This is a genomic window from Phenylobacterium zucineum HLK1 (assembly GCF_000017265.1).
GTDB classification, from domain to species: Bacteria; Pseudomonadota; Alphaproteobacteria; order Caulobacterales; family Caulobacteraceae; genus Phenylobacterium; species Phenylobacterium zucineum.
Genome location: NC_011144.1, coordinates 3,766,173 through 3,874,410 on the forward strand (window position 1 = coordinate 3,766,173; position 108,238 = coordinate 3,874,410).

A 108,238-nucleotide genomic window follows, 5' to 3' on the forward strand; every position below is an offset into this window, starting at 1 on the left:
CGTCGACCAGATCGATGCTCTCGTAGTAGCGCCCGCCCGGCCCGCCGCCGAGGTTGTCGGCGCAGTGGAAGACCACGTAGCGGGCATTGGGCTTCAGCCCGGCGCGGTCCAGCAGCGGCCCCAGGCGCGCGCCCGTCCACTTGCCGATCGACGACCAGCCCTCCACGCAGTCGTGGCGGGTGATCTGGGTGCGCGCGGGCTGGTCCCGCAGCTCGGCCAGCGACAGCGACAGCGGCCGCTCCACGAGGCCGCCCACCGCCAGGCGGTAACCGGCGAAGCCGCCCGCCTTCTGGGCCAGGTACTCGGGATCGTCGGGGTCGATCGAGCCGTTGGCGCGGAAGTCGGCGGAGATGTCCGCGGGGGCGAATTCGCGGGCCAGGGCCTTGCGGTCCATGACCAGGCGCTGGGCGCGCAGGGTCAGCCCCTCGGCGCTCTCCAGCACGCGCGTGACGCCTGGGTTCTCGTTCAGCCGGTCGCAGGCGCTGGCCCACAGACCGGCCATGGCGGCGCCCGCGCCCTTCAGCCAGCCGCGGCGATGGGTGCTCATGGGCGGGCCTCCGGAAGCTCGACGGCGTAGCGGCCGGTGATCATCGACCGGATGTTGTTCCAGGCCCCCGAGGCCACGACCATCGCCAGGTGGACGACGACGAACAGGACGATCAGGCCGGCGCAGATGAAATGCACGCTGCGGGCGCCCTGGCGACCGCCGAACAGGTCGATCAGCCACGGGACGGCGGCGTTGAACCCCGGCGACATGCAGAGGCCGGTCACCACCATCAGCGGGAGCAGCACCAGGGCCACGACGAGATACGAGCCCTTCTGCAGCACGTTGTAGGTCCGCGCCGCCTCGCCCTTCGGAAACCGCAGCCGCGCATGGTCGGCGATCTCGCGCAGGACGTGGCGCGGCGAAAGCTGCGCCCGGGTCGGCAGCAGGTCGCGGCGGATATGGCCGCCGAGAAGCCCAAAGGCCAGATAGACCAGGCCGTTGATGGCGAAGAGCCAGGCGAAGAAGAAGTGCCAGCGCCGGCCGCTCGCCAGATCCCGGTAGCTGGGAATGGTCGCCCAGCCGGGGAAGGCCTGGTTGCGCCGGTCGCCCTCAACGCCGGTCCAGCCGAGGACGCCGGTGGTGTCGAACCGCGCCTGCCCCAGCGTGGTGATCCCCCGCGGGCCGTCGGCGGTCTCGTACAGGCGGATCGAGAGCCACGGGTCGGCGAAGGTCGAGGCGTGGCCCCAGTAGAGGGCCGGATGGGCGTTGAAGATCTGCAGCCCGCTCATCAGCAGCAGGCCGAGGGCCAGGACGTTGATCCAGTGCGTTGTCCGGGTCGCCAGGCTGTGGCGCCGGATCAGCATCCGCCCCTGGCGCGGCTTGTCGGCCATCGCGCTTGCTCCTCCCGCGGGGCTGAGTCTGCCACACCGATCCTACGGCGGCGAGGCCGGCGCGGACGCACGGCGGGCGGAACGCGAGCCCCCTGCCGGGCTTTCCTCTCCGACGTTCCAGACACGAGAGGAGACCGCCATGGCCGGCGACGACAAGATCCAGAGCGAAGGCCGCAAGGACAACGCCGCCCAGCCGCTGAACGCCGCCGACGACAAGGGCGGGCCCGAGCGCTATCCCGCCGTTCGGCAGGACGACGCCATCGAGGGCGAGGCGCGCAGCTTCGAGTCCACCGGCAATCCCGAACCGCGCCAGGGGGCGGGCGACTCCACCGTGCCCCCCTCGGCCAACGAGGGCCGCCTCGGCCCCGGCGCGGACCCGGCCGAAGGCAAGCGGCGCTAGCCCGCGGTCACGGCGCTCCGTAATCTCCCCAGCGAACGGGGAGGAACGGGCGTTGGGCGGACAGGGCGTGGAAGTGTGGCGGGGCGGCGTGGCCGCGTGGGAATGCGACCACATGGGCCACCTGAACGTCGGCTTCTATGTGAGCAAGTCCATGGAGGCCCTGGCGGGTCTGGCCGCCGAGCTGGGGATGCCGCACGCCTTCGCCCCGCGCACGCCGTCCACCCTGATCGTGCGCGAGCAGCACATCCGCTTCCTGAAGGAGGCGCATCCCGGCGCGGCGCTGCACATGAACGGCGGGGTGGTGGAGATCGGAGACGACACGGCGCGGCTGCTGCTCCTGATGCACCATCAGGACGGGGCGCTGGCGGCCAGCTTCCAGACGCTGGTGGCGCACGCCACCGCCGCCGACGGCCGGCCTTTCCCGTGGCCTGAGCGGGTGCGCGCCCGGGCGGAGGCGCTGCGGATGGACGTGCCTGCGGCCGCGGCGCCCAAGTCGATCTCCCTGGATCCGGTGGTGACGTCGGCCAGCCTGGCCCGGGCCGAGGCGCTGGGCCTGAAGCGCACGGCCCTGGGCGCGGTCGGCGCGGGTGACTGCGACGTCTTCGGCCGGATGCGGACCGAGCTGATGATGGCGCGCATCTCGGACGGCATTCCGCACTTCTTCGAGGGCCGACGACCGGGTGCAGGGGACGAGCGGCGCATCGGCGGGGCGGCGCTGGAGTACCGGCTGGTGCACCACGACTGGCCGCGGGCGGGGGACCGCGTGGAGCTTCGATCCGGATCGGCGGGCGGCGACGCCCGCTTCCGGCGGCTGGTGCACTGGCTGCTGGACCCGGAGACGGGCCGGCCCTGGGGCAGCGCCGAGGCGATCGCCGTCTCATTCGACCTCGACACCCGCAAGATCGTCGCCCTCTCCGACGAGGAGCTGGCCCGGGTCGAGGCGGCGGCCGTGAGGGGCCTTACGCTGTAGCCGCCAGCAGCTCGCGCGCCCGCTCGGGGCGCTCCATCGGCAGGAAGTGGGTCGTGCCGGGCTCGACCTCGATGGTGACCCGGCCGCTCGCCAGGAGCTCGGCCTCGTGACCCTCCAGCCGGGCGGTCGAGCCCTCGGCCGCCTTCAGGATGCGGATCGGGCAGCGGCTGGCGCGGAAGGCCGCCCAGGGGTCGTAGTTGTGCATCTTGAAGTTCGAGGCCTCCCACTCGGGCGTGCACGCCAGCACGACCTCGCCGTCCGCCTCGCGGAAGCCCGCCTCCACGTAGTCGGCCAGCTGTTCCGGCCGCCAGGTGCGGAAGGCGCCGCGGCCAAGATAGGCGTCCATGGCCGCGGCCTTGCTCGGGAAGCGCGCGCGCCGGCGCAGGGCGCCCTGCACCAGAGGCGATTCGGCGATGTCGGGATTGTCCTGCGAGCGGCCGGCCAGCATGTCCGGCGAGAAGATCACCGGGTCGAACAGCACCAGCGCCTTCGCCCGCTGCGGCTCGGCGGCTGCGGCCAGCAGGCTGGACGTGCCGCCCATGGAGTGGCCGGCCAGAGTCACCGGCCCCTCGGCCACGGCGGCGAGGAAGGCCAGCAGGTCGTCGCGGAACTCGTTCCAGCCCTCGCGATGGACGGGATCGGCCGGCAGCGTCGAGGCGCCGTGCCCGCGCAGGTCGATCGCCAGGATCCGGAGCCGGTCCGCCAGGGGCGCCAGGATCGTCCGGTAGGTCCGGGCGTTGAAGCCGTTGGCGTGGGAGAAGACGATGTCCACCGGCCGGTCCTTGGGCCCGAAGTCCAGGAACGCCATCTCCCCGCCGCGGTCCGGCAGCGGCATGCGCCCCGCGCGGGGCTCGTCGATCACCTGCATCGGACCCATATAACCGCTGTTCAGGTCCGGAGAAGCCATGAAGCTCGCCACCATCGGCTATGAGGCCGCGCCCCAGGCCGCCGTGATCCGGAAGCTGCAGGACGCCGGGATCGAGGTGGTGATCGACGTGCGCGCCGTCGCCGCCTCGCGCCGGGCCGGCTTCTCCAAGGGCCTGCTGTCGGCCAGCCTCGAGGACGCAGGCGTCGACTACGTCCACCTGCGGGCGCTGGGCACGCCCAAGCCCGGCCGCGAGGCCGCCCGGAAGGGCCGCACCGCCGAGATGCGGGCGATCTTCGAGGAGCACCTGAAGGAGCCCCAGGCCCAGCTGCAGCTCGCCCAGGCCGTGGAGATCGCCAGGGACCGCAAGGCCGCCCTGCTCTGCTTCTGCGCCGAGGCCCGCGGCTGCCACCGCCGGATCGTGGCTGAACGGATGTGCGAAGCCCTCCCCTTCGAGGTGGAGGACCTCTAGCCGCTTGGCTTCCCGCGGGTCACGGGCCGATGATGGCGCCGCGCAAGGAGGACGCCATGAACGCCCCAGTCTCGGCCATCGACGTGACCACCACCGAGTGGACCTGCTTCGACGTCACGATCGAGGACAAGGTCGCCCATATCCGGCTGAAGCGGCCCGAGGCGCTGAACACCATGGTGCGGGCGTTCTGGAACGAGCTGCCGCAGATCGTGCGCGACATCAGCGACAACGCGCGGGCCCGCTGCATCGTGATCTCGTCCACCGGCAAGCACTTCTGCGCCGGCATGGACCTGGCGGTGTTCCAGGGCGGCGGCTCGACCTCGGCTCCGGCGTCGCAGGACAAGCACGTCAACGCCGAGGCCATGCGCTACCACGTCCGCCTGCTGCAGGACTCCTTCTCCTGCCTCGACCAGGCCCGCATCCCGGTGATCGCGGCGATCCAGGGCGGGTGCATCGGCGGGGCGGTCGACATGACCAGCGCCTGCGACATCCGCTACTGCACCGCCGACGCCTTCTTCGTGATCCAGGAGATCAACATCGGCATGACCGCCGACGTCGGGACCTTCCCGCGGCTGTGCAAGCTGATCCCCGAGGGCTGGGTGCGCGAGCTGGCCTACACCGGCCGCAGGCTGCCGGCCCAGAAGGCGCGCGAGATCGGCCTCGTCAACGAGGTGTTCGACACCCACGAGCAACTGCTGGAGCACGCGCTCGGCACGGCCCGGGAGATCGCGTCCAAGGCGCCGCTGGCGGTGACCGGCTCGAAGGTGATGATCAACTACGCCCGCGACCACTCCATCGCCGACGCCCTCGACTACATCGCGGTCTGGCAGACGGGGATGTTCTCGGGGCCGCACATGGCCGAGGCGTTCAAGGCCAAGGCCGAGAAGCGCGAGGCCGACTTCCCGGACCTCGCCCCGCTCCGCAAGGAGATGTGACGCCGCCCGCGGCGGCTAGACTTCCATTTCGGCCGCGCTGAGGTCGCAGCCGGCCATCAGCGCGCCCTGCATGTCCGCTTCCAGCAGGCGGGCCTTGTGGGCGTGCGCACCGCGCATGTCGGCCTGCTTCAGGCCCGCGCGGGTCAGATCGGTGCGGACGAACCGGCCGGGGGCGATCATCAGCGGGCCCATCTTGGCGCCGCGCAGGTCGGCGCGGGTGAGCTGGGCGTCCATCAGCCGGGCCCCCCGCAGATCGGCCTCGCGCAGGATCGCCCCGCGGAAGTCGCAGCCGGTCAGGTCGGCGCCCTGCAGCTGGGCGCCCTCCAGGTCCATGCCGAAGAAGATCGAGCGCGGCGCCGACAGCGCCGTCAGCTTGCGGCGGCGCAGGCTCTTGAGCGGCCGGAAGTCCACCTGCTCCAGCTTCATGACCGCGCCGCGGGCGCCGTCGCTGTCGCAGTAGGCCTCGTGGTCCGCCAGCACCTCTTCCAGCGACCGGTCGTCGACGTAGACGATCGGCGGCGGCGCGCGGAGCACCTCCGAGAGGTCGACGTCCTCGAGCCGGGCCTGGTCGAGATTGGCGCCCGCCAGCACGGCCCGCTTCAGCGAAACGCCGGTGAGGTCGGCGCCGCCGAGGTCGGCGCCCGACAGGTCCGCCCCGTCCAGCACCGCCCGCGTCAGGCGCGCGCCGGCCAGGACGGCGCCGGTGAGATTGGCGTCGGTGAAGTCGCTGGCCATGGCCACGGTGCCGGCCATCTGGGCGCCTGCGAGGTTCGCCCCCGACAGCACGGCGTAGTTCAGCTCGCCCGGGCGGTGCTCGTGGCGCAGGATCCGGAAGCCGTCCAGCTTGTCCTGCAGGGCGATGCGGCCCTCGCGCAGGTCGCAGCCGGCGAGCTCGGCGCCCGACAGGTTCGCGCCCTTCAGGCAGGCGCCGCGCAGGTCGGCCCGCTTCATGTTCGCGCCGCGCAGGTCCGCCTCGCGCAGGTCGGCTCCGAACAGGATGGCGCGAGAGAGATTGGCCCGCGCCAGCATGGCGCCTTCCAGCTTCACGCCCGCCAGATCCGCATCGCGCAGGTCGACGCCCTCGAGCGAGCAGTTCGACAGGTCGGCGTAGGTCATCGAGAACCGCCGGCCGCCCGAGCGACCGGCGAGGTAGCGCTGATGGGCTTCCAGCGCCTCGCGCAACGTCTGGGCGTCGATGGCCAGATGGTGCTGTTGGGCTTGGCTCTGCATGGGGTCCTTCGAGGCGGCGACCATGCTCGTCCCGCGCTTAAGGAACGGTTTCGCGACAACCCTAAGAGCCGTTTACGCAAGCGCCCGCTCCACGCCCGGGCGCGCAGGGCCCCATGCGCGAGCGCGCCGGCAGGCGTTCGCCGCGAACGCCCGGGCCGAACGCTCAGCCAGGAAGAAGACTTAGTTGCCGGGGGTCTCGCCGCGGGCGGCCGCCGCGATCAGGGCGGCGATGCGGTCGGTGGAGTCGGCGGCCTGGGTCAGCACCCCGATCGGGCCGGCGCCGGGACGCACCGCCGCGCCCATCTGGCTGGCGGCCGACTGGGCGACCGCGATCATGCCGTTCTGGACCTTCGACAGGCCCGAGGCGGCCAGCACGCGAGCCGTGGCGTCGGGATAGATGAACCCATGCGTCGGATAGGTGGAGCCGCCGAGGTCGCCGCTGGGGTCGTACCAGACCTTCACCTGGCTCCAGTCGCCGTCGGGGGAGACGTCGATCACCGTGACGTCCTTCTCCACCTTGCCGCGCGAGCCTTCAATCGGCGACCAGTTGGCATGCGTGATCTGGACGACGCGGTCGGTCAGCACCTGGCTGACCACGGCCACGTGGCCCAGCCGCATGCGAGACGTGGGCTTGAAGCACAGGACAGCGCCCGCCCGCGGCTGGAAACCGGTTTCGTACTTGCCGGCGGCCTGCTGCCACCAAGTGCGCGCATCGCCGAAGATCTGGATGCCCGAGATCAGGCGCGCGAACGGCACGCACTGCCAGTAGGTGTCAGCGATGGCTCCGGCCGGCGCGAAGGCCATAACGGCCGCAGCGGCCAAGGAACCCGCAAGGGTCCTCATCCGTTTGCGCATGTTCTGGCGACTCCCCGAAACTGGGCGAAGGGATAACCTTATCTGCGCTTGAGTGAAAAGAGGGTTTACGGGCCCCGCCCGGTCGGCCAGAGGAACTTATCCACAGCCCCGCCGGCGGCGCCCGCCGATCCGGATCGAACACCTCAAGTCATGCCAGAAGAACAGACCGTTCATCTTCATGAACTTAAGCACGTTCGCCAGCGCGACATCGCGGATGAACTGTATTTGAGCTCGACGGGCCCCGGTCTTCAGCGGATCTGGACTTCGCGCTGCCGCGATGTCGCCCATGTGCGCGCGCTGAAACAAATCGAAACACGCGCGCCGCCCGCCCCGGCGGCCGTCACTACGGCGGGTCGCCAAGACAAAAGACATTGCGATCACGAACTTGAGAGCAGCGGCGGAACGCCGCATTTCCGGGCGCCCGCACGCCGCCGTTCGGCAGGACTAGGCGCGACCGCCCGATACGCTATCTAGCGAAGCTGGATTTTCGGAGACCCCCTGAATGGACATCGCCGCGCTGCTCAGCGACCCGGCCGCCTGGGCCGCCCTCATCACCCTGATCGTGATGGAGGTGGTGCTTGGGATCGACAACCTGATCTTCATCTCGATCCTCTCGAACAAGCTGCCCGAGCATCAGCGCCAAAGGGCGCGGCGCATCGGCATCTCGCTGGCGCTGATCATGCGCCTGGCCCTGCTCTCCACCCTGGCCTTCATCGTCGGCCTCACCCAGCCGGTCTTCGAGCTGCCCTGGCAGGGCCCGCCCGGCGAGCACGGCGAGCCGATGTTCGAGCTGTCGTTCTCCTGGCGCGACCTGATCCTGATCGCCGGCGGCCTCTTCCTGGTGTGGAAAGCCACCAACGAGATCCACGAGAAGGTCGACCCGGCCGCCACTCACGGGGTGATGGACGCCGACTCCAAGGTGATCTCCAACATGGGCTCGGCGATCTTCCAGATCCTGCTGCTGGACCTGGTGTTCTCGGTGGACTCGATCCTGACCGCCGTCGGCATGACCGACCACCTGCCGATCATGGTCACCGCGGTCGTGGTCGCCGTGGGCGTGATGCTGCTGGCCGCCGACCCGCTGGCGAACTTCATCAACAAGAACCCGACCGTGGTCATGCTGGCCCTGGGCTTCCTGCTGATGATTGGCGCCGTGCTGATCGCCGACGGCTTCGGCTTCCACGTGCCCAAGGGCTACATCTACGCGGCCATGGCCTTCTCGGCGGGCGTGGAGGCGCTGAATATGCTGGCCCGCAAGGCGGTGGCGCGGAAAGGCGCCGACGCCGAAGCCAGGCACTAGCCGCTACAGGAAGCTGTACGGGTCGATGTCGATGGCCACCCGGATCTGTCCGGGGGGCCGGACCCGGGCCCGCCAGGCCGCCATGTAGGCCGACAGGTCCACGCCGCGGTCGGCGCGCACCAGGAACCGCTTGCGCCGTCGCCCCCGCACCAGCCCGAGCGGGGCGTCCGCGGGGCCGTAGACCTCGACCCCCGGCGTGTTGGGCGCCGCCTGGGCCATGGCCTGGGTGAAGGCGTCGAGCTGGGCGGCGTCGGGACCCGATGCGATCACCGCGGCCAGCCGGCCGAACGGCGGCAGGCCGGCCGCCTCGCGCTCGGCCATCTCGGCCTCCACGAAGGCGTCCCGATCCTGGGCCTTCAGCGCCTGCATCACCGGATGCTCGGGCGCGTAGGTCTGCAGCAGGGCGCGGCCCGGACGGTCCTTGCGGCCCGCGCGCCCCGTGGCCTGGGCCAGCAGCTGGTAGGTCCGCTCGGCGGCCCGCAGGTCGCCGCCGCGCAGGCCCAGGTCCGCGTCCACCACGCCGACGAGGGTCAGCTTCGGGAAGTTGTGCCCCTTGGCCGCCGCCTGGGTGGCCACGAGGATGTCGATGTCGCCGGCCGCCATCGCCTCGACCAGGCGCCGCGCCTCGCGGGCGTCGAACACCGTGTCCGACGAGAAGACGGCGATCCTCGCCTGCGGGAAGAGCTGCCGCGCCTCCTCCTCGACCCGCTCCACGCCGGGACCGATGGAGACCAGGCTGTCCTTCGCCCCGCAGTGGGGGCAGGCCGACGGCTTCGGCATCGAGAAGCCGGTCAGGTGGCAGACCAGCCGGCCCGAGTAGCGGTGCTCCACCAGCCAGCTGTCGGTGTCGGGCGCCGTCATGCGCTCGCCGCAGGCGCGGCACAGCACCAGGGGCGCATAACCCCGGCGGTTCAGGAACAGCAGCGTCTGCTCGCCGCGTCCGTAGGTCTCGGCCATGGCGGCGACCAGCGGCGGCGAGAGCCAGCGGCCGTGCTCGGGCGGCGTGGCCTTCAGGTCGATCAGCTCGATGTCCGGCAGCCGGGCGGTCCCGTGCCGGGCTGAGAGCCGCAGCCAGCGGTAGCGGCCCGCCTCGGCGTTGCGCAGGGTCTCCAGCGACGGCGTCGCCGAAGCCAGCACCACCGCCGCCCCCTCGATCTTGCCGCGGGCCACGGCGAGGTCCCGGCCCTGGTAGATGAAGCCGTCCTCCTGCTTGAACGAGCTGTCGTGCTCCTCGTCGACGACGATCAGCCGCAGCTTGCGGAACGGCAGGAACAGGGCCGAGCGGGCGCCCACGACGATGCGGCAGGTTCCGGAGGCGACCGCCTCCCAGACCCGCCGGCGGGCCGGTGGCGCGACGTCCGAGTGCCACTCGCCGGGACGGGCGCCGAAGCGGTGCGTCACCCGGGCGATCACCGCCTGGGTCAGGGCGATCTCGGGCAGCAGGATCAGGACCTGGGCCTCGGGGTCCGCCGCCAGGGCCGCGGCGGCGGCCTCGAGGTAGACCTCGGTCTTGCCCGAGCCGGTCACCCCGTCCAGCAGGGCGACGGAGAACCCGCCCGCCCGGACCATGTCCGCTAGGGCTCCGGCCGAGGCGGCCTGGCTCGCGTTGAGCTCCGAGCCCTTGCGCGCCAGGTCCGGCGGATCGAAGGCGGCGTCCTCTGTCACCAGCCGCTCGGCGAGGCACCCCTCGTCCAGCAGACCCTTCACGACCCCCGCCGAGACGCCGGCGGCCCGCGCCAGGTCGGCCGCGGTCATGGGACCCGTCGCCGCCTCCAGCACCTTCGTCCGGGCCGGGGTCGTGCGGCCCGGCGCGCGGCCGGTGGCCTCCAGCATCCGCACGGGCTTCGGCTTGGGCGCGCGGGCGCCCCGCAGCGCGATCGCCAGCGGCTGGCCGGGCGCGTCGACGGAATAGCGCGCGGCCCACTGGACGAACTCCAGGGCCCCGGGCGGCAGGGGCGGCTCGTCCAGGCGCTCGGCCACCTGCTTCAGCGGCCGGTTGCCCCCATGGCCGTCGCGGATCGCGGCCACCACGCCGCGCATCAGCCGCGGGCCCAGCGGCACGGCCACCTGATCGCCGGGCGCGAGCGCCATCCCCTCCGGCGCCTCGTAGTCGAAGGCCTCGGGCAGGGGCATGGGTATGAGGACGGAGGCGATGCGGCTCATCGGGGGTTCGCTCCGCCCCTCTTGGCGGCTACAAGCGGGCCGAACAAGCTCAAGGCGCCAAGTATGCAGCTCTTCCTCGACACCACCGACGTCGCCGTCCTGAAGGACCTCGCCGCCACCGGCCTGGTGGACGGCGTCACCACCAATCCGTCGCTGATCGCCAAGTCCGGCCGGAACATGCTGGAGGTGATCGCCGAGATTTGCGGCATCGTCGAGGGGCCCGTCAGCGCCGAGGTCGCCGGGACCGACGTCCACACCATGCTGGCCGAGGGCCGCAAGCTGGCCGGCGTCGCCCCCAACGTCGTGGTGAAGGTGCCGCTGACCCGGGAGGGCCTGATCGCCACGTCCGAGTTCTGCGCCGAGGGCATCCAGACCAACGTGACGCTCTGCTTCTCGGCGGCCCAGGCGCTGCTCGCCGCCAAGGCGGGCGCCACCTACATCAGCCCGTTCATCGGCCGCCTCGACGACCACGGCGCCGAGGGCATGGACCTGATCAGCGAGATCCGGGCGATCTACGACAACTACGACTTCGACACCGAGATCCTCGCCGCCTCGATCCGCACGTCCGCCCACGTGAAGGAAGCGGCCCTCGCCGGCGCCGACTGCGCCACCATCCCGCCCGACGTGTTCCAGGCCCTCTTCAAGCACCCGTTAACCGAAAAGGGGCTTCAACAATTCCTCGCCGACTGGGCCAAGACGGGCCAGTCGATCCTGTAGGAAAGGCGTAGCGGAATGGACGGATCCCAGGGTGAGCTGACGGCCCAAGCGCTCTCGCCCGACGAGGTCCGCCGGTTCCTGTCCGACAATCCCGAGTTCCTGCGCGAGGACGACGGCCTGCTGGCCGAGCTCGGCCTGAAGGTCGCCGCCGGCAACGTCGTCGACTTCGGCCCCGCCGCGCTCGCCCGCGTCCACGCCGCGCACCAGCGCGAGGCCGAGATGCGCCAGCTGCTGGAGGAGACCGCGCGGGCCAATTTCTCGGCCCAGGCCCAGACCCACGGCGCCGTCGTGGACCTGCTGGACTCGCGCAACCATTCCGACCTCGCCCGGCGCGTGGACGAGCTGGCGCGCACCCGCTTCGGCCTCGCCGCCGGCTTGATCGCCCTGGAGGTCGAGGGCGCCCCGCCCGCCGGCTGGCGGCATCTGGTGGATGGTCAGGTGGACATGATCCTGGGCGGGCCGCAGCGCCTGGCGCGCATGGGCTTCGCCCCTACGGCCCTGGGCCTGTTCGGCGACGTCGGCCCCGAGATCGGTTCGATGGCTATGGTCCGGATGGCGATCTGGGAGCCTTCGCGCACGGGGCTGCTCGCCTTCGGCTCGGCCGATCCCGAAGGCTTCACCCCCGACATGGGCTCCGAACTCGTGGCCTTCCTCGCCCGCGTGGTCGAGCGCACGGCCGAGCGATGGCCGCTCCTCTGACCGCCTTCGACGCCCGGGCCGCCTGGCTTGGGCGCCTGGAGCACGAACGGCGCGCCTCGCCCCGGACGCTGGAGGCCTACGGCTTCGTCGTCGCCCGCTACCTCGCCTTCCTCGAGCGGCATCGCGGGGAGGCGCTGTCGGCGAAGGACCTGGGATCGGTCACCGCCGGGGAGGTCCGCGCCTGGCTCGCCCACCTTCGCTCGGGCGAGACGCCCCTGTCGCCGCGCTCGCTCAGCCAGGCGCTGTCGGCCATCCGCACCTTCCACAGGTTCCTGGACCGGCGGCTGGAGATTCCGAACGCCGCCGTCGGCCTCGTGCGCGGCCCGCGCGTCAAGCCCGGCGCGCCGCGGCCGGTGAGCGAGGACCAGGCGATCGGCCTGATCGCCGAGCCGGCGTTCGACCCCGACCGCGAGGGCTGGGAGGCCGCCCGCGACCAGGCGGTGCTGACCCTGCTCTACGGCTGCGGCCTGCGGATCTCGGAGGCGCTCTCGCTACGGCGGTCCGACGCGCCCCTCCCCGAGCAGCTGCGCATCACCGGCAAGGGGGCCAAGACCCGGATCGTGCCGGTCCTGCCAGCGGTTCGCGAAGCGGTGGACGCCTATCTGACCCAGGTCCCCTTCGGGCTCGCTCCCGACGAGCCGCTGTTCCGGGCCAAGCGCGGCGGCCCCCTGAGCCCGCGCCACGTGCAGGCGACCGTCCAGCAGCTGCGCGGCCGCCTGGGACTTCCCGCCAGCGCCACGCCGCATGCCCTGCGCCATTCGTTCGCCACCCACCTGCTGGGGGCCGGGGCGGACCTGCGGTCGATCCAGGAGCTGCTGGGCCACGCCTCGCTGTCGACGACGCAGCGCTACACCGAGGTCGACGCCGCCGCCCTGCTCAGCGCCTATTCGGCGGCCCATCCGAGGGCCTGAGGCTCAATCCCGCGGTTTGGCGAAGCGCCCGTCGCCGCTGACGTTCTCGCGCACGACCACCGGCTTGGAGCACCCCTTCTCGTCGAGGCGCAGCACGGTCAGCTCGTGGTTGGCGGGCGGCAGCTCGTCCAACCGCTGCGCATCGCCGGACGGCGCGTCCCGACGGACCGGCTGGGCGTCCCAGACCCCGCACGCGACGGCGCGCATGTGCATCGGCAGCTCCGCACCCGCCGGCGGGGCTCCGCGATAGACCTTTACCTGCGGCGCCGGCTGGGCGGCGGCCACTACGGTCGCGGCGAGAAGTGCGAGCATCTCGGGCCTCCTGTCTGAGCCTCATGCTGCCCCCTCAACCGCAGGTGGCCAAGTGAAGTTTCAGCCACGCACGAAGCGCAGCCAGGCGACCTCGTTGTCGCAGCCGGTCTCGGTGCAGCGGAAGCCCTCGCGGACGTAGAAGGCCTGGGCCCGGACATTCGCCGCCTGGCACTTCAGCGACAGGGGCCCGTCGGCGACGGCGGCCAGGTGATCCAGCAGCGCCCGGCCTATCCCCCGTCCGCGCTCGTCCACGTACAGCGAGTGGATGAAGTTCTGCGGCCGGTAGAAGGCGGCTAGCCCGAGGATCCGCGCGCCCTCCACCGCCACATAGATTTCCTCGACCCGCGCGGCGCGCAGGAAATCCGCCGCGCGGTGCCGTTCGGGCGGCAGCCAGGTGAAGGTCTCGCGCAGGACGCGCACATACAGGTCCGCGCAGGCGGGCAGGTCCCCCGGCCTCGCGGGGCGGACCGTCAGCCCCTTGAGGGGGCCGGGCTTCAGGCCTGCATCGTCCATCCTTCGACGCCCATGGCGGCCTGGCGCAGGGCCTCGGACCGGGTCGGATGCGGGTGGCAGGTGCGGGCCACGTCCTCGGACGCGGCGCGGAACGCCATGGCCACGCAGTATTCGCCGACCATCTCCGAGACGTGCGGGCCGATCATGTGCACGCCCAGGATCTCGTCGGTGGCGGCGTCGGCCAGCACCTTCACGAAGCCCTCGGTCTCGTGGTTGATCTTGGCCCGGCTGTTGGCGGTGAAGGGGAACTTGCCGGCCTTGTAGGCGCGGCCCTCTTCCTTGAGCTGCTCCTCGGTCTTGCCGACCCAGGCGACCTCGGGGGCCGTGTAGACCACGCTCGGGACCAGGTTGTAGTCCACGTGGCCGTAGCCCTTGGCGATCATCTCGATGCAGGCGACCCCGTCCTCCTCGGCCTTGTGCGCCAGCATCGGGCCCAGGATCACGTCGCCGATGGCCCAGACGCCCTCGGCCGAGGTTCGGAAGTGGTCGGTCGGGATGAAGCCGCGCTTGTCGGGCGTGATCCCCACGCTCTCCAGACCGAGGCCGTCGGTGTAGGGACGCCGGCCGATGGCCAGCAGGACGTAGTCGCCCTCGAGGGTCTCGGCCGCGCCGCCCGCGACCGGCTCGTAGGTGAGGGTGACGCCCTTCTTCGAGGCCTTCGCGCCGGTGACCTTGGCGCCCAGCTTGAACTCGAAGCCCTGCTTGGTCAGCGAGCGCTGGAAGGTCTTGGCCACCTCGGCGTCCATGCCGGGGGTGATGCGGTCCAGGTACTCGACCACGGTCACCTTGGCGCCGAGCCGGCGCCACACCGAGCCCAGCTCCAGGCCGATGATGCCGGCGCCGATGACGATCAGGTGCTTGGGAACCTCGGGCAGCGAGAGCGCGCCGGTGGAGTCGACGATCCGCTGCTGGTCCACGGTCACGCCCGGCAGGGTCGAAGGCTCGGAGCCGGTGGCGATGACGATGTTCTTCGCCTGCAGGGTCGTGACGGCGCCGTCCTCGGCGGTCACCTCGACCTTGCCGGCGCCGGCGATGCGGCCCTTGCCCCTCACCCAGTCGACCTTGTTCTTCTTGAACAGGAACTCGATGCCCTTGGTGAGCTGGCCGACGCTGTCGGCCTTCTGCTGCATCATCTGGCCGAGGTTGAGCTTGGGCTGGACCTCGATGCCGAGCTTGGCGAACTCGTTCCCCGCCGCCGCATAGAGCTCGGAGGCGTGCAGCAGCGCCTTCGAGGGCATGCAGCCCACGTTGAGGCAGGTGCCGCCCAGGGTCCCGCGACTTTCGACGCACGCCGCCTTCAGGCCCAGCTGGCCCGCCCGGATCGCGGCGTTGTAGCCGCCGGGCCCGCCCCCGATGATCACGACGTCGTAGGTGGTGGTCTCAGCCATCGGTCCGCTCAAGTCTCCGAAATGGGGGCGCAAACTAGGCCCGAAGCGCCCAAGGTCAACCGCCGAGGCCCCCCGAGCGCATTCGGGACGGCTTCGCGACCGCCGCAAGCAGCGATATGGGTGGGCCATGAGCGGGATGCACGCCCTTTCACCGCAGGAGACGGCGGCCCTGACCCGGCGGGTGACCGCGCTGTCCGTGGCGACGGCGGCGGTGCTGGTGACGATCAAGGCGATCGCCTGGGCGGCGTCGGGCTCCACCGCGCTGCTGGCCTCGATGGCGGACTCGGGCCTCGACCTGGTGGCCTCGCTCGTCACGTTCTTCGCCGTCCGCTACGCCGCCACTCCGCCCGACGCCGAGCACCGGTTCGGGCACGGCAAGGCCGAGGCCTTCGCCAGCCTGATGCAGGCGGGCCTGGTGTTCGCGTCGGCGGCCCTGATCGCCCGCGAAGCCATCGGCGACCTCCTGGACCCGCACCCGCTGCAGCGGGAGGGCTGGGCCGTGGCGGTGATGGTGGTCTCGATCGCGCTGACCCTGGCGCTGGTGACCGCCCAGACCCGGGTCCTGCGCCGCACGTCCTCCGTCGCCGTCTCAGGGGACCGGGCGCACTACTTCTCGGACCTGGCGTCCAACCTGATCGTGCTCGTCGGCATCGCGGGCGCGGCGCTGATGGGCGTCAACGGGCTGGACGCGATCGCCGCCATCGCCGTGGCGGCGCTGCTGCTCTGGGGCGCGGTCGGCGTGTTCCGCGAAGCCTCGGCGCAGCTCATGGACCGGGAGCTGCCCGACGAGACCCGCGCCGAGATCGTGCGGCTGATCACCGCCGATCCGCGGCTCACCGGCGTGCACCAGCTGCGCACGCGGACATCGGGCCCCTTCGTCCACATTCAGATGCACGTGGACCTCGACCCGGACCTCAGCCTGGAGGCCGCCCACGGGGTGATCGTGGCGGCCGAGAAGCGGCTGCTCGAGCGCTTCCCGTCGGCGGACATCCTCATCCACGCCGACCCGCGCGGCCGGGCCGAGCCGCATGGCGGCGCCTTCGCCGAGGCGAAAACCTGACAGCGTAAACGAGCCCTTAAGGCGACCAGCCGCAGTTGAGGCTGGAATCGATTCGCGCGAGAGAGACGCCGCCCCCGCCATGAGCGTCGAACGCACCCTGCACCATTTCCCGCTCGACCCGGCCTCGCGCCAGGTGCGGCTCGCCCTGGGCGAGAAGCGGCTGCCGTTCGCGGAGGTCCAGGTGCGCTACTGGGAGCGGCCGAAGGAGCTGACGCGGCTCAACCCCTCGGGGCTGATCCCGGTGCTGGTGGAGACCGCCGGCGGCGCCGGCCCGCTGGTGCTGTGCGAGAGCCGGGCGATCCTGGACCACATCGAAGAGACGACCCCGGAGCCCGCCCTCCTGAGCCGCGACCCGGCCGAGCGGGCCGAGGCGCGCCGGCTGCTCTCCTGGTTCGACCGCAAGTTCGAGTACGAGGCCGGCGGCTACATCCTGCACGAGAAGATGGAGAAGCGGCTCCTGGGGTTGGGCGCGCCCGAGCTCGCCAACCTGCGCCAGGGCCGCGAGGGGCTGCGCAGCCACCTGCACTACATCGAAGGCCTGCTCGAGACCCGCGAGTGGCTGGCCGGCAAGCGCCTGTCCCTGGCGGATTTCGCCGGGGCGGCCCATCTGTCGGTGATCGACTACTTCGGCGACGTGCCCTGGAAGGACTTCCCGGGCGTGAAGACGTGGTACATGAAGCTGAAATCCCGGCCGTGTTTCCGGCCGCTTCTGACGGACCGCTGGCCGGGCCTGACGCCCGCGCCGCATTATGACGATCTCGACTTCTGAGCCCCCCGAAGACCTGATCCGCGCCGAGGCCCTGGCGCTGGGCTTCGACCTCTGCCGCTTCACCGACCTCGACGACGCCTGGCCGGCGGCCGCGCGCCTGGCGCAGTACGTGGAGGCCGGCCGCCACGGCGAGATGGCCTGGATGGCCGAGACGCTGGAGCGACGGTCGCACCCGCGCGCCATGTGGGCCGGCGCGCGCTCGGCCGTGGTGCTGGGGATCAACTACGGCCCCCGCCACGATCCGCTGGAGGTCCTGGGCGGGCCGGACCGCGGGGCGATCAGCGTCTACGCCCAGAACGAGGACTACCACGACCTCGTCAAGAAGCGCCTCAAGGCGCTCGGCCGCTGGATGCAGGACAGGTTCGGCGGCGAGTTGAAGGTGTTCGTGGACACCGCGCCCCTGATGGAAAAGCCGCTGGCCGAGCGGGCGGGCGCCGGCTGGCAAGGCCGCCACACCAACCTGGTCAGCCGAGAGTACGGCTCGTGGCTGTTCCTGGGCTCCATCCTGACCACCCTGGACCTGGCCCCCGACGCCGCCGAGCCCATGCACTGCGGCAGCTGCACGGCGTGCCTGGAGGCCTGCCCGACGAACGCCTTCCCCGCGCCGTTCCAGCTCGACGCCCGGCGCTGCATCTCGTACCTGACCATCGAGCTGAAGGGGCCGATCCCGCGCGAGCTCCGGCCGATGCTGGGCAACCGCATCTACGGCTGCGACGACTGCCTGGCGGTCTGTCCCTGGAACAAGTTCGCGCAGGCCGCGCGCGAGCAGAAGCTGGCGGCGCGGCCCGAGCTCACCGCCCCCGCCCTCGCCGACCTCGCCCGCCTGGACGATGCGGCCTTCCGCGCCCTCTTCACCAAGAGCCCGGTCAAGCGGATCGGCCGCGACCGCTTCGTGCGCAACGTGCTCTACGCCATCGGCAACTCGGGCGATCCGGCCCTGGCGGAGCCCGCGGCGACCCTGCTCGAAGACCCCTCGCCGCTGGTCCGCGGCGCGGCCGTCTGGGCCCTCTCGCGCCTGCTGGCGAGCGCCGATTTCGTGAGCCTTCGCAATGCCCGCCTGCCCGCCGAGGCCGATCCGGGCGTCCGCGAGGAGTGGCTGGCGGCCTAGAACGCCACCTCGCCGAGGTCCTTCAGGCGCGGCAGGGTCTTGTCCTTCTCGGAGAGCACCGGCTCGCTCTCCAGCGGCCAGTCGATGGCCAGGTCCGGGTCGTCCCAGGCGACCCCGCCCTCGGTCTGCGGCGCATAGAGGCCGTCGACCTTGTAGAACAGCATCGCATCGTCGGTGAGGGTGCAGTAGCCGTGGGCGAAGCCGCGCGGCACCCACAGCTGCTCGCCCCCCTCGGCGGTCAGGGTGGCGCCGACCCACCGGCCGTAGGTGGCCGAGCCCGGGCGGATGTCCACCGCCACGTCGTAGATCGCGCCCTGCAGCACGCGCACCAGCTTGCCCTGCGGATGGGGCGCGGCCTGGAAGTGCAGCCCGCGCAGGGTGCCCTTCCTGGCGTTGAAGGCCTGGTTGTCCTGCACGAAGTCCGCCTCGACCCCGGCCTCCGACATGGCCCGCCGGCTCCAGGTCTCGGAGAACCAGCCGCGGGCGTCGCCGTGGCGCTTCGGCGTGATAAGGAGGACGTCGGACAGGGCTAGCGGCTTGATCGCGGTCATAAGGCTTTCAGGGAGTTGGACGGGTCCCGCATGGCCCAGCGGAACAGGGAAGACAAGCCGCAAAGGCCCGCCATCACGGTCGCGGTGGTCGCCTATCGCAGCGGCGCCACGCTGGCCCGCTGCCTGGAGCGGCTGGCCGCCCAGACCTTCCGGGACTTCGAGCTGGTGCTGGTCGACAACGCCTCGCCCGACGGGGAGGCGCAGGCGGCCGCCGCCATCGTCCCGGGGACCCGGCTGATCGAAAACGCCGAGAACCTGGGCTTCGCCGGCGCCTGCAACCAGGCCGCCGCCGCCGGCCGCGGGCGCTGGCTGGTGCTGCTCAATCCCGACGCCTATCCCGAACCCGACTGGCTGGCCGAGCTGGTGGACGCCGCCGGCCGCTGGCCGCAGGTCCGCAGCTTCACCTCCCGCCAGGTGATGGACGAGGACCCGGCCGTGCTCGACGGCCTGGGCGACGTGATGAGCATCCCCTGCATCCCCTACCGCGGCGGCTATCTCGCCCGCGATCCGGGCGACACGCCCGAGGGGCAGGTGTTCAGTCCCTGCGGCGCGGCGATGATGATCGACCGCGAGCTGTTCCTGGCGCTCGGCGGCTTCGACGAGAGCTTCTTCTGCTACTGCGAGGACGTGGACCTGGGGTACCGGCTGCAGCTGGCCGGCGAGCCCACCGTCGTCGTGCCCTCGGCGGTCGTGCGGCACGTGGGTTCGGCCTCCTCGGGCGGCTCGAAGTCGGAGTTCGCGCTCTTCCACGGCTACCGGAACCGCTTCTGGGTGCTGGTGAAGGACACCCCGGCCCTGCTGCTGCCCCTGGTGCTGCCGGGGCACCTGCTGACCGCCGCCTACATCGCCCTGCGCGGCCCCAACCGCCGCTACCTCGGGGTGACGCTCAGGGCCTATCGCGCGGCGCTCGCGGGCCTGCCGGCGGTGCTGCGGCGCCGGCGCGAGGTGCAGCGGACGCGGCGGCGGTCGGCCTTCGCTATCGCCCGGGCGATGACCTGGAATCCCCGCGACCTCGCGGGTCGCCGGGCGGTGATCAGGTCTCTGTCGCCCAGTCGATGAGCCGGCGCATGAACAGCGCGCCGCGCTGCATCTGCGAGACCTCGACATATTCGTCCGGCTGGTGCGCCTGGGCGATGGAGCCCGGCCCGCAGATGACCGTGGAGAACCCCGCCCCCTGGAACTGCCCCGCCTCGGCGGCGTAGGCGACCACCCGCGCCGGGCCATTGTCGCCCGCCAGCCGCCGGGCGAAGGCCTCAGCCGCCCCGTCGGGCTCCGGCGCGAAGGGCGGCACGTCGGTGCGCTTCTCGAGCACCACCCCGGCCTCGGGCGCCCGGGCCTTCAGCGCCCGGTCCATCGCCTCGACCTCGGCCCGGAAGCCCGCCAGCGCGCCCTCGGGCGTCAGCCCTGGCGGACAGCGCAGGTCGAAGACGAACTCGCAGCGCCGGGCGATGATGTTGTGCGCCGTGCCGCCCTCGACCAGGCCGATCGTCAGGGTCGCCCCCTTGGGCGTGAACGGCGAGGCCGGGTCGGCCTCGCGCTCCAGCCTCTCGGACAGGTCGGTCAGCGAATTCATCAGCCGGGCCGCCGCCATCACGGCCGAGACGCCCTGCTGGGTCTGGCTGGAGTGCGCCTCGCGGCCGGTGACCGTCACCTTGAAGGTCGCGATCCCCTTGTGGCCGTTGACCGCCACCATGTCGGACGGCTCGCCCACGATGACCAGCGCCGGCTTCGGCAGCTCGCGGCGGATCACGTCGATCATCAGGGGCGCGCCGAGGCAGCCGATCTCCTCGTCGAACGAGAGGGCCAGGTGCACCGGCCGGCGGCCCGTGGCGAGTTCGGGCGCGGCCGCCAGGGCCAGGGCGACGAACCCCTTCATGTCGCAGGTCCCCCGCCCGTAGAGCTTCCCGTCCCGCTCCACCACCGTCCAGGGATCGGTGCTCCACGGCTGGCCGTCCACCGGCACCACGTCGGTGTGGCCGGAAAGCACGACGCCGCCCGGTTCGGCAGGCCCGAGGGTGGCCAGGAGGTTCGCCTTGGAGCCGTCCGCGTTCGGCACGCGGCGGTGCGGGACGCCCAGGCCGTCGAGGTAGCCCTCGACCCATTCAATCAGCGCGAGGTTCGAGCCCCGCGAGGTCGTGTCGAAGCTGACGAGCTTGCCGAGCAGCTCGCGGGCGGCGGGATAGAGATCGGCCGACATGGCCAAGGCATAGACCCTGGCCGGGGGACAGAGCTACCCCTGCATCACCCGGCCGGGGCCGGGCAGCACGTCGATCAGCTCGATGCGGAAGATCAGGGCGGCGTTGGGCGGAATCTCGCCGCCGGCGCCTTCGGCCCCGTAGCCCTGCTCGGGCGGGACGTAGAGGATCCACTCGTCGCCCGGGCGCATCTGGACCAGCGCCTCCTGCCAGGCCGGGATCAGGCCGCTCAGCGGCATGGCCGCCGGCGCCCCGCGCTCGTACGAGGAATCGAACACCCGCCCGTTCACGAGCTTGCCCTCGTAGTGGACCTTCACCTCGTCCTTGAGGGTCGGCTTCATGCCGGTCTCGGGACCCGAGCGGACCACCTTGTAGGCGACGCCCGAGGGCAGGAGCTTCACGCCCTCCTCGGCCGCGACCTTCTTCATGAAGGCGGCGGACTCGGCGGACATGTCCGGTCCCTTGGCCTTGGGCTGGCAGGCGGCGAGCGCCAGGGCCGCCGCGAACACGATCAGGGCTTGTCGCATATCAGACCACTCTCGGGGGATAGCCGCGGTCGCGCAGCGCATCCATGACTTCCTGGGTGTGCTGGGCGTCGCGGGTCTCGATCATCACGTCGAACTCCGCGCCCTTGGCCGGCACGTCGAGGGCGAGGCGGTTGTGGGCCACCTCGATGATGTTGGCGCCCATGGTCCCGATGATCGCCGACACATTGGCCAGGAGGCCCGGCCGGTCGTCGCCGATGATCCGCAGGCTCACGATGCGGCTCTCGCGCACCAGTTCCCGCGTCAGCACCGAGGCCAGCAGGCGCGTGTCGATGTTGCCGCCGGTGATGACCAGGCCGCACTTCTTGCCGCGGAAACGCTCGGGATAGGCCAGCAGGCCCGCCAGCGAGGCGGCGCCCGCGCCTTCGGCGACGGTCTTCTCGACGTTGCAGTAGAGGGCGATGCCGCGCTCGAAGAACGGCTCCTCGACCAGCAGCACCTCGTCGATCAGCGGCCGGGCGATGGCGTAGCTCGACTCCCCCACCTCGCGCACGGCGATGCCCTCGGCGATGGTGGAGGCGCCGGCGTTGGCCGCCGTGCGCACGCCGCGCATCTTGGCGGTGAACGAGGGGAACATCGCCGGCTCCAGGCCGACGACGCGGATGTCCTTCTTCAGGTGCTTGGCCGCCGTCGCCATGCCGGCGATCAGCCCGCCGCCGCCGATCGGGATCGGCAGGATCTCCAGGTCGGGGGCGTCCTCCAGCATCTCCAGCGCCACCGTGCCCTGGCCGGCCATGACGTCCAGGTCGTCGAACGGGTGGACGAAGGTCAGTTCCCGCTCCTCGCACAGCTTGCGGGCGAAGGCCGAGGCCTCGTCGTAGCCGTCGCCGTCGATCACCACCTCGGCGCCGTGGGCGCGGGTCTGCTGCACCTTCACGAACGGCGTGCCCTTGGGCATGACGATGGTGACCGGGATGCCCAGCCGCGCGGCGTGGTAGGCTAGGCCCTGGCTGTGGTTGCCGGCCGAGGCGGCGATCACGCCGCGCTTCTTCACGTTCTCGCCCAGCTGCAGCAGCTTGTTGAGCGCCCCGCGCTCCTTGTAGGCGGCCGTGAACTGCAGGTTCTCGAACTTCACCCAGACCTCGGCCCCGGTGATCTCGGACAGCGTGCGCGAATAGCGGCAGGGGGTGCGTTCGATGTGACCCTGCAGCCGCTCCTTGGCGGCCATGATGTCGTCGAAGGTCAGGCTCATGGAGGCGGCGGGGGTCCCTGGAAGGTCGCGCAACCTAGCGGCGCCAAGGCTCTGCTGCAATGCAGCGTCCCTACGGAAAGGGTGAGGCGATTTGGCGTCGCCGCCGGCGGCCGTTCGGCTATAACCCCGGCCGTGCCTGCTTCGTCACCCGACCCGATCCAGAGACCGGCGCTGTTCCTCGACCGCGACGGGGTGCTCAACGAGGACAGGGGGTACGTCCACCGCTGGGACGACTTCGACTGGATTCCCGGCGCCCGGGAGACGATCGCCGCGTTCAACCGGGCGGGCTGGATCGTCGTCGTGGTGACGAACCAGTCCGGCATCGGCCGCGGCTACTACACCGAGGAGGACATGCACGCCCTCCACGCGCGGATGAACGAGGAGCTTGAAGGCGCCGGGGCGCGGGTGGACGCCATCTACTTCTGCCCCGAGCATCCCGAGGCGCCGGTCGAGCGCTACCGCCATCCCGACCCGCCGAACCGCAAGCCCAATCCCGGCATGATCCTGCAGGCGCTGGCCGAGTGGCCGATCGACCGCGAACGCTCGATCCTGATCGGCGACAAGCCCTCCGATCTGGAGGCGGCCCTGCGCGCCGGCGTCCGCGGGCTGCTGTTCGAGGGCGGGAACCTCCGCGACTTCCTGGCCAAGCAGGACCTGCTGCCCGAGGCCTAGCGCGCCTCCATCCGCTCCAGCAGCCGCTCCAGCGTGGCGAGCTCGTCGGCCTCGCCGGGCGGCTTGTCCCAGCGGATGCGGCTGATCCGCGGGAAGCGCATGGCCACGCCCGACTTGTGCCGGGACGAGCGCTGCAGACCTTCGAACGCCACCTCGAAGACGAGGCCGGCGTGCGGCTCGGCGCGCACGGCGCGGACGGGCCCGAACCGCTCGACGGTGTGGTCGCGGACGAACTTGTCGATCTGCTTCAGCTCCTCGTCCGTGAAGCCGAAATAGGCCTTGCCGACCGGCGTGAGCACCCGCTTGCCCAGGGGATCGTCGCACCAGACCCCGAAGGTGTAGTCGGAGTAGAAGCTCGAGCGTTTGCCATGGCCCCGCTGGGCGTACATCAGCACCGCGTCCACCAGGAACGGGTCGCGCTTCCACTTGAACCAGGGCCCCTTCGGCCGGCCGGCCTCGTAGATCGAGTCCCACCGCTTCAGCATCACACCCTCGGCGATCTGCGCATCGCCGGCGGGCGGGCTGGCCCGCAGCTGCGTCAGGTCGGCCCAGGTGTCGAACGGCTGCATGGGCGACAGATCGATCCGCGGACTCGCCTCGCGGGCCACGAAGGCCTCCAGCCGCTGGCGGCGCTCGGCGAACGGCAGCGGCCGCAGATCCTCCTCGCCCTCCTGCAGCAGGTCGTAGGCGCGGATGCCGGCGGGATAGGCCGCCAGCAGCTTCGCATCCACGGCCTTGCGGTTCAGCCGCTGCTGCAGGTCGGCGAAGCTGGCCACCCGTCCGTCGCGGACCACCAGCAGTTCGCCGTCCAGCACCCCTTCCCGCTCCAGGGCGCCCAGGATGTCGGGGAAGGTGCGCGAGATGTCGTCGCCGGTGCGCGTGTAGAGACGCCGCACGCCGCCCTCGTGCACCGCCTGCACCCGGATGCCGTCCCACTTCCACTCGGCGGCGTAGTCGGCGGGGTCGAGCCGGGCGAAGTCCACGGCCTCGTCGATCGCCTGGGCCAGCATCACGGGCCGGAAGCGGCCGGGGTTCTCGGACGAGGGCTTCTCGCTGCGCCCCTCCAGCCAGGCGAACAGGTCCTCGTAGGGCGGGTGCAGCGCGTGCCACAGCTCCTCGATCTCTGCGGGATCGACCCCGCCCATCTCGGCGGCGGCGCGCTTGGCCAGGCGGGCGGTCAGGCCCACCCGCAGCTCGCGCGTCATCAGCTTCAGCAGCGCCCAGCGCTCGCGCGGGTCGGGCAGGGCGTCGAGCCAGCCCTCGATCAGGCCCTGGACCTCGGCCCGGGAGGCGTCGCGCAGCCCCTCAACGACCTCGGCGAGATCGGGCTCACGGTTGGCCCCGGGGCGTCTCGGCCAGCACAGCGACACCGCCTCGGCCAAGTCGCCGACATAGTCGTAGGACCACCAGAAGAGCTGGGGGTCCATCCGCGCCTCGATGGCCTTGCGGATGAAGGTGGGCTTGGCCGCATCGAACGTCAGGTCGCCGGTCAGGGCGGCCAGGGCCCAGCCCCGGTGCGGATCCGGCGTCTCGCGCAGGTAGTCGCGCACGAGCGTCAGCTTCGCATTGCGCGAAGGCGTCAGCGACAGACGGTCCAGCAGCTCGGCGAACGCCCGCATGGTTCAATAGCTAGGCTCGCCGGGGGCCGCCGCCAAATCAGACGTCCCGGCCGTCGTCGCCCTCGCCGATCATGCCGCCGGGCGCGTCGGACCCGATGTCGCCTTCGCCGGCCATGCCGGGATCGCGGCTGTCCTCCGGGCCGATGTGGCGGACCTCGCCGCCGCCGGTCTTGGGCGGCACGCCTTCGCCGTGCGGGCGCCCGAGCGGGCCGCCCTCGCCGCCGGCGCTTCCGGGGTCTTGGGATTCGGACATGGTGGGCTCCTTCCGCCGGAGCCAACGGCGAGACCGACCGCTCGTTCCCGTTCCCGCCCTTTCCCGCTGGGGGAGGGTCAGTCGTCGTCGTCCTCGTAGCCGATCAGGGCCAGGGCGCGGGCGGGGACGCCGTGCAGCGTGGCCCAGCGGGCCAGGGCCTCCTCGCGGCCGTGGGTGATCCAGAGTTCGCCCGGGCGCAGCTCGTCCACCGTGGCGGTCAGCTCGTCCCAGTCGGCATGGTCCGAGATCACCAGCGGCAGCTCGACCCCGCGCTGGCGGGCCCGCGCGCGGATCTGCATCCAGCCCGAGGCGAAGGCGGCCACCGGCTCGGGAAACCGCCGGCTCCAGCGGTCCTGCAAAGCCGACGGCGGCGCGACGATGATCGCGCCGGCGAAGTCGGCCTTGCGCGCCATGGTGGCGGGCGCCAGCGGGCCCAGGTCTATGCCGTGCGTCTCGTAGAGGGCGTTCAGCCGCTCCAGGGCGCCGTGGACGTAGATGGTCTTCTCCCAGCCCGCCTCGCGCAGCAGCCGGATGATCCGCTGGGCCTTGCCGAGGGCGTAGGCGCCGATGATGTGGCTGCGCTCGGGGAACTGGGCGACCGAGCGCAGCAGTCGGGCGATCTCCTCCCGGTCGTCGGGATGGCGGAAGACCGGCAGGCCGAAGGTCGCCTCCGAGATGAAGACGTCGCAGGGGACCGGCTCGAACGGCGGGCAGGTCGGGTCGCGCCGGCGCTTGTAGTCGCCCGAGACCACCATCGTCAGGCCCTTCCAGCGCACCACCGCCTGGGCGGAACCCAGCACATGGCCCGCCGGGACCAGCGTCACCTCCACCTCGTCCCGCGCCACGACCTCGCCATACGCCGCGGCCTGCCGCGCCTCGGCGAATCCCTGCCCATAGCGCTCGGCCATGATGTCGAGGGTCTCGGCGGTGGCGAGCACGGCGCCGTGGCCGGCCCGGGCATGGTCGGAGTGGCCGTGGGTGATGACGGCCCGGGCCACCGGCCGCACGGGGTCGATGTAGAAGTCGCCGGGGGCGCAGTAGAGGCCCTCGGGCTTGGGACAGAGCAGGTCCTGGGGCCGGATCATCGCCTTTACAATGTAGGAGCAGCCGACAGGCTCCGCATTGACGGACCCTCAGGCAAGGACCTAGGCGAGGCGCATGAGCTTCAACATCCCCGGCGACATCGCCGAACACATGTCCCGCGTGGTGCCGCACGCCAAGGCCCTGGGGCTTGAGGTGGTGTCACAGGGCGAGGCCCGGGGCGTGATGCGCGCCCCGTTCCGCGATGAGCTGGTTGGCGACCCCGACACCGGCGTGATCGCCAGCGGCGTGGTGACCGCCCTGCTGGACCACGTCTGCGGCCTCGCGGTTCACGCCGCCAAGTCCGACGCCTTCCCGACGGCCACGCTGGACCTGCGGATCGACTACATGCGCCCCGCCGCCCCCGGCGCCGGCCTCACCGCCGAGGCGCACTGCTACAAGATCACCCGCTCGATCGCCTTCGTCCGCGCCGAGGCCTGGGACGTCGACCGCGCGGACCTCGTGGCCACCGCCCAGGCCGCGTTCATCCTGCAGGGAGGCGCGTGAGCCGATGAGCGAGACCTCGTCCGGCCAGCTGCTGCAGGACTTCCTGCTCCGGTCCCCCTACGTGCAGTTCCTCGGCATGCAGGCCGAGCTGGACGGCAGTGAGGTGAAGACCCTGCTGCCGTTCGCCGAGCACCTGATCGGCAACCCCTTCCTGCCGGCCCTGCACGGGGGCGTGATCGGCGCCTTCATGGAGATGACGGCCCTCGCCCAGCTCGCCGTGGCCGAGCCCTCGCGCAAGCGGCCCAAGACCATCGACGTGACCATCGAGTACCTGCGCCCCGGCCGGGCCCAGCCGCTGTACGGCCGCGCCGCCTTGCGCAAGGTCGGCCGCCGGATCGCCAACGTCCACGTCGAGGCCTGGCAGGAGACCCCGGAGAAGCCGGTCGCGGCTCTGCGCGGACACTTCCTGCTGCGCGACGCCTGAGCCGCCCTAGCCGGGCTCGACCGCCGCCCGCTCCCGCCGGATCTCGGCGAGCGCCGCCTCGGCCTTGGCCACGCCGGCCTGGTCGCCCCTGGCCTTCGCCTGCAGCAGCTCGCCCGTCGCCTCCATCTCGCGCACCGGCAGCAGGTGGGAGGCGTCGGCCCGCTTGAACGGCAGGGTCTGGATGCGGGCCAGGATCGCCCGCTGCCGGGCCGCCTCGGGCGTCGAGCCCACGCCGTAGCTGAACATGAACGCCTCGATCTTCCGGCGCAGGGCGGGATCGAGGTCCTTGCGGATGATCAGCGGGTCCTCGGGAATGCGCGGCGAGCGCCAGACGATCTCGACCGCGCCCAGCGTCCGCCGGGCGAGCGGGGTGTCCAGCATCTCCATCCGCTCCATCGAGGCCGTGTTGTTGGTGGCCGCGTCCAGGGTGCCCGAGCCCACGGCGAAGAGGTTCGCCTCGTGGTTCGCCGAGCGCACGGTCTTGAAGCAGGTCGCCGGATCGATCCCGCGCGGGGCGAACAGATAGGTCATCGGGGCGAGCGTGCCCGAGGTCGACTTGGTGTCGCCCATGCCGAAGTTGAGGCTGCGGTCGCAGGCCAGCAGCTTCTCCAGGGTCAGCCCCGAACCCCTGCGGACGATGACAACCGCCTCGTAGCCGTCGGGGCCGGTCGGATTCACCGACCGCGCGAAGACCTCGCCGTTCGCCCGGCGCACCGCCTCCAGACCCGACTGGTTGGTGAACCAGCCCACGTCGGTCTGCTTGAAGCGCATCGCCTCGATCAGGCCGGTGTAGTTGTTGCCGTAGTAGGCCTTCACCGGCATCCCGAGCGCCTTGGACATGTCGGCCAGGAACGGCTCCCAGTCGCGCTGGGCGCTCTGCTGGCTCTCGGCGGACAGGATCGAGAAGGCGAGTTCGGTCTTCGGCGCCCCGCCCTCGCCGGCCGGCTGCTGGGAGCAGGCGGCCAGGATCAGCGCGGCGGCGAGCACGGCAAGGCGTCGGAACATGCAAGGTCTCCCCCGGCGGGCGATTAGCCCGGCAATGTGTCGGTTCGGCGAAACCCCTTGAGCCCGCGGCGCTGGGGGGCTAGGCCGCCCGCCATGCTGCAAGGTCTCTCCCATCAGGCGCGCGACGCCAAGAGCTGGCCGTTCGAACAGGCCCGCATCCTGCTCGACCGGATCCTGCGCCTGCGCCTCACCGACGCCGAACGTGACCTGGCCTCGACGCTGTTCGCCCAGGGCAAATTCCTCGAGGCCGTGGCGACCCTGCCGGCGCTGGCCCGGCCCGTGGTCTTCCAGTGCGGCTTCGGCGCCAGCGGCCTGCCGCACATGGGCACCTTCGGCGAAGCGGCCCGGCCGACCATCGTGCGCAACGCCTTCCGGGCGCTGACCGAGGACGCCATCCCCACCAAGCTGATCGTCTTCTCCGACGACATGGACGGCCTGAGGAAGATCCCGGACAACGTGCCGAACCGGGCGATGCTGGAAGAGGACCGCGACAAGCCGGTCTCGAAGGTCCGCGACCCCTTCGGCGAGCACGAGAGCTTCGCCCACCACAACAACGCCCGCCTGCGCGCCTTCCTCGACGGCTTCGGCTTCGACTACGAGTTCATGTCCTCGACCGACTGCTACACGAGCGGACGGTTCGACGAGGTGCTGCTGCGGGTCCTGGAGCGGTTCGAGAAGATCCAGGCGATCATGCTGCCGACCCTGGGGGAGGAGCGCAGAGCCACCTACTCCCCGTTCCTGCCGATCAGCCCCAGGACCGGAAAGGTGCTGCAGGTCCCGACCCTGGAGCGGAACCTCGAGGCGGGGACCATCGTCTTCGCCGACGAGGACGGAACGCGGACCGAGGTCCCCGTCACGGGCGGCCATGTGAAGCTGCAGTGGCGCCCCGACTGGGCCGCCCGCTGGACCGCGCTGGAGGTCGATTTCGAGGCCTCGGGCAAGGACCTGGTGGACAGCGTCCGCGTCTCGAACCGGGTCTGCCAGGCGCTGGGCGGCACGCCGCCCGAGGCGTTCCACTTCGAGCTCTTCATGGACGAGAACAACCAGAAGATCTCCAAGTCCAAGGGCAACGGCCTGACCATGGAGGAGTGGCTGCGCTACGGCACGCCCGAGAGCCTGGCCTACTACATGTACCAGTCGCCGAAGTCGGCGAAGCGGCTCTACTTCGACGTGATCCCCAAGGCGACGGACGAGTACCTGTCGCACCTGGACGCCTTCAACCGCGACCGGGCCGCCGGCAAGGTCAACCTCGACAGCCCCGCCTGGCACGTGGCGCGGGGAAACCCGCCGCCGACCGGCTCGCCGGTCAGCTTCAGCCTGCTGCTGAACCTCGTCTCGGCGGCCGACGCCTCGACCAAGGAGATCCTCTGGGGCTTCCTCGAGCGCTACCAGCCGGGGGCGAACCCGCAGAGCGAGCCGCTGCTGGACCAGCTCGCGGGCTACGCGCTCAACTACTACGAGGACTTCGTGAAGCCCTCGAAGCGCTTCCGCGCCCCCGACGAGCGGGAGCGGACGGCCATGGAGGACCTGGTGGCGCGCCTGAAGGCCCTGCCTGAAGGGACCGACGCCGAGGCCATCCAGAACGAGGTGTTCGAAGTGGGCAAGGCGGCCGGCTTCGAGCCGCTCCGCCTCTGGTTCGCCGCCCTCTACGAGGTGCTGCTTGGCCAGAGCCAGGGTCCGCGCTTCGGCAGCTTCGTGGCCATCTTCGGCATCGACCGGACGGTGGACCTGATCGAGCGCGCGCTGCGCGGCGAACTCGCCGCCTAGTCGCGTCCGCGGGCTCGCCCCGATCACGTCTCCGAGAGCGGCCCGCGGGCCGCCTCACCCTGGGTCAGGCTCGTTGGGTGATCAACGTTTACGTACCCTTGACGTAAACGGAAAGGTACGCTTACGCTGTCAGCGCAAAACAACAGACCGGAGGAAACCCCATGCCGACGGACCTGCGCCGACCCGCCCGGACCTATACGATCCGGCAGCTGTGCCTCGAGTTCAAATGCACCCCCCGCGCCCTGCGTTTCTATGAGGACAAGGGCCTCCTGACCCCCGCGCGCGACGGGATGAACCGCGTCTATTCCTACCGCGACCGCGCCCGCCTGCAGCTGATCCTGCGCGGCAAGCGCGTGGGCCTCTCGCTGGCCGAGATCGGCGAGATCCTCGACCTCTACGAAGCCGACGAGTCCGGCGCCCAGCAGGCGGCCAAGAGCCTGCGCAAGTTCAACGAGCGCATCGTCGCCCTCGAGCAGCAGAAGAAGGACATCGACGCGGCCATCGCCCAGCTCCAGAAGGGCATCGCCGACGCCGAGAAGCGCCTGGCCGCGACCCGGCCCGACCTGCTGCCGCGCGCGGCCGACTATGACCAGACCATGCGCCGCCAGCTGGACGGCGCGGCGTAAGAGACACGCCTGCGAGGCGGGACGGCGTCCCGCCTCGTCTCCTTCCGGCTCCCCCGTTCCGGCCGCCACTTCGGCATTGCCCGCGGCCCCCCGCCTGAGCGACATAGGGCCAGCCCAGAGGCCCGGCGCACGCCGCGCCCCGCTCACCTGCCCGACGCTTCACATTCGGAGCCCCCATGACCTACCAGGCCCCCGTGCGGGACTACGTCTTCCTGCTGCGCGACGTGCTGCAGCTCGACCGCCACGCCAACCTGCCCGCCTTCGCCGACGCCTCGATGGACACCGTCGAGGCCATCCTGGAGGAGGCCGGCAAGTTCACCTCCGAGGTGCTCGCACCGCTGAACCCGGTGGGCGACAAGGAAGGCTGCACGTGGAGCCCGGACTTCACCGTCCGGACCCCCACCGGCTTCAAGGAGGCCTACGCCCAGCTGGTCGAGGCCGGGTGGCCGGCGCTGGGCGCCGACCCCGCCTTCGGCGGCCAGGGCCTGCCGCACGTGGTCAACGTGGCGTTCTCCGAGATGAGCTCCTCGGCGAACATGGCCTTCTCGATGTACCCGGGCCTGACCCACGGCGCCTATTCGGCGATCCACGTCGGCGGCTCGCCCGAGCAGAAGGCGCTGTACCTGCCGAAGCTCGCCTCGGGCCATTGGGCCGGGACCATGAACCTGACCGAGCCGCACTGCGGCACCGACCTTGGCCTGCTGCGCACCAAGGCCGTCCCGCAAGCGGACGGGACCTACAAGATCACGGGCCAGAAGATCTGGATTTCGGGCGGCGAGCAGGACCTGACGCCGAACATCGTCCACCTGGTGCTGGCGCGGATCGAGGGGGCGCCGGCCGGCGTGCGGGGCATCAGCCTGTTCATCGTGCCGAAGTTCATCCCTGACGCGAACGGCGAGCCGGGCGAGCGCAACTCGGTCAAGTGCCTGGGCCTGGAAGAGAAGATGGGCATCCACGGCAACGCCACCTGCGTGATCAGCCACGAGGAGGCCACAGGCTGGCTCGTCGGCGAGGAGAACCAGGGCCTGAAGCTGATGTTCGTGATGATGAACGAGGCGCGGCTGGGCGTCGGCCTGCAGGGGATCGCCCAGGCCGAGGCCGCCTACCAGGCCGCCGCCGAGTTCGCCAAGGAGCGCCTGCAGGGCCGCTCGCTCACGGGCCCCAAGAACCCCGACGGCCCGGCCGATCCGATCATCGTCCACCCCGACGTGCGGCGGATGCTGCTGGACAGCCGCGCCCTCATCGAGGGCGGCCGCGCCTTCATGGCCTGGACTGCCCTCCACGGCGACCTGGCCCACGCCAGCGAGGACGAAGCGGTGCGCCAGAAGGGCCGCGACTACATGGCCCTGATGACGCCGGTGGTGAAGGCGTTCCTCACCGACCGCGGCTTCAAGGTCTGCTCCGACGCCATGCAGGTGCATGGCGGCTCTGGCTTCACCGAGCACTTCCCGGCCAGCCAGTACCTGCGCGACGTGCGCATCGCCCTGATCTACGAGGGCACCAACGGCGTGCAGGCCCTGGACCTGGTGGGCCGCAAGCTCGCCGCCGACGGCGGCCGGGCGGTGATGAGCTTCTTCGCCGAGCTGGACGCCTTCGTCGCCGAGAACGAAGGCGATCCGGGCCTGAAGCCGTTCGTGGAGGGCCTGGCCCGCGCCAAGGGCGAGCTGCAGGAGGCCACCATGTGGCTGATGCAGAACGGCCTGGCCAATCCCGACAACGCCGGCGCGGCGTCCACCGACTACCTGCAGCTCTTCGGCCTGACCGCGCTGGCCTACATGTGGGCGATGATGGCCAAGGCCGCCCAGGCGAAGATCGCCGAGGGCGACAAGGACCCGCTCTACGAGCGCAAGCTCACGGTCGGCCGCTATTACGTCGAGCGGATCCTGCCGGAAACCGGCGGCCATCTTGCCAAGCTGAAGACGGGCGCCGATCTGATGATGAAGCTTCCGGCGGAAGCGTTCTGACATCAGGGGGAGCAGGGATGGCCGTCTACCGCGCGAGGATCGACTGGACGCTGGAGGAGGGCGCCGACTTCCCCAACGGGCGCTACAGCCGCGGCCACACGGTGGCCTTCGAGCAACACGCCGTCCCGGCCACCGCCTCGCGGCACGTGGTCGGGAAAAAGTGGGCGGTCGAGGGGGCGGTGGACCCGGAGGAGATGCTGGTCGCCTCGCTCTCCTCCTGCCACATGCTGACGTTCCTCCACATGGCCAGGCTCGAAGGGTTCGCCGTGACCCGCTACGTCGACGCCGCCGAGGGGGTGATGGAGAAGAACGCCGAAGGGCGCCTGGCCATCACCCGCGTCGTGCTGCGCCCGCTGATCACCTACGCCGGCCGGCGTCCCACGCCGGAGGAGGCCGACCACCTGCACCACCTGGCCCACGAGGAGTGCTTCATCGCCAACTCGGTGAAGACCGAGATCGTGGTCGAGGAGGTCCAGCCGGCGGACGCCTAGAGCAGCGCCCTCAGCCGCGCCTCCAGCGCCGGCGCGTCCTTCAGCTCGCACTCCCAGAGCGTCTCCACGCGCCAGCCGGCGGCGGCCAGCGCCTCGCGGTCGCGCGCGTCCCGGGCGACGTTGCGGGCGACCTTGGCGGTCCAGTAGTCGCGGTTCTGCTTGGGGACGCGCGCGCCCCGGGGGCAGTCGTGCCCGTGCCAGAAGCAGCCGTGGACGAACAGCGCCAGGCGCCGGCCCGGCATGACGATGTCCGGACTGCCGGGCAGGTCCTTGCGGTGCAGCCGGTAGCGGGCGCCGAGCCCGGTCAGCGCCCGGCGCACCGTCATCTCGGGCGTGGTGTCCTTGCCCTTCACCCGCCGCATCACGGCGGAGCGCTTCTCCGCGTCGAATACGTCGGAGCGGGACGTCACAGCCCCTCGAACAGCGCCGTCGAGATGTAGCGCTCGGCGAAGCTCGGGATGATCGCCACCACCAGCTTGCCGGCCATGTCGTCGCGCTTCGCCACCTCGAAGGCGGCGGTCAGCGCGGCGCCGGACGAGATGCCGACCGGGATTCCCTCCTCGCTCGCCACGCGGCGCGCCATGGCGAAGCTGTCGTCGTTCGAGACCTGCACCACCTCGTCGATCACGCCCCGGTCCAGGATCGAGGGCACGAAGCCCGCGCCGATGCCCTGGATCTTGTGCGGGCCAGGATTGCCGCCCGACAGCACCGGCGAGGCGTCGGGCTCGACGGCCACCATCTTCACCGAGGGCTTGCGGGCCTTCAGCACCTGGCCGACGCCGGTGATCGTGCCGCCGGTGCCGACGCCCGAGATCACCACGTCCACGCGGCCCTCGGTGTCGTTCCAGATCTCCTCGGCGGTCGAGACCCGGTGGATCAGCGGGTTGGCGACGTTGTCGAACTGCTGCGGCATCACCGCGCCGGGCGTGGCCTCCACCAGCTCCTTGGCCCGGGCGACCGCGCCGGCCATGCCCTTCTCGGCCGGAGTCAGCTCGAGCTTGGCGCCCAGGATCACCAGCATCTTGCGCCGCTCGATCGACATGCTCTCTGGCATGACGAGGGTGAGCTTGTAGCCCTTGGCGGCGGCCACGAAGGCCAGCGCGATGCCGGTGTTGCCGGACGTGGGCTCGATGATCACGCCGCCCGGCTTCAGGACGCCCTTGGCCTCCAGGTACTCGACCATGGCCACGCCGATGCGGTCCTTCACCGACGCGACGGGGTTGAAGAACTCGAGCTTGGCGACGACCTCGCCCTTGGGTTTCAGCGCGGCCGTCAGGTGCGGCAGGCGCACCAGCGGGGTGTCGCCCATGGTGTCGAGGATGGAGTCGTAGATCTTGCCGCGGCCGGACCGGCGGAAGCGGGCGGCGTCGTAGACCTTGTCGGGGGTGGCGTCCATCGGAAGGACCTCCAGGGTGGAATTCGGGAGCTTGCCCGCGACCCTAGAACTTCTCCGGCGTTTTGGAAGGCGCCGCGCCTGAGGCGGCGTTTAGATTTACTCGGCGGCCATGGCGGCGGCGGGCGCCAGCAGCGGCTCCAGCAGCTCCTGCGCCAGCCAGCGGACCACCGGCACGGCCACGCCGTCCCCGGCCACGTGCAGGGCGGCGGTGGCCGCGGGCGGCAGGCGATAGCTCTCGGGCAGGCCCATCAGCCGCGCCGCCTCGCGGGCGGCGAGCAGGCGGCTGCGGACGGCGCCGTCCTCCACCACCACGATCGCCTGGCGCGAGGACCCGCCCCGGGGCGTGCGCAGGCAGCCTGCGAGACCGTCGAAGCGCACCTCGGCCCGCTGCACCCTGCGCCCCTCCTCGATCCGCGTGCGCCGGAACACGGCGCCCACGGCCCGGCCGCGCTGGGCCGACAGCTTCGCCCGGTGCGCCGGCGCCATCAGCGACAGCAGGCGCTCGGTCTGATGCGGCGCGTGCCAGGCGACCGCCGCGTCCGGCTCCAGCAGGGCGGCGAGGTCGGTGTTGCGGGCGGGCGGCGCCGGGAGCCGCCACCAGACCCAGCTCGCCGCCAGCTCCGGCGGAAGCGCGGCCTGGGCGGTGCGCACCGCGCGGGTGTGGAACGGGCCGTCGCCGACGAGGCGGGCGGGCGGGGGAACCTTCGAGGCCACGACGAACACCCGCGGCCGCGACTGCGGAAGCAGGTGCGCCGCGTCGATCTCGAGCGCCCCGAACACATAGCCCTCGGCCGCGAGCGCCCGGCCCAGCGCCGCGAAGTCGGCGCCGCCGCGCGAGGTCAGCAGGCCCACGACGTTCTCGATGACGACCAGGCTCGGCGCCCGGCCCTCGCCGCCCAGCTCCCGGATCAGCTTCCAGAAGCCGAAGAAGGCCGACGAGCGGCCGCCCTCCAGGCCCGCCCGGGCGCCGGCGAGGCTGAAATCCTGGCAGGGGCTGGAGGCCCAGGCGAGATCCGCCCGGCCGGGCAGGTCGACGGGCCCCAGCTTCCAGACGTCGCCCTCGCGGAAGTGGCTTTCCGCGTCGGGGAAGTTGGCCCGGTAGGTCGCGGCCTTCACCGGGTCGAAGTCGTTGGCGAAGGCGCAAGCCCAGCGCGCGCCCAGGCCCAGGCGCGCCATGCCGCCGCCGGCGAAGAATTCGTAGAAGCTGAAGGGTGTCGCGCCCACGGAAGTGAGGCTAGCCTGATTTGTGGAAAACCCGGGAAGGCTCCATGCGACACGCGCTGCTTCCGCTGCTGCTCCTCCTCGCCGCCTGCCAACCGCAGGACCCCGACGGCGCGGCCGCCCCGCCCCCGGCCGACGCCCCGCCGGCGCTGGAGCCGGTCCCGACCGTCAGCGACTTCAGCCGGCCGATGACCGCGCGCGGGACCGAGCCGTTCTGGGCGGTGCGGATCGACGGCACGAAGGCGGTGCTGCTGCGGCCCGACCACCCCGAGAAGGCGTTCGAGGCGCCGGGCGCGCAGATCTCGCCCGGGCGGGCGGTCTACGAGATGACGGCGCAGGACGGGACGACGATGCGGGTGACCCTATTCGTCTCCACCTGTTCCGACGGGATGAGCGACCTGACGTATCCGATGACGGCCGAGGTGGAGCTGGCCGGCGAAGCGCTGCGCGGGTGCGCCGCGCCCACCGACGACCTGCCGCGCGAAGGCGGCTAGTCCAGTTCCAGCATCGGAATCTGGCCCTGCTGCGCCTGGGCCTCGCCCCCGTCCCGTCCGGGCAGGGTGAAACCGATCGCGATCGCGAGCGCAGCCAGGGCCATGAGGGCTTTGATCTGCATGGGTCCTCTCTCGTCAAGGTCATGCAACCCCCTCAGAATGCTGCGGTTCCTACGGCGCAGGCGCACGAATGTGGGATCCCGGCCGCGGCCGGGGCGGCGATCCGGCGCTTGACCTGACCCAGCGTCGGGGCGGCTAGATGGGGCGGCACACGCTCGCAGAAGCGTGGAACAGTCCGGGAGCGCGCCATGGAAAAGGCCTTCGACCTCGTCGTCCGCGGCGGGACCCTGGTGGACGGATCGGGGGGCGCCCCCTTCGAGGCGGACGTCGGCGTGAAGGACGGCCGGATCGCCGCGGTCGGCAGGCTGGCGGGCGCGGGCGCCGAGGAGATCGACGCGCGCGGGATGCTGGTCACCCCCGGCTTCGTCGACATCCACACCCACTACGACGGTCAGGCGACCTGGGACGAGCGCATGCAGCCCTCGTCCTGGCACGGCGTGACGAGCGTGGTGATGGGCAACTGCGGCGTGGGCTTCGCCCCCTGCCGGCCCGAGGACCACGACCGGCTGGTGCGGCTGATGGAAGGCGTCGAGGATATCCCCTTCCCCGTCCTGTCCCAGGGCCTGCCCTGGAACTGGGAGAGCTATCCCGACTATCTCGACGCCCTGGCGAGGCGCCGCTTCGACGTCGACGTCGGCAGTCAGCTGCCGCACGCGGCCCTGCGGGTCTTCGTCATGGGCGAGCGCGGCGCGAACCGCGAGCCGGCGACCGAGGCCGACATCCACGCCATGGCGGCGCTGGCCAGGCGCGCGGCCGAGGCCGGGGCGCTGGGCTTCTCCACCTCGCGCACGCTGAACCACCGCACCTCGGACGGCCAGCCGACGCCCACACTCACCGCGGGCGAGGACGAGCTTACCGGCATCGCCCTCGGCCTTTCCGCCGCCGGCAAGGGCGTGCTGCAGGTGGTCTCGGACTTCGCCGACCCCGAGGCGGAATGGGCGATGCTGCGCCGGATCGTCGAGCGCTCGGGCCGGCCCCTGTCGTTCAGCCTGGTGCAGAGCCCGCGCGCGCCCGAGAGCTACAAGGTGCTGCTGGCCGGCCTCTCCGAAGCCAACGCCGCGGGCCTGCCGATGCGGGCGCAGGTGGCCGGCCGGGCGGTGGGGGTGCTGTTCGGCTTCGAGCTGACCATGAACCCCTTCAGCCAGCATCCGGCCTACCAGGAGATCGCGCACCTGCCGCTGGCGGCCCGGGTCGAGCGCCTGCGCGACCCAGCCTTCCGCGCCCGGCTGCTGCACGAGGAGAGCGAGGCCCAGCGCTGCTTCGCCGGAACCCAGCCGAGAGCCTGGGACAACATGTGGCCGCTGGGCGAGACGCCGGACTACGAGCCGACCCGGGAGACGACCATCGCCGCCCTGGCCGCCGCGCGCGGCGCCGACCCGGCCGAGGTGGCTCTGGACCACATGCTGACGAACGGCGGGCGCGGCATGCTGTACCTGCCGTTCCTGAACTACGCCTTCGGCAACCTCGATCCGGCCCACGAGATGCTGACCCACCCCGACTGCGTGCCGGGGCTGTCGGACGGCGGGGCGCACGTGGGGATGATCTGCGACGGCAGCTTCCCGACGTTCAACATCACCCATTGGACGCGCGACCGCACGCGGGGGCCGAAGCTGCCCCTGGAGCGGATGATCAAGGCCCAGTGCCGCGACACGGCCGAGACGGTGGGCCTCTTCGACCGTGGTGTGGTCGCGCCGGGCTTCCGCGCCGACCTCAACGTCATCGACTACGGCCGGCTGAAGCTGCACGCGCCCCAGGTGGCCTACGACCTGCCGGCCGGCGGGCGGCGGCTGATCCAGCGGGCGGACGGCTATGTGGCGACCATCGTGGCGGGCGAGGTCACCTACCGCGACGGCGAGCCCACCGGCGCCCTGCCGGGCCGCCTGCTGCGCGGCGCGCAGGCCGCGCCCGTGCGGATGGCGGCGGAGTGAACCCCGCCCTCCCGCGGAGGGAGGGAAAGGTCGCATCGACCTCGCCGCGAATTGGGCCATAAGGGCGCCATGCCGCCAGCCGTCGCCGAAGCCCAGCTTCCGCCTCTCGACCGCGCGCGCGAGATCCTGCGCCGCACCTTCGGACACCAGGATTTCCGCGGCCTGCAGGCGCAGGTGATCGCCGAGGTGCTGGCCGGGCGCAGCGCCCTGGCGGTGCTGCCCACCGGCGGGGGCAAGAGCCTGTGCTACCAGATCCCCGCCCTGGTGCGGCCGGGCCTGGGCCTGGTGGTCTCGCCGCTGATCGCCCTGATGACCGACCAGGTGGCCGCCCTGCAGCAGTCGGGCGTGGCCGCCGCCCGGCTCGATTCCAACATCGACCTGCACGAGCGCACCGAGACCTGGCGGCGGATCGAGCGCGGCGAGCTGGACCTGCTCTACGTCTCGCCCGAGGGGCTGATGCAGCCGGCCATGCTGGACCGGCTGAAGAAGACGCCGCTGGCGCTCGTGGCCATCGACGAGGCCCACTGCGTCAGCCAGTGGGGCCACGACTTCCGTCCCGAGTACCGGATGCTGGGACGCCTGGCCGAGCTGTTCCCGGAGGTCCCGCGCCTGGCGGTGACCGCCACCGCCGACGCCCGGACGCGCGAGGACATCCGCGGCGAGCTGCGCCTGGAGGGCGCGCGCGAGTTCGTCGCCAGCTTCGCCCGCCCCGAGCTGATCCTGTCGGCCGAGCGCAAGAAGGGATCCAAGGAGAAGCGCGTCGTCGAGCTGGTCACCGCCCGGCCCGAGCGCTCGGGCGTGGTCTACGCCGGCTCGCGCGATGGGACGGAGAAGCTGGCCCAGGCCCTGCGCGACGCGGGCGCGCCCGCGCTGGCCTACCACGCGGGGCTGGACCGGCGGCTGCGCGAGCAGCGGCTGGAGGAATTCCTCGAGGCGGACGCGGCCGTGATGGTGGCGACCATCGCCTTCGGCATGGGCGTGGACAAGCCCGACGTGCGGTTCGTGATCCATGCCGACCCGCCCGCCTCGATCGAGGCCTACTGGCAGGAGGTGGGCCGGGCCGGGCGCGACGGCGAGCCCGCCGAGGGCATCACCCTCTACGGCTCGGCCGACTTGGCCTGGGCGCTGCGCCGGATCGGCGAGCGCGAGGTCGACGAGGCGGTCAAGCAGGTGCAGGTCCGCAAGGTGCGCCAGCTCTACGCCATGCTGGACGGTGTGGCCTGCCGGGCGGCCAGCGTTCGCCGCTACTTCGGCGAGGAGGGCGTCACGCCCTGCGGCCAGTGCGACCTGTGCGTCTCGCCCCCGGAAACCGTCGACATGACCGAGGCGGCCCAGAAGGCCCTGTCGGCCGCCCACCGGCTCGGCGGGCGCTTCGGGCGCGGCCGGCTCGTGGACCACCTGCTGGGCAAGACCAAGGACGTCACCGACCACGAGGCCTCGCTATCGACCTACGGGATCGGGCAGGAGCTGTCGCTGGCCCAATGGCGCGACCTGACCGAGCAGCTGCTGTTCGAGGGGCTGCTGCGCGAGGACCCCAACGACGGGCGTCCGCTGGTGGGCATCGGCGACGCCGAGGCCGTGCGGGCGGTGTTCCGGGGCGAGCGGCGTGTGGCGATGCGCCGGCCGGCCGAGGGCTACGATGCGTCGACCCGCTCAGGTCGGCCGCGCCGCAAGGCGAAGGCGCCGCCGCTGTCGCCGCACGACGCGCCGCTGTTCCAGGCGCTGAAGGCCTGGCGGGCCGGCGAGGCCAAGGCCCAGCACGTGCCGCCCTACGTCATCTTCCACGACGCCACCCTGGCCGCCATCGCCCAGGCGCGGCCGGGCAGCCGCGCGGCCCTGGCCCTGATCGGCGGCGTCGGCGAGGCCAAGCTCGCCCACTACGGCGAGGCGGTGCTCGAGGTGGTGGGCGCCTTCGAAAGCTAGGCGCGCCGGCGCGGGATCAGCCGCCCCAGGTCGTGGCGGATCCGCCGGAAGGCGAGCCAGACGCCGATCGCCACGCTGGCCCCCGCCAGGAGCAGCAGGACCGTCATGGCCGCCGCCCATCCCGCGCCGCGGTCGAAGCCCGGCACGACGTCCAGCCGGTGCAGGGCCAGGTGCCACCAGCGGAAACCGCGGCCGGCGGCGTCCACGGTGCGCAGGACCTCGCCGGACGCCGGGTCGAGGTAGTGGCGGGTCCCGTCGGTGCGGATCACCCGCCAGACCGGAAGCTGGACCGGCTCGTGGTGGCCGTACCAGTAGGCGTCCTCCGTGGCGATCAGGCCCTGGCGCGCGATCGGGCCCAAGGCCTGCGCGGCGCGGGCGAGATCGGACGGGGCGAGCGGCGCGGGGCGACCGGCGGCGTCCAGGCGCGCGCCGTCCGCCAGAAGCGCCAGGCGGCCTTCGAAGGGGACGATTCGGACCTGGCGCGCTTTCAGGTCCCGCGCCTTCAGCGCCTGCAGCGCCTGCGACAGCTCGCCCGCCGTCGTCTGGCTCTGGCGGTAACTGGCGACCGCCGGATCCGGCTGGCTGTCCAGCAGGCCCCAAGGCTGCATCGAGAGCAGGCCCGACAGCGTCCAGGTCAGGGTCAGCAGCCCCGCCGCCAGGCCCGTCAGGTGGTGCCACTTCATGAGCCCGCGGAACGGCGTCAGCCGCGCGTCCCGCCATGGCCTCCAGGCGATCACGCCGAGATAGATTCCGGTGACTGTCAGGAATAGGCCGGCGAGCGAGCCCCAGATCACCACTTGGGTCCACAGCCGTACATCCTGGCGCAGCACCTGCGGGTAGAGCCAGTGCGGGATGGGCCCGAGCCAGGCCAGCACGCGGTCGTTGCGGGTTGTGGCCTGGCTGATCTCGCCGGTGCGGGCCGAGACGTGGATCACCGTGCGGACGGGGTCGCCCATCTCCACCCGCCAGAACGGGCGGCGGGCGTTGAAATAGCCGGTGACCGTCCACTGGTCGCGCTGGACCAGCCGGGCCGAGATCGGGGCGCGGCCGGCGTGGAGCTGGGCCGCCTGCATCGCCGCCGCGCGGGACAGCGGCGCCAGGACCTGGCCGGTCGACAGGTCGTAGGTCTCGCCCCCGGTCCGCAGGACCGGGCGGCCGGCGAGCGCCTCCACCGACCCGCCGTCCACCACCTGGGCGGGATCCAGCGCGGAAAGGTCGCAGCACCGCGCCCAGGGGATGGGCGCGAGACCCGCCGTCCGCTCGGCGGGCGTCACCTCGGGCCAGCGGACGAACAGCATGACCACGCCGCTCGCGAACCACAGCAGCATGAGCAGGCCGACGGCCACGCCGAGATAGCGGTGGGCCACCACCAGCCATCGGGGCGCCCACGGCTTTCGGGCGGGAGTGGGCGTGCGGGCGGGATCAGAAGCTATGGCTGTAGCTCACGTGCAGGGTCCGGGGCGCGCCGCGGAAGCGGTAGAGGAAGCGCTCGCTGCCCGATCCATCGACGAACGCCGAGGCGACCCGCGTGGCGTAGGCTTCGTCGAAGGCGTTCTCCAGCCGTGCGGTGAGCCGCCGGCTGCCGCCGACGCCGTCGAGGTAGACGTGGGCGGCGAGGTCCACGACCAGATAGTCCCCGTAGTTCACCCGACCGAAGCCGCTGGCGTTCGACCTGACCTCGCCGGTCCAGAGCAGGCTCGCCGAGGCGCCGAACGGGCGGTCCGCCGGGGCGTAGACCAGGCTGGCCTTGGCCTGGCGCTTGGGCACGCGGTCGAACTGCGCCCCGCTCCCTTCGGCGCGGGCGCGGGTGTGGGCGTAGGACGCACGCGCGCGGATCGCCCCGGTGAGCTGCGCCTCGCCCTGCAGCTCGAAGCCGCGGAAGCGCACCTGCCCCTCGGTGTTGACGTAGATCCCCTCCGGGAAGCCGGGCCGCTCGGCGTCGGCGATCAGGTCTCTCACCTCGCGGGCGAAGGCGGTGGCCTTCCAGCTCAAGCGGGCGCCCTCGCCGCCCACCGACAGGTTGGCGTTCCGGCTCTTCTCCGGAGCCAGCTGCGGATTGCCGACCGCGCAGCAGGGATCGACGCCGAACAGCTGCTCGGCGCTGGGCAGGATGAAGGCCGTGCCGACCATGCCCTCGACGTAGAGGCCCGGCGCCCAGTCCCAGCGGCCGGAGACGTTCCAGACGGTGGCGTCGGTCCCGCCGGTGCGGTCGTGGCGCACGCCCGCGGCGAGGCGCGCATTGTCGAACAGCTCGTCGGTCGTGCGGACCTGGCCGACGAAGGCGTGCACCGTCTCAGTCTGCTCGCCGATGAGCAGCACGTCGTCCCGGCCGCGGAAGTTCTGGAAATCGTAGCCCAGCTGGTACTCGAGCCCGCGGTGCAGGTTCAGCCTGGCGAGCGCCTGGACGCCGTAGTCCTCGTAGCCCCAGTAGGTGAGGTCGTCGACGATCTCGATCCCGCCGTCCGGGCGGTTGTTCACGGTCGAATAGACGCTGTCCCAGTCGTGGTAGTAGCCCTTCACCGACAGCTGGACGTCGTCCCTTGCGGTCCAGTCCAGGCTGAGGCTGGCGATCTCCTCGTCGCGGTCGTTGAACGCCAGCCGGGTGAGCCGGGGGTTCGGGTATTCGAGGTGGGCGTCGGTGTGCTGGGCGTAGAGGTTCAGCGAAAGACCTTCGCCCAGGTCCACGCCGTACTTGCCGCCGAAGCTGACCACGTCATAGCCGCGCTTGCGGTCGGTGGCGCTGGGCTGGAAGACGTCGAAGGTGCGGTAGCCGTCGGATTCGTCCTTTGAGGCCCACGCGACGAACCGGTGGCGGCCCACGGTGTCGCGCACGTAGACGTCGGCGTGGACGCCGCCGTGGGTGTCGCCGCCGGCGGTGAGCCGCCCGGCGAAATCTTCGGAATAGGCGCGCGTGACGACGTTGATCGCGCCGGCCACCGCCTGGGTCCCGTAGAACAGGCTCTGGCCGCCCTTCAGCACCTCGATCCGCTCGACCATGCTGGCCGGCAGGGTGTCGGCGGGGCTGGTGGAGGTGTAGAGCCGGTTGCTGATCCGCACCCCGTCCACCAGCCAGAGCACGTCGCCGGTCCGCGAGCCCTGCACGGCGATGTCCACGTAGCTGAACGGACCGTTGCGCGGCGACAGGAAGAGACCCGGCGTCTGCATCTGCAGCGCCTGGGAGACGTCGACATAGACGTTGTCGCGGACCACGGCGGCGTCGATCACCGACAGGTCGGCGCCATAGCGGGCCAGCTCCTGCGGCAGGGTCTCCTCGAGCCGCGCGGCGGTGACCACCAGCGCCTCGACCTCGGCCTCCGCGGCATGCGCCGCCGGCGCGAGCGCGGCGAGCGCCACGCCCAGCAACCACCTGCTCCTCATCCCGTCTCCCCCGACAGCCCTCGAGCGTCATAAGCTCCCTGAGTGTTATGTTATAACATCTCGAGCGGCAAGCCTGACCTGGACGCCATAGGGGGCCTCGCGCACTGCGCGCCCGTACTTTACGGTTCCGACCACGTTACAGGGGGTTACAGGCGTAGATGGAGGACCTCGAGCGGGAGGTGGCGCGGGTGCGTGCGAGCGGCGTCCTGGGCCGGTCGCAGGGGCTGTCGCGGCTCTTCGATTACCTGGCCGAACAGGCGCTGGCGGGACGGCCGGTCCGGGAGGCGGACATTGCGGCGGACGTGTTCGGGCGCGAGCTGGACCTGACCGGCGACGCCTCGGTGCGGGTCTACGTCCACCGTCTGCGCCGCAAGCTCGAGGACTTCTACGCCGGACCGGGCCAGGATGCGCCGCACCGGCTGGTCATTCCGGTGGGCGAATACCGCCTGGACGCCGTCGAGACGGCCGCGCCGCGCGCGCCGTCCCGCCCCGCCCGACGCTGGGCCTGGGCCGCGGCGGCCGCCGCCCTGCTGCTCGTGGCGGCGAACGGCGTCGCCTGGGCCTGGCTCGCCCGCCAGGCCGCTCCCGACAGGACCCTCGCCCGCGCCGCCGCCGCACCCCTTTGGGCGGGTCTTGGGAAGGAACGGCCGGTGCTGGTGGTGGTCGGCGACTACTACATCTTCGGCGACACCGAGGGAGGCGAGACCCCTGTGCGGATGATCCGGGCGTTCGATGTGAACGCCCCCGCCGACCTCGACGTCCTGCTGATGGGTCGGCCAGACCTGCAGGGCCGCTACGTCGACCTCGACACCTACTACACCCCGATCGGCGCGACCCTGGCGCTGCGCGAGCTGATGCCGCTGGTCCGGCGGGTGGCGGGCGCGCCCGAGCGCGTGAGGGTGGTGACCGGCTCGCAGCTCACGCCCGAGATGCTGAAGGGCTCGGACATCGTCTACGTCGGATACCTTTCGGCCCTGCGCCTCCTGCAGGCGCCGGTGTTCGAGCGCTCCCGCTTCCAGGTGGGCGAGACCTACGACGAGCTGGTCGATCGGCGGACGGGGCGGGTCTTCGTCAGCGGCGCCGGGACCGCCCATCCGGGCCGCCCCAACCGCGACTACGGCTATCTCGCCGCCTTCCAGGGCCCGGCCGGAAACCGCATCGTGGTGATCGCCGGCGCCCGCGACATCGGGGTGATGCAGGCCGCCGAGATCGCGGCCGATCCGGCGGCGGCGCCCGAACAGGGCGAGACCGAGTTCGAGCGCCTCTACCTCGTCGAGGGCGTCGGCCGGACCAACCTCGCGGCCACGCCCGTCGCCCCCTAAGCCATCACATCGCCGGGCCATCACATCGCTGGGAGCGCGGAACAGCGCTCGTCCGGCGTCGGTTCTCCCTGCCGAGGGGGCGTGCGTCCGCGCGCCCCGATCACCCCAGCACAGGAGACTGACCATGGCCGACCAGGACAGGTGGATCGAGGATCGCCGGCGCGGCCGATACGGCGGCGAGGACAGATCCCGCCAGGGGTACGAGAACGATGGTCCGCGCAATTTCGACCGCCCCGGCTACGGCGGCCGGGGCTACGCCGAGGCCTACGGCGAGGACCGCTCGTTCGAGCCGGGACGGGGCGAGGCGTACGGCGCCGGTTACGGCATGGGCGGCTACGGCTACGAGGGCCGCGGCTACGGCGAACCCGACCGTCGCTACGGCGGGCAGTGGGGCCAAGGTCCCGGCGGCCGCGGCGATGAAGGCTACGGCGGCGGATCCTATGGCGGCCGCTCCTACGGGGCGCCGCGCCGCGGAGAGGGGACCGGGCGGTACGGCGGCTATGAGGACGAGGCCTATCGCGGGCAGGGCGGCGGCGGCGAGCGGCCGGACAGCCACGACCGCACCTGGATGGAGCGCGCCGGAGAGCGGGTCGCCTCCTGGTTCGGCGGCGGGGAACACGAGACGGGGGCGGGCCACCGTGGCCGAGGCCCCAAGAACTACAAGCGCTCGGACGATCGGATCCGCGAGGACGTCAGCGACCGGCTGACCGACGACTCCTGGCTCGACGCCTCCGGGATCGAGGTCCAGGTCAGCGACGGCGAGGTGACGCTCGCCGGCACGGTCGAGCGGCGCGAGGACAAGCGGCGGGCCGAGGACCTGGCCGAGCGGGTCTCGGGCGTGCGCCACGTGCAGAACAACCTGCGCATCCAGCCGGCCGGCGAAAGCGAATACGGCAGCAGCTTCATGGGCGGGGCGCCCAACCCCGCGGGGGCGACCGGCGCCTCGGTGACCGGAACCACCTCGACCGGAGGCGGCGGCAAGCCGATGTGACCCCCGGACAGGCTCGTGGGCGTGCGCCGCCTCTCCAGGACGCGCGCGCCACGGGCGGCGGGCGCTCCGGCTCGGGGAAAGGCTCCGAGCCGGGGCGCCCGTTGCGCGTCACCCCTTCGGATTGACCGGTCCGGGCGGCATGGCGTCGTCTTCCGGGATCCCGGCCGGGTCCTCCGGCGGCAGCGTCGGCGGCGTCGCCGGGAGCGCGCCCTCCGGCGCCGGGTTCACGGTCAGGGGCGACTGGGCGGAGGTGTCGGCCGGCGCTCCGCTCGGCGCGGCGTCGCGGGTCTGCGACGGGGTCTCGGCGCAGGCGGCCGCGCCCAGGAGGGCGGCGGCGGCCATGGCGGTGCGGATCATGTTCCTAGTCCTCCATGAAGCTCCGGCGCTCCCGGCCGACGCGCGGCGGCGGTGGCGGAAGGCGGAGCGGGGGCGGCGCGGCGCGGGCGGGGTTGAGGCACTGCCCGGCCATGTAGAGCCAGGTTTCGGCCTCCTTGTAGTAGGCGGCGCTGGCGTCCTCGCTGGGGGCGTCGTCGGCGGCGGCCATCGCCTCCTGCGCACGGCCAAGGAAGAAGCTGGCCGCCTTCATCTGCTCGTCGCGATCGTTCGCTGCCCGGGCCATCCCGGGGCAACGGCCCGGCCGGGACGGGGTTCCCGGCGGCCTGGGCGGAGCCTCGCTAGTCCCGCAGGCTGCGGGCGAGGATCTGCAGGGTCAGCTGCGCGGCTTGCTTCGTCGCGTCCTGCTCCCCCCGCTCGAAGGTGACGAGACCCGCCTCGAAGATCTGGTCGACCTCCTCGGGGCTCAGCACGCCCTTGCGCTTGAGGGTGGACAGCGTCCCCACGATGACCGCATGCAGCGCCGCCAGCATGCCCGCCCGCTCGGCGTCGGGCGGGATCGGTTGGTCGTCCATCGTCATCCTCTTCGCGGCCCGGCTTGGTCAGCTCCAGTTCACGTGAACCGGGCCAGATGTCGAGCCGCCTTTCGCCCGAGCGGCGCCGATTCCTGGGTTTCAGCGTTCAAGTCCGTCATGCGTCTTCGTCCCTCCGTTCTGGGCCTCGCCCGCACCTCCGCCGCCGCCTACGCCGCCTTCTTCGGCCTGAACGCCCAGGCCGCCCCGCCCGCCGAGCCCAAGGGGATCACGGCGGCCTTCGGCAACACGATCAAGGCCCTCTACCCGGACGGCAAGCACCAGCGGATCTGGCTGAAGCCCGACGGGACCTGGGACGCGGTCGGCCGCCGCGGCAAGGCCACCTCGGGGAAGTGGACGCAGAAGGGGGACAAGGTCTGCCTGCGGCAGTCCAGGCCGATTCCCATCCCGATCAGCTATTGCACCGACTTCCCGACCGACGGCGGCGTGGGCGCGGTCTGGACCGGCAAGGACATGGCCGGCGAGCCGATCCGGATCACCGTCGTGCGTGGGATCGAGCGGCCCTAGTCGGCCGTCGTGAAGTCCGGCTCGCGCGCCCGCGCCCATTCGGCGGCGACAGCGCGGGAGACCGCCTGCATGAAGGCCAGCCGCTGGGGCACCGGCTTCCACGTCCGCCGCATCATCACCGCCACGGCGTAGATCCGCCCGTCCGGCGCGGTCAGCAGGCCGACGTCGTTGATGCCCACCGAGGCGCCCCGGTAATCCTGGCCGGTGCCGGTCTTGTGGCCGATGCTCCAGCCGGGCGGCAGTCCGCCCTTCAGCCGGCGAGGTCCCGTGCGGACCTCCTCCATCAGCGTCAGCAGCCGGTCGGTGGAGGCGGGGGACAGCAGCTCGCCCTTCTTCAGCGCCGCCAAAGCCCGGGCGATGGCCGCCGGCTGCGCCCCGTCCATCGGCTCGGCGAGATAGGCCTCGAGCGCGCGCTCCCGCTCGGCCCGCGAGAGCTGCTCGCGCGCGGCCTGGAAGTTCCAGCCGACGCCGTATTCGGGCCGCCAGACGAGCCCCGCCACCTTGGCCTGCAGGTCGCGCTCGTAGGCCCCGACGGTGACGCCCTTCAGGCCAAGCCCATCTAGGGCCTCCGCGACCGCCTCGGGCCCGCCCACCTCGCGCATCAGCCGGTCGTTGGCGGCGTTGTCGCTCTGGACGATCGCCCGGCGCAGCAGGGCCTCGATGGTCGTCGCATAGCCCTGCGGGCCGATGTTGTAGGCGACCGGCTGGAAGAAGACCGAGCGGTCGGCGTCGGTGAGCAGCACCGTCCGGTCCAGCTCGAGGCGGCCCTCGTCCGCGGCCTTGAGCACCGCGATCGCCACCCACAGCTTGGAGACGCTCTGCTGGGGATAGACGCCGTCGGGATCGACGCCGGCCGTCCAGCCCTGGTCGAGGTCGGTGACGGCGATCCCCACCTCCTCGCCATAGGCCAGGGCGAGGGCCGACAGCTCGTCCTGCAGCGCCTTCGGCGGCGCCGGCGGGTCGGGGACCACGACCGGCAGGGGCCCGCTGGTCAGCCGGACGTCGCCGTCCGCGCCGGCGTGCTGGCGCGCCACGAAGCCGCCGGCGCCTGCAGCCGCCACGGCGAGCGCCAGCCCGGCCGCGAGGGCGCGGGGGCGGCGGCGCATCGCCTTCAGGATCCGAGAGAACCGCAACGCCATCGACCCGTAACGCCCGACCCGTTCAACCGTGACCGTGCGCGTGCCCGCAGCCGGCGTCCGCGCCGCGCACCTCCACCGTGACATGGGAAAGGCCGGGAAGGCCAGCCAGGCGGGCGCGATAGGCCTCGGGCTGTCCCGGCGGGTCGGCGGCGATCACCGCGATCACCGCATGGTGCCCGGGCCCGAGCCGCCAAAGGTGCAGGTCGAGGACCCGCTCGCCGCCCGCCGAGAGCCGCTGGCGGACCTCGTCGGTGAGGCTGCGCGAAGGGTTGATGTCGAGGAGGGCGCGGCCCGCCTTGCGCATCAGCACGAAGGCGAACTGGGCCACCAGCCCGGCCGCCAGCAGGCCCGCCAGGGGGTCGAAGAAGTCCAGGCCGAGGTAGCGGCCCGCTAGGATCGCCCCGACCGCCAGCACCGACACCGCCGCGTCCGCCGTCAGGTGCAGGTGCACGGCCGAAAGGTTGAGGTCGCCGTCGGGATCGTGCCGCGCCGCATGGCTGTGGCCCGGCCGCAGCAGCCAGACGCAGATGAGGGTGACGGCGAGGCTGCCCACCGCGATCGGCAGGGCGCCGTGGTAGTCCACCGCCTCGGGGTCGGCGAGCCGGTGCATGCTCTCCACCGCGATCAACACCGCCGTCACCGCCAGCACCACCGCGTTGGCGAAGCCGGCGAGGTAGCCCAGCTTGCCGGTGCCGAAGCTAAAGGCGGGATTGTCGGCGTGCCGCCGCGCCAGGGCGTAGGCCGCGGCGGCCACCAGCAGGGCGGCCACGTGGGCGGCCATGTGCAGGCCCGCCGCGGTCAGGGCCATGGACCGGGTCAGCAGGCCGCCGGCCACGAGAGCGACCAGGGTCGCCGCGCAGATGGCGGTCACGATCCAGGTGCGGCGCTCGTTCCGGCTATGGTCGGCCCCCAGATAGGTCCGGTCCTCGCGGAAGGCGTCCAGCGCAGCGGCGGGTTCGGGGCGCTCGGCCGTGGTCATGTGTTACTTTATAACATCCCAGCGTGAGAACGCCACTTCATTAGTTCGGCCTCTCGCCCTACATGGACGCCCATGAGCGAAAAGACCCCCGTCACAGTCCTGACCGGCTATCTCGGCGCCGGCAAGACCACCCTTCTGAACCGCATCCTCTCCGAGGACCACGGGAAGACGTACGCCGTCATCGTCAACGAGTTCGGCGAGGTGGGCATCGACAACGACCTGATCGTCGGCGCGGACGAAGAAGTCTTCGAGATGAACAACGGGTGCGTCTGCTGCACGGTGCGCGGCGACCTGATCCGGGTGCTCTCGGGCCTGATGAAGCGGAAGGGCAAGTTCGACGCCATCATCGTCGAGACGACGGGCCTCGCCGACCCCGCGCCCGTGGCCCAGACCTTCTTCGTGGACGAGGACGTCAGCGCCCGCACCGAGCTGGACAGCGTAACGACCGTGGTGGACGCCAAGCACCTGCCGCTGCGGCTGAAGGACTCTAAGGAGGCGGCCGAGCAGATCGCCTTCGCCGACCAGATCATCCTGAACAAGACCGACCTCGTCTCCGAGGACGAGCTGGCCGAGGTGGAGCGCGCGATCCGGACGCTGAACCCGCTCGCCCCGATCCATCGGGCGCAGCGCTCCAACGTCCCGCTGGAGATGATCCTCGGCCGCCACGCCTTCGACCTGGCGCGGGTCACCGAGCTGCAGCCCGAGTTCCTCAATCCGGCGCACGGCGAGCCGGGGCACGTCCACGACGAGCACTGCGGCCACGATCATCACGACCATGGCCACGACCACCACCACGGCCACGATCATGGGCATGACCATGGCCACATCCACGACCATGTGGCCGAGAGCGGCATCAGCTCGATCTCGCTGACGGCCGACCGGCCGATCGACGCCAACCGGGTCACGGCCTGGCTCAACAACGTGCTGCAGACCCAGGGCGTCGACATCCTGCGTGCCAAGGGCATCCTGGACATCAAGGGCGACGACCGCCGGCTGGTTTTCCAGGCGGTGCACATGATCCTGGAGGGCGATTTCCAGGGCCCGTGGCGCGAGGACGAGAAGCGCTATTCGCGCCTGGTCTTCATCGGCCGCAACCTCGACGAGGCGGGCCTTCGCGCCGGCTTCGAGAGCTGTATCGCGGCCTAGCCTTTCGGTCCGCAGCGGCTGACGTCGCCCTTCCGGCAGGCGGCGACGTCGGCCTCCCAGGCGGCCATCGCCTTGGCGTGGTCGGCCTGCGCCTTCTCGGCCTCGGCCCGGATCCGGGCGGCCTCGGCCTCGCGGGCCGCGAGGGCGGCCTCGTGCTCGGCGAGCGCCGTCGCGTAGGCGGCCCGGGCGGCGGCGTTGCGGGCCTCCACCTCGGCGTTCTTCCGGTTGACCTCGACGTTCAGCAGCTCGCTGCGCCGGTTCTGGTCGGCGAGCTCGGCCTCGCGCGCCATGCGGGCGGCGAGCGCCGCGTCAGACACGGGCGCGGCCTGGCCGGCGGGCTGCCCGGCAGTCTGGGTCAGCGCCGGGCCGGCGGCGGCGGCGAGGAACGCGAACGCGAGGACGGCGGCGGCGCGCATCGGCGGGTCTCCAACAAGCTTGAGCTTGGCGTGACCCTGCCGCCGCGGCGCGCAGCCGGCCTTGATCTGCGTCAGACGTCCACTTCGGCGTCCAGGGCGTTTTCCTGGATGAACTCCCGGCGCGGCTCGACGAGGTCGCCCATCAGACGGGTGAACATGTCGTCGGCGTCGTCGGCGTGGGTGACCTTCACCTGCAGCAGGGTGCGCGCGTCGGCGTCGAGGGTCGTCTCCCAGAGCTGCTCGGGGTTCATCTCGCCCAGGCCCTTGTAGCGCTGGATGGAGAGCCCCCGTCGGCCGTTCTCCATGACCGCGTTCACGAGGTCGAGCGGCCCGCGCACCACGGCCGTGCGCTCCTTGCGCGTGAAAGTGGCCGGGCCCGAGAAGGTCTCGGCCAGCTCCTTGGCCCGTTCGGCGATGCGGCGTGCGTCGGCGGCGTGCAGCAGGACGTCGTCCAGCACGACCCGCTCGGAGACGCCGCGCTTGACGCGGCTGAAGACATAGCCGCCGCCTTCGCCCCTCTCGCCGCTCCAGGGGCCGTCGCCCTCCTCGGCGTAGAGGTCGAAGCGCCTGGCCGCGGCGGCCGGATCGCCGCCCTCGCCGAACAGGCCCGCCAGCGCCGCCTGCTCGATGGCGAAGGCCGGGGCGCGGGCCGAGAGGCGCTGGATGTTGGCGCGGGCGGTGCGCGAGGCGTTCACCAGCCGCAGCAGGTCCTGACCTGCCAGCCGCTCGCCCGAGGCCAGCTCCAGCATGGCGCCGTCGGTCCCCTCGTCGACGAGGTAGGCCTCCAGCTCGGCGTCGTCCTTCAGGTAGCGCGAGGACTTGCCCTTGGTCGCCTTATAGAGCGGCGGCTGGGCGATATAGAGGTAGCCGCGATCGATCACCTCGGGCATCTGCCGGTAGAAGAAGGTGAGCAGCAGGGTCCGGATGTGGGCGCCGTCGACGTCGGCGTCCGTCATGATGACGATCTTGTGGTAGCGCAGCTTCTCGATGTCGAAGTCGTCGCGGCCGATGCCGGCGCCCAGCGCCGTGATCAGCGTGCCGACCTGGTCCGACGACAGCATCTTATCGAACCGGGCACGCTCGACGTTCAGGATCTTGCCGCGCAACGGCAGGATGGCCTGGTTCTCGCGGTTGCGGGCCTGCTTGGCCGAGCCGCCGGCCGAGTCGCCCTCCACCAGGAACAGCTCGGACTTGGCCGGGTCCTTCTCCTGGCAGTCGGCGAGCTTGCCGGGCAGCGAGGTGATGTCGAGGGCCGACTTGCGGCGGGTGAGCTCGCGGGCCTTGCGGGCCGCCTCGCGGGCGGCGGCGGCCTCGGTGATCTTCTGGACGATCAGCTTGGCTTCGTTGGGGTGCTCCTCGAACCAGGTCGAGAGCCCCTCGCTGACCAGGCCTTCGACGGCCGGGCGCACCTCGGACGAAACCAGCTTGTCCTTGGTCTGCGAGGAGAACTTGGGGTCGGGCACCTTCACCGAGAGCACGCAGGTCAGGCCTTCGCGCGCGTCCTCGCCCGAGACCGAGACCTTCTCGCGCTTCGCCGCGCCGGACTGCTCGGCGTAGTTGGTGATGATCCGCGTCAGGGCCGAGCGGAACGCCGCCAGGTGCGTGCCGCCGTCGCGCTGCGGGATGTTGTTCGTGAAGCAGAGGACGTTCTCGTGGTAGCCGTCGTTCCACCAGAGCGCCATGTCGACCTCGACCGTATCCTTGCGGCCGCGGACGACGATCGGCTCTTTCATCAGCGGATGCTTGGCCTTGTCGAGGTGGCGCACGAAGGCCTCGATGCCGCCCTCGTAGTGCATGACCTCCTCGAAGGGCTCGGCCCCGCGCAGGTCCTTCAGCCAGATGGTCACGCCCGAGTTCAGGAACGCCAGCTCGCGCAGCCGGTGCTCCAGGGTCTTCAGGTCGAACTCGATGAACCGGAAGGTGGCGGTCGACGGCAGGAAGGTGACGTGGGTGCCGGTCAGGAACTCGCCGTTGTCGCGCAGCGGCGCCTTGCCGGTGACGGCCAGCGGAGCCACCGCGTCGCCGCGCCGGAACTCCATCTCGTGCTGCATCCCGCCGCGGAAGACCTTCAGCTTCAGGAAGTCGGAGAGCGCGTTCACCACCGACACGCCCACGCCGTGCAGGCCGCCCGAGACCTTGTAGCTGTTCTGGTCGAACTTACCGCCGGCGTGCAGCTGGGTCATGATGACCTCTGCCGCCGAGACGCCCTCGCCCTCGTGGATGTCGGTGGGGATGCCGCGGCCGTCGTCCGTGACGGTGCAAGAGCCGTCGGCGTTCAGGATCACCTCGACCTTGGTGGCGTGGCCGGCGAGCGCCTCGTCGATGGCGTTGTCCACCACCTCGTAGACCATGTGGTGCAGGCCCGAGCCGTCGTCGGTGTCGCCGATGTACATACCCGGACGCTTGCGCACCGCGTCCAGGCCCTTCAGGACCTTGATGGACTCCGCGCCATACTCGCCCTGGCCGTTGCCGCCGTTCCCGTTCTCTGGGGTCTCGTTCTCTTCGCTCATGCTTCGTCCGATGAGGCGCGTTCGGACTTCGGGCCGGCGGCCCGGGCGCGCCTGATGGGCAGGCGCGGACGGCCTGCGGGATTTACCTCCTCTATATAGGGCTCGAACCTGATTCTGCACGCATTTCGCGTGCGGCGCGAAGGCCCGCCGCCGGGCCTTCGGTCAGGCCACGGCGCTGACGATCTTGCGCAGGCCGTCGCGCAGGGCGCGGGTGTGCTCTGGGGTGTGGTCCTGGGGCCGGCGCATCACCTGCAGCGCCTCGACGTGGACCGCCACCATGGCCGAGCTCCATTTGCCCGAGGCGCGCAGCCGGGTGATCAGCTCGCAGAGGCTGTAGGCCGCCTCGCCCAACTCGTCGCGGCCGAAGATGCCGGCCATGGCGATGATCCGGTTCGCGGCGACGTAGACGTCGTCCACGCGCGGGTCGTCCAGGCGGTCGATGGCCGGCGCGGCGGCGGCGATCTCGTGGACCGTGCGGTCCAGCTCCTCCAGCGTCGGCTCGCGCAGCACCTCGAGCTGCACCTCGGCGGCGGCCACCGCCTCCTTCAGGTTCATGCCCGAACGCTGCACCAGCGCCTTCGCCAGCCGGTTCGCGTACTTGAACGTGCGGGCGGTCATCAGGCCACGGCCTTTTTGGGATTGAGCAAGGCGTCGATCTCCGATTGCGCCAGGTCGGGGCCGGCGGGGAAGCCGACCTCGGGGGACAGGTCGCCCTGACGGCGGCCCTTCATCCCGGGCGGCGGGCCGAAGTGCTTGTGGCGCCGATCGGGGCCCACGTAGGTGTCGCACTCGACGAATTCGCGCTCGTCCTGCACGAGCCAGAGCATCCGGTCGAACAGCACCTTCGGCGTGATCGGCTTGGCCACGACGAAGCTCGCGCCGCAGTCGCGGGCGCGCAGGACCGAGCTCGACGGCGTGTGGCCGGCGACCAGCAGGATCGGGGCGAGGCGGTTGCGGCCCTCGCGCTCGGCGCGGATCCGGCGGACGAACTCGAAGCCGTCGCCGTTGGGCATGTCGCCGTCGACCACGATGAGGTCGAAGTCGACCCGCTTGACCACCTCATCGGCCTCGGGGATCGACATGTACTTGCGGATGGCTTTCACGCCGAAGCCGATGAAGACCTGGCCCAGCAGGTCGAGCTCCACCTGATTGTTCTGCACGATCAGGACGACGGTCTTGGCGAGGTTCAGGCGCGGGTCGGCGCCCAGCTTGCCCGAGAGGCTCATTCGAACAGCTCCAGGTCGCCGGCCGCCGCCGAGGCCTCCTGCGGCTGCAGGCGCAGCGCCGCCGCCATGGCCTCCAGCGGCAGGTCGCGGGTCGCGGCCGCCGCGTCGGCGCGCCACTCGTCCGGAAGCTCCTGGCCCAGGTTCGACAGGAACCAGGAGAGGCTGGCGAGCCCCTGGGTGAGGTAGTCCAGGTCCTGCAGCGCCACGGCGTGCGGATTGCCGGCGAGGGTGGGGCTCAGCGCCGACTGGAGCCGGCCGCAGCGGCCTTCCAGGTCCTGCAGGACGCCGGCGGCGGCGTGCAGCACTTCGCGGAGGGCGACGGGTTCCATCTCGTTCATCGCCTCGTCCATCAGAACAGCTCCAGCTCGCCCGCGACGGGAAGCGGCTTGGGCGCCGGGGCGCGGCGCTCGCGCTCGAAGGGGGCGAGGGCCTGCTTCGGCAGCAGGATCTGGCGCGCCCGGCCCGACACCGGCCAGTACTGGACCCGCCGACCCTGCTCGCCGCCCAGGCTGCCGCCGGCGTGGGCCAGGCCTTCCCGGCGCAGGTAGTCCCGGGCGAAGGCGCCGTTGAGGGCGCCGACGTCGGTCAGCCCCTCCAGCATCCGGGCGCCGCCGAACAGCTTGGCCTCCAGCCGGCCGCGCTGGGCGCCCCGCGCCAGCAGGGCGTTGACCAGCAGCTCCATGGCGTAGGCGCCGAACCGCTGGGCGTCGCCGGTCGCGGCCGGGTCCTGCGCCCCGGGCAGCAGGAAGTGGTTCATGCCGCCGACGCCCACGACGGGGTCGCGCACGCAGGCGGCCACGCACGATCCCAGCACCGTCGTGAGCACGACGGCGGGATCGTCGGAGACGCGGAACTCGCCCTGCACCACGTGCAGCGGGCGAGCGGCCTCGCTGTCCAGGTCGGGGGCGAGCGCCGTGGTCACGTGATCGGCCCGAAGACCGCTTCGATCTTCTCCTTCAGCGTCGCGACCGTGAACGGCTTGACGAGGTAATTGTTGACCCCGAACTGCACGGCCCGCTGCACCAGCTCGCGGTCGGCGCGGCCGGTCAGCATGATGAAGGGCGTGCCGCGGATCGGCTCGTGGCCCCGGATCGCCCGCAGCAGGCCCAGGCCATCCAGCTTGGGCATGTTGTAGTCCGAGATCACCAGGTCGACCTTGCTGGTCAGCAGGGCGCGCAGGCCGGCCTCGCCGTCGGCGCACTCCTTGATCTCCCGGAAGCCGAGCTCCTGGAGGCCGGTGCGGACCAGCGAGCGCATGGTCTGCTGGTCGTCGACGACGACGACGTTCATGGAAGCCGCAACGGGCATCAGACATTCTCCACGATCTGGGGGGACGCCGCCTTGAGCAGCTCGGAAGCGATCTTCTCGAGCGGCGCCTGGCGCTCGACGGCGCCGAGTTCGAAAGCGGCCTTGGGCATGCCGTAGACGACGCACGAGGCCTCGTCCTGGCCGACGGTGCGCGCGCCGGACTCGCGCATCTCCAGCAGGCCCCTGGCGCCGTCACGGCCCATGCCGGTCAGGATGGCGCCGACGGCGCGGGGGCCGACGGCCTTGGCCACCGACGAGAAGAGCACGTCCACCGACGGACGGTGGCCGTTCACCGGCTCGCCGGGGGCGACGCGGCAGCGCAGGCGGGTCCCGCCGGCCACCTCGAGGTGGTTCAGCCCGCCGGGGGCCACGAACACCCGACCGACGTCTAGGAGCGCGCCGTCGCTCGCCTCCTCCACGCGTGGCGCGCAGAGCCGGTCGAGCCGCTCGGCGAAGCTGCGGGTGAAGCCTTCCGGCATGTGCTGGGTGATGACTGTCGGCGGGCAGTTGTCGGGGAAGCGGCTCAGGATGGCGATCAGGGCCTCGACGCCGCCCGTGGACGAGCCGATGGCGATCAGCCGCCCGTCCGGCTCGTGGGCGATGCGGGCCGGGGCCGGCGCGCCGGCCGTGCGGTCCAGCGGGCGCACCCGGGCCCGGGCGGCGGCCTTCACCTTGCCGGGCAGTTCGCGGAAGCCCTCCAGGCCGCCGGTGGACGGCTTGGCGACGCAGTCCACGGCGCCGATCTCGAGCGCCTCGAGGGTGATCTCGGCCCCGCGCGTCGTGAGCGTCGAGACCATGACCACCGGCATCGGCCGCAGGCGCATGATCTTCTCGAGGAAGTCGATGCCGTTCATGTTCGGCATCTCGACGTCCAGGGTGATCACGTCGGGATTGAGGGCCTTGATGGCCTCGCGCGCCTCGTAGGGGTCGGCGGCCTGGCCCACGACCTCGATCTCGGGGTCCTTGCCCAGCACCGCCGAGATCAGGCTGCGCATGGTGGCGGAGTCGTCGACGACCAGCACCCGTATCATCGGGCCGCTCCCTTCAGACGGTAGATGGTCACGCCCTCGCTCTGGAGGCGGCCGGCGGCCTCGCCGACCAGCCGTTCCGAGTGGCCGAGGTAGAGCCGCGCGCCGGGCGCCATCAGCGGTACGAACCGGCTGAAGACCCGGGCCTGGGTGGCCTCCTCGAAGTAGATCACCACGTTGCGGCAGAAGATCGCCTGATAGGTCCGGCGCATCGGCCAGTCGCCCATCAGGTTCAGCTCGTTGAAGGTCACCAGCCGGCGCAGGGGGTCGGCCACGACCCAGCGGTCGCCCTGCTGGCGGAACCAGCGGCTGCGCAGGTCGCCGGGGATCTGCAGCATGCTGGAGGAGCCGTAGGCGCCTTCCCGGGCCCGGGCCAGGACATGGGTGTCGATGTCAGTGGCCAGGACGCGCACGTCCAGCTCCGCCGCCTCGGGCAGCAGCGAGAGGATGGTGAGTGCGATGGAGTAGGGCTCCTCGCCGCTGGAGCAGCCGGCCGACCAGATCCGCACCTGTCCGCCCCGCTTGGCCTCCTGCAGCAGCGGCGGCAGGACCACGGTCTTCAGGTGTTCGAAGTGGTGCGGCTCGCGGAAGAAGCGGGTGACGTTGGTGGTCAGGGCCGCGATCATCTGCTGGCGCTCGTCGGCGCCGCCGGCGCCGGCGACCAGCGCGCAATAGTCCCGGAAGCTCTCCAGCCCCAGGCTGCGCAGCCGCTTGGCCAGCCGCGAGTAGACCAGCGTGGCCTTGGACTCCGACAGCGCGATCCCCGCCTCGTCGTGCAGGATGGCGGCGATGCGCTGGAAGTCCTCGGCCTGGAACACGAATTCCCCGTCGACCAGGCGCCCGCCGTTCTTGGCGGAGGTCGCGGGCGGCGCTGTCGTCACGCGGCGCACTCCAGGTCATCCGTCGGCAGCAGGCCGGTGAGCGAGATGAAGCTCACCATGCGCCCGTCGATCGCCAGCAGGCCGCGGACCGAGGCCCGCGCCAGGTCCGAGCCCACCTCGGGCGTCGGCTGGATCATGTCGTCGGTGATGGTGAGGATGTCGGAGACCGCGTCCACGAGCAGGCCCATCACCTGCTTCTCCACCTGGGCGACGATGATCACGTGCCGGGCGGTGGGATCGGCCGCCCCCAGGCCCAGGCGCGCGCCCAGGTCCAGGATCGGCAGCACGGCGCCGCGAAGGTTGATCACGCCGCGCACGAAGGGCGGCGCTTCGGGGATGGCGGTGGCGGGGGTCCAGCCGCGGATCTCGCGGACGTCCATGATGTCCACGCAGAATTCCTGCGCCCCGATGCGGAACGAGATCAGTTCGCGGCGGGCGCCGGCGATGTTGGCGACGTCGGTCATGATGGGGGTCATCCTGCCTGGAGGAGCCGAGTCGTGTCGGCGTTGCGGGAAGCTGCGACGAGGGTGTCCACGTCGAGGATGAGGGCGACGCGGCCGTCGCCCAGGATGGTGGCCGCGGCGATGCCCGGCACGCGGCGGTAGTTCGCCTCCAGGCTCTTGATGACGACCTGGCGCTGGCCCTGGATGGCCTCGACCAGCAGCACCGAGCGGGCGCCGCCCTCGCCCTCGATCAGCAGGGCCACGCCCTGGTCGGCCTCGATCTGCTGGGGCCGGTAGCGGAGGGCCGAGCCCACGTCCACGAGCGGCACGTAGGCGCCGCGGATCGAGATCACCCGGCCGCCGCCCGTCGTCGGGTGCACGTCGCCGCGCCGCGGCTGCAGCGTCTCGACGATGGCGCTCAGCGGCACGACCAGGGTCTGGCCGCCGGCCGAGACCACCATCCCGTCGAGCACGGCCAGGGTCAGCGGCAGGCTGAGGATGAAGGTGGAGCCTTCGCCCGGGCGGGAAGTGATCGAGATGCGCCCGCCCAGCTCCTGGATCGAGCGCTTCACCACGTCCATCCCGACGCCGCGGCCCGAGATGTCGGAGACCGAGTCGGCCGTCGAGAAGCCTGGCATGAAGATCAGGTTGTCGACCTCTTCGTCGGTGAGCTGGGCGTCCGGAGCGATCAGGCCCTTTTCGATGGCGATCGCCTTCACCCGCGCGCGGTTGATGCCGGCGCCATCGTCGGCGACCTCGATCACGATGCGGCCCGAGCGGTGCAGGGCCGACAGGCGCACCACGCCCTCGGCGGGCTTGCCGGCCGCCGCGCGGGCCTCGGGCTTCTCCAGCCCGTGGTCGATGGCGTTGCGGATCATGTGGGTGAGCGGATCGGTCAGGCGCTCGATGACGGTCTTGTCGACCTCGGTGCCCTCGCCTTCCATCACCAGCCGGACCTGCTTGCCGGTGGCGCTGGCCACCTCGCGGACGAGACGCGGCATCCGCTGGAAGACGGACTTCACCGGCTGGGCCCGGATGGCCATCACGCTGTCCTGGATCTCGCGGGTGAGCTGCTCCAGCTCGTCCAAAGCCACGGCCACGTTGGTGTCGCGGATCAGGCCCGCCTCGCTGACGCGCTGGGCCATCATCGCCTGGTTGATCACCAGCTCGCCGACAAGGTCGATGAGCCGGTCCACCCGCTCCAGGTCCACGCGAATGGTGGGGCTGGCGGCGTTGGCCGGGCCCGCCGGCTTGGCCTGGGCGCCCTTCGCCTCGGCCGGCCGGGCGGGCTCCGCCGGGGCGGTCTCCGGCGCAGCGTCCTTCGGAGCCTCGGCGGCCTCGGGCGCGGGCGGCGCGCCGACCTCGGCTTCGACGGCCTCCTGGGCCTTGCTGATCAGCGCGGCGATGTCGAGCTCGGGGTCCGGGGCCGGCGCGCCGTCGGGATCCGGCTCCGGCGCCTCGCCGTCGGTTCCGGCCGTGACCGTCACCTCGCAGTCGCTCTCGACGAACTCGAACACCTCCATGACCTCGTCCCGGGCGGCGGATCCGCGCAGGCGCACGGTCCAGGCCAGGTAGGCGCCTTCGGGGTCGAGGTGCGGCAGCAGCGGCAGGTCGCTCTGGTCGAGCTCGACCTCCACCTCGCCCAGCCGCGCGAGCTCGCGCAGCAGCAGGACGGTGTCGTTGGCCTTCTTGTAGAGTTCGGCGCGCGGCTTGAAGCGCACGGTCCAGCCCGAGGGCTCGGCCGCCGCAGCCGGCGCGGGCGCCTCGGCGGGCAGCGCGATCTGGACCGGCTGGAAGTCGAAGTCGCCCATGCCGTCGTCGTCGTCCGCGGCCCCCACGTCGGCGCCCGTGAACGCCGACAGCTCGGCGGCCACCGCGTCGCAGTGGGCCGGGTCGACCTCGCCGCCATCGCGGGCGGCGCGCACTAGGTCGGTGAGCACGTCGGCGGCGCGCAGCAGGGCGGCCACGATCTCGGGTCCCGCCGCCAGGCGGCCGGCGCGCAGCTCGTCCAGGGTGGTCTCGAACACGTGGGCGAAGCGGACTAGGTCGTCGAGACCGAACGCCCCGGCTCCGCCCTTCACCGAGTGCACCGCGCGGAAGACCGCGTTGACGGTCTCCTCGCCGCCGTCCCCGTCCTGCATGGCGAGCAGGCCGGTCTCCAGCTCGGCGAGCTGTTCCTCGCACTCCTGGAAGAACGTGGCGCGGATTTCCTGCATGGGGTCCATGGACGCGTCCCTCGGCTCTAGGCGGCCACGCGCCGGATCGCCGCGACCAGCTTGTCGGGGCTGAACGGCTTCACGATCCAGCCGCTGGCGCCGGCCTCGCGGGCCCGCAGCTTCTTCTCGGGCGAGGATTCGGTGGACAGCACGAGGATCGGGATCGCCCGGTGCACCGGGCTCGCCCGCACGCCGGCGATGAAGCCGTAGCCGTCCAGTCGCGGCATGTTGATGTCGGTGACGATGACGTCGGGGGCGCCCTCGCGCAGCACCTCCAGCCCGTGCTCGCCGTCCTCGGCCTGGAGGACGTTGAAGCCGGCGTCGGTCAGGGCCATCCGCAGCATGTCGCGCATGGTCCGGGAGTCGTCCACGGTCAGGATCGTCTTGCTCATCGGCTGAGCTCCGGAATGGGGAAGGTCTGTTCGGCGGGCGCGCCGAGGAGCTCGAGCGCGGCCACCATCTCGGCCGACGGCTCGCTGAGGCCGAAGCCCAGGCCGTCCGCCTCCCAGGTCGCGCGGGCCGAGAGCAGCACCTGCAGGCACTGGGCGCCCAGCCGCTGGACGGCCGAGCCGTCCAGCGTCACCGGCCGGCCCCGCAGTCCGGTCAGCTCGTCGGCGAGCGGCGCGGCGGCGTTGAGATCCAGCACGGGCGGCAGCCGCAGGGCGGCCGGCGCATTGTCGTCGTCACCGGCCATGGCCTAGAACTCCTCCCAGTTGTCGGCCTCGGCGAGAGGCTGCGGCTTCAGGGCGGCGCCGCCGCCGCGGGCGTGGGTGGAGACGGTCTTCATCGCGGTCCGCGGCGCAGGCGCGCGGGGCGTCGCGGCCGGCGACTGCACGGCGGCCTCGCCGACGCTGAACCGGCCGATCAGCCGCGCCAGCTCCTCGGCCTCGCTGGAGAGGCTGTGGCTGGCGGCGGTCGATTGCTCGACCATCGCCGCGTTCTGCTGGGTGAGCTGGTCCATCTGGTTGACGGCCGTGTTCACCTGGTTGAGGCCGGTGGCCTGCTCCTGGGCTGAGGCGGCGATCTCCGAGACCACGTTGTTGATGTCGGCGACCTGGGCGACGATCCGGTTCAGGGCCTCGCCCGCCTCGCCGACCAGGCTGACGCCCGAGCCGACCTGCTGGGTGGAGGCCGAGATCAGGGTCTTGATCTCCTTGGCCGCGTCGGCCGAGCGCTGGGCCAGGGCCCGAACCTCGGAGGCGACGACCGCGAAGCCCTTGCCGGCGTCGCCGGCGCGGGCGGCTTCCACCCCCGCGTTCAGGGCCAGCAGGTTCGTCTGGAAGGCGATCTCGTCGATCACGCCGATGATCTGGCTGATCTGCTGGGCCGACTTCTCGATCTCGCTCATCGCCGCGACGGCCTGGCGGACGATCTCGCCCGACTGCTCGCCGTCGGATTTGGCGGTCGAGACCACGTCGCGGGCATGGTGGGCCCCTTCGGCGGTCTTGCGGACCGTGGCGGTGATCTCATCCAGCGCCGCGGCCGTCTCTTCCAGGCTCGCGGCCTGCTGCTCGGTGCGCTTGGACAGGTCGTCGGCCGCCTGGCTGATCTCGCCCGAGCCCGAGCGCAGGCCCTGGGTCGCGGCGGTGATGACCTTCATGGTCTCCTGCAGCTGGTCCATGGCGCCGTTGAAGTCGGTCTTCAGCTGCTCGGCCTTGGGCGCGAAAGCAGCGGTGATCCGGTAGGTCAGGTCCCCCGACGCGAGCCTGGAGAGGCCCTCGGCGAGCGAGGAGATGGCGACCGCGTCGGCGGCGGCCTCCTCGGCCTTCTGGCGCTCGCGCTCGGCGCGTTCGGCCTCGGCCTGGCGGCGCTGTTCGGCCGCCTCGGCCTCGAGCCGGAGCTTCTCGATGGCGGCGTCCTTGAACACCTGCACCGCGCCGGCCATCTGGCCGATCTCGTCGCTGCGGTCGGCGGCGGGGATCTCCACCGAGTTGTCGCCCTCGGCGAGCCGGCGCATGGCGGCGGTCATCGCCACCACCGGCGCGGCCACGGTGCGCGCCAGCAGGAAGCCGGCGGCCAGGGCGATCAGGATCGTCAGGCCGACGCCGCCGGCCACCACGAGGTCCACGGTCCGGTTGGCCGTGGCCATGGCGGCGAGACGCTGCTTCAGGCGGGCCTCCTCCATCTCGACCATCTTCTCGATGGCCGTCTCGGCGGGCGCGATCTGCTCGTCGGCGATGCCCGAGGGGCCCACCATCTGAACCGCGACCGGATGGGTGAGCGGGTCCTGGGCCAGGCGCGAGCCTTCGACGACGACGCGCTCGAACCAGCCGTCGCTGGCGGCCTGCAGGGCGTCGATCAGCTTCTGGGCTTCGGCGTCGTCCCGCTGCAGGTCGCGCAGCGTCTTCAGGTGGCCGAGGAACGTGCCGCGGTGCTTCTGGACGCGCTCGGTATAGTAGGCGTCGCCCGAGAGGAGGACGCCGCGGAAGCTGTTCTCCTGGCGGGCCAGCGAGAACTCGACGCCGGCGATCGTCCGCAACACTTCGTAGCTGTGGTCGTTGGCCTGCCGCGCGCTTTCGATGGCCCGCAGGTTGAAGAGGACGACCACGCCCAGCGCCACGATGGTGGCGATGATGGCGCCGAACGCCGCCGCCTGCTTGTGGGTGATCTTAAGGTTCTTGATCGACACGGAAGGCTCCTTGTCCTGAGCCGCCGGGCCCGCGCGCCGTCGCGGCGCCGCAGGCGAAGCCGGCGGGCGGGACGGGTCAGAATTTCAGGATGAGGCTGCCGACGAGACCGGCCCGGTACTCGCCCTTCAGGTCGTCGCCCTTGCTGGTGTCGAACCAGCGCACGTCGGCGTCGAGGTTCTTGGTCAGGCCCTGGCGGACCCCCACGTTCCAGGCGGTGTAGTCCACGCCGCGCTCGACCTCGCGGCGGCCGAGCGCCGCGCTGACCTTGGTCTTCTCGGCGACCTTGACCGTCGCCTGGCCCTCGACCCACCAGGCCTCCTTGGCCCGGGCGAAGCCGTTCGGGGTGTAGTTCACCCGCAGGCGCACGCTGGTCGGGCCCATCTTGCGGGTGACGTCGGCCTCGGCTTCCCAGAACGTGGAGTCCACGCCCGCACGGGTGCCCGGACGCAGGCGGTAGATGGCGTGGAAGTCGAAGTCGAAGCCGGCGGCCTTCGGCTTGACGCCGACGGTCGTCAGGATCTCGGCGTCCGAGCCCTGCGACAATTCGACCGGGGTCGCGAAAACCTTCACGTAGGCCGGCCCCGGGGACCAGGTCACGCTGCCGAAGACATGGGGCTCGCCGTCGCTCTTGCCCACGCCCTTGGCCGTGTATTCGGTGGCCGCGCCGAGCTCGAACGAGAATTGGTCGGAACGATCGGCAGCTTTTGCTGCAGCGGGGGCGGCGGCTAGCAGTAGCACGCCAAAAGCGACCACGGTCGCCTTTAGGTTGTTCTTCTGAACCACGATTGCATTCCTCGAATAAGCAGTCGCGGTTTGAATAACGCCCATCTGTAAAATCGACGTATACTGATACCGTCGATTTGATCGCAAAACTATTCTATATTTGCACAGAATATCGAGTGCATTTTGCGATAGTCGGCGTTGGCACTCATTTCGCGTTAAGGATGTACGACAGGGCGGGGCGTCAGGATCGCGCCGCTCCGGGACCACGATGACGGTGGCGGATCAGACCAGCTCGGCGATCCGGCGGACGCCGGCGCGGTGGCCGACCAGGCGTTCCAGGATGTGGGTCAGCACGCCCGAGGCGTCGTCGAGGCTCTCCTGGTCGAGCTCGGCGACCAGGCGCTCGCACATCTCGATGTTCTGCTCCAGCAGGTCTTCCCGCAGCGCGCGGCCGGCGGCCGTCAGGCTGAGTTCGGTGAGGCGGCGGTCATGGGCGACCTCGGCGCGCAGCATCAGGCCGCGCTCGACGAGCTTGTCCACCGCCCGCGTGAGGCTGGTGCGGTCCAGGACCAGGAAGTCGGCGACCTCGTTCATGGTGCGGTTCGAGAGCTTGCCGAGGGCGTAGAGGATGCGCCACTGCACGAGCGTCAGGTTGTGCGGCCGCAGGATCTCGGACAGCAGGCGTTCCCGCCGTTCGTGGAGGTGCGCCAACAAGTAGAAGATCCGAACACGCTGGACACGCGACGGGCGGGCGCCCGCCATCTCAACTGTTTGCGCGACTTGGGCCAACTCTTTACCCCTGAAGGACCGCATTCCCGCCACAATGGCGGCTTTTCGACCTGTGCTGAATTGAGGCAAATCAGCGCAGCTTAACGTTTAATGGAATGATAAAAATCAGCTCAGGCGTGTGCCGCCTGGGTTGCGCGGCGTCACGCGGGGGCGAATCCGCCCGCGTCCATGCGCCAGCCCTGGCCCCGGCCTGCCAGGGCCTCGAAGAGGTGTTCGTCGGTCCCGGTGAGGAAGGCCTGCAGCCCCAGGGCCTCGATCTCGTCGAACAGCGCCGCGCGGCGGACGCGGTCGAGGTGGGCGGCGACCTCGTCCAGCAGCAGGACGGGCGCGGGCGCCGAATCGGCCCTAGCGAGGCGCGCCGCCTGGGCCAGGACCAGGTTGAGGATCAGGGCCTTCTGTTCGCCAGTCGAGCATTCGGCGGCGGCGCGGTCCTTCTCGGCATGGACGACGGCGAGGTCGCCCCGGTGCGGCCCGGTCAGCGCCCGGCCGGCGGCGGCGTCGCGGTCGCGGGCCTCGCGCAGGGCCCGGGCGAGCCGCGCCTCGACATCCGCGATCCCCGCCCCCTCGGCCGCCATCTGCTCCCACGCCCCGGTGAGCGACAGCCGCGCCTGGGGGAAGGGCCGCTCGCCGCGGGCGCCGATCTCGGCGGCGAGCGCGGCCAGCGTGCGGGACCGCGAATCGGCCATCAGCGCACCGGCCTCGGCCAGCCGGGCCTCGAGGGCGTCCAGCCATGTCGGATCTGCGGGCCCTTCGGTGAGCAGCCGCATCCGCTCGCGCATCGCCTTCTCGTAGGCCTGGACGTGAGCCGCATGCCCCGGCTCGGCGGCGAAGACGAGGCGGTCCAGGAACCGCCGCCGCTCGCCTGCGCCCTCGAGGAACAGCCGGTCCTGGGCCGGGGTCAGCCAGACCTGGCGCATGTGCTCGGCGAGTCGCCCCGGCGGCGCCGGCTCGCCGTCCACCCGCACGACGCGGCGCGAGGCCCCCGGCTGCTCCACGCCCGTGCCCAGCCGCACCTCGTCGCCGGCGGCGGCCACCGTCGCGGAGACGGCCCAGGCCCGGCCCACGGTCTCGCCGGGCAGGCGACGGCCGACCTCAGCGATGGACGCGCCGCGCAGGCCACGGCCGGGGATCAGGAAGCTGACCGCCTCGAGCAGGTTCGTCTTGCCCGAGCCGTTCGGCCCCGCCAGCCACACCGGGCGGCCGTCGAGCGCGAGCTCGGCCGAGGCGTACGAGCGGAAGTCGGTCAGGGACAGGCGGGTGAGAGCCGTGCGCACGACGCAGGTCTTAGCCGCCGCCCCGGTCAGCGTCGATGCTCGGCCCGATGCTTCAGCAGGTGCAGCCCGCCCGCGATGGCGCCGCCCAGCACGAGACCGAGCGCGGCGGAGAACAGGGCCGTCACGATCCAGGCGGCCGCGGGGCCGATGGCGGGCAGGCCGTGCGCCGGGGCGGCCAGGGCGTGCGCCAGCTCGGGGATCAGCGGGACTCCATAGTGCTCGAGTCCGTGCAGGAGGATGCCGCCGCCGACCCAGAGCATGGCCGCCGTTCCGACGGTGGCCAGGAGGCTCAGCACCGCCGGCATGCGGCGGACGAGCCCGCAGCCGACCGCCTTCGCCAAGGGGCTCGGCCGCTTGGCCATGTGCAGGCCGATGTCGTCCATCTTCACGATCAGCGCCACGACGCCGTAGACGCCGACGGTGATCAGCAGCCCGACGAGCGCGAGGGCGGCGGCCTGCACGGCGAGCGGGCGGTCGGTGACGTTGGAGAGCGAGATCGCGACGATCTCGGCCGACAGGATCAGGTCGGTGCGGATCGCGCCCGAGACCTTCTGGCGCTCCAGCTCGGCCGAGCCGAGGGCGAACTCGCCCGGCTCGTCGGGGATGTCCTCGTGCCGAAGCGCCTCGATGATCTTCTCGGCGGCCTCGAAGCACAGGTAGGTCCCGCCCAGCATCAGGATCGGCGTGACGGCCCAGGGGGCGAAGGCGCTGAGCAGCAGGGCGCCGGGGACGAGGAACAGGAACTTGTTGCGCAGCGAGCCCAGCGCGATCTTCCAGACGATCGGCAGCTCGCGCTCGGGCGTGAAGCCCATGGCGTAGCTGGGAGTCACCGCCGTGTCGTCGACGACGACGCCGACGGCCTTGGTCCCCGCCTTGCCGGCGGCGGCCGAGACGTCGTCGAGCAGTGCGACCAGTCCCGAAGCCATCCGCGCCCGTCCTCCCGTCTCGCCCCTCCGCTAAGGGCCCGTGCGGATGGCGTAAAGCACGAGCCAACCGTCGGTGGCGCCGTCCATGTCCGATTTCCGCGAGCGCGGCGTCACAACCCTTCCCATATCGACGTCCAAGCTTCAGCTTCGAACCGCAAGAGGGGCACGATGAACCAGACCGCCAAGGCCGAGACCTTCCGCAAGCTGCACACGGGCGCCGAGATCCTCGTGCTGCCCAACGCCTGGGACGCCGCGAGCGCGGCGATCATGGCCGACGCCGGCGCCAGGGCGGTGGCCACCTCCTCGGCGGCCGTCGCCTGGGCTCACGGCCATCCCGACGGCGACGCCGCGCCCTTCGACAAGGTCTGCGCCACGATCGCCGAGGTCGTGCGGGCGGTGGACGTCCCCGTGACCGCCGACATCGAGGGCGGCTACACCGACCACCTCGGCGAGCTGGCCGAGAACATCGCCAAGGTGATCGAGGCCGGCGCGGTGGGGATCAACCTCGAGGACGGGACCCGCGACCCCGCCCTGCACGCCGAAAAGATCGCCGCCGTGAAGGCGGCCGCCGGCGGGCGGCTGTTCGTCAACGCGCGCACCGACGTCTACCTCAAGGGCCTGGCCGAGGGGCACGCCGCCTTCACCGAGGTGCTGCAGCGGGCCGAGCGCTACCGTGAGGCCGGCGCCGACGGGATCTTCGTCCCGGGGCCGGCCGATCCCGACCTGATCACCCGCCTGGCCGACGGCGTCCGCCTGCCGCTGAACGTGATGGGCTGGACCGGCGTGCCGAACGCCGCGCGCCTGCAGGCGCTGGGCGTGCGGCGGCTGTCTTCGGCGACCAATCCGTTCCGCGTCGCCTACGCGGCGCTGGCGCGGGCGATGGAGGCCTTCGTCCGCGACGGCGACCCCGACGCGCTGGCCGCGGCCGGGGCGGGCTTCCCGAACCTGCAGAAGCGGTTCGGCTGACGCCTCGCCGCAGATGACCTTCGGCCCGCGCCGCCCTATCTTGCGGCCATGACCGACACGCTCGACGCCGTTCCCGAGACCGCGCCCGAAACCCCGCCCGGCTCCCCGCCGGAGACTTTGGGCGAGATTCCGCGCGAGACCACCCAGGACGGGCCGAAGGTCCGGCTCTATCTCGTGGACGGCTCGGGCTTCATCTTCCGCGCCTTCCACGCGCTGCCGCCGCTGACGCGGAAGACCGACGGCCTGCCGGTGGGCGCGGTCTCGGGCTTCTGCAACATGATCTGGAAGCTGCTGGTGGAGATGAAGACCCAGGCCGACGCGCCGACCCACCTGGCCGTCGTCTTCGACCACTCCGAGCAGACGTTCCGCAACAAGCTGTACGATCAGTACAAGGCGCACCGGCCGCCGCCGCCCGAGGACCTCGTGCCGCAGTTCCCGCTGGTGCGCGAGGCGACCAAGGCCTTCGGCGTCCCGTGCCTGGAACTGCCCGGCTACGAAGCCGACGACCTGATCGCCGCCTACGCCTGCAAGGTGCGCGACATGGGCGGCGAGGTGACCATCGTCTCGTCCGACAAGGACCTGATGCAGCTGGTCGGCCCGCGGGTCTTCATGCTCGACACGATGAAGAACGCCCGCATCGGCATCGAGCAGGTGATCGAGAAGTTCGGGGTCACCCCGGACAAGGTGGTGGACGTCCAGGCCCTGTGCGGCGATTCCGTCGACAACGTGCCGGGCGCGCCCGGCATCGGCATCAAGACCGCCTCGGCCCTGATCAACGAGTACGGCGACCTCGACACGCTGCTAGCCCGCGCCACCGAGATCAAGCAGCCCAAGCGCCGCGACACCCTGATCGAATACGCCGACCAGATCCGTCTTTCGCGTGAGCTCGTGCGGCTGGACTGCGACACGCCCCTGCCCAGCCCGCTGGACGAGCTCGCGGTGGACGACCCGGATCCGGCGGTCCTGTCCGAATTCCTGGAGCGCATGGAGTTCCGCACGCTCGCCCGCCGGGTGGGCGACGGCAAGGCGGGCTCCGCCGGCCAGGCCGCGGCCGACACGCCCAGGCCGGAGACCCGCGCCCCCGAGAAGCCGAACCACGGCAAGATCGACGTGACCGCCTACGCCTGCGTCCGCGACCTTCCCGCCCTCGACGCCTGGATCGCCAAGGCCTACGCACGCGGGATCGTCGCCTTCGACACCGAGACCGACGCGCTGTCGTCGGCGACCGCGGGCCTCTGCGGCGTTTCGCTGGCCGTGGCGCCGGGCGAGGCCTGCTACATCCCGCTGGGCCACTGCGAGGCCGAGGGGCTGCAGCTCGAAGCCGCCGCCGACCTGACCCAGATCCCGCTCGAACAGGCCATCGCCCGGCTGAAGCCGCTGCTGGAGGACCCCTCGGTCCTGAAGGTGGCCCAGAACGCCAAGTACGACATCGCGGTCCTCTCCCGGTACGGGATCGAGGTGGGCCCGATCGACGACACCATGCTGATCAGCTACGTGCTTGAGGCGGGCCTGCACAACCACGGCATGGACGAGCTGTCCAAGCTCGGGCTCGACCACGAGCCCATCGCCTTCAAGTCGGTGGCCGGGACCGGCAAGGCGCAGAAGAGCTTCAAGTACGTCGGCCTTTCCGAGGCCACCTGCTACGCCGCCGAGGACGCGGACGTCACCCTGCGCCTGTGGGAGCACCTGAAGCCCCGCCTGGCGCACGAGGGGCTGGCGACGGTCTACGAGACCCTCGAGCGGCCGATGCCCAAGGTTCTGGCCGACATGGAGTGCGCCGGCGCCAAGGTGGACGCCGAGCGGCTGCGCCAGCTCTCCAACGAGTTCGGCCAGCGCATGGCCGAGCTGGAGGCCGAAGCCCACCGCCTGGCCGGCCGGCCCTTCAACCTGGGCTCGCCCAAGCAGATCGGCGAGGTGCTGTTCAAGGAGATGGGCCTGGCCTCGGGCCGGGTGACCGCGACCGGGGCGTTCTCGACCGACGCCTCGATGTTGGAGGACCTCGCCGCCCAGGGCCACGAGCTGCCGCGCATCCTGCTGGACTGGCGCCAGCTCTCGAAGCTGAAGGGCACCTACACCGACGCCCTGGTGGCGGCGATCTCGGAGCAGACGGGGCGGGTGCACACCTCGTTCTCGCTGGCCTCGACGACCACCGGCCGCCTGTCGTCGTCCGACCCGAACCTGATGAACATCCCGATCCGCACCGAGGAGGGCCGGAAGATCCGCCGCGCCTTCGTCGCCGAGCCCGGCAAGGTGCTGATCAGCGCCGACTACAGCCAGATCGAGCTGCGCCTCCTGGCCCACATCGGCGACATCCCGCAGCTGAAGCGGGCCTTCCGGGAGGGGCTGGACATCCACGCCATGACCGCCTCGGAGATGTTCGGGGTTCCCGTCGAGGGCATGCCCTCCGAGACGCGGCGGCGGGCCAAGGCGATCAACTTCGGCATCATCTACGGCATCTCGGCGTTCGGCCTGGCCAACCAGCTCGGCATCCCGCAGGACGAGGCCGGGGCCTACATCAAGACCTACTTCGAGCGCTTCCCGGGCATCCGCGCCTACATGGACCGCACGAAGCAGGCGGCCCGCAGCCAGGGCTTCGTGCACACCATCTTCGGCCGCAAGGTGAACATCCCGGCGGTGAAGTCCAAGAGCCAGGCCGAGCGCGCCTTCGGCGACCGCGCGGCGATCAACGCCCCGATCCAGGGCTCGGCCGCCGACGTCATGCGCCGGGCGATGATCCGCATGCCGGGCGCCCTGAAGGCCGAGGGCCTGACCGCCCGCATGCTGCTGCAGGTGCACGACGAACTGGTCTTCGAGGCCCCCGAGGCCGAGGCCGAGGCGGTGATCCGCATCGCCAAGGCGGTCATGGAGAAGGCCGCCGAGCCCGCTGTGGCGATCTCGGTGCCCCTGGTGGTCGAGGCCCGCGCCGCGCCGAACTGGGACGACGCGCACTAGCCGTTCCAGGAACCTCGGCCACGGACCGGCCGTTGCGCGGCGCATGGCCGTGCTCGCCCCCGTCCTGAACCTGAGACGCCGCCTCGAACGGCGGCCGCTGGCCGCGCTGGTCGAGATCGCGGCCCGCGCCGGCTACCTGGCGCGCGGGGCGGTGCACGTCAGCATCGGGATCATCGCCCTGATGGCCGCCCTGGAAGCCACCCCGCATGCGGAGGGCGCGGTCGGGGCGCTGGAGGCCTGGGGCCGCTGGCCCGCCGGCGTCCTCCTGCTGTGGCTGATCGGCGTCGGGCTCTACGGCTTCGCCGGCTGGCGCGCGTTGCAGGCGGTCTTCGACGTCGACCGGCAGGGCCGCTCGGCCAAGGCCCTGCTCGCTCGGCTGGGCCAGGCGGTCAGCGGCGCCGTCTACGCGGCCACGGCTGTCTCGGTGTTCGGCCTGCTCGACGCCATCGAGGACCTGGGCGAGGCCGACGACCGCGACGCCACCCGGGCGATGGTCGAGCAGGCGCTGGAGATGCCCATGGGCGGCCTGCTCGTGGCGGCCGCGGGCCTCTTCGTCGCCGGCGCGGGGGTCGGCAGCATCGTGCGGGCGGCCCTGGACCATTTCACGCGCGGCCTCGCGGCCGGGCCCGACACCCGCACCCTCGCCGGAACACTGGCCCGGATCGGCTATCTCGGCCGCGGCGTGGCCCTGCTGCCCGCCGGCCTCTTTCTCGTCCTCGCCGGCGTGCGCGCTCGCGCGTCGGACGCCCGCGGCCTCGGAGCCGCCCTCGACGCGCTGGAGCGCCAGCCGTTCGGCGACGCCGTGCTGGCGCTGGCGGCCGTGGGCCTGGTGGCCTTCGGCGTCTTCGCCGCCCTCGAGGGCTGGCTGAGGCCGATCCGCCCTGAACGGGCGCTGGACAGCTAGGCCGCGCCCGGCCGGCGGGCGAAGGCCTGCATCAGCCGCTGGTCCTCGCGGTGCAGCCGCACCGCCGTCAGCACGCCCGTCGCATAGGCGCCCGTGTCCACGCCCAGCCGATGGCGGGTGAGCTGGGCCTCTTCCGTCGGCGTGTGGCCGTGGACGATCACCTTGCCGAAGGGCCCGCTGGCCTCCAGGAACTCCTGCCGGATCCATAGGAGATCACGCTCGGCCTGCTCCTCCAGCGCCACGCCCGGCCGCACCCCGGCGTGGACGAACGCGTAGTCGCCCTCGGTGACCATCAGTTCGAGATCCCGGTAGAAGGCCCGGTGCGCCTCGGGCAGCGCCGCCGCGAGGGCGTCCCGCGCCCGCACCCACGCGTCGGAATCGCTGCGCCCGGCCGGCGGCTGCACGCCGTAGGAGGCGAGCGTCGGGCCACCGCCGTTGTCCATCCAGACCGCGCCGAACTTCGGATCCTCGAGGAAGCGCAGCAGCGCCTCCTCGTGGTTGCCCTTCAGGGTCCGGGTCTCGAGGCGGGCGAAGGCCTTCATCTCCAGCAGGAGGTCGACGACGCCCCGGGACTCCGGGCCGCGGTCCACATAGTCGCCCAGCATGACCAGCAGCGGCGCCTGCTCGGCCCGGGCGGCGAGCGCGTCCTCGGCGATGTCGCGCAGCAGCGCCCCCAGCAGGTCCAGTCGGCCGTGGACGTCGCCCACCGCATAGACGAGCCGTCCCCCGGTGGTCGGGGGCCGGTCCGGCGCGCGCTTGCGGAAGAGGTTGAACATGCGGCCTCAAGGATAGAGGTCCGGCTTCCCGCGGACAACGAACGCCGCCGCCAAGGCAGAGCTTTGACAATTCTCAAGGCCGGAGCCCGGACGGCGCATAGCGTCGCTCGACAAAGAACAAGACCAGAATGGGGGGAACCGGATGAGGCGCCCGTTCGCCTGCGTCTCCGCCGCCTCCCGCCACGCGCCCGCGCCGCGCTGCGCCAAGGAGGATGCATGACCGCCACGTCCCGCCTGCCGCCGATCCGCACGCTCGGGTTCTCGGCGCCGTTCCGCTGGCTGGCCGGCGGCTGGCTGGACTTGTGGCGCGCCCCGGCCCCCATGCTGGCCTATGGCCTGGTCGTGGCGGCGGCGAGCCTCGCCATGACCTACGCCCTCTATGTCTCCAACGGAGCCTTCTGGGTGCTGGCGCTGAGCTGCGGCTTCGTGCTGGTCGCCCCCGTGCTCGCCATGGGGCCGTACGAAGCCGGCCGGAGGCTGGAGGCCGGCCAGCGGCCCGGCCTGGCCGAAGTGCTCTTCGTTCGGCCCGCCTTCCGCCAGGACGTCGCCTACCTGGGCCTCGCCCTGCTGGTCATCTACTTCTTCTGGGGCCGCATCGCGCAGATCGTCTACGGCCTCTCGACCTTCCAGCTCCACGAAACCGCCGAGGCCTTCCTCCGCTTCGCCCTGACCAGCGCAGAAGGCCATACGATGCTGATCGCCGGCACGATCGTGGGCGGCGTGATCGCCTACCTGACGTTCGTGCTGGTGGTGGTCTCGGCTCCGATGCTGCTCGATCCGAGGGCCGACGTCTTTTCGGCCACCGCCACCAGCGTCCGCAGCGTGGCGGCCAACCCGGGGCCCATGACCCTCTGGGCGGCCATCATCGTGGCGCTGCTGCTGGTGGCGGCCGCCACCGGCTTTGCGGGCCTGATCCTGATCTTTCCCTGGCTGGGCCTCGCCAGCTGGCGCGCCTATCGCGAGGTGGTGGGCGCCTGACGCGCCTCAGCCGTGGCGCGCGAAGACCCGCGTGCGGCCCCCGGGCGACAGCAGCAGGGTCTCGTAGGGCTCGGTGCGGCCGTCCGGGCGCTCCATGCCGGGCGAGCCGAAGGGCATGCCGGGGACGGTGAGCCCCAGCGCCTTGGGCTTCTCCTTCAGCAGCCGCCGCACGTCGGCCGGCGGAATGTGGCCGACCAGCACATAGCCGCCGATCTCGGCGACGTGGCACGAGGAGAGCTCGTCCGGCACGCCGCGCCGACGCCAGACGGGGCTGATGTCGTCCAGGGTCACGATCTTGGCGGCGAAGCCGGCCCGCCCCATGGCGGTGATCCAGCCGCGGCAGCAGCCGCAGCTGGCGGTCTTGTAGACGGTGAGCGGCGGGGCGGCGGCCTGGCTCGCCGCCTGGCCGGCCCCCGACACGACGACCAGCGGCAGGGCCGCAACGAGAGCTCGGCGGTTCAGCATGTGATGGGCCTCCAGCCTTCCCTGTAGCCCCCGATCACGCCTGCGCACGTTGCGCGGCGTCAACCTTGCGGGCCGGTCACGGGGGAGAAAGGTTCCTGGTGGAGCCGAGGGGAGTCGAACCCCTGACCTCCTCATTGCGAACGAGGCGCTCTACCAACTGAGCTACGGCCCCAGGAAGGCGCCGGAATAAGGCGATTGGCGGGGGTCGTGTCAAGCGCGCCGTTCCAGCGTCGTCCCAACCCTCGCCTTGCCTGCGGCCAAAAGCCCGCTAAACCGGTGGCATGGCCAGCTTTCTCTACTTCATCGTCGGCAGCCTGCTCGAGCTGCTGATCTGGGCGATCATCATCAGCGCGGTGCTGAGCTGGCTGGTGGCGTTCAACGTCATCAACCTGCGGAACAACTTCGTCTATGCGGTCACCCGCTTCCTCGACGCGGTGACCCGGCCGGTCCTGGCGCCGTTCCAGAAGATCATCCCGCCGCTGGGCGGCGTGGACATCAGCCCGATCGTCGCGATCCTGGTGCTGCAGGGGATCAAGATCTACCTGCTGCCGCTGATCTTCCGGCCGCTGCAGGGGGTCCTGGGCTGAGCCTCAAGCTCGCCGTCCGGGTGACGCCGAAGGGCGGCCGCGACGCCATCGACGGCTGGGGCGCGGACGAGGCAGGCCGCCCCGTCCTGAAGGTGCGGGTCAGCGCCGCCCCCGCCGACGGAGCCGCCAACGCCGCCGTCGTCGCCCTGCTGGCCAAAGCCCTGAAGGTGCCGAAGTCCGCCGTCCGCATCGCCGCCGGCGAGACCGCCCGGATCAAGCGCCTGGAGATCGACGGCGCGAGCGAGGCCGACGCGGCCCGCGCCTTCGGAGCGCCGCCCTAGGGGTCGGGGTCCTGGGATCGGCGCCTCGGATCGCCCGCCTGGGCCGATATTTTCTGCGACCCGCCGGAACTTGTCATTTGAGAACAGGTTATCTGGCGGACCGTCCAACGACTTGCCTGTCGGACCAAGGGCGGTCCCGATCGGCCCGGCCCACACCCCTGGCATCCCCCCGACCGCGGCCGGGCCGATCGCCCCCTCACACCCCCTCCCGCGCGGGCCCCGGAACGGCCGCCCGCCTCGCCTGTTCTCCTCCTGAACCCGAGAGGAGACGAGACATGGCCCGCCCCGGCGACCGCGACACGCCCCACGACAACCGCAGCGAAGGCGGCCAGGCCACCCGGGAGACCGGCGGCGGCTACTCCGGACCGCCCGGCTATGGGCGCGGCTACGGCCGCGACTTCGGCGGCGGAGGACTCAACCAGGGCTTCGACGGCAGCTGGGGCCAGGGGTACGGCGGCAGCGTCGCCCCCACCGACTACCGCGAAGGTTTCGGCGGCGAGGCCTACGGCGGCGGCATGAGCGGCGACGACTACCAGCGCAGCTTCGGCGGCCGAGGAGAGGACTTCGGGGCCGACGACCGCACCTGGATCGACCGGCGGGCCGACGAGCGTTCGGCGCCCGACAGCGGCCCCCACAGCGGCAAAGGGCCCAAGGGCTGGGCGCGCACCGACGGCCGCGTGCGCGAGCAGGTGTGCGAGCGGCTGATGGAGGACCGGCTGCTCGACGCCCGCGAGGTGGAGGTGGCGGTCGAGGGCGGGGTGGTCACCCTGCGCGGCGAGGTTCCCGGCGCGTCGGATCCGCAGCTGGCCGAGATGCTGACCCGCGAGACGCCGGGCGTGCGGGAGGTCCGCAACGAGATCGTCCACCGCCCCGGCCCCAGGCGGCCGCTCTGAGGCTGGCGCCGGCGGGGGCCCGGCGCCTATCTTCCCGTCATGTCCACAGCCGACCTCTCCAGGATGATCGCCGAGGCCCGGCGCATGGTGGTGTTCACCGGCGCGGGGATCTCGACCGAGTCCGGCATCCCGGATTTCCGCAGCCCCGGCGGCGTCTGGAGCCGGATGAAGCCCATCTACTTCCAGGAGTTCGTGGCCAGCGAGGAGAAGAGGCGCGAGGCCTGGGAGCGGGCGTTCTCGGGCCGCGCCGGGTGGGTGGGCCGGGAGCCGAACGCCGGACATTACGCCGTCGCCCGGCTGGTGACCCTGGGCAAGGCCTCCAGCGTCATCACCCAGAACGTCGACAACCTGCACCAGGCCTCGGGCGTGCCGGCCGAGAAGGTGATCGAGCTGCACGGCAACGCCAGCTACGCCACGTGCCTGGAGTGCGGCGAGCGCCATGAGCTGGATGAGCTGAAGGGGCTGTACCAGGCGACCGGCGACCTGCCCGCCTGCCGCGCCTGCGGGGGTCTCGTGAAGACCGCGACCATCTCGTTCGGCCAGCCGATGCCGGAAGGTCCGATGCAGCGCGCCGAGGCCGAGACCCTGGCCTGCGACCTGTTCCTGGTCCTCGGCTCCTCGCTGGTGGTCTATCCGGCGGCGGGGTTCCCGATCATGGCCAAGCGCCACGGGGCAAGGCTGGTCATCGTCAACCGCGAGCCCACCGAGCTCGACCCCTACGCGGACCTCGTCCTGCACGACGAGATCGGTCCGGTGATGACGGCGGCGGCAGCGACGGACTAACAGGGCCGCTTCGGCGGATTCGTCACACCCTCGCCTTGATCGGCGGGTTATGCGCTGCGCCAGTTCATCCAGCGGAGTTCCCCATCTTGATCCTTCGACCCGTGGCGCTGGGCGCCGTCCTGCTTCTCGCCGCCTGCAGCTCGGGCGGCGACTCGGCCAGCTCCAGCGATCCCTACGCCGGCCTCGACGCCCAGGTGCTGTCCTGGCGCACCGACATCGAGACGAACCACCCGGCGTGCGCGACCAAGGTCGAGGGCAAGGGCTGCGAGGGCTTCGAGGTCACGTGCAAGGGCGCCCAGGAGCTCTCGGCCGAGGAGCAGGCGCAGGGGATCACGGCCCAGGTGGTGGCGGCCATGCGCTTCTCCGGCCGCAACGCCGACGGCAGCACGGGCAAGCCCGGCTCGGCGTTCGCCGAGTTCTCCAAGACCGGCGACGCGTGGACCCGGGCCGAGACCCGGCCGGTCAACCTGACGACCTGCGCCCCGTTCTAGGCGCCGCTCAGGACCCTACTGGCGCGGCGGCCGCCCGCAGGGCTAAGCTGCCGCCGCTTGCCGGTCCCACCACAGCGGAGCCCGGATGGTCCGGATCCTCAGGCGCCTGCGGGGCGCTGCGACCTTCCGAGAGCTGGGGCCCGGCCTCGTCACGGGCGCGGCCGACGACGATCCCAGCGGCATAGCCACCTACAGCCAGGCCGGGGCCCAGTTCGGCTACGGCCTGCTGTGGACCACCGTGATCACCTATCCGCTGATGACCGCGGTGCAGCTGGTCAGCGCCCGCATCGGCCGGGTGACCGGTCATGGCCTGGCGCAGAACATGGCCCAGGTCCTGCCGAGGCCCCTGGTGTTCGGGCTCGTCTGCCTGCTGTTCGTCGCCAACACCATCAACATCGGCGCGGACCTGGCCGCCATGGGCGCGGCGGCCGAGCTGGTCGTCGGCTGGGGCGGCCAGCTCTTCACGGTGGCGTTCGCGCTGCTGTCGCTGAGCCTGCAGCTGTTCGTGCCCTACGTCCGCTATGCGCGGTTCCTGAAGTGGCTGACGCTGGTGCTGCTGAGCTATGTCGCCGTCGTGCTGGTGGTGAACATCGACTGGCCGCAGGCGCTGACCGCGATCGTCGTCCCCCGGTTCGAGGCCAGCCGCGAGGCGCTGATGATGATCGTCGCCGTCTTCGGCACCACGATCAGCCCCTATCTCTTCTTCTGGCAGAGCAGCCAGGAGGTGGAGGAGATCCGCAACCACGCCGGCGCGCAGCCGCTGCTCGAGGCCCCGCGCCAGGCCCCCCGCGAACTGCACCGCATCCGGGTGGACACCTTCTTCGGCATGGCGGTCTCGAACCTCGTGGCGCTCGCGATCATGCTGAGCGCGGCGGCGACGCTGCATGCGGCCGGCCGAACCGACATCCGCACCTCCGCCGAGGCGGCCGAGGCGTTGCGGCCGGTGGCGGGCGAGTTCGCCTTCGCCCTGTTCAGCCTCGGGATCGTGGGCACCGGCCTGCTGGCGGTGCCGGTCCTGGCCGGCTCGGCCGCCTACGCCTTCGGCGAATCGCGGGGCTGGAAGTGCGGGCTGGAGAACAAGCCCTGGGAGGCGGTGGGCTTCTACGCCGTCATCGGCGCGGCGACGCTGCTGGGGCTCGGCATCGGCTTCTCGCCCATGCCGCCACTCCGGGCCCTGTTCTGGAGCGCGGTGATCAACGGAATCGTCGCCGTGCCGATCATGGCCGCCATGATGTGGGTCGCCAGCCGCCGCGACCGGATGGGACGGTTCCGGGCCAGCCCCACGGTCCTGACCCTCGGCTGGACCGCCACCGCGGTCATGGGGATCGCGGTCGTGGCCATGGCCCTCGCCGGCTAGACCGCCATCTTGCATCCGGCCGCCGGGCGCCGCAGACACGCCGCCGCGCGAGGGGGCGGGCAGCATGAGTCGGATCGTCTATCTGGGATTTCCGACCGGCGCCGTCTCGGGCGGCCAGAAGGTGATCCTGCGCCATGTCGAGGCCCTGCGGGAGCTCGGCTTCGACGCGGTGTACTGGCGCCGCGCCGACAACGTCCTGCCGACGTGGCTCGATCACAAGGCCCCCGTCGAGGCCGACACGCCCTTCCGGCCCGACGACATCCTCGTCCTGCCCACCGACGCGCCCAACGCCATGGAGGCGGTCGCCACCCGCCTGCCGAACCGGGCGCTGCTGTTCTGCCAGAACCAGTACTCGCTGCTGAACATCGGCCTGGCGCCGGCCAACCGCTTCCCCGCCGAGCGGGCGCCCGACTTCATCGTCCCGGGGCCGCTGATCGCCCGCTCGATCCAGCGGTTGTTCCCGCGGGCGCGGGTCGAGGTGATCCCGTGCTTCGCCGACGAGCGGATCTTCGTCCCCGGCGCCGAGCGGCGGCACGCCGTCGCCACCGTGCCGCGCAAGCGGCCCGGCGAGATGAACATGGTCCGCAACTACCTGCGGCAAGTCCACCCGCGCCACGCCGAGCTCCCCTGGATCCCGATCGAGGGCGCTACGGAGGCGCAGATCGCGGGCGTCTTCGGGGCCAGCACCCTGTGCCTGAGCCTCAGCCGGTTCGAATCGGTGGGCATGACCCCGCTGGAGGCCATGGCCTGCGGCTGCGTCGTGGCGGGCTTCACCGGCATCGGCGGCTGGGACTTCGCCACGCCGCAGAACGGCTTCTGGGCGCCCGAGGACGACGTCGAAGCGGCGGGCGAGGCCCTGGCCCGCGCCGCCGACCTGGTGCTGACCGGGGGCCCCGCCCTCTCCAGCATGCTCGAGGCCGGCCGCGCCACGGCCGAGCAATGGTCCTACGCCCGGTTCCGCACGGCGCTGGAGGAGGTGTGGATGCGTCTGGCGCCCGAGGCGCGCCTCAGGGACGGCCCGCTGGATTGAGCGGGCGACGAAGATCGTCGATGCCGGGCTGAAATGGTGCCGCCTGCGTGACTCGAACACGCGACCTACGCATTACGAATGCGCCGCTCTACCGGCTGAGCTAAGGCGGCCCAAAGGGCGTTTCCCCGGCGAACGGGTCAGGCCCGGCCGCGAGGGAGCGCCTATTTAGCGGCTCGCAGACCGTTCGCCAAGCGTCTGCGGACGCGGGCCCGGTCCAGCCCTCGCCAAGCGGTCCCCGCCGAGGGGAAACGCCGCCCGGCCGGCGGCGGTAGGGCCAGGTAGGACCAGGCCCGCGCGAGACGCGGGGCTGCCCCACCGCAGCCGCGACACGTCCGGCGCCGACGCTTCCGCGGCCGGCGGCGCCGGCGGCGTGGGCCGCCGGCCTCGCCGCAGCCGATTTGGTTGCGGCGGTTTGTCCAAACCACGCGCCGCGGCAGATCACCGGGCGGCCGGCGGCTGGATCAGCCGAGCGGTAGGGCCGCGGTAGCGCCGGAAAACACGCGAACATTCCGGCCGCGACGACTTCCGCCACGCCGGCGCAACGCGGTTCAAAATTCAAACTCTCACAGCAATAGTAAAGCGTAGGCGCGCGTCATTTGGTATTACTGGAGACGTAGACGGTCACGATACTCATAGCAATACCGCTACGTGCCGATATACAGCGCCTTTGGCATTCGCCTATATTATGTGCATTTGTGTCGTTTAACTGTCATTTAAGTTGCAGGGCACATCCCTCCTTGCCTCAGCCCGAGGGGGGCAAGGAACGATATGCGACGAAATCACATAAATACTTACACATCTTGCGCGCTTCTGGTCGCTGCGACCGGCGTGCTCGCCGCGCCCGGCGCAGCCTTCGCCGATCCCGCCAAGGATCTGCAGGTCGCCGGCCGCGCGCTGACCTTCCTGGAGAACGGGCCCACGGGCCGTGCGACCCTGGGGGTGGTGTTCGATCCGTCCAAGCCGGCCTCCGTGGCCGAGAAGGACGCTGTCATGGCTGCGATCGGCGGCGGCTACAGCGCCGGCACGGTGACCCTGGTCGGCAAGCCGGTCGAGGCCGGCGGCGTCGCCGGGGCCTCGGGCGTGAACGCGCTCTACGTGACGAAGGGCGTGAACTACGCCGCCGTCGGGGCCGCGGCCAAGGCCAAGAAGCTGGTCACCATCGGCTCGGATCCCGCCTGCGTGGGTTCGGGCGCCTGCGTGATGGGCGTGACGACCACTCCGAAGGTCGAGATCACCGTGAACCGTTCAGCCGCCGCTTCGGTGGGCGCCGCCTTCAAGGCCGCCTTCCGGATGATGATCAAAGAAATCTGAGCGGCCCGAGAAAGTTGAAGAATATGAACAAGATCCTTCTGGCCGCCGGCGTCGCCGGGCTGGCCCTCGCGGCCGCCCAGACGGCGAGCGCGCAATCCATCGACTACGGCTCCCTGCAGGCGCTGTTCAACGAGCCGGTCACCACCAGCGCCACGGGTTCGCCCCAGCGCTCGACGCGGGTGCCGGTGGACATGGACATCATCAGCGCCGAGGACATCGAGCGTTCGGGCGCCGTCGACCTGCCGACGATCCTGTCGCGCGTGGCCGGCGTCGACGTGCTGGCGTGGAGCGCCGACACCGCCGACGTGGGCGTCCGCGGCTACAACCAGGCCATGTCGGCCCGCCTGCTGGTGCTGATCAACGGCCGCCAGAGCTACCTCGACCACTACGGCTTCACCAACTGGGCCACCCTGCCGGTGCGCCTTGAGGAGATCCGCCAGATCGAGGTCGTGAAGGGCCCCAACGCCGCGCTCTTCGGCTTCAACGCCGTCGGCGGCGTGGTGAACATCATCACCTACAACCCGAAGTTCGACGACACGGACTTCATCACCGTCCGCGGCGGGACCGAGGACTACGCCGAAGCCTCGGTCGGCCAGACCGTGAAGCTGGGCGAGCAGTTCAGCGCCCGCGTGACCGGCGGCTACAGCCGTCAGGACCAGTGGCGGAATTCGGTCGGCGTCGCCGACCGCCTCATCCCGAACCCGGAACGGGCGACCCTGAACGTCGACACCGTCACCCAGCTGGCCGACAAGGTCGAGCTGCGCGTGGAAGGCGGCTGGACCCACAACCGCCAGGCCGGCTTCATCTCGACCTACTCCTACGGCCCGTCGAAGTACCTGACCGAGTCGCTCAAGGCCGCCCTGACCTGGGAATCCAAGGCCGGTCTGATCCAGGCCACCGCCTACCAGAACAACCTCACGGCCAAGAGCGAGATCGCCAGCATCGACACCCGCTGGGAGAACAAGATCCAGGTCTTCAACGTCCAGGATCTGTTCAAGGTCGGCGCGAACCACACCTTCCGCGTCGCGGGCGAATACCGGCGGAACGAAACGCCGACCACGCCCGGCCACACCGCCAAGATCAAGTACGACGTGCTCTCGGCCTCGGGCATGTGGAACTGGCAGGTCACCGAGAAGTTCGCGCTGACCACCGCGATCCGCCACGACAAGCTCAGCCTCGAGCGTGAAGGCGACCTGGCTCCCGGCCTGCCGAACCAGAACGCGGCGCTGTGGGACCGCACGATCAAGGAGACCACCTACAACGTGGGCGCGGTCTTCACCCCCACCGACGCCGACACCTTCCGGGCCACCTACGCCCGCGGCGTGCAGCTGCCGACCCTGGTCGACCTGGGCGCCCTGCAACTGATCATCCCGGCCGCGCCGGGCGTGAACATCGCCTACGTCGGCAACCCGGGGCTGGCGCCGACCGTCGTGACCAACTTCGGCGTCGGCTACGACCGCGACCTGCCGCAGATCCGCGGCAGGGCCGGCATCCGGTTCTTCGTCCAGAAGAGCGAGGACATCAAAGGCCAGCCGAACTCGGCGCAGCTCGACATCATGCCGACCGCCACGTCGCTGCCGGGCTTCTCCTACCGCAACATCGGCGACTCGAAGCTGAAGGGCGTCGAGGTGCTGGCCAGCGGCAAGTACGCCAACGGCATGCACTGGAACGCCAACTACACCTACACGGACGTCGAGGACGACACCCTGGCGGCCTTCGATGCGGCGACGCGCTATGCGGCCTACGAGCTGAGCACGCCGAAGCACCGGGCCAACCTGAATGTCGGCTGGACCAATGAGACTTGGACCGTCGACGGCTTCGTCCGCTACGAGGGTTCGAAGGATCTCTACTACGCCGCCGCGGTGCGCCCGGTGGACTCCTTCGTGAGCCTCGCCGGCCGAGTCGCCCGCGAATTCGACGGCGGCGTCACGGTCGCGGTCAGCGGCCAGAACCTGCTCAGCGAGCGTCAGCAGCAGACGAGCGGCCTGAAGGCCGAGCGCCGGCTGTTCCTGTCGGTCGCCAAGGCCTGGTGATCCCGAGCGGCCCCGCCCTGCGGCGGGGCCGCTTTCCCCTTCCTGGGAGACTACCCATGAAAATGCCCCGCTTCAGCGGCCTGTCCCTCGTCGTGAAGATGGCGGTCGCCCCCGCGGTCGCCGTGCTCGTCCTGGCGCTCGTCTCGGGCGGCGCCTTCTACAGCCAGCACCAGCAGGCCCAGGCGCTCGACCGCATCGTCAAGCACGACATGGCGGCCAGCCTGCGTGTGGCGGCGATCTCCAACCGCATCACCGCGGCCCACCTGCAGATCTACCAGGCGATGACCAGCCAGGCCGGCGCCGTCGCCGGCGGCCCGTCGGACGCGCCGGAGCGGCTGCAGGCCCTCATGGGCGAAGTGGACGCCATCAAGGCTGAGATCGAGACGCTGAAGAAGGACCTGCCGAAGGCGCAGCAGGCGCGCTTCGACCAGGTGACCAAGGACCTTGCCGACTACCGCGGCGGGATCGAGGTGGTCGGCTCGATGCTAGGCGTCGACTTCGCCACCGCGGTGGCGTTCGTCCAGCCCTTCGAGGAACACTATGCGCGGATGACCGACACGCTCGCCCAGGCGCGCAACGTCGTGCAGGCCGACGCGGACCGGCGGGCGAAGGAAAGCGCCGCCCAGGCGGCGATGACCGGCAAGATCGTCATGGGCGGCTCGCTGCTGACCCTGCTGGCGGTGGCCTGGCTTTCGGCGGCGGTCATCATGGGCGTGCGGCGCGGCATCCGCGGCATCGCCCAGGGCACCGAGGCGCTGGCGGGCGGCGACCACGACGTCGACCTCGAGCCGCTGCAGCGCGGCGACGAACTCGGCGCGATCGTGCGCGGCCTCGGCGTCTTCAAGGAAAACCTCCAGCGCATGGACGCCATGCGCAAGGAGCAGGAGGAGAGCCGGGCGCGGGAAGCGGCCATGCGCGAGCAGGTCGAGGCCGAACGCGCCAAGACCCAGGAAGCCCAGGTCGCGGTCGTGCACGCGCTGGCCGAAGGCCTGGCGCGGCTCTCGCAGGGCGACCTGAAGCATCGCCTCGCCACCCCGTTCACCGCCGAGTACGAGCAGCTGCGCACCGACTTCAACGGCGCCGTGGCCAAGCTCGAGGACGCCATGAAGGTGATCGCGGCCAACGCCGGCCAGATCAACATCGGCGCCGACCAGATCGCCAATGCGTCCGATGACCTGTCCAAGCGCACCGAGCAGCAGGCGGCCAGCCTGGAAGAGACCGCCGCGGCGCTCGACCAGATCACCGCCACGGTCCGCAAGACCGCCGAGGGGGCCAGCCACGCCCGCGACGTGGTCGCCGCCGCCAGGGACGACGGCGAGCGCTCGGGCGAGGTGGTCCGAAACGCCGTGGCCGCCATGAACGAGATCGAGAAGTCCTCGGGCGAGATCAGCCAGATCATCGGCGTCATCGACGAGATCGCCTTCCAGACCAACCTGCTGGCCCTGAACGCGGGGGTGGAAGCCGCCCGCGCCGGCGACGCCGGCAAGGGCTTCGCGGTCGTCGCTTCCGAGGTTCGGGCCCTGGCCCAGCGCTCGGCCGACGCGGCCAAGGAGATCAAGACCCTGATCTCGGCGTCCACCCAGCAGGTGGGGCAGGGCGTCACCCTCGTCGGCGAGGCGGGCGAGGCCCTGAACCGGATCGTCTCGAAGGTCACCGAGATCAACAGCGTCGTCTCGGAGATCGCCGCCTCGGCCCAGGAGCAGGCCACCGGCCTCAACGAGGTGAACACGGCCGTCAACCAGATGGACCAGCTCACCCAGCAGAACGCCGCCATGGTGGAGGAATCCACCGCCGCCAGCCATGCGCTGCGCAGCGAGGCCGCCGAGCTGCGCCGCCTGATCGGCGAGTTCGACACCGGGCAGCCGGCGCCGGCCGAGCGGGCCCCAGCGCCGAGGCCCGCAGCGGCCCGGCCGGCGATTTCCGCCGCCGCCCCGGCGCCAGCGCCGCGCGCCAGGGTCGCCTACGCCTCCGGCGCGGCGACCGCCGCCCGGGTGGACTCCTGGGAGGAGTTCTAGGGCAGGAGTTCCGAGGAGAGCAGCGCCCCCGGTCCGGGGGCCTTGCGAGCGCCCGGCGAGTCCCTCGCCGGGCGTTTTCTTATCGGGTCACGGGGATCGGCGGCGCTACTTGGCGGCGCGGGGCCCGGTCGCCAGACGCCGCCGTCCGCCGCCCCGGCGGCCGCTTCCCGTTCCCGGTCCGGGCAGGGCCGGCGGCTCGGGTTCGCCGTAGTCCTCGGCCTCGACCGGATAGAGGACCGGCTCGGTCAGCATGGGCTCGTCGTCATAGGCCAGCGGCAGCTCCGGCAGCTCGCGCAGGGTGCGCTCGGCCCGCTCGTGGCGCGGATGGATCAGCTCGCCGCTCTCGGCGTAGGTGATGACGAGGCGGGCCCAGTCCGAGGCGTGGTAGGCGAAGGCGCGGCCCTCGGGGTCGAGGTCGGACCAGTCCGGCTCGTGCGGGGCGCTGATGCCCCGCGCCAGCCAGACCCTGGCCTCGTCGGGGGCTCCGGCGGCGAAGGCCGCCCGGGCCATCAGGCCGGCGATGCGGGCCGTGACCGGCTCGGCCTCCAGCGCGCCGGCGGCCTCGTGCGCGGCGGCCGGCTCGCCGGCGATCAGCGCACGCTCGACGTGCAGGATCAGGCTCTCGCGGTGGGTGGGATTGACCGCGGCCAGCTCGGACAGGCGCTGGGCCCGTTCGCGCGGGGTCTCGTCGGTGCGCAGGTCGCGGTAGGCGAGCCACAGCGCCGGATGCGGCGCGACCCGCCAGGCGTTCTCGACCGTCGCGGCGGCCCGGCCGACCTTGCCGGCCTGGGCCAGCAGGCGCGCGGCCATCACCACGCCGGGCGCGAAGCCGGGGGCGAGCTTGGCCGCCTCGACGGCGTGGTCCATGGCCAGGGCCCGGGCCTTGGGTTCGGGCGCATGCTCGAGCTGGGCGGCCGAGGCGGCCAGAAGCGCCGCGCGCGCCCGCTCGGCCACCACCGGCGGCACGATCTTGCGGTCCAGCGCGCCCTTCATGAGGTCCAGCGCCTGGGGCCAGTCGCCGGCCTCCAGCTTGGCCTCCAGCAGGGCCCGCCAGGCCCAGCGGGCGGTGCGGGCCTCGCCATAGGCCTCCTGGGCGTGGCGCAGCGCCGTCTCGCGCGCGCCCTGGGCGGCGGCGAGCTGCATCAGGCCCTTGTGGCCGGCCAGCCGCATCTCGGGAAAGCCCAGCATGGCCGTGTAGGCGGCGCGGGCCTCGTCCAGGTCCCCGGCGGCCTCGGCGGCCTGGGCGGCGAGCACGCGGACCAGGCCCGGCGCGTCCGACGCCAGGTCGGCCGCCTTGCGGGCGAGGCGCCGCGCCTCGGAGCCGTCGCCGCCCGCCGCGGCCAGGAAACCCCGGGAGAGCACGTCGCTGGCCTGCCGCCGGCGCGCCTCGGCTCTCGCCCGTTCGGCCCGCTGCGGCGCATCCAGGATCCACAGCACCGTGCGCCAGGCGACGGCGGCGAGCAGGCTGGCCAGCAGCGCGATGAGGATCGCCGCCGCGGCCGTCATGTCGGCGCGCCAGCCCAGCCAGACCACGCTGGCCCGCCCCGGATCGCCGGTCAGGGCGAGGACGGCCACCGCCACGGCGGCCACCATGAAGAAGACGATCGCGGCGCGGATCATTCAGCCTCTCCATCGCCGAAGTCGCGGATCGCGCGCGCCCGGAGGCTGGCGGCCTGCCGGTCGATCACCGCCCGGCGCTCGGCCTGGGCCAGCCAGGGCGACATGGCCTCGCGCGCGGCCGGCGGCAGGGTCTCCAGCGCCTCCAGCGCGCCCACCACGTCGCCTTCGGCCAAGGCGCGCTCGGCGCGGGCCAGGGCGGCGTCCGGCCCCGACCCCGAGACGTTGCTGATCCGCCGGACGCTCACGATCCGGGTCACGACATAGAGGATGCGGTCGGCCAGCCGGTCCCCGGCGTCGGGAGCCCGCGCCGCGCTGGCCGCGCGCGCGGCGTAGTCGGGGAAGCTGGCGGCGAGCGCGGCCCGGCTGGGCGCCCCCATCTCGGCGACAGGGGCGAGGGCCGCCAGCTCGGGCAGGCCCGGCGCGGCCGCGCGCAGCGCGGCGAGCTCTCCGCCGAACGGGGTCGAGGCCTGGGTGGCGTCCACCAGCGCCGCGGCGGCCAGGGCGGCGGCTGCGGCCTCGCTGGATCGGGCGCCGCGGCTCTCCAGCTCGGCGATGCGGGCGTTCAGGCGGTCGATCTCGGCGGCTTCCGGCGACGGCTCGGGCGGCGGGGCGGGCTCGGGCGCGGCGATCTCGGCCGCGGGCTGCGGCTCCTGCGCGGGCGCGCCCTCCCACAGCCGCGGCGCCAGCACGGCGGCGCCGGCGCCGGCCAGGACGCAGAGCACGCAGAGCGCCATCAGCGACCAGAGGCCCAGGCCCAGCGGCCGACGGCGGTACTCGGCGGGGTTCTTCGGCAGGGCGGGATCGGTGGAGGCGGTCATGGCCGGCGGTCGATCAGGTTGAGGAGCGCCGCTTCGAGCGGGAACGGCGGATAGGTCTTGGCGGCGAGCGGCGTGCGGGCCAGCGGCTTGATGACCGCCTTGGAGAGGCCGAGCGCGCGCAGCTCGGGCGCGGGGTGGGCCTTCAGCACCTTGGCCAGCACCTGCGCCGCCCGCGGCGAGTGCAGCAGGGCCGCATCGGAATGCACCAGGGCCTCGGCGGCCTCGTCGCTGAGCGCCACCGGCGCGGTCTCGTAGAGGACGAGGCGGCGGGCCTCGACGCCGTGCTTCTCGAGGGCGCCGGCGAGATCCCCGGCCGGCTCGGCGGCGCCGGGATGCAGCACCGCGCCCTTCAGCTCGCCCCGACGGATGCCGATGCCTTCGGCCAGGGCCTCGACGTCGCCGTCGGCCGACAGCACCGAGCGGAAGCCGGCCTGCCGCGCCGCCTGCGCCGTGGCGGCGCCGACCGCGAAGACCCTCAGGTTCCGCTCGCCGCAGGCGTCGGCGAAGGCGCGCACGCCGTTGGCCGAGGTGAAGGCGAGGGCGGCGACCCCGGTCAGGTCCACCTCGACGTCCGGCAGGACGCGGACCGCCAGCAAAGGGGCGACCACGGCCTCGTGGCCCAGCGCGCGCACCCGCTCGGCGGTGGCGTCGGCGCCGGGCTGGGCGCGGGTGATCCAGATGCGTTGTCGGCGGGCCGCCATTGCTCCCTTTGTCGCCCCGAACCTCTTTAGCTTTTGGAAACGACCCTGAAGCGCCGCAGGCCCGGGTTCAATCCCGGTGCGCGCGAAGGCCACAGATGCCGCGCCAAGCGTGACCTTAAAGCGACGGCCGGCGACGGGAACCCGGCGGCGTTCCCGCACCTTCCCCTGCGGACCTTTCGGGAGAGCCCATGCGGATCGGGACGAGCCTGCTGATCCTGGCGGCCGGGATCGCGATCAGCGTCGCGGCCTGGGCGGCCTCGGGCGGACGGCTGTTCCTGGTCTTCCTGCCGCTGGTGTTCGGCCTGCCGCTCCTGTGGCGGCGGCGCTAGAGGACGATGGCGTCGCCGGCCTCTTCCTTCACCGCCAGGCCGAGCGAGAGGCCCAGATCGCGCGCCGAGGCCTCGGGATCCGCCATCTGCGACAGCTCGGCCTCGCCCGAATGACGGAAGCGCAGCTTGCCGTCCGGCGACAGGGCCTCGACGATCAGCTTGCACGTCCCGCCTTCCAACCAGGCATGGGCGCCGATCGGCGTGCGGCACGAGCCCTCCAGCGCGATCAGCGCGCCGCGCTCGGCGGCGACGGCCAGGGTCGTCGGGCGGCAGCGCAGCGCCTGCGCCCACGGCAGGTCGCGGTCGGCGGCGCGGGTCTCGACCGCCAGGGCGCCCTGGCCCGGGGCCGGCGGCGCCTCCTTCGGATCGATCAGGCTCTTGGGCAGGTGGCCGAGGCCCAGGCGGCGCAGCCCCGAGTAGGCCAGCAGGATGGCGTCGTACTCGCCCGCCTCGAGCTTGCCGAGGCGCGTCTCCACGTTGCCGCGCAGCAGCTTGGCTTCCAGGTCGGGGCGGCGGTGCAGGCACTGGGCCTGGCGGCGCAGGCTGGCCGTGCCGAGGATGGCCCCTTCGGTGAGGTCCTCCAGCCGCTCGGGGCCGCGGGAAATGAAGGCGTCGCGGGGATCCTCGCGCTCGGGGATGGCCGCGATGCACAGCCCCTCGGGCAGCTCGGCCGGCATGTCCTTCATCGAGTGGACGGCGCAGTCGATGCGGCCGTCCATCAGGGCTTCCTCGATCTCCTTGGTGAAGAGCCCCTTGCCGCCGATCTCCAGCAGCCGGCGGTCCTGCACCCGGTCGCCCGTGGTGGTGATCGGGATCAGCGGCGCGACCCGCTCCACCTCGGCGGCGTTGTCGGGGTCCACGCCAAGGGCGGCGGCGATCCGGCGCTGGACGATGCCCGACTGGGTCAGGCTCAGCTTGGAGCCGCGGGCTCCGATCCGGACGACAGGTTGCGTGGGCACGGTGGGCGGTCTACCTCGGGGCCAGGATTGAGAAGGGCCTGCTACAGGAGCGGGCCGCCCCCGGCAACCGGATGACCGACACCCAGACCACCCTTCATGGCCAGACCGTCCTTGGCCTGGAGACCAGCTGCGACGAGACCGCCGCCGCCGTGGTCCGCCTGGAGGATGGCCGCGCGCAGGTCCTGTCGTCGGTCGTCGGCAGCCAGGTGGCCCAGCACGCGCCGTTCGGCGGCGTGGTGCCCGAGATCGCCGCGCGGGCGCATGTGGAGAGCATCGACGCCATCGTCGAGCGCGCTCTCGCCGAGGCCGGCCTCGGCTACGGCGACCTGACCGGCGTGGCGGCCACCGCCGGCCCCGGCCTGGTGGGCGGGGTGATGGTCGGCCTGTCGTTCGGCAAGGCGGTGGCGCTGGCCCGGAGCCTGCCGCTCGTCGCCGTCAACCACCTGGAGGGCCACGCCGTCTCGGCCCGGCTCGGCGCCGACATCCCCTATCCGTTCCTGCTCCTGCTGGTCTCCGGCGGCCACTGCCAGCTGCTCGAGGTGGCGGGGGTCGGCGCCTGCCGCCGCCTGGGGTCGACCATCGACGACGCCGCCGGCGAGGCCTTCGACAAGATCGCCAAGACCCTGGGCCTGCCCTATCCCGGCGGCCCGGCGCTGGAGACGCTGGCCGAAGGCGGCGACGCGGCGCGGTTCGTCCTGCCGCGCATGCTGCTGGGCCGGAAGGACTGCGACTTCTCGTTCTCGGGCCTGAAGACCGCCGCCGCGCGCATCGCCGAGGGGCTGAACACCGACGCCGAGCGGCGCGACCTGGCCGCCGCGGTGCAGGCCGCCATCGCCGGCCAGCTCGCCGAGCGTTCCGACCGGGCCATGAAGGGCTACGCGCAGGGCCATCTGGGCCGCGGCCTGCGTTTCGTGGTGGCCGGCGGGGTCGCCGCCAACCGCACTGTCCGGGCGCGGCTCACCGAGACCGCGCAGGCGCGGGGCTTCAGCTTCCACGCCCCGCCGCTCGCCTACTGCACCGACAACGCCGCGATGATCGCGCTGGCCGGCGCCGAGCGCCTGGCGCTGGGGCTCGCCGACGGGCTCGACGCCGTCGCCCGCCCGCGCTGGCCGCTGGACGAGGCGGCGGCCGCCGCCAGTCCGACCCATCTTCCCGGCCGCAAGGGAGCCAAGGCATGAAGCGCGCCGGCGTCATCGGCGGCGGGGCCTGGGGCACCGCGCTGGCCCAGGTCTGCGTCCGCGCGGGCCTCGAGACCGTGCTGTGGGCGCGCGAGCCCGAGGTCGTCGCCGGGATCAACGAGAGCCACGAGAACCCGCTGTTCCTGCCGGGCGTGGCGCTGGAGCCCGCCCTGCGCGCCACCCACGACTTCGCGGACCTCGCTGGCTGCGACCTCGTCCTGGCGGTCGCGCCCGCCCAGTTCCTGCGGCCGACGCTGGAGGCCTTCGCCCCCCACGCCCGGGACGGCCTGCCGATCGTCCTGTGCGCCAAGGGCATCGAGCAGCGCTCGCTGAAGCTGATGACGCAGGTGCTGGCCGAGACGGCGCCGCACGCCGCCCCCGCCGTGCTCTCGGGCCCCAGCTTCGCTGGCGAGGTGGCCCGCGGCCTGCCCACCGCCGTGACCCTGGCCTGCCCGGACGAGGCGCTGGGCCGGCGCCTGGCCCAGACGATCGCCACCCCGACCTTCCGGCCCTACGCCGCCTTCGACATGGTGGGGGCCGAGGCGGGCGGGGCGATCAAGAACGTGCTCGCCATCGCCTGCGGCATCTCCGAGGGCCGCGGGCTCGGCCGCTCGGCGCACGCCTCGCTGATCACCCGCGGATTCGCCGAGATGACCCGGCTGGGGGTGGCCCTGGGCGCCCGGGCCGAGACCCTGCGCGGCCTCTGCGGCCTGGGCGACCTCGTGCTCACCTGCTCCAGCGCGCAATCGCGCAACATGAGCGTGGGCCTGGCGCTGGGCGGCGGCCAGACGCTGCAGGAGGCGCTGGCGGGGAAGCTTTCGGTGGCCGAAGGCGTCGCCTCCGCGCCCGCCGTGCGCGAACTCGCGGCCAGGCTCGGAGTGGACGCGCCGATCAGCGAGGCGGTGGCCGCCATCCTCGCCGGCGAGATCGATGTGGACACCGCGATCCAGGGCCTCCTGGCGCGGCCGCTGAAGGACGAGATGGAGTAGCCGATGGCGCTGTACGCCCTGGTCTGCCTGGACAGGCCCGATTCCCTGCAGGTGCGCCTGGGGGCGCGCGAGGCGCACCTCGCCTACGTCCGCGAGCGCCTCAACCAGGTGAAGCTGGCCGGGCCGTTCCTGGACGACGCCGGCGAGATGGCCGGCTCGCTGCTGATCCTCGACGTTCCGGACCGCGCCGCGGCAGAGGCGTTCAACGCCCAGGACCCCTACACCCTGGCCGGCCTCTGGGGCTCGGTGACGATCAAGGCCTTCAAAGCGTCCATTGGCCAGCTCTGAGGACAATCCGGCTCGACCGGCGCCAGGCGTGCGGCTCTGCGCCCTGGCCGACCTCGCAGACCCCGGGACCCGGGGCTTCCGCTTCCGCGAGGGCTCGCGCCTGTTCGCCGGCTTCGTGCTGCGCGAGGGCGAGGCGGTGCGCGGCTTCGTGGACTCCTGCCCCCACGCGGGCTGGCCGCTCTCGGCCCTGGACGACCGCTACCTGACGCGCGACGGGCGCCACATCCTCTGCGCCGGGCACGGGGCGCTCTTCGCCCTGGACGGGGCCTGCGTGGCGGGGCCCTGCGCCGGCGAGACGCTGTCGCCCTGGCCGGTCGTGGTGCGCGGCGGCGAGGTCTTCACGGCCTGAACCGGCGCCCGGCCGTTAACCCTCCGTTAAACTAAAGACTCGCCTCGGCCTCAGCTTGGCCTTAGAGGGTCGCGCCTCGGAACGGCCATCCGTCGAGGACCCGCGAGTGCTCCCCTGGCTGCGCAGCACCTGGCGTCGCGATCACGCCCTGCACCTGACGGGCGCCCAGCTCGCGCTCGCCGCCGCCCTCTCCGCAACCGTCACGCTGGCGGCGGCGCCGGCGCCCGGCCCCGCGCCGACGGCGCCCATCGCGGCCGAAACCGCCCCGGCCATCCCAGCCGCCCTCCCCTCGGCCACAGCCGATCCCGTCGTCCGCCTCCAGGACCTGGCGCCGGAGGCGGCCCGCCGATGGAACGCCGCCAATCCCATCGCCGACCTGCCCAACCCGGCGGCGAAGCCCTTCCGGCTCAAGGCCGAGAGCGTGCTCGACGAGGCCCGGGCGATCGATTGCCTGACGGCGGCCGTCTACTATGAAGCGGCCTGGGAGAGCCCGGAAGGCCAGCGCGCCGTCGCCCAGGTGGTCCTGAACCGCGTGCGCCACCCCGCCTTCCCCAAGACGGTTTGCGGCGTGGTCTTCCAGGGATCCGAGCGGCGGACCGGTTGCCAGTTCACCTTCACCTGCGACGGCGCCCTCGCGCGGACGCCGAACGAGGCCGCCTGGTCCCGCGCCCGGCGGGTCGCGACGGCCGCGCTGAACGGCTACGTCATGCGGAAGGTCGGCAACGCCACCCACTACCACGCCGACTACGTGGCGCCGTACTGGAGCCCGAACCTCGTGAAGGTCGCCAGCGTGGGCGCGCACGTCTTCTATCGCTGGACCGGCGGCTGGGGCCTGCCCCCGGCCTTCGGCGGCCGCTACGAAGGCGGCGAGCGGGCGCTGGAGATGGCGAAGCTGGACGGCCTCGCCGCGGGGGACGAGGCCCGCCTGCAGCTCACCGCCGCGATGGTCCCGGCCGCTCCGCCGGTCCAGGCGCCGGCCGTCGAGGCCGCCGTGCTGGCGCCCGAGGTCGCCCCGGACGCAGACCAGCCGCTGGTGGTCGCCGCCGAGGTGGTGGCCGCGGACGCCGACGCCCTGGTCAGGCCCGAGACGCTGGACTGGGCCGGACGGCCGAAGCCGCGCGAGCCCGTCCGCATCGCCGTCCCGAGCGCCTGGCCGAGCCCGGGCCCCGGCCTCTCGCCCTACTGATCAGCTCCAGGCTCAGGCCGGCGCGGCTTCCGCGCCGAAGGCGGCGACGTCCTCCAGCAGGGCCGCCGCCGCGGTGCGCACGAGTTCGCCGCCCTTCTCCGGAGTCGCCTGCCCCGGGTCCGACCCCATCCGCCCGTCGGCGTAGCGGGCGCGGAAGTCGGTCGCCTCGCGGATCGGCCCGGTGGGGGCGATCTGCGGCGCGTAGTTCGCCGACTTGATGGCCTGCGGATAAGCCCACTGGGTCACCGCGATCTCGGAGGGAGTCGCGTGGCTGCCGTGGCCGGTAGGGAACTGGCTGTTGGCGAGCGCCGTCACGCCCTTCAGGTCCCACCAGTTCTTCAGCTTGCAGGCGAAGCCGCGCTTGCGGCCGGCGTAGCTCGCCTCGGCGTACAGCTCGGAGAACGCCGCCTCGATGGTGGCCACGTTCCCGCCGTGGCCGTTTAGGAAATAGAGCTTCTCAAACCCCGCATGCCCCAGGCTGCGGCACCAGTCGCCGATCGCCAGCATGAAGGTCGACGGCCGCAGGGCGATGGTGCCGGGGAAGTCGAGGTGGTGCTGGGCCATGCCGATGTTGAAGGTCGGCGCCACCAGGATATCGCCCTGCTTCTCGGCCTCGTGGGCGATGATCTCGGGGCACAGCCAGTCGGTGCCGAGCAGGCCGGTGGGGCCGTGCTGCTCGTTCGAGCCGATGGGGATGACCACCGTCTCCGACCGCTGGAGGAAGCCCTCGATCTCGGCCCAGGTGGAAAGGTGCAGCAGCATGGGGCGCTCCAGTCATCGGGCGCCGGCCGCGCCCCAGGTCGTACTTGGTCTTCCTACTTAGTCGCCCACCGCGGCGACTTCGACCGTCAGGTCCATCGCCTGCATGCCGACCAGGCGCCAGCCATCCTCCCGCTTGCGGAAGGAGAGCAGGCAGCGCCCCTTGGCGTTTTCGTCCGGCAGGCAGGCCCGGTCCCGACCGGTGATCTTCATCTGCGCCGCCAGCGGCTCGCCGTCATCGGCGCGCACCACCCGGATGGCGGCCGGGCCGATCATCCGATCCAGGGCGAAGTCCGACGGGCCGCCGTCCACCTCCAGCCCCTCGGCGCGGGCGAGCTCGACGATCTGGCGGCGGACGTCCTCACGCACGGCGGGGCGGTCGATCTCTGCCTCGAAGGCCACCCGGTCGCCGGCCTCGGCCGCGGCGAGCAGCCGAGCGGCGCTCTGCGCCGCGTCCGCCCTGGCCCGGCCCTCGCAGCCGCCAAGACCCAACGCCAGCGCCCCCAGCGCCACGACCACACCCGTCCGAAGCATCGGCGGAAAATGCCGGGGCGCCTGAGTCCCCGCAAGCTGAGCCATGCGAAGATGACCCTGCGGCGTGTTGCGCCGGAGGGCCTTCCGGGAATACTGCGTCTGGACGGTAGCGAGTTCGGAGGCGGCCATGTCGGACGGCGAGGTTTTCCCGGTTCCTGAGGAATGGGCCAAGCGGGCCCACATGGACGCCGCGGCCTACGAGGCGGCGTGCCGACGGGCCGACGAGGACCCCGAAGGCTTCTGGCGCGAGGTCGGCGAGCGGCTCGACTGGATCACCCCCTTCACTCAGGTGAAGGACGTCTCGTTCAACCGCGAGGACTTCCGCATCCGCTGGTACGCGGACGGGGCGCTGAACGTCTCGGTCAACTGCCTGGACCGGCACATCGAGACCCGCGGCGATCAGGTGGCGATCATCTGGGAGAGCGACGACGGCCAGGTGTCGGACAAGCTCACCTACCGCCAGCTCCTCGCGGAGACCTGCCGGTGGGCGAACGTGCTTAAGGCCAAGGGCGTCAAGAAAGGCGACCGGGTCACCATCTACCTGCCGATGATCCCGGCGGCCGCGGCGGCGATGCTGGCCTGCGCCCGGATCGGGGCGGTGCACTCGGTGGTGTTCGGCGGCTTCTCGCCCGACAGCCTGGCCGGCCGGATCCAGGACTGCGACTCCAGGATCGTCATCACCGCCAACGAGGGCCTGCGCGGCGGCAAGGTCGTGCCGCTGAAGGCCAACGTCGACGAGGCGCTGAAGACCTGCCCGGGCGTGACCGACGTCATCGTGGTTCGCCGGACCCAGACCGAGGTCCCGATGACCCCGGGCCGCGACGAATACTACGGCGACCTGAAGAAGACCGTCCCCGACACCTGCGACCCCGAGCCGATGAACGCCGAGGATCCGCTGTTCATCCTCTACACCTCGGGCTCGACGGGGAAGCCCAAGGGCGTGCTGCACACCACCGGCGGCTATCTCGCCTGGGCGGCCTACACCCATGAGCTGGTGTTCGACTACCGGCCCGGCGAGGTGTTCTGGTGCACCGCCGACGTGGGCTGGGTGACCGGCCACAGCTACGTCGTCTACGGCCCGCTGGCCAACGCGGCCACCAGCCTGATCTTCGAGGGCGTGCCCAACTATCCGACCTCGTCGCGCTTCTGGGAGGTCTGCGACAAGCACAAGGTCGAGATCTTCTACACCGCCCCGACGGCGATCCGCGCGCTGATGCGCGAGGGCGAAGAGCCGGTCCGGCGGACCAGCCGCTCCACGATCCGCCTGTTGGGCACCGTGGGCGAGCCGATCAATCCCGAGGCCTGGCTCTGGTACCACCGCGTGGTCGGCGAGGGCCGCTGCCCGATCGTCGACACCTGGTGGCAGACCGAGACGGGCGCGTGCCTGATGAGCCCGCTGCCGGGCGCGACGCCGCTGAAGCCGGGCTCGTGCACCAGGCCGCTGCCCGGCGTGAAGCCGCAGCTGGTGGACGCCGAAGGCAAGGTCCTGGACGGGGCGACCAGCGGCAACCTGTGCCTGACCGACAGCTGGCCCGGCCAGATGCGGACAGTCTACGGCGACCACGAGCGGTTCATCGTCACCTATTTCACGACCTATCCGGGCAAGTACTTCACCGGCGACGGCGCCCGCCGCGACGAGGACGGCTACTACTGGATCACCGGCCGCGTGGACGACGTGATCAACGTCTCGGGTCACCGCCTGGGCACGGCCGAGATCGAGAGCGCGCTGGTGGGCCACGAGGCCGTCGCCGAGGCGGCGGTCGTCGGCTACCCGCACGAGATCAAGGGCCAGGGGATCTACTGCTACGTGACGCTGAAGGTGGGCGAGCACCCCTCCGAGGCGCTGCAGGCCGACCTGCGGGGCTGGGTCCGGCGCGAGATCGGCCCGTTCGCGGCGCCCGACGTGATCCAGTTCGCGCCCGGCCTGCCCAAGACCCGGTCGGGCAAGATCATGCGCCGCATCCTGCGCAAGATCGCCGAGGACGACCTCGGCAACCTGGGCGACACCTCGACCCTCGCCGATCCGGCGGTGGTCGACGACCTGGTCGCCCATCGCGCAGGGGCGAGCGCGGGCGACGTCGTCGAGCTCGCGGGCCGGAAGCTGCCGGCCGCCGAGCTCGAGCAGCTCATCGTCGAGAACACCCCGGTCGCCGACGCGGTCGTGGTGAGCCCGCGGGGCAAGGGCCTGTGGTGCTTCGTGGCGCTGGAGCCGGGCTTCCAGCCCAGCGACATCCTGAAGGCCGACATCCGCGCGGTGCTGAAGCGCCAGGTCGGCGAGCACGCAGTTCCCGAGTTCGTCTACGTCGGCCGCGATCTGCCCCGTTCGGCCGGCGGCGAGGTCGTGCGCCCGCTCCTGCACCGCATCGCCGAGGGCGAGCCTGTGGGCGACACGAAGGGCCTGTCCAACCCGGCGGTGCTGGACGACCTGCTGAAGGCGCGGGCCGAAGCTGTCGCCTGACCTGCCGCCTGCGCTGAGGGGCGCCATCGCGCGCGAGCTGGAGGGCGTCTCCCGCAAGGGGCTCGCCGAGCGCGCCGCCGCGACCAGCGCCGCCTATCGCGCCGGCGGGACCTCGGCGGCGGCGATCCGCGCGCCGGAGGACGCCCTCGCCTACGCCCTCGCCCGGCTGCCGGCCACCTACGCCGCCTGCGCGGCGGTGTTCGGCGAGGCCCGCCGCCTGGCCCAGGACTTCGCGCCGGCCCGCCTGCTGGACGCCGGCGCGGGCCCCGCTGGCGGAAGCTGGGCGGCGCTGGAGGCCTGGCCCAGCCTGTCGGCCGCGACCTGGCTGGACGCCAGCGCGCCGTTCCTCGACCTCGCCCGCCGGCTGGCCGGGGACGGCCCCGGGCCCCTGCGCGCCGCCGAGGCCCGCCGGCTCGACCTCACCGCCGAGGGCGTCTTCCCGAAGGCCGACCTCGTGCTCACCAGCTACGCCCTGGCCGAAATCCCCGAGGCGGCCCAGGCCCCGCTGGTCGCCCGGCTGTGGGACGCCTGCGAGGGCGTGCTGGCGCTGGTGGAGCCGGGCACGCCGGCGGGGTTCGCCCGCATCCTGGCGGCCCGCACGGCGCTGATCGAGGCCGGCGCCGTGCTCCTCGCGCCCTGTCCGCATCAGGCCGCCTGCCCGCTGGCCACGCCCGACTGGTGCCATTTCTCGGTCCGCCTGCCCCGCTCGCGGGACCACCGCCTGGCCAAGGGCGCGGCGGTCCCGTTCGAGGACGAGCGGTTCGCCTACCTTCTGGCCGCCCGGCCCGGGATCCAGGCCGCGTCGCGGGCGCCGCGCGTGCTCGCGCCGCCCCGGACGGGCAAGCCGGGGATCGAGCTCAAGCTCTGCGGGCCCGACGGCGTGCAGACCCGCTTCGTCGGCAAGCGCGACAAGGCGGCCTACGCCCGGGCCCGGCGGCTGGGCTGGGGCGATCCCTTCGAAGGCTGATCAGCTGAGGGCGGCCTCGCCCGGCGCGGCGGCGTCGTTGGCCGCCGCGGCCTGGGCCTGCAACCGCGCGCCGCGTTCCACCTGGGATCGGGCGAGCTGCTGCAGGTAGGGGACGAAGAAGTCGATGAACGCCCGCACCCGCGGGGTGTCCTTCAGGTCCCGCCGGGTGATCAGCCACGAGGCGCCCCGGGCCTCCTCGATCACCGGCGAGCAGCGCAGGAGTTCGCGCTCCAGGTCGGCGGCCTGGCAGACCATCGGCCCCACGCCCAGCCCAGCCTTCAGCGCGTGCAGCAGGTTGCTCATGGTGTTGGAGCGGGTCACCGGCGCCTTGCCCCCCGCCGCCCGGAACATCCAGGCCATGCCCGGCCCCTCCGCCATCTCCAGCTCGCCGCCGATCAGGTCGTGGGAGCCGAGGGTCTCGAGCGTCGGCACGCCCCGGCGGGCCGCATAGTCCCGGCTGCAGTAGAGGGCGAAGTCGTACTCGCCCACCTTGCGCGCTACGAGGTCCGAGACCGCCAGCGCCGGCGCCGAGCGGATCGCCACGTCGGCCTCCCCCGCCTCCAGGTCCAGCGGCCGGTCGGTGACGATCAGGTCCACCTGCACCTCGGGGTGGAGCCGCCGGAACTCGGCGATGCCCGGCATCAGCATGTGGTTGGCCAGGATCTCGGCGGCGGTCACGCGGATGGCGCCGGCCATGCCCCGCTGGTGGCCGGCGGCCCGGTTGCCGAACCGCTCGGCGGCGCGCTCGACGCGCTCGGCCTCGGCGACGAGGTCGTGCCCGGCCTCGGTCAGCCGGCTGCCGGTCTGGCCCCGCTCGAACAGCTTCAGCTTGAGGGCCGCCTCCAGGCTCTCGATCCGCCGGGCGACCGTCGTCTGGTTGACCCCGAGCCCACGCGCCGCGGCCAGCGTCGATCCGCCCCGCGCCACGGCCAGGAAGGCCTTGAGGTCGTTCCAGTCGTACATCGCCCTATACTTCGGACTCCCCGGCCGCCGCCGCAAGGAGAACCGCGGTCTTTGAAGTCCCCGTCAGATGACAAGCTCGTAAGCTTCCGCCGGGCGCCGGGGATGCTAGGTGTTCGGCACGTCTTCCGACCGGGATCCCTCATGCTGCACACCGCCCGCGCCGCCGGCCTCGCCGTGCTCCTCGCCACCTCGGCCCTCGCGCCGGCCGCCGCTCTGGCCCAAGTCCCTCTGGCCCAGCCGGGCGCGCCCGCCGCCGCCGCGCAGGTCCCGCCGATCCGCTTCGAGCAGCGGACCCTGCCGAACGGATTGAAGTTCTTCTATTCGCAGGACCGCTCGACGCCGAACGTGACGGTGCAGGTCTGGTACGGCGTCGGCTCGAAGGACGATCCGCAGGGCCGCTCGGGCTTCGCGCACCTGTTCGAGCACATGATGTTCAAGGCCACCCGCAACCTGCCGGCCGAGAGCATCGACCGGATGACCGAGGACGTGGGCGGCTTCAACAACGCCTCCACCTGGGACGACTTCACCAACTACTACGAGGTGGTGCCGGCCAATCACCTGGAGCGCCTGCTCTGGGTCGAGGCCGAGCGGCTGTCGTCCCTCGTCGTGGACGAGGCCACCTTCAAGTCCGAGCGCGACGTGGTGAAGGAGGAGTTCCGCCAGAACTACCTGTCGACGCCCTACGGCCGGCTGTTCGGCCTCTACATCCAGGAAGCCAGCTACACGGCCCACCCCTACAAACGGCCGGGGATCGGCAACATCGAGGAGCTGGACGCGGCGACGATCGACGACGTGCGCGCCTTCCACCAGACCTGGTATCGGCCCGACAACGCCGCCCTGATCGTCGTCGGCAATTTCGACGAGGCGAAGCTCAACGCCTGGGTGGACAGGTACTTCGGCCCGCTGAAGCCGCCCGCCGGCCCGATGCCCGAGATCACCGCCAAGGAGCCGTCGCGGACGAAGCCCGGCGTGTTCGAGGGCTATGGCCCCAACGTGCCCCTGCCGGCGGTCGCCATCACCTGGCAGGCGCCCGAGGCCGCGCACCCGGACGCCCCGGCCCTGATCGTGCTGGACGCCATCCTGTCGGCCGGCAAGTCGTCGCGGCTCTACAACAGCCTGGTCTACGAGAAGCAGATCGCCGCCGAGGCCATGTCGCAGGCCGACCTGCCGGAGGACCCGGGCAAGTTCATGGTCGCCGCCATCATGGCCAGCGGCCACGACATCGGCGAGGGCGAGGCCGCGCTGCTGGCCGAGGTCAAGCGCCTGCGCGACGCCCCGCCCAGCGCCGCCGAACTGGCCGAGGCGAAGAACGAGCTGATCGCCGCGCGCCTGCGCGAGCGCGAGACCATCGACGGCCGCGCCTTCGCGCTCGGCCAGGCCCTGATGCTGACGGGCGAGGCGGCGCGGGCCAACACCGTGCTGGCCGAGCTGCAGGCGGTGACGGCGCAGGACGTCCAGCGCGTCGCCCGCAAGTACCTGGCCGACGAGACCCGGATGACCATCCGCTACCGGGCGGACTCCGAGCGGCCGGCCGGCCAGGCCGAGCCGCCGAAGCCGCCGCCGCCGAAGACCGTCACCCGCTACGAAGGGCCGGTCTTCGCCCTCGCGCCCGAGGGCCAGCGGGCCCAGCCGCCGCCGCTGGCCGAGCCGGTGGAGCCGGTGCTGCCGCAGCCGGCCGAGCGCACCCTCGCGAACGGCCTGCGGGTGATCGTCGCCCGCTCCTCCGATCTGCCGCTGGTGACGGCGGACCTGACGGTGAAGACCGGCGCCTGGGCCGATCCGCAAGGCCTGTCCGGCGCGGCGGCGATGACCGCGGGCATGCTCACCGAGGGAACCACGACGCGTTCGGCCCAGCAGATCGCCAGCGAGGTCGAGGCCCTGGGCGCGACGCTGGGCTCTGGGGCGAGCCTGGAGGCCTCGTCGGTCACCCTGAACGCCATGCCCGACAAGCTGGCCCCGGCGCTGGCCATCATGGCCGACGTGGCGAAGAATCCGGCCTTCGCGGCCGAGGAGCTGGAGCGCCAGCGCCAGCAGACGCTTGACGGCCTGCAGGTCGCCTACCAGCAGCCCGGCAGTCTGGCGGCGTTCGCCACGGCGCCCGTGGTGTTCGGCGGCACGCCCTTCGGCCATCCGACCCAAGGCTCGCCCGACTCCATCGCCCGGCTGCAGCCCCAGCACCTGCGGGCGATCCACGCCGGCTTCTACCGGCCCGACAACGCCATCCTGGTGCTGACCGGCGACATCACCCCCGAGCAGGGCTTCGCCCTGGCCCAGCAGGCGTTCGGCGACTGGGCCCGGCCCGCCGCGCCGCCGCCCGCCCAGCCGGACGTGCGGCCCAGCGCCAGCCCACGGGCGATCGCCATCGACCTGCCGGGCACGGGCCAGGCCTCGGTCAACGTGGTCCGGCCCGCCATCGCCCGCACCGACGCCGACTACTATCCCGCCGTGGTGGCCAGCACCGTCCTCGGCGGCGGCTATTCCGCCCGCCTGAACACCGAAATCCGCATCAAGCGCGGCCTGTCCTACGGCGCCCGCGCCGGGCTCTCCACCAATCGCGCGACCGGCTCGTTCCGCGCCAGCGCGCAGACCAAGAACGAGTCCGCGCCCGAGGTGCTGGACCTGATCAAGGCCGAGATGGCCAAGCTGGCCGCCGAGCCGGCGGGGCCCGACGAGCTGAAGGCCCGCAAGTCGGTGCTGGTGGGCGGCTTCGGCCGCGACCTCGCCACCTCCGGCGGGCTCGCGGACATCCTGGGGAACTTCGCGCTCTACGGCGTGCCGCTGGACGAGGTGACGCTCTACACGCGCAAGGTCGAGTCGGTGCAGGCCGGCGAGGTGCAGGCCTTCGCCCGGCGCCTGTTCGATCCCGCCCAGGCCAGCGTCATCGTCGCCGGGGACGCCAAGGCGTTCTCGACGGGGCTGAAGCAGCGCCTGCCCGACCTGCAGGTGATCCCCGCCGCCGAGCTCGACTTGGAGAGCCCCACGCTCAGGCGGAGCGCATCGTCCACGCGCTGAGGTCGCGCTCGCGGCCCATCAGCGCCAGGCCGGAGGCGATGGATTCCAGTTCCGCGCCCGTCTCGATCCGATCGGCGGGGAAGCGGCGGTGGAAGATCGCCCGCACCGCCGGGGTCAGCGACGAGCCGCCGGTCAGGAACACCCGGTCGATGGCCTCGGGCGGCAGGCCGGCGGCGGCCAGGGCGCGGTCCACCGCCTGCTCCATCAGGCCCAGTTCGGGCGCGATCCAGGCCTCGAACTCGGACCGGGCGACCGGGGTCGTGATCGAGATCGACCCCGCCTCGAAGCGGAACTCGGCCTCGGTCTCGAAGGACAGGGTCTCCTTGAGCTTGGAGACCGCGCGGTACAGCCGGTAGCCGTAGTTCTCGTCCAGCACCTCGACCAGGCGCTCGATCTTCTCGGGCTCCACCGCGTCGCGCACCAGCTTGCGGATCTCGCGCATGTCGCGGCTGGCCCGCATCAGGGCCAGCTGGTCCCAGCGGGCGAAGGCGGTGTACCAGCGGTTCGGCGTGGGCAGCACCTTCCCCATTGAGGTGTAGCTCGAGCCCTTGCCCAGCGCCGGGGAGACGAGCTGGTCGATGATCCGGTAGTCGAAGGCGTCGCCCGCCACCCCGACCCCCGAGCGGCCGAGGGGCGTGGACGTCAGCTCGCCGGCGCGGCGCTCGAAGCGGATGATCGAGAAGTCCGAGGTGCCGCCGCCGAAGTCGCCGACCAGCACCGTCGCGTCGTGGTCGAGCTCGCGGGCGAAGAAGAACGCCGCGCCCACCGGCTCGTAGGCGTAGAGGATCTCCTTCACGCCCATGCGCCTGAACGCCGTCTCGTAGCGCTCCAGCGCCAGGGCCTCGTTCGGATGGGCCCCGACGAAGCTGACCGGCCGGCCGACAATCGCCCGTTCGGGCATCTGCGCCAGCTCGCCGCCCGCGTATTCGCGCACCTTCAGCAGGAAGGTGGAGAGCAGATCCTCGAAGCGGTAGCGCCGGCCCAGGATCTGGGTCTCGGTGAAGCTCTCCTGGGCGGCGAAGCTCTTGAAGCTCTGGATGAACCGGGTCTCGGCCGGGTCCTCCACATAGGCCTCGATCGCCCAGGGGCCGGCGGCGATCTGCCGTTCCGTCGGAGCCTCGGGCGGCGCGTAGAAGGACAGGCAGCTGCGGAAGGCGAACAGCTCGCCCTCCGCCGCCGGGAACTTCACCAGGTGGGCCGGACCGTCCCCGCCTGCGAGCGCCAGGACGGTGTTGGTGGTGCCGAAGTCGATCCCCAGGTGGGCGGGCGAGCTGTCGGACGGTCGACTGGGCCAGGTCATGGAACGCGCTCCTTTGCGGCGGGGGACGGACGGCGGACCGCCCGCTTCCCGCTCGGCGCGCGATCCGTCAGGCGGTGAGGCGCTGGCCCCGCATCAGAGCTCCACCTCCGCCAGCGGACGGTCGTAGGCGCAGAGGGTCGCCTGCTGCAGGATGCGCGACACCGAGGCCGACAGCGGGCAGATCTGCACCGACTTGGAGAGACCGAGCAGGATCGGGCCGATCACCGTGGCCCCCCCCATCGACTTGAGCAGCGCCGTCGAGATCGCGGCCGAGTGGATCGCCGGCATGATCAGCACGTTGGCCGGGCCCGTCAGGCGCATGAAGGGATAGTTCCCGCGCCGCTCGGGCTCGAGAGCGATCTCCGGGGGCATCTCGCCCTCGTACTCGAAGTCGACGCCGTCCATCTCGTCCAGCATGGCCACGGCCTCGCGGAGCTTCTCGGACCGCTCGCCCATGGGGTTGCCGAACGCCGAATAGCTGAGGAAGGCCACCCGCGGGCGGTACCCCAGGGTCTTCACGGCCCGGGCCGCCTCGATGGCGATCTCCACGAGGTCCTGGGCCTCGGGCATCTCGGTGACGTTGGTGTCGGCGATGAACAGCGTGCGGCCCTTGGCCAGCACCACGCTCATGCCCATCACCCGGCCGTCGGGCGCCGGATCGATCACCCGCAGCACCTCCTCCAGCACCTGGTCGTAGGCGCGGGTCACGCCGGTGACCATGCCGTCGGCATGGCCGAGGGCGACCATCGAGGCGGCGAAGGCGTTGCGGTCCTGGTTGATCAGGCGCTGGACGTCGCGGCGCAGATAACCCTCGCGCTGCAGGCGGGCGTAGAGGTTGTCGACGAAGACCTCGTTCCACGGCGACAGGCGGGCGTTGATCACCTGCAGCTTGGCCTCGGCGGGCGACAGCCCGGCCAGCAGCATGTTCTCGTGCACCAGCTCCTCGCGGCCGACGAGGATCGCCTCGCCCAGGCCGGCGCTCTGGAAGGCGTAGGCGGCGCGGATCACGCTGGGCTCCTCGCCCTCGGCGAACACCACCTTCTTCCGCGGCCCCGAGAGGACCGCGCCCTGCAGCTTCTGGAGGAACGCCGCGGTGGGATCGAGCCGCTGGGCCAGCGCGGCGCGATAGGCGTCCATGTCCTCGATCGGCTTGCGGGCCACGCCGGTGTCCATGGCCGCCTGGGCGACGAACGGCGGGATGTACCAGATCAGCCGCGGATCGAACGGCGTCGGGATGATGTATTCCGGCCCGAACTTCAGCTGCGTGCCGTGATAGGCGGCGGCGACCTCGTCGGGCACGTCCTCGCGGGCGAGCTGGGCCAGCGCCCGGGCGCAGGCGATCTTCATCTCCATGTTCACCCGCCGGGCCCGCACGTCGAGCGCGCCGCGGAAGATGTAGGGGAAGCCCAGGACGTTGTTCACCTGGTTCGGATAGTCGCTGCGGCCGGTGGCCACGATCGCGTCGGGCCGGACCTTGTAGACCTCTTCCGGCGTGATCTCCGGGTCCGGATTGGCCATGGCGAAGATGATCGGCTTGGGCGCCATGGCCCGCACCAGCTCGCCGTTCAGCGCGCCCTTCGCCGACAGGCCGATGAACACGTCGGCGCCTTCCAGCGCCTCGGCCAGGGTGCGCTTGTCGGTGTCGACCGCATGGGCGCTCTTCCACTGGTTCATGTCCTCGGGCCGGCCGCGCCACAGCACGCCCTTGCGGTCCACGGCCAGCACGTTGTCGTGCGGCACGCCCATCGCCTTGATCAGCTCCAGGGTCGCGATGCCGGCCGCGCCCGGGCCGTTCAGCACGACCTTGATGTCCGACAGCTTGCGGCCGGTGATCTCGCAGGCGTTGATCAGGCCGGCGGCGGTGATGATCGCGGTGCCGTGCTGGTCGTCGTGGAAGACCGGGATGTCGAGCAGCTCCTGCAGCTCGGTCTCGATCCGGAAGCACTCGGGGCTCTTGATGTCCTCGAGGTTGATGCCGCCGTAGGTCAGGCCGATGTTCTTGACCACGGTGATGATCTCGTCGGCGTCCTTCGAGGCCACCTCGACGTCGATGGCGTCGACGTCGGCGAACCGCTTGAAGAGGACGCCCTTGCCTTCCATCACCGGCTTCGACGCCAGGGCGCCCAGGTCGCCGAGGCCCAGGATGGCGGTGCCGTTCGAGATCACCGCCACCAGGTTGCCCTTGGAGGTATAGTCGTAGGCCGCCTCGGGATCGTCGGCGATCTTCAGCACCGGCACGGCGACGCCCGGCGAATAGGCGAGCGACAGGTCCCGCTGGGTGGCCATGGGCTTGGTCGCCGCGATGGCGATCTTTCCGGGGCGGGGCAGGCGGTGGAAGCTCAGCGCTTCCTCGTCGGTGAAGGTGCGTTTTTCGGCGTCGCTCATGCGCGCGCGTTCCCCCTGGCTGGGCGCGGGTGAAGGAAGAGGCGCAACCTATAGAGAGACGCGCCCCCGCGAACAACCATCGGCGCCGCTTTCCCGAGGGGGATGCAAGTTTCTCGGGCCGCCTGGAACCGAACCCGAGGCCGGCGTGTTGTTGGACCCGCAGGGGTGCGGGGGCGTGCAGGGAGCATGCCTACATGAGAGAAGTCCTTTCCGCCGCCGCGGCCGTCGCCGCGCTGGCCATCGCCGCGCCGTCCTTCGCGCAGCAATCCACGACCACCGATGCGGCGACGCCGCCGACGTCCGGCTCGACCGGCGCCGGGGCCGACGCCTCCACGGACGTGGGCGCGGGCGTGGGCGCGGGCGCGTCGACCGACGCCGGCGCGAGCACGTCGACCGGCCTGTCCACGGGCGCGACCGCCAGCGCCGCTCAGGCGGGCGCCGACGCCAGCGTGACGACCGGCATGACGGTCAAGGACAAGACCGGCGCGACGATCGGCCAGGTCAGCGACGTGAAGACCGAGGGCGGCAAGACCATGGCCACCATCAAGATGGGCGCCGAGTCCTTCGCCGTGGACGCCGCCAATCTCGGCGTCGCCGGGGGTTCTGCGATGATCAACGCCTCCCAGGCCGAGATCCAGCAGATGCTGAAGAAGTAGGTCGGTCCGCACCGACGATCGAGGCGGCCGCGGCGACGCGGCCGCCTTTTTCGTGCCCGGGGTCTTCGTGCGCGGGGCTAGACCGTCCCGAACAGGGCCTCCAGCGCGGCGTCGGCGACGCGCTTCAGCTCGGGCCCGTCGGCGCCCGTGCGCGCGCGGATCGCCAGGGTGTGCAGGGTCGCCGCCGCCACCGCCGCCGCCGCCGCCGGGCTCAGGCCGGGGGCGAGCTGGCCGGCGTCCGCCGCGAAGCGGGCCCGGAACGCCGCCTCGGTCCGTTCGATGAAGTCGGCCACGAGGCTGCGCACCTCGGCGTCCTCCACCGCCTGGGTCACCGCCGTCCCCACCACGAAGCAGCCGCGCTGGCCCACCTCGCCGGCCCGGTAGAGCTCGATGCTGCGTTCGAAGATGAAGGCGATCACCTGCCGCAGGGGCCGCTCGGGCTGCAGCGCCCTGCCCAGCGCCCCCAGCGCCTCGTCGCGCGACCGGCCGAGGGCGGCGAGGTACAGCGCCCGCTTGTCGCCGAACGCGGCGTAGAGGCTCGGGCGGTTGAGGCCGGTGGCGGCGGCGAGGTCGTCCAGCGAGGTCGCCGCATAGCCCAGGTTCCAGAAGACGGCCCGCGCCTTCTCCAGCACCGCGTCCGGATCGAAGCTCCGCGGCCGCCCCCGTCGGCGCCCGCCGTCCCGCTCCTCTTTCTGTACCATTTCGCAAAGAATCCTTGACCGCCGCTATTTTGTGCGAAACGGTACGAATATTCCAGACCCGAGAGGACGGAGCCTCCCCATGGACGTCTACTATTCCCCCCTCGCCTGCTCCCTGGCCAGCCGGATCGCGCTGTACGAGGCCGGGGCCGAGGCGCGCTTCCACCGCGTCGACACCAAGGCCGGCCGCACGGAAGACGGCGAGGACTATCGCGCGATCAACCCCAAGGGCCTGGTGCCCGCCATCCGCACGCCCGAGGGCGAGGTGCTGACCGAGAACGCCGCGGTCCTGCAGTACATCGCCGACGCCCATCCCGCCGCGCGGCTGGCGCCCCAAGGCTTCCAGCGCCACCGCCTGCAGCAGTGGCTGAACTTCATCGCCTCCGAGCTGCACAAGTACGTCTTCACGCCCCTGCTGAGCCCCCGCCACGACGCCGCCGCCAAGGCCCTGGCCCGCGAGAACGCCGCCGAGCGCTTCGCCTACCTGAACGACCACCTGACCGGCCGCGAGTGGCTGCTGGACGAGTTCAGCGTCGCCGACGCCTATCTCGCCGCCGTGCTCAACTGGGCCCAGGCCGTGCAGCTCGACTTGGACGGCTATCCGGCGGTGATCGCCTACCGGGACCGGCTCCGGGCCCGGCCCGCGGTGGCCCGGGCGCTGGGCGAAGAGTTCGCCGAGTACCGCAAGGCCGCCTGAGATCCGGGTCGTCGCCGCCCCGGCGCGAGCCGGAGGGAGCGCCGCGGGGGAAACAAGTCGCGGCGCTCCCGATCCCCCGCTTGACCCCGCGGGCGGGCTCGCGGACTTTCCCGGCGAACTTTCCGGAGGGGTCGTGGCCGACGTCATCAAGATCGCCGTCGCCGGCGCGCTGGGCCGCATGGGCCAAGTGGTGCAGGCGACGCTGGCCGACGATCCGGGCTTCCGGCTCGTGGGCGGCTTCGACCGACCGGGCGCCGCGGGCGAGGGGGTCGTACCGGCCGATCAGGCCATCGCCGCCAGCGACGTGGTCGTCGACTTCACCATCGCTGCGGCCTCGGCCGAGCTCGCGCCGAAAGTCGCCGCCGCCGGCAAGGCGCTGGTCATCGGCTCGACCGGCTTCGACGACGCCCAGCTGGCGGTCATCCGCGAGGCCGCCCGCGAAATCCCCATCGTGCGCGCCGGCAACTTCTCGCTGGGGCTCAACATGCTCATGGGCCTCGTGGCCCGCGCCGCCCGTGCCCTGCCGGCCGAGGCCTGGGACATCGAGGTCGTCGAGGCCCACCATCGGCGGAAGGTCGATGCACCCTCCGGCGCGGCCCTGATGCTGGGCGCGGCGGCCGCCGATGGGCGCGGCGCCGACCTCGCCAAGGTCGGCCGCCGGAGCCGGGACGGGATCACCGGAGAGCGTCCGGTGGGCGAGATCGGCTTTTCCGCCATCCGCGGCGGCGGCGTCGTCGGCGAGCACAGCGTGATCTTCGCCGCCGAGGACGAGATCCTGACCCTCTCCCATTCGGC

The 108,238-nt window shown here is 72.0% G+C and carries 111 protein-coding genes, 2 tRNA genes and 1 pseudogene (2 of these 114 only partly in view); 53 read left to right on the forward strand and 61 right to left on the reverse strand.

Annotation, left to right across the window (positions count from 1 at the left end):
- Positions 1 to 547 carry the 5' portion of a molybdopterin-binding protein gene (locus PHZ_RS18385; protein WP_012523870.1) on the reverse strand. 218 nt of this gene lie to the left of the window's left edge, so the window shows 547 of its 765 coding nt (coding positions 1-547); the start codon lies at positions 545 to 547; its stop codon lies off the left edge, out of view.
- Positions 544 to 1,377: a cytochrome b/b6 domain-containing protein gene (locus tag PHZ_RS18390; protein ID WP_012523871.1), complete on the reverse strand. Its 834-nt coding sequence runs from the start codon at positions 1,375 to 1,377 to the stop codon at positions 544 to 546. The genes PHZ_RS18385 and PHZ_RS18390 overlap by 4 nt, the downstream gene beginning before the upstream one ends.
- A gap of 139 nt (positions 1,378 to 1,516) precedes the next feature.
- Between PHZ_RS18390 and PHZ_RS18395 the strand changes: the two genes are divergently transcribed.
- Positions 1,517 to 1,777, forward strand: a complete 261-nt coding sequence (locus tag PHZ_RS18395) for a hypothetical protein (protein ID WP_041373698.1) — start codon at positions 1,517 to 1,519, stop codon at positions 1,775 to 1,777.
- Between the two features lie 52 nt (positions 1,778 to 1,829).
- Positions 1,830 to 2,747 carry a thioesterase family protein gene (locus PHZ_RS18400; protein WP_012523872.1) on the forward strand — a complete coding sequence of 306 codons (918 nt, stop codon included), beginning with the start codon at positions 1,830 to 1,832 and terminating at the stop codon, positions 2,745 to 2,747.
- Here PHZ_RS18400 and PHZ_RS18405 read toward each other — a convergent pair.
- On the reverse strand, positions 2,737 to 3,615 hold the full coding sequence (locus PHZ_RS18405) for an alpha/beta fold hydrolase (RefSeq protein ID WP_041374420.1): 879 nt from the start codon (positions 3,613 to 3,615) through the stop codon (positions 2,737 to 2,739). The genes PHZ_RS18400 and PHZ_RS18405 overlap by 11 nt on opposite strands.
- A gap of 37 nt (positions 3,616 to 3,652) precedes the next feature.
- Between PHZ_RS18405 and PHZ_RS18410 the strand changes: the two genes are divergently transcribed.
- Together PHZ_RS18410 and PHZ_RS18415 are read left to right on the forward strand one after the other, a co-directional pair.
- Positions 3,653 to 4,084, forward strand: coding sequence for a DUF488 domain-containing protein (locus tag PHZ_RS18410; protein ID WP_012523874.1), 432 nt, complete (start codon positions 3,653 to 3,655; stop codon positions 4,082 to 4,084).
- A gap of 56 nt (positions 4,085 to 4,140) precedes the next feature.
- Complete coding sequence (locus PHZ_RS18415; RefSeq protein ID WP_049758336.1) at positions 4,141 to 5,019, forward strand: crotonase/enoyl-CoA hydratase family protein; 879 nt, start codon at positions 4,141 to 4,143, stop codon at positions 5,017 to 5,019.
- Positions 5,020 to 5,034: 15 nt separating this feature from the next.
- Here PHZ_RS18415 and PHZ_RS18420 read toward each other — a convergent pair whose 3' ends face one another.
- The 3 genes from PHZ_RS18420 to PHZ_RS22840 form a co-directional block, all read right to left on the reverse strand.
- Positions 5,035 to 6,249, reverse strand: coding sequence for a pentapeptide repeat-containing protein (locus PHZ_RS18420; protein WP_049758458.1), 1,215 nt, complete (start codon positions 6,247 to 6,249; stop codon positions 5,035 to 5,037).
- 180 nt (positions 6,250 to 6,429) lie between these two features.
- Positions 6,430 to 7,104: a CHAP domain-containing protein gene (locus PHZ_RS18425; RefSeq protein ID WP_012523877.1), complete on the reverse strand. Its 675-nt coding sequence runs from the start codon at positions 7,102 to 7,104 to the stop codon at positions 6,430 to 6,432.
- A gap of 96 nt (positions 7,105 to 7,200) precedes the next feature.
- Positions 7,201 to 7,392 (reverse strand): hypothetical protein, encoded by a 192-nt coding sequence (locus PHZ_RS22840; protein WP_148216913.1) that lies wholly within the window; start codon positions 7,390 to 7,392, stop codon positions 7,201 to 7,203.
- A gap of 214 nt (positions 7,393 to 7,606) precedes the next feature.
- Between PHZ_RS22840 and PHZ_RS18430 the strand changes: the two genes are divergently transcribed.
- A complete protein-coding gene (locus PHZ_RS18430) occupies positions 7,607 to 8,404 on the forward strand; it encodes a TerC family protein (protein ID WP_012523878.1) in 798 nt (265 codons plus the stop codon).
- Positions 8,405 to 8,407: 3 nt separating this feature from the next.
- Here PHZ_RS18430 and PHZ_RS18435 read toward each other — a convergent pair whose 3' ends face one another.
- Complete coding sequence (locus tag PHZ_RS18435; protein ID WP_012523879.1) at positions 8,408 to 10,567, reverse strand: primosomal protein N'; 2,160 nt, start codon at positions 10,565 to 10,567, stop codon at positions 8,408 to 8,410.
- Positions 10,568 to 10,630: 63 nt separating this feature from the next.
- On the opposite strand from PHZ_RS18435, the gene fsa reads away from it, so the two are divergent.
- The 3 genes from fsa to PHZ_RS18450 are packed head-to-tail and all read left to right on the forward strand — an operon-like array spanning position 10,631 to position 12,894.
- A complete protein-coding gene (gene fsa, locus PHZ_RS18440) occupies positions 10,631 to 11,284 on the forward strand; it encodes a fructose-6-phosphate aldolase (RefSeq protein WP_012523880.1) in 654 nt (217 codons plus the stop codon).
- Between the two features lie 15 nt (positions 11,285 to 11,299).
- Positions 11,300 to 11,983: a DUF484 family protein gene (locus tag PHZ_RS18445; RefSeq protein WP_012523881.1), complete on the forward strand. Its 684-nt coding sequence runs from the start codon at positions 11,300 to 11,302 to the stop codon at positions 11,981 to 11,983.
- Positions 11,968 to 12,894, forward strand: a complete 927-nt coding sequence (locus tag PHZ_RS18450) for a tyrosine recombinase XerC (protein WP_012523882.1) — start codon at positions 11,968 to 11,970, stop codon at positions 12,892 to 12,894. The genes PHZ_RS18445 and PHZ_RS18450 overlap by 16 nt, the downstream gene beginning before the upstream one ends.
- A 3-nt stretch (positions 12,895 to 12,897) precedes the next feature.
- On the opposite strand, the gene PHZ_RS18455 is transcribed toward PHZ_RS18450, so the two are convergent.
- Genes PHZ_RS18455 through lpdA form a run of 3 tightly spaced genes read right to left on the reverse strand, consistent with a single transcriptional unit; the run spans position 12,898 to position 15,107 of the window.
- Positions 12,898 to 13,206, reverse strand: a complete 309-nt coding sequence (locus PHZ_RS18455; RefSeq protein ID WP_041373699.1) for a hypothetical protein — start codon at positions 13,204 to 13,206, stop codon at positions 12,898 to 12,900.
- A gap of 60 nt (positions 13,207 to 13,266) precedes the next feature.
- Entirely contained in the window at positions 13,267 to 13,719 is a 453-nt protein-coding gene (locus PHZ_RS18460) for a GNAT family N-acetyltransferase (RefSeq protein ID WP_012523883.1), read from the reverse strand.
- Positions 13,701 to 15,107: a dihydrolipoyl dehydrogenase gene (gene lpdA, locus PHZ_RS18465; protein WP_012523884.1), complete on the reverse strand. Its 1,407-nt coding sequence runs from the start codon at positions 15,105 to 15,107 to the stop codon at positions 13,701 to 13,703. The genes PHZ_RS18460 and lpdA overlap by 19 nt, the downstream gene beginning before the upstream one ends.
- A gap of 127 nt (positions 15,108 to 15,234) precedes the next feature.
- Here lpdA and PHZ_RS18470 point away from each other — a divergent pair, with 127 nt between their 5' ends.
- The 3 genes from PHZ_RS18470 (at position 15,235) to queG (ending at position 18,044) form a co-directional block, all read left to right on the forward strand.
- The gene (locus PHZ_RS18470) at positions 15,235 to 16,167 is read left to right on the forward strand and encodes a cation diffusion facilitator family transporter (protein ID WP_012523885.1); all 933 of its coding nucleotides are present in this window, start codon (positions 15,235 to 15,237) and stop codon (positions 16,165 to 16,167) included.
- Between the two features lie 79 nt (positions 16,168 to 16,246).
- Positions 16,247 to 16,936: an FtsZ-binding protein FzlA gene (fzlA, locus tag PHZ_RS18475; protein WP_012523886.1), complete on the forward strand. Its 690-nt coding sequence runs from the start codon at positions 16,247 to 16,249 to the stop codon at positions 16,934 to 16,936.
- On the forward strand, positions 16,917 to 18,044 hold the full coding sequence (queG, locus tag PHZ_RS18480) for a tRNA epoxyqueuosine(34) reductase QueG (RefSeq protein WP_012523887.1): 1,128 nt from the start codon (positions 16,917 to 16,919) through the stop codon (positions 18,042 to 18,044). The genes fzlA and queG overlap by 20 nt, the downstream gene beginning before the upstream one ends.
- Here the strand turns inward: queG and rfbC are convergent.
- Positions 18,041 to 18,595 (reverse strand): dTDP-4-dehydrorhamnose 3,5-epimerase, encoded by a 555-nt coding sequence (gene rfbC / locus PHZ_RS18485; protein WP_012523888.1) that lies wholly within the window; start codon positions 18,593 to 18,595, stop codon positions 18,041 to 18,043. The genes queG and rfbC overlap by 4 nt on opposite strands.
- 30 nt (positions 18,596 to 18,625) lie before the next feature.
- On the opposite strand from rfbC, the gene PHZ_RS18490 reads away from it, so the two are divergent.
- Complete coding sequence (locus PHZ_RS18490) at positions 18,626 to 19,654, forward strand: glycosyltransferase family 2 protein (protein ID WP_012523889.1); 1,029 nt, start codon at positions 18,626 to 18,628, stop codon at positions 19,652 to 19,654.
- Here the strand turns inward: PHZ_RS18490 and argE are convergent.
- The 3 genes from argE to PHZ_RS18505 are packed head-to-tail and all read right to left on the reverse strand — an operon-like array spanning position 19,629 to position 22,527.
- A complete protein-coding gene (argE, locus tag PHZ_RS18495) occupies positions 19,629 to 20,792 on the reverse strand; it encodes an acetylornithine deacetylase (protein WP_012523890.1) in 1,164 nt (387 codons plus the stop codon). The two genes, PHZ_RS18490 and argE, sit on opposite strands and share 26 nt — an antisense overlap.
- A gap of 33 nt (positions 20,793 to 20,825) precedes the next feature.
- Positions 20,826 to 21,317, reverse strand: coding sequence for an FKBP-type peptidyl-prolyl cis-trans isomerase (locus tag PHZ_RS18500; protein WP_049758340.1), 492 nt, complete (start codon positions 21,315 to 21,317; stop codon positions 20,826 to 20,828).
- A 1-nt stretch (position 21,318) separates the two neighbouring features.
- Positions 21,319 to 22,527: a threonine ammonia-lyase gene (locus PHZ_RS18505; protein ID WP_041373700.1), complete on the reverse strand. Its 1,209-nt coding sequence runs from the start codon at positions 22,525 to 22,527 to the stop codon at positions 21,319 to 21,321.
- Between the two features lie 132 nt (positions 22,528 to 22,659).
- Between PHZ_RS18505 and PHZ_RS18510 the strand changes: the two genes are divergently transcribed.
- Entirely contained in the window at positions 22,660 to 23,199 is a 540-nt protein-coding gene (locus PHZ_RS18510; protein WP_049758341.1) for a D-glycero-alpha-D-manno-heptose-1,7-bisphosphate 7-phosphatase, read from the forward strand.
- On the opposite strand, the gene PHZ_RS18515 is transcribed toward PHZ_RS18510, so the two are convergent.
- The 3 genes from PHZ_RS18515 to PHZ_RS18525 form a co-directional block, all read right to left on the reverse strand.
- Complete coding sequence (locus PHZ_RS18515) at positions 23,196 to 24,818, reverse strand: cisplatin damage response ATP-dependent DNA ligase (RefSeq protein ID WP_012523894.1); 1,623 nt, start codon at positions 24,816 to 24,818, stop codon at positions 23,196 to 23,198. The two genes, PHZ_RS18510 and PHZ_RS18515, sit on opposite strands and share 4 nt — an antisense overlap.
- 37 nt (positions 24,819 to 24,855) lie before the next feature.
- Complete coding sequence (locus tag PHZ_RS18520; protein WP_041373701.1) at positions 24,856 to 25,071, reverse strand: hypothetical protein; 216 nt, start codon at positions 25,069 to 25,071, stop codon at positions 24,856 to 24,858.
- Positions 25,072 to 25,148: 77 nt separating this feature from the next.
- A complete protein-coding gene (locus PHZ_RS18525; RefSeq protein WP_012523895.1) occupies positions 25,149 to 26,156 on the reverse strand; it encodes a ligase-associated DNA damage response exonuclease in 1,008 nt (335 codons plus the stop codon).
- A gap of 73 nt (positions 26,157 to 26,229) precedes the next feature.
- On the opposite strand from PHZ_RS18525, the gene PHZ_RS18530 reads away from it, so the two are divergent.
- Positions 26,230 to 26,658, forward strand: coding sequence for a PaaI family thioesterase (locus PHZ_RS18530; RefSeq protein ID WP_012523896.1), 429 nt, complete (start codon positions 26,230 to 26,232; stop codon positions 26,656 to 26,658).
- Positions 26,659 to 26,662: 4 nt separating this feature from the next.
- Positions 26,663 to 27,082, forward strand: coding sequence for a PaaI family thioesterase (locus PHZ_RS18535; RefSeq protein ID WP_012523897.1), 420 nt, complete (start codon positions 26,663 to 26,665; stop codon positions 27,080 to 27,082).
- A gap of 6 nt (positions 27,083 to 27,088) precedes the next feature.
- On the opposite strand, the gene phnD is transcribed toward PHZ_RS18535, so the two are convergent.
- Entirely contained in the window at positions 27,089 to 28,087 is a 999-nt protein-coding gene (phnD, locus tag PHZ_RS18540) for a phosphate/phosphite/phosphonate ABC transporter substrate-binding protein (protein ID WP_012523898.1), read from the reverse strand.
- A 93-nt stretch (positions 28,088 to 28,180) separates the two neighbouring features.
- On the opposite strand from phnD, the gene PHZ_RS18545 reads away from it, so the two are divergent.
- The 4 genes from PHZ_RS18545 (at position 28,181) to PHZ_RS18560 (ending at position 32,935) form a co-directional block, all read left to right on the forward strand.
- Complete coding sequence (locus tag PHZ_RS18545; RefSeq protein WP_012523899.1) at positions 28,181 to 29,854, forward strand: lysine--tRNA ligase; 1,674 nt, start codon at positions 28,181 to 28,183, stop codon at positions 29,852 to 29,854.
- Positions 29,855 to 30,015: 161 nt separating this feature from the next.
- Positions 30,016 to 30,480, forward strand: coding sequence for a MerR family transcriptional regulator (locus PHZ_RS18550; RefSeq protein ID WP_012523900.1), 465 nt, complete (start codon positions 30,016 to 30,018; stop codon positions 30,478 to 30,480).
- Between the two features lie 176 nt (positions 30,481 to 30,656).
- Entirely contained in the window at positions 30,657 to 32,444 is a 1,788-nt protein-coding gene (locus tag PHZ_RS18555) for an acyl-CoA dehydrogenase C-terminal domain-containing protein (RefSeq protein WP_012523901.1), read from the forward strand.
- 17 nt (positions 32,445 to 32,461) lie between these two features.
- Entirely contained in the window at positions 32,462 to 32,935 is a 474-nt protein-coding gene (locus tag PHZ_RS18560) for an OsmC family protein (RefSeq protein WP_041373702.1), read from the forward strand.
- On the opposite strand, the gene PHZ_RS18565 is transcribed toward PHZ_RS18560, so the two are convergent.
- The 3 genes from PHZ_RS18565 to PHZ_RS18575 form a co-directional block, all read right to left on the reverse strand.
- Complete coding sequence (locus PHZ_RS18565) at positions 32,932 to 33,345, reverse strand: very short patch repair endonuclease (protein WP_012523903.1); 414 nt, start codon at positions 33,343 to 33,345, stop codon at positions 32,932 to 32,934. The two genes, PHZ_RS18560 and PHZ_RS18565, sit on opposite strands and share 4 nt — an antisense overlap.
- A complete protein-coding gene (cysK, locus tag PHZ_RS18570; RefSeq protein ID WP_012523904.1) occupies positions 33,342 to 34,331 on the reverse strand; it encodes a cysteine synthase A in 990 nt (329 codons plus the stop codon). The genes PHZ_RS18565 and cysK overlap by 4 nt, the downstream gene beginning before the upstream one ends.
- 96 nt (positions 34,332 to 34,427) lie before the next feature.
- Entirely contained in the window at positions 34,428 to 35,555 is a 1,128-nt protein-coding gene (locus PHZ_RS18575) for a DNA cytosine methyltransferase (protein WP_012523905.1), read from the reverse strand.
- 44 nt (positions 35,556 to 35,599) lie between these two features.
- Here PHZ_RS18575 and PHZ_RS18580 point away from each other — a divergent pair, with 44 nt between their 5' ends.
- Entirely contained in the window at positions 35,600 to 36,046 is a 447-nt protein-coding gene (locus tag PHZ_RS18580) for a COG3650 family protein (RefSeq protein ID WP_041373703.1), read from the forward strand.
- On the opposite strand, the gene PHZ_RS23795 is transcribed toward PHZ_RS18580, so the two are convergent.
- Positions 36,043 to 36,168, reverse strand: a complete 126-nt coding sequence (locus PHZ_RS23795; protein ID WP_269079164.1) for a hypothetical protein — start codon at positions 36,166 to 36,168, stop codon at positions 36,043 to 36,045. The genes PHZ_RS18580 and PHZ_RS23795 overlap by 4 nt on opposite strands.
- Before the next feature lie 186 nt (positions 36,169 to 36,354).
- On the opposite strand from PHZ_RS23795, the gene PHZ_RS18585 reads away from it, so the two are divergent.
- On the forward strand, positions 36,355 to 38,094 hold the full coding sequence (locus PHZ_RS18585; RefSeq protein ID WP_012523907.1) for an N-acyl-D-amino-acid deacylase family protein: 1,740 nt from the start codon (positions 36,355 to 36,357) through the stop codon (positions 38,092 to 38,094).
- A 69-nt stretch (positions 38,095 to 38,163) separates the two neighbouring features.
- Positions 38,164 to 40,017: a DNA helicase RecQ gene (recQ, locus tag PHZ_RS18590; RefSeq protein WP_012523908.1), complete on the forward strand. Its 1,854-nt coding sequence runs from the start codon at positions 38,164 to 38,166 to the stop codon at positions 40,015 to 40,017.
- Here recQ and PHZ_RS18595 read toward each other — a convergent pair.
- Together PHZ_RS18595 and PHZ_RS18600 are read right to left on the reverse strand one after the other, a co-directional pair.
- Complete coding sequence (locus PHZ_RS18595; protein WP_148216914.1) at positions 40,014 to 41,384, reverse strand: PepSY domain-containing protein; 1,371 nt, start codon at positions 41,382 to 41,384, stop codon at positions 40,014 to 40,016. The genes recQ and PHZ_RS18595 overlap by 4 nt on opposite strands.
- 55 nt (positions 41,385 to 41,439) lie before the next feature.
- Entirely contained in the window at positions 41,440 to 43,395 is a 1,956-nt protein-coding gene (locus tag PHZ_RS18600; RefSeq protein WP_012523910.1) for a TonB-dependent receptor plug domain-containing protein, read from the reverse strand.
- A gap of 158 nt (positions 43,396 to 43,553) precedes the next feature.
- Here PHZ_RS18600 and PHZ_RS23270 point away from each other — a divergent pair, with 158 nt between their 5' ends.
- Together PHZ_RS23270 and PHZ_RS18610 are read left to right on the forward strand one after the other, a co-directional pair.
- Positions 43,554 to 44,717 carry a helix-turn-helix domain-containing protein gene (locus tag PHZ_RS23270; protein ID WP_012523911.1) on the forward strand — a complete coding sequence of 388 codons (1,164 nt, stop codon included), beginning with the start codon at positions 43,554 to 43,556 and terminating at the stop codon, positions 44,715 to 44,717.
- Positions 44,718 to 44,841: 124 nt separating this feature from the next.
- Positions 44,842 to 45,708, forward strand: a complete 867-nt coding sequence (locus PHZ_RS18610) for a BON domain-containing protein (protein ID WP_012523912.1) — start codon at positions 44,842 to 44,844, stop codon at positions 45,706 to 45,708.
- Positions 45,709 to 45,816: 108 nt separating this feature from the next.
- On the opposite strand, the gene PHZ_RS18615 is transcribed toward PHZ_RS18610, so the two are convergent.
- The 3 genes from PHZ_RS18615 to PHZ_RS18625 are packed head-to-tail and all read right to left on the reverse strand — an operon-like array spanning position 45,817 to position 46,616.
- Complete coding sequence (locus tag PHZ_RS18615; RefSeq protein WP_041373704.1) at positions 45,817 to 46,065, reverse strand: hypothetical protein; 249 nt, start codon at positions 46,063 to 46,065, stop codon at positions 45,817 to 45,819.
- A 4-nt stretch (positions 46,066 to 46,069) separates the two neighbouring features.
- A complete protein-coding gene (locus PHZ_RS22495) occupies positions 46,070 to 46,327 on the reverse strand; it encodes a hypothetical protein (RefSeq protein WP_041373705.1) in 258 nt (85 codons plus the stop codon).
- Positions 46,328 to 46,382: 55 nt separating this feature from the next.
- A complete protein-coding gene (locus PHZ_RS18625) occupies positions 46,383 to 46,616 on the reverse strand; it encodes a hypothetical protein (protein ID WP_148216915.1) in 234 nt (77 codons plus the stop codon).
- A gap of 117 nt (positions 46,617 to 46,733) precedes the next feature.
- Between PHZ_RS18625 and PHZ_RS18630 the strand changes: the two genes are divergently transcribed.
- Entirely contained in the window at positions 46,734 to 47,141 is a 408-nt protein-coding gene (locus PHZ_RS18630; protein ID WP_041373707.1) for a hypothetical protein, read from the forward strand.
- On the opposite strand, the gene PHZ_RS18635 is transcribed toward PHZ_RS18630, so the two are convergent.
- Positions 47,138 to 48,247, reverse strand: a complete 1,110-nt coding sequence (locus PHZ_RS18635) for a serine hydrolase (protein WP_083771044.1) — start codon at positions 48,245 to 48,247, stop codon at positions 47,138 to 47,140. The two genes, PHZ_RS18630 and PHZ_RS18635, sit on opposite strands and share 4 nt — an antisense overlap.
- Before the next feature lie 55 nt (positions 48,248 to 48,302).
- Positions 48,303 to 49,259: a CDF family Co(II)/Ni(II) efflux transporter DmeF gene (dmeF, locus tag PHZ_RS18640; RefSeq protein WP_012523915.1), complete on the reverse strand. Its 957-nt coding sequence runs from the start codon at positions 49,257 to 49,259 to the stop codon at positions 48,303 to 48,305.
- Positions 49,260 to 49,331: 72 nt separating this feature from the next.
- Between dmeF and PHZ_RS18645 the strand changes: the two genes are divergently transcribed.
- The gene (locus tag PHZ_RS18645) at positions 49,332 to 50,405 is read left to right on the forward strand and encodes a CobW family GTP-binding protein (protein ID WP_012523916.1); all 1,074 of its coding nucleotides are present in this window, start codon (positions 49,332 to 49,334) and stop codon (positions 50,403 to 50,405) included.
- On the opposite strand, the gene PHZ_RS21930 is transcribed toward PHZ_RS18645, so the two are convergent.
- The 18 genes from PHZ_RS21930 to PHZ_RS18735 all read right to left on the reverse strand — a co-directional run bounded on the left by PHZ_RS21930 (position 50,402) and on the right by PHZ_RS18735 (position 66,775).
- Complete coding sequence (locus PHZ_RS21930; RefSeq protein WP_049758343.1) at positions 50,402 to 50,821, reverse strand: hypothetical protein; 420 nt, start codon at positions 50,819 to 50,821, stop codon at positions 50,402 to 50,404. The two genes, PHZ_RS18645 and PHZ_RS21930, sit on opposite strands and share 4 nt — an antisense overlap.
- A 71-nt stretch (positions 50,822 to 50,892) precedes the next feature.
- On the reverse strand, positions 50,893 to 53,331 hold the full coding sequence (gene gyrB / locus PHZ_RS18655) for a DNA topoisomerase (ATP-hydrolyzing) subunit B (RefSeq protein ID WP_012523917.1): 2,439 nt from the start codon (positions 53,329 to 53,331) through the stop codon (positions 50,893 to 50,895).
- Positions 53,332 to 53,493: 162 nt separating this feature from the next.
- Positions 53,494 to 53,949 carry a hypothetical protein gene (locus PHZ_RS21935; RefSeq protein ID WP_012523918.1) on the reverse strand — a complete coding sequence of 152 codons (456 nt, stop codon included), beginning with the start codon at positions 53,947 to 53,949 and terminating at the stop codon, positions 53,494 to 53,496.
- Positions 53,949 to 54,557, reverse strand: a complete 609-nt coding sequence (locus PHZ_RS18665) for a response regulator (protein ID WP_012523919.1) — start codon at positions 54,555 to 54,557, stop codon at positions 53,949 to 53,951. The genes PHZ_RS21935 and PHZ_RS18665 overlap by 1 nt, the downstream gene beginning before the upstream one ends.
- Positions 54,554 to 54,907: a hypothetical protein gene (locus PHZ_RS18670; RefSeq protein WP_041373708.1), complete on the reverse strand. Its 354-nt coding sequence runs from the start codon at positions 54,905 to 54,907 to the stop codon at positions 54,554 to 54,556. Before PHZ_RS18670 ends, PHZ_RS18665 begins: the two co-directional genes overlap by 4 nt.
- Positions 54,907 to 55,479, reverse strand: coding sequence for a chemotaxis protein CheD (locus tag PHZ_RS18675; RefSeq protein ID WP_012523921.1), 573 nt, complete (start codon positions 55,477 to 55,479; stop codon positions 54,907 to 54,909). Before PHZ_RS18675 ends, PHZ_RS18670 begins: the two co-directional genes overlap by 1 nt.
- Positions 55,476 to 55,865, reverse strand: coding sequence for a response regulator (locus PHZ_RS18680; RefSeq protein WP_012523922.1), 390 nt, complete (start codon positions 55,863 to 55,865; stop codon positions 55,476 to 55,478). Before PHZ_RS18680 ends, PHZ_RS18675 begins: the two co-directional genes overlap by 4 nt.
- Positions 55,865 to 56,896, reverse strand: coding sequence for a protein-glutamate methylesterase/protein-glutamine glutaminase (locus tag PHZ_RS18685; RefSeq protein WP_012523923.1), 1,032 nt, complete (start codon positions 56,894 to 56,896; stop codon positions 55,865 to 55,867). The genes PHZ_RS18680 and PHZ_RS18685 overlap by 1 nt, the downstream gene beginning before the upstream one ends.
- Positions 56,893 to 57,783: a CheR family methyltransferase gene (locus tag PHZ_RS18690; RefSeq protein ID WP_012523924.1), complete on the reverse strand. Its 891-nt coding sequence runs from the start codon at positions 57,781 to 57,783 to the stop codon at positions 56,893 to 56,895. The genes PHZ_RS18685 and PHZ_RS18690 overlap by 4 nt, the downstream gene beginning before the upstream one ends.
- Positions 57,771 to 58,238 (reverse strand): chemotaxis protein CheW, encoded by a 468-nt coding sequence (locus PHZ_RS18695; RefSeq protein WP_012523925.1) that lies wholly within the window; start codon positions 58,236 to 58,238, stop codon positions 57,771 to 57,773. Before PHZ_RS18695 ends, PHZ_RS18690 begins: the two co-directional genes overlap by 13 nt.
- 8 nt (positions 58,239 to 58,246) lie before the next feature.
- Positions 58,247 to 60,442 carry a chemotaxis protein CheA gene (locus tag PHZ_RS18700; RefSeq protein ID WP_012523926.1) on the reverse strand — a complete coding sequence of 732 codons (2,196 nt, stop codon included), beginning with the start codon at positions 60,440 to 60,442 and terminating at the stop codon, positions 58,247 to 58,249.
- Between the two features lie 17 nt (positions 60,443 to 60,459).
- A complete protein-coding gene (locus PHZ_RS18705; protein ID WP_012523927.1) occupies positions 60,460 to 60,825 on the reverse strand; it encodes a response regulator in 366 nt (121 codons plus the stop codon).
- Positions 60,822 to 61,127 carry an STAS domain-containing protein gene (locus PHZ_RS18710; RefSeq protein ID WP_012523928.1) on the reverse strand — a complete coding sequence of 102 codons (306 nt, stop codon included), beginning with the start codon at positions 61,125 to 61,127 and terminating at the stop codon, positions 60,822 to 60,824. The genes PHZ_RS18705 and PHZ_RS18710 overlap by 4 nt, the downstream gene beginning before the upstream one ends.
- A gap of 3 nt (positions 61,128 to 61,130) precedes the next feature.
- Positions 61,131 to 63,062, reverse strand: a complete 1,932-nt coding sequence (locus PHZ_RS18715) for a methyl-accepting chemotaxis protein (protein ID WP_012523929.1) — start codon at positions 63,060 to 63,062, stop codon at positions 61,131 to 61,133.
- A gap of 76 nt (positions 63,063 to 63,138) precedes the next feature.
- A complete protein-coding gene (locus PHZ_RS18720) occupies positions 63,139 to 63,891 on the reverse strand; it encodes a TorF family putative porin (RefSeq protein WP_083770998.1) in 753 nt (250 codons plus the stop codon).
- A 177-nt stretch (positions 63,892 to 64,068) separates the two neighbouring features.
- Positions 64,069 to 64,497 (reverse strand): MarR family winged helix-turn-helix transcriptional regulator, encoded by a 429-nt coding sequence (locus tag PHZ_RS18725; RefSeq protein WP_049758345.1) that lies wholly within the window; start codon positions 64,495 to 64,497, stop codon positions 64,069 to 64,071.
- 218 nt (positions 64,498 to 64,715) lie between these two features.
- Complete coding sequence (gene recF / locus PHZ_RS18730; RefSeq protein WP_012523932.1) at positions 64,716 to 65,849, reverse strand: DNA replication/repair protein RecF; 1,134 nt, start codon at positions 65,847 to 65,849, stop codon at positions 64,716 to 64,718.
- A gap of 26 nt (positions 65,850 to 65,875) precedes the next feature.
- The gene (locus PHZ_RS18735; RefSeq protein WP_012523933.1) at positions 65,876 to 66,775 is read right to left on the reverse strand and encodes a DUF808 domain-containing protein; all 900 of its coding nucleotides are present in this window, start codon (positions 66,773 to 66,775) and stop codon (positions 65,876 to 65,878) included.
- A gap of 168 nt (positions 66,776 to 66,943) precedes the next feature.
- Between PHZ_RS18735 and PHZ_RS18740 the strand changes: the two genes are divergently transcribed.
- From PHZ_RS18740 to PHZ_RS18750, 3 genes are read left to right on the forward strand one after another with little or no spacing between them, the layout of a single operon-like run.
- Positions 66,944 to 67,741, forward strand: coding sequence for an isocitrate lyase/PEP mutase family protein (locus PHZ_RS18740; protein WP_012523934.1), 798 nt, complete (start codon positions 66,944 to 66,946; stop codon positions 67,739 to 67,741).
- Positions 67,742 to 67,789: 48 nt separating this feature from the next.
- Complete coding sequence (gene polA, locus PHZ_RS18745) at positions 67,790 to 70,693, forward strand: DNA polymerase I (RefSeq protein WP_083771000.1); 2,904 nt, start codon at positions 67,790 to 67,792, stop codon at positions 70,691 to 70,693.
- A 43-nt stretch (positions 70,694 to 70,736) separates the two neighbouring features.
- Positions 70,737 to 71,597: a DUF1206 domain-containing protein gene (locus PHZ_RS18750; protein ID WP_012523936.1), complete on the forward strand. Its 861-nt coding sequence runs from the start codon at positions 70,737 to 70,739 to the stop codon at positions 71,595 to 71,597.
- On the opposite strand, the gene PHZ_RS18755 is transcribed toward PHZ_RS18750, so the two are convergent.
- Positions 71,594 to 72,373: a metallophosphoesterase family protein gene (locus tag PHZ_RS18755; RefSeq protein ID WP_012523937.1), complete on the reverse strand. Its 780-nt coding sequence runs from the start codon at positions 72,371 to 72,373 to the stop codon at positions 71,594 to 71,596. The two genes, PHZ_RS18750 and PHZ_RS18755, sit on opposite strands and share 4 nt — an antisense overlap.
- A 216-nt stretch (positions 72,374 to 72,589) precedes the next feature.
- Between PHZ_RS18755 and PHZ_RS18760 the strand changes: the two genes are divergently transcribed.
- Positions 72,590 to 73,351: a DUF2189 domain-containing protein gene (locus PHZ_RS18760; protein WP_012523938.1), complete on the forward strand. Its 762-nt coding sequence runs from the start codon at positions 72,590 to 72,592 to the stop codon at positions 73,349 to 73,351.
- Between the two features lie 6 nt (positions 73,352 to 73,357).
- Here the strand turns inward: PHZ_RS18760 and PHZ_RS18765 are convergent, their stop codons facing one another.
- The gene (locus PHZ_RS18765) at positions 73,358 to 73,816 is read right to left on the reverse strand and encodes a DUF411 domain-containing protein (protein WP_041373709.1); all 459 of its coding nucleotides are present in this window, start codon (positions 73,814 to 73,816) and stop codon (positions 73,358 to 73,360) included.
- Positions 73,817 to 73,912: 96 nt separating this feature from the next.
- Positions 73,913 to 73,988: transfer RNA gene (locus tag PHZ_RS18770), tRNA-Ala, on the reverse strand.
- 109 nt (positions 73,989 to 74,097) lie between these two features.
- Between PHZ_RS18770 and PHZ_RS18775 the strand changes: the two genes are divergently transcribed.
- The 7 genes from PHZ_RS18775 (at position 74,098) to PHZ_RS18805 (ending at position 79,238) form a co-directional block, all read left to right on the forward strand.
- Complete coding sequence (locus PHZ_RS18775; protein WP_012523940.1) at positions 74,098 to 74,403, forward strand: YggT family protein; 306 nt, start codon at positions 74,098 to 74,100, stop codon at positions 74,401 to 74,403.
- A complete protein-coding gene (locus PHZ_RS18780) occupies positions 74,400 to 74,684 on the forward strand; it encodes a DUF167 family protein (RefSeq protein WP_041374436.1) in 285 nt (94 codons plus the stop codon). Before PHZ_RS18775 ends, PHZ_RS18780 begins: the two co-directional genes overlap by 4 nt.
- Positions 74,685 to 74,959: 275 nt before the next feature.
- The gene (locus PHZ_RS18785) at positions 74,960 to 75,577 is read left to right on the forward strand and encodes a BON domain-containing protein (RefSeq protein WP_041373710.1); all 618 of its coding nucleotides are present in this window, start codon (positions 74,960 to 74,962) and stop codon (positions 75,575 to 75,577) included.
- Between the two features lie 39 nt (positions 75,578 to 75,616).
- Positions 75,617 to 76,360, forward strand: a complete 744-nt coding sequence (locus tag PHZ_RS18790) for an SIR2 family NAD-dependent protein deacylase (RefSeq protein ID WP_012523943.1) — start codon at positions 75,617 to 75,619, stop codon at positions 76,358 to 76,360.
- Positions 76,361 to 76,446: 86 nt separating this feature from the next.
- On the forward strand, positions 76,447 to 76,851 hold the full coding sequence (locus PHZ_RS18795; RefSeq protein ID WP_148216916.1) for a hypothetical protein: 405 nt from the start codon (positions 76,447 to 76,449) through the stop codon (positions 76,849 to 76,851).
- Positions 76,852 to 76,936: 85 nt separating this feature from the next.
- A complete protein-coding gene (locus PHZ_RS18800; protein ID WP_012523944.1) occupies positions 76,937 to 78,208 on the forward strand; it encodes an Nramp family divalent metal transporter in 1,272 nt (423 codons plus the stop codon).
- Positions 78,209 to 78,272: 64 nt separating this feature from the next.
- Complete coding sequence (locus PHZ_RS18805) at positions 78,273 to 79,238, forward strand: glycosyltransferase (protein WP_012523945.1); 966 nt, start codon at positions 78,273 to 78,275, stop codon at positions 79,236 to 79,238.
- Between the two features lie 34 nt (positions 79,239 to 79,272).
- Here the strand turns inward: PHZ_RS18805 and PHZ_RS18810 are convergent.
- A tRNA-Thr gene (locus PHZ_RS18810) sits at positions 79,273 to 79,348 on the reverse strand.
- 718 nt (positions 79,349 to 80,066) lie between these two features.
- On the opposite strand from PHZ_RS18810, the gene PHZ_RS18815 reads away from it, so the two are divergent.
- Genes PHZ_RS18815 through PHZ_RS18825 form a run of 3 tightly spaced genes read left to right on the forward strand, consistent with a single transcriptional unit; the run spans position 80,067 to position 84,597 of the window.
- Positions 80,067 to 80,549 carry a hypothetical protein gene (locus PHZ_RS18815; RefSeq protein WP_236611853.1) on the forward strand — a complete coding sequence of 161 codons (483 nt, stop codon included), beginning with the start codon at positions 80,067 to 80,069 and terminating at the stop codon, positions 80,547 to 80,549.
- Positions 80,550 to 80,572: 23 nt separating this feature from the next.
- Entirely contained in the window at positions 80,573 to 82,582 is a 2,010-nt protein-coding gene (locus PHZ_RS18820; RefSeq protein ID WP_012523947.1) for a TonB-dependent receptor plug domain-containing protein, read from the forward strand.
- 56 nt (positions 82,583 to 82,638) lie between these two features.
- Positions 82,639 to 84,597, forward strand: a complete 1,959-nt coding sequence (locus PHZ_RS18825; protein WP_012523948.1) for a methyl-accepting chemotaxis protein — start codon at positions 82,639 to 82,641, stop codon at positions 84,595 to 84,597.
- A 105-nt stretch (positions 84,598 to 84,702) separates the two neighbouring features.
- Here the strand turns inward: PHZ_RS18825 and PHZ_RS18830 are convergent, their stop codons facing one another.
- The 3 genes from PHZ_RS18830 to PHZ_RS18840 are packed head-to-tail and all read right to left on the reverse strand — an operon-like array spanning position 84,703 to position 87,736.
- On the reverse strand, positions 84,703 to 86,217 hold the full coding sequence (locus PHZ_RS18830) for a heme biosynthesis HemY N-terminal domain-containing protein (RefSeq protein ID WP_012523949.1): 1,515 nt from the start codon (positions 86,215 to 86,217) through the stop codon (positions 84,703 to 84,705).
- The gene (locus PHZ_RS18835) at positions 86,214 to 87,035 is read right to left on the reverse strand and encodes a COG4223 family protein (RefSeq protein ID WP_012523950.1); all 822 of its coding nucleotides are present in this window, start codon (positions 87,033 to 87,035) and stop codon (positions 86,214 to 86,216) included. Before PHZ_RS18835 ends, PHZ_RS18830 begins: the two co-directional genes overlap by 4 nt.
- Positions 87,032 to 87,736 (reverse strand): uroporphyrinogen-III synthase, encoded by a 705-nt coding sequence (locus PHZ_RS18840; RefSeq protein WP_012523951.1) that lies wholly within the window; start codon positions 87,734 to 87,736, stop codon positions 87,032 to 87,034. Before PHZ_RS18840 ends, PHZ_RS18835 begins: the two co-directional genes overlap by 4 nt.
- A 188-nt stretch (positions 87,737 to 87,924) precedes the next feature.
- Here PHZ_RS18840 and PHZ_RS23275 point away from each other — a divergent pair, with 188 nt between their 5' ends.
- Positions 87,925 to 88,065 carry a hypothetical protein gene (locus PHZ_RS23275; RefSeq protein ID WP_183280419.1) on the forward strand — a complete coding sequence of 47 codons (141 nt, stop codon included), beginning with the start codon at positions 87,925 to 87,927 and terminating at the stop codon, positions 88,063 to 88,065.
- Here PHZ_RS23275 and hemC read toward each other — a convergent pair.
- Complete coding sequence (gene hemC / locus PHZ_RS18845; protein WP_012523952.1) at positions 88,062 to 89,024, reverse strand: hydroxymethylbilane synthase; 963 nt, start codon at positions 89,022 to 89,024, stop codon at positions 88,062 to 88,064. The genes PHZ_RS23275 and hemC overlap by 4 nt on opposite strands.
- 71 nt (positions 89,025 to 89,095) lie before the next feature.
- Between hemC and tsaD the strand changes: the two genes are divergently transcribed.
- The 5 genes from tsaD (at position 89,096) to PHZ_RS21940 (ending at position 93,014) form a co-directional block, all read left to right on the forward strand.
- Positions 89,096 to 90,202, forward strand: coding sequence for a tRNA (adenosine(37)-N6)-threonylcarbamoyltransferase complex transferase subunit TsaD (gene tsaD, locus PHZ_RS18850; protein WP_012523953.1), 1,107 nt, complete (start codon positions 89,096 to 89,098; stop codon positions 90,200 to 90,202).
- Positions 90,199 to 91,191 carry an NAD(P)H-dependent glycerol-3-phosphate dehydrogenase gene (locus PHZ_RS18855; protein ID WP_012523954.1) on the forward strand — a complete coding sequence of 331 codons (993 nt, stop codon included), beginning with the start codon at positions 90,199 to 90,201 and terminating at the stop codon, positions 91,189 to 91,191. Before tsaD ends, PHZ_RS18855 begins: the two co-directional genes overlap by 4 nt.
- Before the next feature lie 3 nt (positions 91,192 to 91,194).
- Positions 91,195 to 91,479, forward strand: coding sequence for a YciI family protein (locus PHZ_RS18860; protein WP_012523955.1), 285 nt, complete (start codon positions 91,195 to 91,197; stop codon positions 91,477 to 91,479).
- Positions 91,466 to 91,828: a Rieske (2Fe-2S) protein gene (locus tag PHZ_RS18865; RefSeq protein WP_012523956.1), complete on the forward strand. Its 363-nt coding sequence runs from the start codon at positions 91,466 to 91,468 to the stop codon at positions 91,826 to 91,828. The genes PHZ_RS18860 and PHZ_RS18865 overlap by 14 nt, the downstream gene beginning before the upstream one ends.
- A gap of 106 nt (positions 91,829 to 91,934) precedes the next feature.
- Complete coding sequence (locus PHZ_RS21940; protein WP_049758347.1) at positions 91,935 to 93,014, forward strand: cell wall hydrolase; 1,080 nt, start codon at positions 91,935 to 91,937, stop codon at positions 93,012 to 93,014.
- A gap of 12 nt (positions 93,015 to 93,026) precedes the next feature.
- Here PHZ_RS21940 and PHZ_RS18875 read toward each other — a convergent pair whose 3' ends face one another.
- The gene (locus PHZ_RS18875; RefSeq protein WP_012523958.1) at positions 93,027 to 93,776 is read right to left on the reverse strand and encodes a creatininase family protein; all 750 of its coding nucleotides are present in this window, start codon (positions 93,774 to 93,776) and stop codon (positions 93,027 to 93,029) included.
- 57 nt (positions 93,777 to 93,833) lie between these two features.
- Positions 93,834 to 94,307: a hypothetical protein gene (locus PHZ_RS18880; protein ID WP_148216917.1), complete on the reverse strand. Its 474-nt coding sequence runs from the start codon at positions 94,305 to 94,307 to the stop codon at positions 93,834 to 93,836.
- A gap of 127 nt (positions 94,308 to 94,434) precedes the next feature.
- Here PHZ_RS18880 and acs point away from each other — a divergent pair.
- The 3 genes and pseudogenes from acs to PHZ_RS18890 all read left to right on the forward strand — a co-directional run.
- A pseudogene (gene acs / locus PHZ_RS18885) lies at positions 94,435 to 96,369 on the forward strand (acetate--CoA ligase); the annotation flags it as partial.
- Between the two features lie 39 nt (positions 96,370 to 96,408).
- Positions 96,409 to 96,765 (forward strand): AMP-binding enzyme, encoded by a 357-nt coding sequence (locus PHZ_RS23665; protein ID WP_269079173.1) that lies wholly within the window; start codon positions 96,409 to 96,411, stop codon positions 96,763 to 96,765.
- Between the two features lie 124 nt (positions 96,766 to 96,889).
- Positions 96,890 to 97,732 carry a small ribosomal subunit Rsm22 family protein gene (locus PHZ_RS18890; protein ID WP_269079174.1) on the forward strand — a complete coding sequence of 281 codons (843 nt, stop codon included), beginning with the start codon at positions 96,890 to 96,892 and terminating at the stop codon, positions 97,730 to 97,732.
- Here PHZ_RS18890 and PHZ_RS18895 read toward each other — a convergent pair whose 3' ends face one another.
- The gene (locus tag PHZ_RS18895) at positions 97,733 to 98,695 is read right to left on the reverse strand and encodes a LysR family transcriptional regulator (protein WP_012523962.1); all 963 of its coding nucleotides are present in this window, start codon (positions 98,693 to 98,695) and stop codon (positions 97,733 to 97,735) included.
- 141 nt (positions 98,696 to 98,836) lie between these two features.
- Between PHZ_RS18895 and PHZ_RS18900 the strand changes: the two genes are divergently transcribed.
- On the forward strand, positions 98,837 to 101,707 hold the full coding sequence (locus tag PHZ_RS18900; protein WP_012523963.1) for a M16 family metallopeptidase: 2,871 nt from the start codon (positions 98,837 to 98,839) through the stop codon (positions 101,705 to 101,707).
- On the opposite strand, the gene PHZ_RS18905 is transcribed toward PHZ_RS18900, so the two are convergent.
- Together PHZ_RS18905 and PHZ_RS18910 are read right to left on the reverse strand one after the other, a co-directional pair.
- Positions 101,679 to 103,007, reverse strand: coding sequence for an Hsp70 family protein (locus PHZ_RS18905; protein WP_012523964.1), 1,329 nt, complete (start codon positions 103,005 to 103,007; stop codon positions 101,679 to 101,681). The genes PHZ_RS18900 and PHZ_RS18905 overlap by 29 nt on opposite strands.
- Positions 103,008 to 103,100: 93 nt before the next feature.
- The gene (locus PHZ_RS18910; protein WP_012523965.1) at positions 103,101 to 105,392 is read right to left on the reverse strand and encodes an NADP-dependent malic enzyme; all 2,292 of its coding nucleotides are present in this window, start codon (positions 105,390 to 105,392) and stop codon (positions 103,101 to 103,103) included.
- Positions 105,393 to 105,586: 194 nt separating this feature from the next.
- On the opposite strand from PHZ_RS18910, the gene PHZ_RS18915 reads away from it, so the two are divergent.
- A complete protein-coding gene (locus PHZ_RS18915; RefSeq protein WP_041373714.1) occupies positions 105,587 to 106,048 on the forward strand; it encodes a hypothetical protein in 462 nt (153 codons plus the stop codon).
- Positions 106,049 to 106,125: 77 nt separating this feature from the next.
- Here the strand turns inward: PHZ_RS18915 and PHZ_RS18920 are convergent, their stop codons facing one another.
- On the reverse strand, positions 106,126 to 106,749 hold the full coding sequence (locus PHZ_RS18920; RefSeq protein WP_012523966.1) for a TetR/AcrR family transcriptional regulator: 624 nt from the start codon (positions 106,747 to 106,749) through the stop codon (positions 106,126 to 106,128).
- Between the two features lie 79 nt (positions 106,750 to 106,828).
- On the opposite strand from PHZ_RS18920, the gene PHZ_RS18925 reads away from it, so the two are divergent.
- Complete coding sequence (locus PHZ_RS18925) at positions 106,829 to 107,443, forward strand: glutathione binding-like protein (protein ID WP_012523967.1); 615 nt, start codon at positions 106,829 to 106,831, stop codon at positions 107,441 to 107,443.
- A 133-nt stretch (positions 107,444 to 107,576) separates the two neighbouring features.
- Positions 107,577 to 108,238, forward strand: the 5' portion of a protein-coding gene (gene dapB, locus PHZ_RS18930) for a 4-hydroxy-tetrahydrodipicolinate reductase (protein WP_041373715.1). Its footprint extends 112 nt past the window's final position; 662 of the gene's 774 nt are visible here — the first part of the coding sequence; its start codon is at positions 107,577 to 107,579; its stop codon lies off the right edge, out of view.

Excerpts from the sequence above, each read along its gene's own strand:
- PHZ_RS18390 (WP_012523871.1), bottom strand. The coding sequence starts at position 1,377 with ATGGCCGACAAGCCGCGCCAGGGGCGGATGCTGATCCGGCGCCACAGC.
- PHZ_RS18395 (WP_041373698.1), top strand. The coding sequence starts at position 1,517 with ATGGCCGGCGACGACAAGATCCAGAGCGAAGGCCGCAAGGACAACGCC.
- PHZ_RS18405 (WP_041374420.1), bottom strand. The coding sequence starts at position 3,615 with ATGCAGGTGATCGACGAGCCCCGCGCGGGGCGCATGCCGCTGCCGGAC.
- PHZ_RS18410 (WP_012523874.1), top strand. The coding sequence starts at position 3,653 with ATGAAGCTCGCCACCATCGGCTATGAGGCCGCGCCCCAGGCCGCCGTG.
- PHZ_RS18415 (WP_049758336.1), top strand. The coding sequence starts at position 4,141 with ATGAACGCCCCAGTCTCGGCCATCGACGTGACCACCACCGAGTGGACC.
- PHZ_RS18420 (WP_049758458.1), bottom strand. The coding sequence starts at position 6,249 with ATGCAGAGCCAAGCCCAACAGCACCATCTGGCCATCGACGCCCAGACG.
- PHZ_RS18425 (WP_012523877.1), bottom strand. The coding sequence starts at position 7,104 with ATGCGCAAACGGATGAGGACCCTTGCGGGTTCCTTGGCCGCTGCGGCC.
- PHZ_RS22840 (WP_148216913.1), bottom strand. The coding sequence starts at position 7,392 with ATGGGCGACATCGCGGCAGCGCGAAGTCCAGATCCGCTGAAGACCGGG.
- PHZ_RS18430 (WP_012523878.1), top strand. The coding sequence starts at position 7,607 with ATGGACATCGCCGCGCTGCTCAGCGACCCGGCCGCCTGGGCCGCCCTC.
- PHZ_RS18435 (WP_012523879.1), bottom strand. The coding sequence starts at position 10,567 with ATGAGCCGCATCGCCTCCGTCCTCATACCCATGCCCCTGCCCGAGGCC.
- fsa (WP_012523880.1), top strand. The coding sequence starts at position 10,631 with ATGCAGCTCTTCCTCGACACCACCGACGTCGCCGTCCTGAAGGACCTC.
- PHZ_RS18445 (WP_012523881.1), top strand. The coding sequence starts at position 11,300 with ATGGACGGATCCCAGGGTGAGCTGACGGCCCAAGCGCTCTCGCCCGAC.
- PHZ_RS18450 (WP_012523882.1), top strand. The coding sequence starts at position 11,968 with ATGGCCGCTCCTCTGACCGCCTTCGACGCCCGGGCCGCCTGGCTTGGG.
- PHZ_RS18455 (WP_041373699.1), bottom strand. The coding sequence starts at position 13,206 with ATGCTCGCACTTCTCGCCGCGACCGTAGTGGCCGCCGCCCAGCCGGCG.
- PHZ_RS18460 (WP_012523883.1), bottom strand. The coding sequence starts at position 13,719 with ATGGACGATGCAGGCCTGAAGCCCGGCCCCCTCAAGGGGCTGACGGTC.
- lpdA (WP_012523884.1), bottom strand. The coding sequence starts at position 15,107 with ATGGCTGAGACCACCACCTACGACGTCGTGATCATCGGGGGCGGGCCC.
- PHZ_RS18470 (WP_012523885.1), top strand. The coding sequence starts at position 15,235 with ATGAGCGGGATGCACGCCCTTTCACCGCAGGAGACGGCGGCCCTGACC.
- fzlA (WP_012523886.1), top strand. The coding sequence starts at position 16,247 with ATGAGCGTCGAACGCACCCTGCACCATTTCCCGCTCGACCCGGCCTCG.
- queG (WP_012523887.1), top strand. The coding sequence starts at position 16,917 with ATGACGATCTCGACTTCTGAGCCCCCCGAAGACCTGATCCGCGCCGAG.
- rfbC (WP_012523888.1), bottom strand. The coding sequence starts at position 18,595 with ATGACCGCGATCAAGCCGCTAGCCCTGTCCGACGTCCTCCTTATCACG.
- PHZ_RS18490 (WP_012523889.1), top strand. The coding sequence starts at position 18,626 with ATGGCCCAGCGGAACAGGGAAGACAAGCCGCAAAGGCCCGCCATCACG.
- argE (WP_012523890.1), bottom strand. The coding sequence starts at position 20,792 with ATGTCGGCCGATCTCTATCCCGCCGCCCGCGAGCTGCTCGGCAAGCTC.
- PHZ_RS18500 (WP_049758340.1), bottom strand. The coding sequence starts at position 21,317 with ATGCGACAAGCCCTGATCGTGTTCGCGGCGGCCCTGGCGCTCGCCGCC.
- PHZ_RS18505 (WP_041373700.1), bottom strand. The coding sequence starts at position 22,527 with ATGAGCCTGACCTTCGACGACATCATGGCCGCCAAGGAGCGGCTGCAG.
- PHZ_RS18515 (WP_012523894.1), bottom strand. The coding sequence starts at position 24,818 with ATGCGGGCGTTCGCCGAGCTGCTGGACCGTCTGTCGCTGACGCCTTCG.
- PHZ_RS18520 (WP_041373701.1), bottom strand. The coding sequence starts at position 25,071 with ATGTCCGAATCCCAAGACCCCGGAAGCGCCGGCGGCGAGGGCGGCCCG.
- PHZ_RS18525 (WP_012523895.1), bottom strand. The coding sequence starts at position 26,156 with ATGATCCGGCCCCAGGACCTGCTCTGTCCCAAGCCCGAGGGCCTCTAC.
- PHZ_RS18530 (WP_012523896.1), top strand. The coding sequence starts at position 26,230 with ATGAGCTTCAACATCCCCGGCGACATCGCCGAACACATGTCCCGCGTG.
- PHZ_RS18535 (WP_012523897.1), top strand. The coding sequence starts at position 26,663 with ATGAGCGAGACCTCGTCCGGCCAGCTGCTGCAGGACTTCCTGCTCCGG.
- phnD (WP_012523898.1), bottom strand. The coding sequence starts at position 28,087 with ATGTTCCGACGCCTTGCCGTGCTCGCCGCCGCGCTGATCCTGGCCGCC.
- PHZ_RS18545 (WP_012523899.1), top strand. The coding sequence starts at position 28,181 with ATGCTGCAAGGTCTCTCCCATCAGGCGCGCGACGCCAAGAGCTGGCCG.
- PHZ_RS18550 (WP_012523900.1), top strand. The coding sequence starts at position 30,016 with ATGCCGACGGACCTGCGCCGACCCGCCCGGACCTATACGATCCGGCAG.
- PHZ_RS18555 (WP_012523901.1), top strand. The coding sequence starts at position 30,657 with ATGACCTACCAGGCCCCCGTGCGGGACTACGTCTTCCTGCTGCGCGAC.
- PHZ_RS18560 (WP_041373702.1), top strand. The coding sequence starts at position 32,462 with ATGGCCGTCTACCGCGCGAGGATCGACTGGACGCTGGAGGAGGGCGCC.
- cysK (WP_012523904.1), bottom strand. The coding sequence starts at position 34,331 with ATGGACGCCACCCCCGACAAGGTCTACGACGCCGCCCGCTTCCGCCGG.
- PHZ_RS18580 (WP_041373703.1), top strand. The coding sequence starts at position 35,600 with ATGCGACACGCGCTGCTTCCGCTGCTGCTCCTCCTCGCCGCCTGCCAA.
- PHZ_RS23795 (WP_269079164.1), bottom strand. The coding sequence starts at position 36,168 with ATGCAGATCAAAGCCCTCATGGCCCTGGCTGCGCTCGCGATCGCGATC.
- PHZ_RS18585 (WP_012523907.1), top strand. The coding sequence starts at position 36,355 with ATGGAAAAGGCCTTCGACCTCGTCGTCCGCGGCGGGACCCTGGTGGAC.
- recQ (WP_012523908.1), top strand. The coding sequence starts at position 38,164 with ATGCCGCCAGCCGTCGCCGAAGCCCAGCTTCCGCCTCTCGACCGCGCG.
- PHZ_RS18600 (WP_012523910.1), bottom strand. The coding sequence starts at position 43,395 with ATGAGGAGCAGGTGGTTGCTGGGCGTGGCGCTCGCCGCGCTCGCGCCG.
- PHZ_RS23270 (WP_012523911.1), top strand. The coding sequence starts at position 43,554 with ATGGAGGACCTCGAGCGGGAGGTGGCGCGGGTGCGTGCGAGCGGCGTC.
- PHZ_RS18610 (WP_012523912.1), top strand. The coding sequence starts at position 44,842 with ATGGCCGACCAGGACAGGTGGATCGAGGATCGCCGGCGCGGCCGATAC.
- PHZ_RS18615 (WP_041373704.1), bottom strand. The coding sequence starts at position 46,065 with ATGATCCGCACCGCCATGGCCGCCGCCGCCCTCCTGGGCGCGGCCGCC.
- PHZ_RS22495 (WP_041373705.1), bottom strand. The coding sequence starts at position 46,327 with ATGGCCCGGGCAGCGAACGATCGCGACGAGCAGATGAAGGCGGCCAGC.
- PHZ_RS18625 (WP_148216915.1), bottom strand. The coding sequence starts at position 46,616 with ATGGACGACCAACCGATCCCGCCCGACGCCGAGCGGGCGGGCATGCTG.
- PHZ_RS18630 (WP_041373707.1), top strand. The coding sequence starts at position 46,734 with ATGCGTCTTCGTCCCTCCGTTCTGGGCCTCGCCCGCACCTCCGCCGCC.
- PHZ_RS18635 (WP_083771044.1), bottom strand. The coding sequence starts at position 48,247 with ATGCGCCGCCGCCCCCGCGCCCTCGCGGCCGGGCTGGCGCTCGCCGTG.
- dmeF (WP_012523915.1), bottom strand. The coding sequence starts at position 49,259 with ATGACCACGGCCGAGCGCCCCGAACCCGCCGCTGCGCTGGACGCCTTC.
- PHZ_RS18645 (WP_012523916.1), top strand. The coding sequence starts at position 49,332 with ATGAGCGAAAAGACCCCCGTCACAGTCCTGACCGGCTATCTCGGCGCC.
- PHZ_RS21930 (WP_049758343.1), bottom strand. The coding sequence starts at position 50,821 with ATGCGCGCCGCCGCCGTCCTCGCGTTCGCGTTCCTCGCCGCCGCCGCC.
- gyrB (WP_012523917.1), bottom strand. The coding sequence starts at position 53,331 with ATGAGCGAAGAGAACGAGACCCCAGAGAACGGGAACGGCGGCAACGGC.
- PHZ_RS21935 (WP_012523918.1), bottom strand. The coding sequence starts at position 53,949 with ATGACCGCCCGCACGTTCAAGTACGCGAACCGGCTGGCGAAGGCGCTG.
- PHZ_RS18665 (WP_012523919.1), bottom strand. The coding sequence starts at position 54,557 with ATGAGCCTCTCGGGCAAGCTGGGCGCCGACCCGCGCCTGAACCTCGCC.
- PHZ_RS18670 (WP_041373708.1), bottom strand. The coding sequence starts at position 54,907 with ATGGACGAGGCGATGAACGAGATGGAACCCGTCGCCCTCCGCGAAGTG.
- PHZ_RS18680 (WP_012523922.1), bottom strand. The coding sequence starts at position 55,865 with ATGCCCGTTGCGGCTTCCATGAACGTCGTCGTCGTCGACGACCAGCAG.
- PHZ_RS18685 (WP_012523923.1), bottom strand. The coding sequence starts at position 56,896 with ATGATACGGGTGCTGGTCGTCGACGACTCCGCCACCATGCGCAGCCTG.
- PHZ_RS18695 (WP_012523925.1), bottom strand. The coding sequence starts at position 58,238 with ATGACCGACGTCGCCAACATCGCCGGCGCCCGCCGCGAACTGATCTCG.
- PHZ_RS18700 (WP_012523926.1), bottom strand. The coding sequence starts at position 60,442 with ATGGACCCCATGCAGGAAATCCGCGCCACGTTCTTCCAGGAGTGCGAG.
- PHZ_RS18705 (WP_012523927.1), bottom strand. The coding sequence starts at position 60,825 with ATGAGCAAGACGATCCTGACCGTGGACGACTCCCGGACCATGCGCGAC.
- PHZ_RS18710 (WP_012523928.1), bottom strand. The coding sequence starts at position 61,127 with ATGGCCGGTGACGACGACAATGCGCCGGCCGCCCTGCGGCTGCCGCCC.
- PHZ_RS18720 (WP_083770998.1), bottom strand. The coding sequence starts at position 63,891 with ATGGGCGTTATTCAAACCGCGACTGCTTATTCGAGGAATGCAATCGTG.
- PHZ_RS18735 (WP_012523933.1), bottom strand. The coding sequence starts at position 66,775 with ATGGCTTCGGGACTGGTCGCACTGCTCGACGACGTCTCGGCCGCCGCC.
- PHZ_RS18740 (WP_012523934.1), top strand. The coding sequence starts at position 66,944 with ATGAACCAGACCGCCAAGGCCGAGACCTTCCGCAAGCTGCACACGGGC.
- polA (WP_083771000.1), top strand. The coding sequence starts at position 67,790 with ATGACCGACACGCTCGACGCCGTTCCCGAGACCGCGCCCGAAACCCCG.
- PHZ_RS18750 (WP_012523936.1), top strand. The coding sequence starts at position 70,737 with ATGGCCGTGCTCGCCCCCGTCCTGAACCTGAGACGCCGCCTCGAACGG.
- PHZ_RS18755 (WP_012523937.1), bottom strand. The coding sequence starts at position 72,373 with ATGTTCAACCTCTTCCGCAAGCGCGCGCCGGACCGGCCCCCGACCACC.
- PHZ_RS18760 (WP_012523938.1), top strand. The coding sequence starts at position 72,590 with ATGACCGCCACGTCCCGCCTGCCGCCGATCCGCACGCTCGGGTTCTCG.
- PHZ_RS18765 (WP_041373709.1), bottom strand. The coding sequence starts at position 73,816 with ATGCTGAACCGCCGAGCTCTCGTTGCGGCCCTGCCGCTGGTCGTCGTG.
- PHZ_RS18775 (WP_012523940.1), top strand. The coding sequence starts at position 74,098 with ATGGCCAGCTTTCTCTACTTCATCGTCGGCAGCCTGCTCGAGCTGCTG.
- PHZ_RS18785 (WP_041373710.1), top strand. The coding sequence starts at position 74,960 with ATGGCCCGCCCCGGCGACCGCGACACGCCCCACGACAACCGCAGCGAA.
- PHZ_RS18790 (WP_012523943.1), top strand. The coding sequence starts at position 75,617 with ATGTCCACAGCCGACCTCTCCAGGATGATCGCCGAGGCCCGGCGCATG.
- PHZ_RS18800 (WP_012523944.1), top strand. The coding sequence starts at position 76,937 with ATGGTCCGGATCCTCAGGCGCCTGCGGGGCGCTGCGACCTTCCGAGAG.
- PHZ_RS18805 (WP_012523945.1), top strand. The coding sequence starts at position 78,273 with ATGAGTCGGATCGTCTATCTGGGATTTCCGACCGGCGCCGTCTCGGGC.
- PHZ_RS18820 (WP_012523947.1), top strand. The coding sequence starts at position 80,573 with ATGAACAAGATCCTTCTGGCCGCCGGCGTCGCCGGGCTGGCCCTCGCG.
- PHZ_RS18825 (WP_012523948.1), top strand. The coding sequence starts at position 82,639 with ATGAAAATGCCCCGCTTCAGCGGCCTGTCCCTCGTCGTGAAGATGGCG.
- PHZ_RS18830 (WP_012523949.1), bottom strand. The coding sequence starts at position 86,217 with ATGATCCGCGCCGCGATCGTCTTCTTCATGGTGGCCGCCGTGGCGGTG.
- PHZ_RS18835 (WP_012523950.1), bottom strand. The coding sequence starts at position 87,035 with ATGACCGCCTCCACCGATCCCGCCCTGCCGAAGAACCCCGCCGAGTAC.
- PHZ_RS18840 (WP_012523951.1), bottom strand. The coding sequence starts at position 87,736 with ATGGCGGCCCGCCGACAACGCATCTGGATCACCCGCGCCCAGCCCGGC.
- PHZ_RS23275 (WP_183280419.1), top strand. The coding sequence starts at position 87,925 with ATGCGGATCGGGACGAGCCTGCTGATCCTGGCGGCCGGGATCGCGATC.
- tsaD (WP_012523953.1), top strand. The coding sequence starts at position 89,096 with ATGACCGACACCCAGACCACCCTTCATGGCCAGACCGTCCTTGGCCTG.
- PHZ_RS18855 (WP_012523954.1), top strand. The coding sequence starts at position 90,199 with ATGAAGCGCGCCGGCGTCATCGGCGGCGGGGCCTGGGGCACCGCGCTG.
- PHZ_RS18860 (WP_012523955.1), top strand. The coding sequence starts at position 91,195 with ATGGCGCTGTACGCCCTGGTCTGCCTGGACAGGCCCGATTCCCTGCAG.
- PHZ_RS18875 (WP_012523958.1), bottom strand. The coding sequence starts at position 93,776 with ATGCTGCTGCACCTTTCCACCTGGGCCGAGATCGAGGGCTTCCTCCAG.
- PHZ_RS18880 (WP_148216917.1), bottom strand. The coding sequence starts at position 94,307 with ATGCTTCGGACGGGTGTGGTCGTGGCGCTGGGGGCGCTGGCGTTGGGT.
- PHZ_RS18895 (WP_012523962.1), bottom strand. The coding sequence starts at position 98,695 with ATGTACGACTGGAACGACCTCAAGGCCTTCCTGGCCGTGGCGCGGGGC.
- PHZ_RS18900 (WP_012523963.1), top strand. The coding sequence starts at position 98,837 with ATGCTGCACACCGCCCGCGCCGCCGGCCTCGCCGTGCTCCTCGCCACC.
- PHZ_RS18905 (WP_012523964.1), bottom strand. The coding sequence starts at position 103,007 with ATGACCTGGCCCAGTCGACCGTCCGACAGCTCGCCCGCCCACCTGGGG.
- PHZ_RS18910 (WP_012523965.1), bottom strand. The coding sequence starts at position 105,392 with ATGAGCGACGCCGAAAAACGCACCTTCACCGACGAGGAAGCGCTGAGC.
- PHZ_RS18915 (WP_041373714.1), top strand. The coding sequence starts at position 105,587 with ATGAGAGAAGTCCTTTCCGCCGCCGCGGCCGTCGCCGCGCTGGCCATC.
- PHZ_RS18920 (WP_012523966.1), bottom strand. The coding sequence starts at position 106,749 with ATGGTACAGAAAGAGGAGCGGGACGGCGGGCGCCGACGGGGGCGGCCG.
- PHZ_RS18925 (WP_012523967.1), top strand. The coding sequence starts at position 106,829 with ATGGACGTCTACTATTCCCCCCTCGCCTGCTCCCTGGCCAGCCGGATC.